Annotated in this window: 89 protein-coding genes (2 of these 89 cut by a window edge); 40 read left to right on the top strand and 49 right to left on the bottom strand. The window is 70.7% G+C overall.

The annotated features are described in order from the left end of the window. Window positions 1-5,813: the 3' portion of a glucoamylase family protein gene (locus tag R3E98_00860; protein MEZ4421931.1), read on the top strand. Its footprint begins 2,806 nt before the window's first position; only the last 5,813 of its 8,619 coding nucleotides appear in the window; its start codon lies off the left edge, out of view; the stop codon is at window positions 5,811-5,813. Between the two features lie 86 nt (window positions 5,814-5,899). On the opposite strand, the gene R3E98_00855 is transcribed toward R3E98_00860, so the two are convergent. Beyond that, window positions 5,900-6,217 (bottom strand): hypothetical protein, encoded by a 318-nt coding sequence (locus R3E98_00855; GenBank protein ID MEZ4421930.1) that lies wholly within the window; start codon window positions 6,215-6,217, stop codon window positions 5,900-5,902. Between the two features lie 266 nt (window positions 6,218-6,483). After that, window positions 6,484-6,978: a ferritin-like domain-containing protein gene (locus R3E98_00850; GenBank protein ID MEZ4421929.1), complete on the bottom strand. Its 495-nt coding sequence runs from the start codon at window positions 6,976-6,978 to the stop codon at window positions 6,484-6,486. A 318-nt stretch (window positions 6,979-7,296) separates the two neighbouring features. On the opposite strand from R3E98_00850, the gene R3E98_00845 reads away from it, so the two are divergent. Together R3E98_00845 and R3E98_00840 are read left to right on the top strand one after the other, a co-directional pair. Then, the gene (locus R3E98_00845) at window positions 7,297-8,850 is read left to right on the top strand and encodes an FAD-dependent oxidoreductase (protein ID MEZ4421928.1); all 1,554 of its coding nucleotides are present in this window, start codon (window positions 7,297-7,299) and stop codon (window positions 8,848-8,850) included. After that, the gene (locus R3E98_00840) at window positions 8,850-9,731 is read left to right on the top strand and encodes an SDR family oxidoreductase (protein MEZ4421927.1); all 882 of its coding nucleotides are present in this window, start codon (window positions 8,850-8,852) and stop codon (window positions 9,729-9,731) included. The genes R3E98_00845 and R3E98_00840 overlap by 1 nt, the downstream gene beginning before the upstream one ends. A gap of 39 nt (window positions 9,732-9,770) precedes the next feature. On the opposite strand, the gene R3E98_00835 is transcribed toward R3E98_00840, so the two are convergent. Beyond that, complete coding sequence (locus tag R3E98_00835; GenBank protein MEZ4421926.1) at window positions 9,771-10,844, bottom strand: DNA topoisomerase IB; 1,074 nt, start codon at window positions 10,842-10,844, stop codon at window positions 9,771-9,773. 454 nt (window positions 10,845-11,298) lie between these two features. Between R3E98_00835 and R3E98_00830 the strand changes: the two genes are divergently transcribed. Further along, window positions 11,299-11,817, top strand: a complete 519-nt coding sequence (locus tag R3E98_00830; protein ID MEZ4421925.1) for a CHRD domain-containing protein — start codon at window positions 11,299-11,301, stop codon at window positions 11,815-11,817. A 121-nt stretch (window positions 11,818-11,938) separates the two neighbouring features. Here R3E98_00830 and R3E98_00825 read toward each other — a convergent pair whose 3' ends face one another. From R3E98_00825 to R3E98_00815, 3 genes are all read right to left on the bottom strand, one after another. Beyond that, entirely contained in the window at window positions 11,939-12,403 is a 465-nt protein-coding gene (locus R3E98_00825; protein MEZ4421924.1) for a hypothetical protein, read from the bottom strand. 119 nt (window positions 12,404-12,522) lie between these two features. Then, window positions 12,523-13,569: an FAD-dependent oxidoreductase gene (locus R3E98_00820; GenBank protein ID MEZ4421923.1), complete on the bottom strand. Its 1,047-nt coding sequence runs from the start codon at window positions 13,567-13,569 to the stop codon at window positions 12,523-12,525. Between the two features lie 9 nt (window positions 13,570-13,578). Further along, window positions 13,579-14,004 (bottom strand): response regulator, encoded by a 426-nt coding sequence (locus R3E98_00815; protein ID MEZ4421922.1) that lies wholly within the window; start codon window positions 14,002-14,004, stop codon window positions 13,579-13,581. A 274-nt stretch (window positions 14,005-14,278) separates the two neighbouring features. On the opposite strand from R3E98_00815, the gene R3E98_00810 reads away from it, so the two are divergent. Further along, window positions 14,279-15,436 (top strand): HAMP domain-containing sensor histidine kinase, encoded by a 1,158-nt coding sequence (locus R3E98_00810; protein ID MEZ4421921.1) that lies wholly within the window; start codon window positions 14,279-14,281, stop codon window positions 15,434-15,436. A 33-nt stretch (window positions 15,437-15,469) separates the two neighbouring features. On the opposite strand, the gene R3E98_00805 is transcribed toward R3E98_00810, so the two are convergent. Continuing rightward, entirely contained in the window at window positions 15,470-16,741 is a 1,272-nt protein-coding gene (locus tag R3E98_00805; protein ID MEZ4421920.1) for a phospholipase D-like domain-containing protein, read from the bottom strand. A 231-nt stretch (window positions 16,742-16,972) separates the two neighbouring features. On the opposite strand from R3E98_00805, the gene R3E98_00800 reads away from it, so the two are divergent. Both R3E98_00800 and R3E98_00795 read left to right on the top strand, forming a co-directional pair. Further along, window positions 16,973-17,878 (top strand): mechanosensitive ion channel family protein, encoded by a 906-nt coding sequence (locus tag R3E98_00800; GenBank protein MEZ4421919.1) that lies wholly within the window; start codon window positions 16,973-16,975, stop codon window positions 17,876-17,878. Window positions 17,879-17,900: 22 nt separating this feature from the next. Then, a complete protein-coding gene (locus R3E98_00795) occupies window positions 17,901-21,143 on the top strand; it encodes a response regulator (protein ID MEZ4421918.1) in 3,243 nt (1,080 codons plus the stop codon). A gap of 48 nt (window positions 21,144-21,191) precedes the next feature. On the opposite strand, the gene R3E98_00790 is transcribed toward R3E98_00795, so the two are convergent. Continuing rightward, window positions 21,192-22,598, bottom strand: coding sequence for a sigma-54 dependent transcriptional regulator (locus R3E98_00790; protein MEZ4421917.1), 1,407 nt, complete (start codon window positions 22,596-22,598; stop codon window positions 21,192-21,194). Between the two features lie 252 nt (window positions 22,599-22,850). Between R3E98_00790 and R3E98_00785 the strand changes: the two genes are divergently transcribed. The 4 genes from R3E98_00785 (at window position 22,851) to R3E98_00770 (ending at window position 26,400) form a co-directional block, all read left to right on the top strand. Continuing rightward, window positions 22,851-23,240, top strand: a complete 390-nt coding sequence (locus tag R3E98_00785) for a hypothetical protein (GenBank protein ID MEZ4421916.1) — start codon at window positions 22,851-22,853, stop codon at window positions 23,238-23,240. 8 nt (window positions 23,241-23,248) lie between these two features. Further along, window positions 23,249-24,703: a hypothetical protein gene (locus R3E98_00780; protein ID MEZ4421915.1), complete on the top strand. Its 1,455-nt coding sequence runs from the start codon at window positions 23,249-23,251 to the stop codon at window positions 24,701-24,703. 267 nt (window positions 24,704-24,970) lie between these two features. Then, window positions 24,971-25,672 (top strand): hypothetical protein, encoded by a 702-nt coding sequence (locus R3E98_00775; protein ID MEZ4421914.1) that lies wholly within the window; start codon window positions 24,971-24,973, stop codon window positions 25,670-25,672. Window positions 25,673-25,683: 11 nt separating this feature from the next. After that, entirely contained in the window at window positions 25,684-26,400 is a 717-nt protein-coding gene (locus R3E98_00770; GenBank protein ID MEZ4421913.1) for a HAMP domain-containing sensor histidine kinase, read from the top strand. A gap of 193 nt (window positions 26,401-26,593) precedes the next feature. Here R3E98_00770 and R3E98_00765 read toward each other — a convergent pair whose 3' ends face one another. The 8 genes from R3E98_00765 to R3E98_00730 form a co-directional block, all read right to left on the bottom strand. After that, window positions 26,594-27,898, bottom strand: coding sequence for a DUF2254 domain-containing protein (locus tag R3E98_00765; protein MEZ4421912.1), 1,305 nt, complete (start codon window positions 27,896-27,898; stop codon window positions 26,594-26,596). Between the two features lie 121 nt (window positions 27,899-28,019). Then, window positions 28,020-28,385 (bottom strand): PRC-barrel domain-containing protein, encoded by a 366-nt coding sequence (locus tag R3E98_00760; GenBank protein MEZ4421911.1) that lies wholly within the window; start codon window positions 28,383-28,385, stop codon window positions 28,020-28,022. Window positions 28,386-28,493: 108 nt separating this feature from the next. Further along, window positions 28,494-30,017, bottom strand: coding sequence for a DUF4403 family protein (locus R3E98_00755; GenBank protein MEZ4421910.1), 1,524 nt, complete (start codon window positions 30,015-30,017; stop codon window positions 28,494-28,496). Further along, on the bottom strand, window positions 30,014-31,177 hold the full coding sequence (locus tag R3E98_00750) for an AI-2E family transporter (GenBank protein MEZ4421909.1): 1,164 nt from the start codon (window positions 31,175-31,177) through the stop codon (window positions 30,014-30,016). The genes R3E98_00755 and R3E98_00750 overlap by 4 nt, the downstream gene beginning before the upstream one ends. Window positions 31,178-31,194: 17 nt before the next feature. Then, on the bottom strand, window positions 31,195-31,695 hold the full coding sequence (locus R3E98_00745) for a ferritin-like domain-containing protein (GenBank protein ID MEZ4421908.1): 501 nt from the start codon (window positions 31,693-31,695) through the stop codon (window positions 31,195-31,197). 170 nt (window positions 31,696-31,865) lie between these two features. After that, window positions 31,866-32,090 carry a DUF3185 domain-containing protein gene (locus R3E98_00740; GenBank protein ID MEZ4421907.1) on the bottom strand — a complete coding sequence of 75 codons (225 nt, stop codon included), beginning with the start codon at window positions 32,088-32,090 and terminating at the stop codon, window positions 31,866-31,868. A 14-nt stretch (window positions 32,091-32,104) separates the two neighbouring features. After that, window positions 32,105-32,266 (bottom strand): DUF1328 domain-containing protein, encoded by a 162-nt coding sequence (locus R3E98_00735; GenBank protein MEZ4421906.1) that lies wholly within the window; start codon window positions 32,264-32,266, stop codon window positions 32,105-32,107. A 168-nt stretch (window positions 32,267-32,434) separates the two neighbouring features. Then, on the bottom strand, window positions 32,435-33,781 hold the full coding sequence (locus R3E98_00730) for a mechanosensitive ion channel family protein (protein ID MEZ4421905.1): 1,347 nt from the start codon (window positions 33,779-33,781) through the stop codon (window positions 32,435-32,437). Window positions 33,782-34,023: 242 nt separating this feature from the next. Here R3E98_00730 and R3E98_00725 point away from each other — a divergent pair, with 242 nt between their 5' ends. Beyond that, complete coding sequence (locus R3E98_00725) at window positions 34,024-34,236, top strand: CsbD family protein (protein ID MEZ4421904.1); 213 nt, start codon at window positions 34,024-34,026, stop codon at window positions 34,234-34,236. Window positions 34,237-34,415: 179 nt separating this feature from the next. Next, entirely contained in the window at window positions 34,416-34,553 is a 138-nt protein-coding gene (locus R3E98_00720) for a hypothetical protein (protein MEZ4421903.1), read from the top strand. Between the two features lie 78 nt (window positions 34,554-34,631). Here R3E98_00720 and R3E98_00715 read toward each other — a convergent pair whose 3' ends face one another. From R3E98_00715 to R3E98_00705, 3 genes are all read right to left on the bottom strand, one after another. Continuing rightward, the gene (locus tag R3E98_00715; protein ID MEZ4421902.1) at window positions 34,632-35,189 is read right to left on the bottom strand and encodes a type 1 glutamine amidotransferase domain-containing protein; all 558 of its coding nucleotides are present in this window, start codon (window positions 35,187-35,189) and stop codon (window positions 34,632-34,634) included. A gap of 62 nt (window positions 35,190-35,251) precedes the next feature. Next, window positions 35,252-37,519, bottom strand: coding sequence for a hypothetical protein (locus R3E98_00710; GenBank protein MEZ4421901.1), 2,268 nt, complete (start codon window positions 37,517-37,519; stop codon window positions 35,252-35,254). A 488-nt stretch (window positions 37,520-38,007) separates the two neighbouring features. Beyond that, window positions 38,008-38,556, bottom strand: coding sequence for a CHRD domain-containing protein (locus R3E98_00705; protein MEZ4421900.1), 549 nt, complete (start codon window positions 38,554-38,556; stop codon window positions 38,008-38,010). Between the two features lie 292 nt (window positions 38,557-38,848). Here R3E98_00705 and R3E98_00700 point away from each other — a divergent pair, with 292 nt between their 5' ends. The 4 genes from R3E98_00700 (at window position 38,849) to R3E98_00685 (ending at window position 42,917) form a co-directional block, all read left to right on the top strand. After that, window positions 38,849-40,975 (top strand): transglycosylase domain-containing protein, encoded by a 2,127-nt coding sequence (locus R3E98_00700; protein MEZ4421899.1) that lies wholly within the window; start codon window positions 38,849-38,851, stop codon window positions 40,973-40,975. After that, window positions 40,972-41,220 (top strand): hypothetical protein, encoded by a 249-nt coding sequence (locus R3E98_00695; protein ID MEZ4421898.1) that lies wholly within the window; start codon window positions 40,972-40,974, stop codon window positions 41,218-41,220. Before R3E98_00700 ends, R3E98_00695 begins: the two co-directional genes overlap by 4 nt. A 54-nt stretch (window positions 41,221-41,274) precedes the next feature. Further along, entirely contained in the window at window positions 41,275-41,772 is a 498-nt protein-coding gene (locus tag R3E98_00690; protein MEZ4421897.1) for a hypothetical protein, read from the top strand. 236 nt (window positions 41,773-42,008) lie between these two features. Continuing rightward, complete coding sequence (locus tag R3E98_00685; protein ID MEZ4421896.1) at window positions 42,009-42,917, top strand: HAMP domain-containing sensor histidine kinase; 909 nt, start codon at window positions 42,009-42,011, stop codon at window positions 42,915-42,917. Here the strand turns inward: R3E98_00685 and R3E98_00680 are convergent. Continuing rightward, the gene (locus R3E98_00680; protein MEZ4421895.1) at window positions 42,880-44,820 is read right to left on the bottom strand and encodes a PAS domain-containing protein; all 1,941 of its coding nucleotides are present in this window, start codon (window positions 44,818-44,820) and stop codon (window positions 42,880-42,882) included. The two genes, R3E98_00685 and R3E98_00680, sit on opposite strands and share 38 nt — an antisense overlap. A gap of 208 nt (window positions 44,821-45,028) precedes the next feature. Here R3E98_00680 and R3E98_00675 point away from each other — a divergent pair, with 208 nt between their 5' ends. From R3E98_00675 to R3E98_00650, 6 genes are all read left to right on the top strand, one after another. Beyond that, on the top strand, window positions 45,029-49,804 hold the full coding sequence (locus R3E98_00675; protein ID MEZ4421894.1) for a translocation/assembly module TamB domain-containing protein: 4,776 nt from the start codon (window positions 45,029-45,031) through the stop codon (window positions 49,802-49,804). Continuing rightward, the gene (locus tag R3E98_00670) at window positions 49,794-51,992 is read left to right on the top strand and encodes a BamA/TamA family outer membrane protein (GenBank protein ID MEZ4421893.1); all 2,199 of its coding nucleotides are present in this window, start codon (window positions 49,794-49,796) and stop codon (window positions 51,990-51,992) included. Before R3E98_00675 ends, R3E98_00670 begins: the two co-directional genes overlap by 11 nt. Before the next feature lie 11 nt (window positions 51,993-52,003). Then, a complete protein-coding gene (locus tag R3E98_00665; protein MEZ4421892.1) occupies window positions 52,004-52,987 on the top strand; it encodes a YihY/virulence factor BrkB family protein in 984 nt (327 codons plus the stop codon). A 321-nt stretch (window positions 52,988-53,308) separates the two neighbouring features. Beyond that, entirely contained in the window at window positions 53,309-53,722 is a 414-nt protein-coding gene (locus R3E98_00660; GenBank protein ID MEZ4421891.1) for a DUF2188 domain-containing protein, read from the top strand. Window positions 53,723-53,741: 19 nt separating this feature from the next. Further along, on the top strand, window positions 53,742-54,620 hold the full coding sequence (locus R3E98_00655) for a universal stress protein (GenBank protein ID MEZ4421890.1): 879 nt from the start codon (window positions 53,742-53,744) through the stop codon (window positions 54,618-54,620). Next, window positions 54,617-55,012, top strand: a complete 396-nt coding sequence (locus tag R3E98_00650) for a hypothetical protein (GenBank protein MEZ4421889.1) — start codon at window positions 54,617-54,619, stop codon at window positions 55,010-55,012. Before R3E98_00655 ends, R3E98_00650 begins: the two co-directional genes overlap by 4 nt. Window positions 55,013-55,031: 19 nt before the next feature. Here the strand turns inward: R3E98_00650 and R3E98_00645 are convergent, their stop codons facing one another. Beyond that, on the bottom strand, window positions 55,032-57,461 hold the full coding sequence (locus R3E98_00645) for a choice-of-anchor B family protein (GenBank protein MEZ4421888.1): 2,430 nt from the start codon (window positions 57,459-57,461) through the stop codon (window positions 55,032-55,034). 487 nt (window positions 57,462-57,948) lie between these two features. Between R3E98_00645 and R3E98_00640 the strand changes: the two genes are divergently transcribed. Further along, window positions 57,949-58,335: a YkgJ family cysteine cluster protein gene (locus R3E98_00640; GenBank protein ID MEZ4421887.1), complete on the top strand. Its 387-nt coding sequence runs from the start codon at window positions 57,949-57,951 to the stop codon at window positions 58,333-58,335. A gap of 42 nt (window positions 58,336-58,377) precedes the next feature. Here the strand turns inward: R3E98_00640 and R3E98_00635 are convergent, their stop codons facing one another. The 3 genes from R3E98_00635 to R3E98_00625 form a co-directional block, all read right to left on the bottom strand. Next, a complete protein-coding gene (locus tag R3E98_00635) occupies window positions 58,378-60,471 on the bottom strand; it encodes a catalase (protein MEZ4421886.1) in 2,094 nt (697 codons plus the stop codon). A gap of 387 nt (window positions 60,472-60,858) precedes the next feature. Then, window positions 60,859-61,611: a biosynthetic peptidoglycan transglycosylase gene (locus R3E98_00630; protein MEZ4421885.1), complete on the bottom strand. Its 753-nt coding sequence runs from the start codon at window positions 61,609-61,611 to the stop codon at window positions 60,859-60,861. A gap of 100 nt (window positions 61,612-61,711) precedes the next feature. Further along, complete coding sequence (locus R3E98_00625) at window positions 61,712-63,121, bottom strand: sigma-54 dependent transcriptional regulator (GenBank protein ID MEZ4421884.1); 1,410 nt, start codon at window positions 63,119-63,121, stop codon at window positions 61,712-61,714. 344 nt (window positions 63,122-63,465) lie between these two features. On the opposite strand from R3E98_00625, the gene R3E98_00620 reads away from it, so the two are divergent. The 6 genes from R3E98_00620 to R3E98_00595 all read left to right on the top strand — a co-directional run bounded on the left by R3E98_00620 (window position 63,466) and on the right by R3E98_00595 (window position 70,748). Then, window positions 63,466-63,687, top strand: coding sequence for a hypothetical protein (locus tag R3E98_00620; GenBank protein MEZ4421883.1), 222 nt, complete (start codon window positions 63,466-63,468; stop codon window positions 63,685-63,687). A gap of 112 nt (window positions 63,688-63,799) precedes the next feature. Continuing rightward, window positions 63,800-64,579, top strand: a complete 780-nt coding sequence (locus tag R3E98_00615; protein ID MEZ4421882.1) for a peptidase-C39 like family protein — start codon at window positions 63,800-63,802, stop codon at window positions 64,577-64,579. Further along, window positions 64,576-66,042 carry a RimK family protein gene (locus R3E98_00610; protein MEZ4421881.1) on the top strand — a complete coding sequence of 489 codons (1,467 nt, stop codon included), beginning with the start codon at window positions 64,576-64,578 and terminating at the stop codon, window positions 66,040-66,042. The genes R3E98_00615 and R3E98_00610 overlap by 4 nt, the downstream gene beginning before the upstream one ends. Further along, window positions 66,032-67,282: a glutamate-cysteine ligase family protein gene (locus tag R3E98_00605; GenBank protein ID MEZ4421880.1), complete on the top strand. Its 1,251-nt coding sequence runs from the start codon at window positions 66,032-66,034 to the stop codon at window positions 67,280-67,282. Before R3E98_00610 ends, R3E98_00605 begins: the two co-directional genes overlap by 11 nt. Before the next feature lies 1 nt (window position 67,283). Continuing rightward, on the top strand, window positions 67,284-67,985 hold the full coding sequence (locus R3E98_00600; GenBank protein ID MEZ4421879.1) for an N-formylglutamate amidohydrolase: 702 nt from the start codon (window positions 67,284-67,286) through the stop codon (window positions 67,983-67,985). A gap of 237 nt (window positions 67,986-68,222) precedes the next feature. Then, complete coding sequence (locus R3E98_00595; GenBank protein MEZ4421878.1) at window positions 68,223-70,748, top strand: patatin-like phospholipase family protein; 2,526 nt, start codon at window positions 68,223-68,225, stop codon at window positions 70,746-70,748. A 114-nt stretch (window positions 70,749-70,862) separates the two neighbouring features. Here R3E98_00595 and R3E98_00590 read toward each other — a convergent pair whose 3' ends face one another. The 3 genes from R3E98_00590 to R3E98_00580 are packed head-to-tail and all read right to left on the bottom strand — an operon-like array spanning window position 70,863 to window position 73,915. Beyond that, the gene (locus R3E98_00590) at window positions 70,863-71,003 is read right to left on the bottom strand and encodes a hypothetical protein (GenBank protein MEZ4421877.1); all 141 of its coding nucleotides are present in this window, start codon (window positions 71,001-71,003) and stop codon (window positions 70,863-70,865) included. Next, window positions 71,000-72,496, bottom strand: coding sequence for a sodium:solute symporter family protein (locus R3E98_00585; protein MEZ4421876.1), 1,497 nt, complete (start codon window positions 72,494-72,496; stop codon window positions 71,000-71,002). The genes R3E98_00590 and R3E98_00585 overlap by 4 nt, the downstream gene beginning before the upstream one ends. 18 nt (window positions 72,497-72,514) lie before the next feature. Then, window positions 72,515-73,915, bottom strand: coding sequence for a M20/M25/M40 family metallo-hydrolase (locus tag R3E98_00580; protein ID MEZ4421875.1), 1,401 nt, complete (start codon window positions 73,913-73,915; stop codon window positions 72,515-72,517). 577 nt (window positions 73,916-74,492) lie between these two features. Here R3E98_00580 and R3E98_00575 point away from each other — a divergent pair. From R3E98_00575 to R3E98_00565, 3 genes are all read left to right on the top strand, one after another. Continuing rightward, window positions 74,493-76,100 carry a M28 family peptidase gene (locus R3E98_00575; protein ID MEZ4421874.1) on the top strand — a complete coding sequence of 536 codons (1,608 nt, stop codon included), beginning with the start codon at window positions 74,493-74,495 and terminating at the stop codon, window positions 76,098-76,100. A 584-nt stretch (window positions 76,101-76,684) separates the two neighbouring features. Then, window positions 76,685-78,286 carry a DUF222 domain-containing protein gene (locus R3E98_00570; GenBank protein ID MEZ4421873.1) on the top strand — a complete coding sequence of 534 codons (1,602 nt, stop codon included), beginning with the start codon at window positions 76,685-76,687 and terminating at the stop codon, window positions 78,284-78,286. 735 nt (window positions 78,287-79,021) lie between these two features. Next, window positions 79,022-81,250 carry an EAL domain-containing protein gene (locus R3E98_00565; GenBank protein ID MEZ4421872.1) on the top strand — a complete coding sequence of 743 codons (2,229 nt, stop codon included), beginning with the start codon at window positions 79,022-79,024 and terminating at the stop codon, window positions 81,248-81,250. Between the two features lie 128 nt (window positions 81,251-81,378). Here R3E98_00565 and R3E98_00560 read toward each other — a convergent pair whose 3' ends face one another. The 4 genes from R3E98_00560 to R3E98_00545 form a co-directional block, all read right to left on the bottom strand. Further along, a complete protein-coding gene (locus tag R3E98_00560) occupies window positions 81,379-82,041 on the bottom strand; it encodes a YceI family protein (protein ID MEZ4421871.1) in 663 nt (220 codons plus the stop codon). Between the two features lie 14 nt (window positions 82,042-82,055). Beyond that, window positions 82,056-83,201 (bottom strand): hypothetical protein, encoded by a 1,146-nt coding sequence (locus R3E98_00555; GenBank protein MEZ4421870.1) that lies wholly within the window; start codon window positions 83,199-83,201, stop codon window positions 82,056-82,058. Window positions 83,202-83,205: 4 nt separating this feature from the next. Next, complete coding sequence (locus R3E98_00550; protein MEZ4421869.1) at window positions 83,206-83,619, bottom strand: hypothetical protein; 414 nt, start codon at window positions 83,617-83,619, stop codon at window positions 83,206-83,208. 177 nt (window positions 83,620-83,796) lie between these two features. Beyond that, the gene (locus R3E98_00545) at window positions 83,797-85,335 is read right to left on the bottom strand and encodes a pyruvate kinase (protein ID MEZ4421868.1); all 1,539 of its coding nucleotides are present in this window, start codon (window positions 85,333-85,335) and stop codon (window positions 83,797-83,799) included. 148 nt (window positions 85,336-85,483) lie between these two features. Here R3E98_00545 and R3E98_00540 point away from each other — a divergent pair, with 148 nt between their 5' ends. The 3 genes from R3E98_00540 to R3E98_00530 all read left to right on the top strand — a co-directional run bounded on the left by R3E98_00540 (window position 85,484) and on the right by R3E98_00530 (window position 91,927). Next, on the top strand, window positions 85,484-87,196 hold the full coding sequence (locus R3E98_00540; protein ID MEZ4421867.1) for an NADH-ubiquinone oxidoreductase-F iron-sulfur binding region domain-containing protein: 1,713 nt from the start codon (window positions 85,484-85,486) through the stop codon (window positions 87,194-87,196). After that, on the top strand, window positions 87,193-89,925 hold the full coding sequence (fdhF, locus tag R3E98_00535) for a formate dehydrogenase subunit alpha (GenBank protein ID MEZ4421866.1): 2,733 nt from the start codon (window positions 87,193-87,195) through the stop codon (window positions 89,923-89,925). The genes R3E98_00540 and fdhF overlap by 4 nt, the downstream gene beginning before the upstream one ends. A gap of 88 nt (window positions 89,926-90,013) precedes the next feature. Continuing rightward, window positions 90,014-91,927 (top strand): asparagine synthase-related protein, encoded by a 1,914-nt coding sequence (locus tag R3E98_00530; GenBank protein ID MEZ4421865.1) that lies wholly within the window; start codon window positions 90,014-90,016, stop codon window positions 91,925-91,927. Between the two features lie 291 nt (window positions 91,928-92,218). Here the strand turns inward: R3E98_00530 and R3E98_00525 are convergent, their stop codons facing one another. The 5 genes from R3E98_00525 to R3E98_00505 form a co-directional block, all read right to left on the bottom strand. After that, on the bottom strand, window positions 92,219-92,401 hold the full coding sequence (locus R3E98_00525) for a lasso RiPP family leader peptide-containing protein (GenBank protein MEZ4421864.1): 183 nt from the start codon (window positions 92,399-92,401) through the stop codon (window positions 92,219-92,221). Window positions 92,402-92,599: 198 nt separating this feature from the next. Beyond that, window positions 92,600-93,055 carry a BLUF domain-containing protein gene (locus R3E98_00520; protein MEZ4421863.1) on the bottom strand — a complete coding sequence of 152 codons (456 nt, stop codon included), beginning with the start codon at window positions 93,053-93,055 and terminating at the stop codon, window positions 92,600-92,602. A 119-nt stretch (window positions 93,056-93,174) separates the two neighbouring features. Continuing rightward, window positions 93,175-94,341: a di-heme oxidoredictase family protein gene (locus tag R3E98_00515; protein MEZ4421862.1), complete on the bottom strand. Its 1,167-nt coding sequence runs from the start codon at window positions 94,339-94,341 to the stop codon at window positions 93,175-93,177. After that, a complete protein-coding gene (locus R3E98_00510; protein ID MEZ4421861.1) occupies window positions 94,338-95,168 on the bottom strand; it encodes a hypothetical protein in 831 nt (276 codons plus the stop codon). Before R3E98_00510 ends, R3E98_00515 begins: the two co-directional genes overlap by 4 nt. A gap of 47 nt (window positions 95,169-95,215) precedes the next feature. Beyond that, window positions 95,216-95,629 (bottom strand): hypothetical protein, encoded by a 414-nt coding sequence (locus R3E98_00505; protein ID MEZ4421860.1) that lies wholly within the window; start codon window positions 95,627-95,629, stop codon window positions 95,216-95,218. A gap of 269 nt (window positions 95,630-95,898) precedes the next feature. On the opposite strand from R3E98_00505, the gene R3E98_00500 reads away from it, so the two are divergent. From R3E98_00500 to R3E98_00490, 3 genes are all read left to right on the top strand, one after another. After that, window positions 95,899-98,805 (top strand): TonB-dependent receptor, encoded by a 2,907-nt coding sequence (locus R3E98_00500; GenBank protein ID MEZ4421859.1) that lies wholly within the window; start codon window positions 95,899-95,901, stop codon window positions 98,803-98,805. Window positions 98,806-98,816: 11 nt separating this feature from the next. After that, complete coding sequence (locus R3E98_00495) at window positions 98,817-100,121, top strand: RagB/SusD family nutrient uptake outer membrane protein (protein ID MEZ4421858.1); 1,305 nt, start codon at window positions 98,817-98,819, stop codon at window positions 100,119-100,121. Between the two features lie 146 nt (window positions 100,122-100,267). Then, window positions 100,268-101,065, top strand: coding sequence for a carboxypeptidase regulatory-like domain-containing protein (locus tag R3E98_00490; protein MEZ4421857.1), 798 nt, complete (start codon window positions 100,268-100,270; stop codon window positions 101,063-101,065). 58 nt (window positions 101,066-101,123) lie between these two features. Here the strand turns inward: R3E98_00490 and R3E98_00485 are convergent, their stop codons facing one another. Together R3E98_00485 and R3E98_00480 are read right to left on the bottom strand one after the other, a co-directional pair. Further along, window positions 101,124-101,897 (bottom strand): DUF1028 domain-containing protein, encoded by a 774-nt coding sequence (locus tag R3E98_00485; protein MEZ4421856.1) that lies wholly within the window; start codon window positions 101,895-101,897, stop codon window positions 101,124-101,126. Between the two features lie 39 nt (window positions 101,898-101,936). After that, window positions 101,937-103,118: a di-heme oxidoredictase family protein gene (locus tag R3E98_00480; protein MEZ4421855.1), complete on the bottom strand. Its 1,182-nt coding sequence runs from the start codon at window positions 103,116-103,118 to the stop codon at window positions 101,937-101,939. Between the two features lie 111 nt (window positions 103,119-103,229). Between R3E98_00480 and R3E98_00475 the strand changes: the two genes are divergently transcribed. Beyond that, on the top strand, window positions 103,230-104,192 hold the full coding sequence (locus R3E98_00475; protein ID MEZ4421854.1) for a pyridoxal-phosphate dependent enzyme: 963 nt from the start codon (window positions 103,230-103,232) through the stop codon (window positions 104,190-104,192). A gap of 97 nt (window positions 104,193-104,289) precedes the next feature. Here the strand turns inward: R3E98_00475 and R3E98_00470 are convergent, their stop codons facing one another. From R3E98_00470 to R3E98_00420, 11 genes are all read right to left on the bottom strand, one after another. Next, window positions 104,290-104,811 (bottom strand): hypothetical protein, encoded by a 522-nt coding sequence (locus R3E98_00470; GenBank protein ID MEZ4421853.1) that lies wholly within the window; start codon window positions 104,809-104,811, stop codon window positions 104,290-104,292. Window positions 104,812-104,947: 136 nt separating this feature from the next. Continuing rightward, entirely contained in the window at window positions 104,948-105,577 is a 630-nt protein-coding gene (locus tag R3E98_00465) for an OmpW family outer membrane protein (protein ID MEZ4421852.1), read from the bottom strand. A 183-nt stretch (window positions 105,578-105,760) separates the two neighbouring features. Beyond that, window positions 105,761-106,465: a hypothetical protein gene (locus tag R3E98_00460; protein ID MEZ4421851.1), complete on the bottom strand. Its 705-nt coding sequence runs from the start codon at window positions 106,463-106,465 to the stop codon at window positions 105,761-105,763. Further along, the gene (locus tag R3E98_00455; GenBank protein ID MEZ4421850.1) at window positions 106,462-107,247 is read right to left on the bottom strand and encodes a creatininase family protein; all 786 of its coding nucleotides are present in this window, start codon (window positions 107,245-107,247) and stop codon (window positions 106,462-106,464) included. Before R3E98_00455 ends, R3E98_00460 begins: the two co-directional genes overlap by 4 nt. A 92-nt stretch (window positions 107,248-107,339) precedes the next feature. Further along, window positions 107,340-108,704, bottom strand: a complete 1,365-nt coding sequence (locus R3E98_00450) for a hypothetical protein (protein ID MEZ4421849.1) — start codon at window positions 108,702-108,704, stop codon at window positions 107,340-107,342. A 17-nt stretch (window positions 108,705-108,721) separates the two neighbouring features. Then, the gene (locus tag R3E98_00445) at window positions 108,722-109,534 is read right to left on the bottom strand and encodes a DUF4331 family protein (GenBank protein MEZ4421848.1); all 813 of its coding nucleotides are present in this window, start codon (window positions 109,532-109,534) and stop codon (window positions 108,722-108,724) included. Between the two features lie 18 nt (window positions 109,535-109,552). Then, window positions 109,553-110,281 (bottom strand): DUF4331 family protein, encoded by a 729-nt coding sequence (locus R3E98_00440; protein ID MEZ4421847.1) that lies wholly within the window; start codon window positions 110,279-110,281, stop codon window positions 109,553-109,555. Window positions 110,282-110,402: 121 nt separating this feature from the next. Beyond that, a complete protein-coding gene (locus R3E98_00435) occupies window positions 110,403-111,212 on the bottom strand; it encodes an anti-sigma factor (GenBank protein ID MEZ4421846.1) in 810 nt (269 codons plus the stop codon). Next, the gene (locus R3E98_00430) at window positions 111,209-111,757 is read right to left on the bottom strand and encodes a sigma-70 family RNA polymerase sigma factor (protein MEZ4421845.1); all 549 of its coding nucleotides are present in this window, start codon (window positions 111,755-111,757) and stop codon (window positions 111,209-111,211) included. Before R3E98_00430 ends, R3E98_00435 begins: the two co-directional genes overlap by 4 nt. Window positions 111,758-111,950: 193 nt before the next feature. Continuing rightward, window positions 111,951-114,581 (bottom strand): caspase family protein, encoded by a 2,631-nt coding sequence (locus R3E98_00425; protein ID MEZ4421844.1) that lies wholly within the window; start codon window positions 114,579-114,581, stop codon window positions 111,951-111,953. A 103-nt stretch (window positions 114,582-114,684) separates the two neighbouring features. Further along, on the bottom strand, window positions 114,685-115,343 hold the 3' portion of the coding sequence (locus tag R3E98_00420) for a YncE family protein (GenBank protein ID MEZ4421843.1). It continues 373 nt past the right edge of the window; 659 of the gene's 1,032 nt are visible here — the last part of the coding sequence; its start codon lies off the right edge, out of view; the stop codon is at window positions 114,685-114,687.

The following is a 115,343-nucleotide window of genomic DNA, read 5'->3' as shown; positions in this document are numbered from 1 at the left end:
CGATCCTCTGGACCGTGGCGTCCCTCGCCCTGGTGATGCTGCTCGAGCCGGATGCCTGGATCGCGGCGGTCCCGTTCCTGACGGCCTGGATCGCGGCCCCCTTCCTGGGGTGGTGGCTCAGTCAGCCGGTGGAGGAGCGCGAGGCGGCCCTGGGCGCGGCCGATCACAGTTGGCTGAGGGTGCGCGGGCGGCGTACCTGGTCGTTCTTCGAGCGCTTCACCAACGCGCAGACCGGATGGCTCCCCCCCGACAACGTGCAGGAGAACCCGCTCCGGGGGGCGGCGCCGCGCACGTCTCCCACCAACATCGGGCTGGGTCTGCTCGCTACCCAGGCGGCGTGGGACTTCGGATGGGTGAGCCAGGAGGAGCTGATCGAGCGTCTGGAAGGTGCGGCGCGTACGATCGACGGTCTGGACACGCATGCAGGGCATCTCTTCAACTGGTACGACGTCCGGGATGGTCGCACGCTCTGGCCGCGGTACGTCTCCACCGTGGACTCCGGCAACCTGGCCGCCTGCCTCGTGGCGTTGGCCGGCGGCCTGCACGATGTCCTCGAGGCGCCCTGGCCCAACCCGGAGCTGGCCGAAGGCGTTCGCGACACGCTCGCGCTCTGCGCCGAGCACCTCGAGTCGCGGGGCAGCGGGCGGCGTCGGAAAGGAGAGCTGGCCGAAGCCCTCGCGGATGCCATCACCAAGGCGCTCGACGCGCGCTCCGATAGCGCCGCCGGCTGGGCGCGCAGCGTGGCTCGTCTGCGTCCCGCCGTCGCTCGTCTCGAAGCGGCGTGTGGATCCTCCCTCCCGGGTTCCGCCACGCTGCCATCCGAGGGGTTGGGCGATCCCCTCGCGGCGTGCGTCCGCTCGCTCGGACGCCTGCTGCGGGACGAGCAGCGCGATCTCGGCGCGTTCGTGCCCGCCTCCGACGGATCGGAGCACGACGGGGCCGCGGGGCTTGCGGAGCGGCAGCGGCGCGTGAGCACCGATCCGCCCGACGATCCGGTTCGCAAGGCGCTCTCCGCGCGCGTGGAGCGGCTGCAGGCGTTGCGGCGCTGGTGCATCGACCGCACTGCCGCCACGGACTTCCGGGCGCTCTACGACACGTCCCGGGACCTCTTCATGATCGGGCTCAACCTGGAGACGCTGCAGCCCGACGCGGGTCACTACGACCTGTTGGCGAGCGAGGCACGCCTCGCCTCCTTCCTCGCGATCGCCAAGGGCGACGTGCCGGTGCGCCACTGGTTCCATCTCGGTCGCGCCGCGACCCGGACGATCGACGGCAGTGTGCTCCTCTCGTGGAGCGGCTCCCTCTTCGAATACCTCATGCCGCGGCTGCTGCTGGGGTCGTGGCCTTCGACCCTGCTCGACGAGACCTGCCGCGGGGCCGTCACGGTCCAACGCCGGTACGCGGAGCGCCACGGCCGACCCTGGGGCATCTCCGAGTCCGCCTACAACACACTGAATCTGGATCTGGACTATCAGTACCGGGCGTTCGGCGTCCCGGGGCTCGGGCTCAAGCGCGGGCTGAGCGGCGACTACGTCGTGGCGCCGTACGCGACGGCTCTGGCGCTCATGGTCACGCCGCGCGCGGCCCGCGCCAACCTGGACCGTCTGGAGCGGGAGGGGGCGCTGGGGCCGTGGGGCTTCTACGAGTCGCTGGACTACACCTCGGAGCGCCTTCCCCCCGGTCGGAGCCACGCGGTCGTATCGACCTGGATGGCGCATCACCAGGGCATGGTGCTCGTGTCGGTCGCCAATACCGTCCTGCAGGACGTCTTCCGCAGACGGTTCCATGCCGCGCCGTCGGTCCGTGCCACGGAACTGTTGCTGCAGGAGCGGATCCCTCGGCGTGTCGAGATGTCGGATCCGCACCCCCTCGAGACCACGGTCGATCCCGGGGATCGACCCGCCCGCGCGCCCGCCGTCGCCTACGTGGGTCACGAGCGTCTCCGCGACCCGTCCCCACGGGGGCATCTCCTCTCGAACGGGCGGTACTCGTCGCTCTACACGCAGGCCGGCACCGGCGGATCGTGGTTCGGCGACTGGGATCTCACCCGTTGGTCTCCCGACCGTGTCCAGGATGGTCAGGGGGTCTTCGTCTATGTCCGGGATCTGGACTCCGGCGCGGTCTGGTCGACCACCCCCGCACCGACCGATCCCGTCGCCGATCGGCTCGACACGTGGTTCCATCTCAACAAGGTGGAGAGCGCGCTCGTCCACGACTGGATCGAAGCCTTCAGCCAGGTCTGCGTCTCGCCGGAGGACGACGTCGAGGTGCGGCGCATCACCGTCACGAACTACAGCGATCGCACCCGCAGGCTCGACCTCACCAGCTACGCCGAGCTTGCGCTCCAGCAACGGGGCGCCGACGCGGTGCACCCCGCGTTCTCGAAGCTGTTCGTCGAGACGGAAGCGCTGCCTCGCCACTCCGCCCTGTTGGCCACCCGCCGGCCCCGCGCCGATGACGATCCCACGCTGTGGATGTTCCACACCGTGGCGCAGGGAAGCGATCAGCCCGCTCCGGAAGGGCCCGTGGCCTTCGAGACCGACCGGGCCCGCTTCCTCGGACGTGGGCGCAGACCGGCCCACCCCGCGGCGCTCGACCTCCCCCCCGCGCTGAGCGGCACGACGGGCCCGGTGCTCGATCCCGTCTTCTCCCTGCGGGTGCCGCTGACGCTCGGCCCCGGAGAGAAGCGGGTGGTCAGCTTCACGCTGGGGGTCGCTGCCAGCCGCGACGCGGCCATAGCGATGGCGGATCGCTACGATCACCCTGCGGCCGCCGCCCGCGCCCTCGATCTGGCCACGGCCTACGGACCCGTCGAGATCCAGCATGCCCAGCTCGCTGGCGCCGAAGCGCTACGACTGCAGGAGCTCGGCGCGGCGATCGCGTACCAGGATCCCCGACTGCGGGCTCCGGCGGAGGTCGTGCGGCGCAATCGCCGGCAGCAGTCGGCGCTGTGGGCCTACGGCATCTCGGGAGACCGCCCGATCGTCCTCGTGCACATCGCCTCGGTGGAGGAGCTGGATGGTGCGCGCGACGCGGTGCGCGCCTTCGAGTACTGGCAGCAGAAGGGGTTGGAGCTGGACCTGGTCTTCCTGAACGAGCATCCCCCGTCGTACGTGGAGGGCGTGCAGGATCTGCTCACCGAGCTGGTGCAAGCCTCGGCATCGCGCACCACGGGACGGCGGCGCGGTGCGCTGTTCGTGCTGCGGGCCGACCAGTTGCCCGAGGAGGACCGCGTACTCCTGCAGGCGGTGGCGCACGCCGTCTCGCGTGCCCGTCTGCCCGTGCTGCGCGCCGAGCCGCGCGCGGTGGCGCCCGCGGGCGGCGTCGCCCTGGAGCCGCGTTCCCCCGGGACCGGTCCGGTGGAGCCGCCGGGCGCGGAGGACCGGTTGGCGTTCGACAACGGCATCGGCGGGTACGATGCGGACGGGGCGTACGTGATCCGGCTCCGCCCGGGCACGCGGGGGCTGACGCTGCCTCCGCAGCCGTGGAGCAACGTGCTCGCCAACGAGGCCTTCGGGACGCTCGTCACCGAAACCGGTATCGGTGCGACGTGGGCGGGCAACAGCCGCGAGTATCGTCTCACGCCCTGGGCCAACGACCCCGTGCTGGATCGACCCTCGGATGTGGTGTACGTGCGGGACGAGGAATCCGGACGGTGGGGCAGCGCCACCCCCGCGCCCGCACCGTTCCAGGCTGGGTACGAGACGCGCCATCGGTTCGGCAGCACCCGCTACCGCGTAGACGCCGAGGAGCTGCGGGTGGAGACCACGGTCTTCACCGCGGCGGGAGCGCCGCTCACGGCCGTACGACTCCGCCTGCGCAACACCTCGGACCGGCCGCGGCGCCTCACGGTGTACCGCCTGCACGAGTGGGTGTTGGGCGTATTGCGGGCTCCGTCCGCGCGAATGGTGGTCACGGAGGTCGATCCGGAGACGGACGCGCTGCTGGCACGCCGTCACTACCACCCGGACCAGCCCGAGCACGTGGCCTTCGCGCACGTGCTCGCCCCCGCCGATGCCACGGTCCACTGGACGACCGATCGGGCGGAGTTCCTGGGCCGCATGCGCGACCTGTCGCGTCCGCGCGCGGTCGAGGCGAACGCCGCCCTGGAAGGGCGTTCCGGCGCGGGCCTCGATCCGTGTGCGGCCTTCCGGGTGGAGCTGACGGTGGAGCCGGGCGCGGAGCGCTGCCTCTACTTCCTCACCGGGGCGGCCGCGGATCTTCCCGGTGTGCACGCGCTCCTGTCGGACTACGGGACGCACGCGGCGCTGGACGAAGCGCTCGACGAGGTGGACGAGGCCTGGCGCGGCCGGTTGTCGCCCTGGCGGGTCCACACACCCGACCCCGCGCTCGACCGGCTCTTCGACGGGTGGCTGCTCTACCAGACGTGGGCGTGCCGGCTCTGGGCGCGCTCCGCGCTCTATCAGTCGTCGGGTGCCTTCGGCTTCCGCGACCAGCTCCAGGACGTGATGGCGGTCACCTACGTGCGGCCCGCCCTGGCCCGTTCGCAGATCCTGCTCCATGCCGCCCACCAGTTCGTCGAGGGCGACGTCCTCCACTGGTGGCATCCCGGGACGGAGCGGGGCGTGCGCACGCGCTTCTCGGACGACCTGCTCTGGCTCCCCCACGTCAGCGCGTGGTACGTCGACGCGACGGGCGATGCCACCCTCCTGGACGAGCGCGTCCCCTTCCTGACCGGCCGGCCGCTCGATCCGGGCGAGGACGAAGCGTACCTGTCTCCGGAGGTGGCCGACGAGGTCGCCGACCTGTACGAGCACTGCTGCCGGGCGCTCGATCGATCGCTGACGGAAGGTCCCCACGGTCTTCCCCTGATGGGAACCGGGGACTGGAACGACGGCATGAACCGTGTGGGTCGAGAAGGCAAGGGAGAGAGCGTCTGGCTGGCGTTCTTCCTCCACGCGACGCTGGGCGCGTTCCTGCCGCACGTGGAGGCGCGCTCGGATGCTGTCCGAGCCACCCGTTACCGGGAGGCTCGGCAACGCATCGAGGCCGCCGTGCAGGAGGCGGGATGGGACGGGGACTGGTATCGCCGCGCCTACTTCGACGACGGCACCCCGCTCGGCGCGGCCGAGAACCCCGAATGCCGCATCGACGCCATCGCGCAGGCGTGGGCGGTCCTCTCCGGAGTGGCCCCCCCGGAGGAGTCGAGGACGGCGCTCGAATCCGTCGAGCGACACCTGGTCGATCGGGGTGCCCGTCTGATCCGGCTCCTCGATCCGCCCTTCGACACCTGGGAGAAGGATCCGGGCTACATCAAGGGCTATGTCCCCGGGGTCCGCGAGAACGGAGGGCAATACACGCATGGAGTGCTGTGGCTGGTGGCTGCCTGGGCGGAGCTGGGCGACGTGGATCGGGCCCTGGACCTGCTGTCGCTGCTCGTGCCGGCCTCGCATGCCGCCGATCCCGCCGGCGTGGCGCGCTACCGGGTGGAGCCCTACGTGGCCGCGGCCGACGTCTACAGCGTGGAGCCCCACCGCGGCCGGGGCGGCTGGACGTGGTACACCGGATCGGCGGGGTGGATGTGGCGTATGGCGTTGGAGGCGGTCCTCGGCGTCCGGCTGGAGCGGGGGGACCTGCGGATCGAGGCGCGTCTTCCGCGTGGGTGGGACCGCATTTCCATCGAGTACGCGCCGGAGACGGGAACGCGCTACCGCATCGAGGTGCGCCGGGAGGAGCGAGCCGACGTCAGGGCCGCGCTCGACGGCGAGGCGCTCGCGTTGGACGCGGGGAGCGTCCGCGTGCCCGTCCTACGGGACGGCCGCGATCACCACGTGTTGATCGTGGTTCCCTGAGGGGCGCAGAGCCACCGGAGCCGAGAACGGAAGCAGGTCGGCTGGCGGGCGGCACCGTCGCCTGGACCGGGAGGTCCAGGGGGTGCTCAGTCCACGCTCGGCGGCACGACGCCGCGGCCCCGGCGCCAGAGCGAGCGGCGGCGTGGTCGCGGCGGGCGCATCGACTCGATCGGAGCCGGGGGTGTGGCCGCCGGCCCCGCGTCGGGCTCGAGTGCGGCGAAGCCCAGGCGCGCCAGACGGGCCACCGCGAGCGCGGGCACCACGGCGCGCACCCGGATGGCGATGAGCGGATCCCAGCGATGGATGCCGATCACCTCCGGGTCCACCCCGGCATCGAGGAGTGCCCGCACACAGCGGTTCACGCCGGGCTGACTGTCGATCAGATAGACCGTCGCCTGTTCCATGTGGGTTCTCGGAAGCGTTGAGGGACACGGGGGCCCGACTGGCGAAGGGCAATCCACATGCCTCGTGCACGAGCTGCGACCCGATGTGCAGGGGGGAGCGCAAGTCGTTGTCGGGTCGGGCGGTCGGTGGCGGGCGGCCGCCGGGAGGGGTGGCGAGCGACCTCGCCATCGTGCGCGCGCGAACGGTGCTGAAACACGGAAGCGAAGCGGTCGGAGCGCCCGACGGGGTCGCCGGGCGCTCCGGAAGGGTGCCCGAAGGCCTCCGCTCACTCGGCAGCGGCCTGCCGATTCACTTCGCTCTCTGCGATCTCCGTGAGGAGTCGATCCGCTTCCTTCTCCTCGTCCAACGTCTCCTCCAGCCGCTCGGCCGCCTCGGTTTCCCCGAGCAGCCGCGCCAGGCTACGGGCGGTGCCGTACCCGGCCATCTCGTAGTGCTCCACCTTCTGGGCGGAGGCGATGATGACGGCGTCGCGGATCGCGCCTTCCTCGGCGTCTTTGACCGACTCCGATCCCTCCTTCAAGATGCCGGCCATCCCTTTGCACTTCTCGCCGTCCACGTCGAACTCCAGGCTCTCGGCGATCTCCTCCAGCCGCGCCTTCTGGTCCTCGGTGGCATCCAGGTGATCCTCCAGCGCGTCTCGCAGGCTGGGATCGGTCGCGTTCTCGATCATGGTCGGGAGCGCTTCCAGGATCTGGCTCTCGACGCTGTAGAGATCCTGGATCTCGTGCTCCAGCAGGTCCCGCATGGATTCCATGTCCATGGTGCATTCCTCTCGTACGGAAGGTGTCGGTGCCGCTCGGCGGCGGAGGTGCCCGGGCAGGAAGCGGTCCACCGGCATCGACAGGTCCGTGGACTCCCAAGTGCCGGTGCAGGCGGACGATCGCGAGCCGGACCGTTGCGCGTGCCGCCCTCTGTCCGTGCACACGGCTCGGAGCGTGAAACACGAACCGTCCCGCATGCGGCGAGTTCTCCACGCGAGGAGCCTGCGTAGCTTCCGGTCCTTTCCTTGCCCCGCCTGCCTTTGCCCGCGTGAACCACCGGAGATGTTCGCGGAGCCACCGGAGAAGGGAGCGAGACGATGGGTGACGACCACGACCGCAAAGAGCAGCGACCCGACCTGACGGCGGGCATCGCCGAGGCGGAGATCCCGGACGATCGCCCCCTGACCGGTCGCGTCGGAGACGAGTTGGTGCTGCTGATCCGCACCGGGGATGACATCCACGCCCTCGGCGCCACCTGCAGCCACTACGGAGGTCCGTTGGGCGACGGCCTGGTCGTGGACGGGACGGTGCGTTGCCCCTGGCACCACGCCCGCTTCGACGTGCGCACCGGAGCGGCGGTCGGCGGCCCCGCCCTGGACCCGGTCCCGTGCTGGGAAGTGGAACGCGCGGACGGCCGCGTGCGGGTGCGCGACCGCCGGAAGGAACGTGCGCCGTCGGGGCACCGCCCGGCGCAGGAGCCGGGATCGGTCGTCGTGCTCGGTGGCGGGGCCGCGGGTCATGCGGCGGTGGAGACGCTCCGGACCGAAGGCTATCCGGGGCCGATCACCGTGATCGATGCCGACCCCGACAGCCCCTATGACCGCCCGCAGCTCTCGAAGACCGTGCTCTCCGGGGAGCAGGGTCCCGAAGCGCTCCCACTGCGGGACGATGCCTGGTTCGAGGCGCACGAGGTACACCGGGTCCGGGCTCGGGCGGAGGAGCTCGACGTGGACGGTCGGCGCGTCCGTCTTGCGAACGGGGACGACGTCGCCTTCGACCGGCTGTTGATCGCGACGGGGGCCGAGCCCCGTGACCTGCCCGCCGAGATGCCGCCGGACGCCCGTGTGCACACGCTGCGGAGCTGGGCGGACGGGCGCCGCCTGATTGCCGCGGCGGAGGCAGGTCGGCGTGCGGTGGTGGTGGGCGCGAGCTTCATCGGCCTCGAGGTGGCCGCGGCCCTGCGGGCCCGGGACGTGGACGTGCAGATCGTCGCGCCCGAGCCCCTTCCCCTGGCCGCGACGCTCGGAGAGGACCTGGGTGCGTGGCTGCAGGGTCTCCACGAATCCCACGGCGTGACGTTCCACCTGGGCCGCCAGGTGGCCCGGGTGGTCCCGGACGGGGTGGTCCTGGACGACGGCCGGGAGCTTCCGTGCGACTTCGTCGTCGTCGGCATCGGCGTGCGACCCCGCGAAGAGCTGGCCGCCCGCGCCGGCCTCGACACCGACGATGGCATCCTCGTGGATGCGCGGCTGCAGACCTCGGCGCCGGGGATCTTTGCAGCCGGGGACGTGGCGCGCTACCCGGACGCGCATGCAGGCACGCGGGTCCGGATCGAGCACTGGGTGGTGGCCCAGCGCATGGGCCAGCATGCCGCCCGGGCCATGTTGGGCGCCGAGGCTCCCTTCACGGACCCGCCGTTCTTCTGGACGCGCCACTACGGGCAGACCGTGTCGTGGGTCGGGGCGGCGCCGGAGTGGGACGACTTCGTGGCCACCGGGGATCCCGCCTCGTCGTACGCGATCCGCTATCTGCGGGGTGGAAACGAACGGGCGTTGGCGACGGTCGAACGCGACCTGGAGAACCTGCGGTTCGAGGCGGCGCTCGAAGCGGATGTGACCGATGTCCGCCAGGCGGGTGCGGAGGCATCGTGATGAGCGCATCCGAGCCGCAGGAGCCGCCGCGTCCCCCCTTTCCGGAACAACCCCTGTCCCCGCCGGGCATCGAGGGCGACATGGATCCCCGCCCCCGCTACCTGGCGCGGGAGTGGCGAGGATCGGGCAAGTTGAAGGACGCCGTGGCGTTGATCACGGGAGGCGACTCCGGGATCGGACGGAGCGTCGCAGTGCTCTTCGCGCGGGAAGGGGCCGATGTCGCCCTCGTCTATCTGGCCGAGGAGCGGGAAGACGCCGAAGAGACGAAGCGCGCCGTCGACTCCGAAGGGAAGCGTTGTCTGCTCCTGCCCGGAGACGTCTCCGATCCGGACTTCTGCGAGGAGGCGGTGCGGCGGTGCGTGGAGCGCTTCGGGCGTCTGACCATCCTCGTCAACAATGCGGCCGTGCAGCAGCACCGCGACTCGATCGACGAGCTGACCGTGGAGGACTGGCGCACGACCTTCGACGTCAACATCCACGGCTATTTCCAGATGGTGAAGGCGGCGCTTCCCCACCTGGCGCGTGGCGCCTCGATCCTGAACACGGGGTCGATCACCGGCCTCGAGGGAAGCAAGGGGCTCCTGGACTACTCCGCCACCAAGGGAGCCATCCACGCCTTCACCAAGTCGCTTGCACAGGCGCTCGTGGAGCGGGGGATCCGGGTGAACTGTGTCGCGCCGGGACCGGTGTGGACGCCGCTCAACCCTGCCGAGCGCGAGGCCGAGGAGACGCGCCAGTTCGGCGCCGACACGCCCATGGGACGGCCGGCGCAACCCGAGGAGATCGCCCCCGCCTACGTCTACCTGGCCTCCAACGTGGCCGCCAGCTTCGTCACCGGGCAGATCCTCACACCGCTGGGCGGGGAGACCCGGGCCGGATAGGCCCGCGGCGCGGGGCTGCGGACGCGGCTGTCGTGCAGGTCAGGCCCCTCCTCCAGTCTTCCGCGCCAGATCGTCCAGGAGTGCCAGCAAACCGGCCTCCTCCGGAGACAGGCCGCTCTCCCGCGAGCGTCCGGAGGCTCGCGTCCGCAGCTCGCCCTCCGCGTGAAGGTCGAGCACGGCCGGGTGGATGTAGGCACTGCGGGCCACGGCGCGCGTGTTCCGGAGCCGCTCCGCCACCGCATCGACGGCCTCGACACACTGCTGGGCGCGTGCCTTCTCGTCGCCCTCCTCCTCACATCCACACAGATGGCAGAACGCCTGCACGGTCCCGAGCCAGGTCCGGAAGTCCTTGGCGGTGAAGGGCTCGCCCGTGATGTCACGCAGGAACTCGTTGACGTCCCGGGACTTCACGTCGTGCCGCTCTCCCTCCTCGTCCACCCACTTGAAGACCTCGTAGCCGGGAAGCTCCCGGCAGGCGTCGACGACCCTGGCGAGACGCGCGTCGCGCACCACCACGTGCGCCTCCTTCCCGCCCTTGGCCTCGAAGTCGAACTCGATGCGGTCACCCTCCACCACCACATGCCGCCGGCGGATCGTCGTGAGGCCATATGTATCGTTCTCACGCGCGTACTCGTCGTTGCCGACCCGGATGGCCGTCATCTCGAGGAGGGCCACGACGGCGGCCAGCACCCGCTCCCGGCTGAGGCTGCGCTGGCGCAGGGCTTCGTCCACGCGGTCGCGTACCGTCGGCAGGGCGTGACCGAAGGCCCGCAAGCGCTCGAACTTCACGGTGTCGCGCACCTCGTCCCAGATCGGGTGGTACCGGTACTGCTTGCGTCCCCGATCGTCGCGGCCGGTTGCCTGCAGGTGGCTGCGCCGATCGCTCGCGATCCAGACCTCCGTCCAGGCCGGCGGAATGGCCAGCGCACGGATCCGCTCCTTCTCCTTCTCGTCGCGGATCAGTGAGCCGTCGGGCCGGTGGTAGGACCAGCCCCGTCCCCGGCGCTTCCGCCGCAGTCCCGGCCGTTCGTCCGTGCCGTAGCGGAGGCCCGCGGCCTCGGCCGCTTCGCGCTGCTCTTCGGCGACTGTCGTGTCCGTACCGTTCTCGGCCATTGCACCCCTCGCGCTCCACGCGGAATCCCCGCGCCGCGAGCGCAACCGGCGTGCCCCGGCGACCTGCAGGGTCCGGCGGTGCGGCGCCGACCTCGCGCGCGGTGTGGCGCCGGCTGGATCGTGCGCGTGCGCTGCCCGCGAAACACGCGCGCGATCTCATGAGGCGTGGCGGAGGGTGGGCCCGGAGGCCTCATTCGCCCTGTTCTCGCTGGCTTTCGGGCCAGCCCCGTCGTACCAACGGGTGCGCCTGGCACATCGCCTGCGACTTTGTATCCACTCGACCCGCGTCCTTCCCCGGGACGCGATGCGCTGGACCCCTCGATTCCCCCGGCAGGAACGGCGCGAGCCCGACATCGAACCTCGCAACGACCAGAGGCGAACCGATATGAGCACAGATAGACACTTCCGATCGCACGGCAGACGCGCTGCGTTCCTGAGCGGACGCGGCAGGGCGTTGACCGTCCTCGGCCTGGGCCTGGCGCTGGCGGCCTGCGGTCCCCGCGGAGCCGACGATGACCTGAACGCCGAGGAAGCCCCCGGCGAGACGGCACCGATGACCTCCGAGTCCGGTGCGTACGCCATGACGGCGGACACGATCTACACGACGGACCTGGAGGGATCCGATCCCGCGGCCGGAGAGGTCGAGGGCGAGGTGGCCATCGTCGCCGGCGCGGCCGGAAGCGCGCTCGCGCTGAGCATCGACGGCTCCGGCCTCGCGCCCGGTGCCCATGCGTGGCACATCCACCAGGGCGCGTGCGGCACCGACGGGCCGGTACGGATCCCGTTGAGCGAGACGTCCGACATGGAGGCCATCACCGGGCCCATCGACGTGGACGACATGGGCTCCTTCCGGGCTACCGTGGACGTGCCGGCTCTCGATCGCAGCTTCGTGGGTGAGGGCGAGCACAGCCTCCACATCCACATGGAGCCCGGCGTGGACCACGGTCCGACGGTCGCCTGCGCGACGATCTAGGCACCCGGAGGCAGGAAGCCGTAGGCGCGCTTCGGCGCGCGCATGCGAGCGCGCCCTCCCCCCTGTCGGGGGAGGGCGCTGTCGTATCCGCCACCGTAGGGGCAGTCGTGGCGGGACGCCCTCAGCGTTCGCTGCCCGACCAGTTGATCAGGCCGCCCAACAGCGCGCCCGAGGGCGCGATGCCCATGAGCGCGGGACCCATCCACAGCGGTCCGCCCCCGGCCGCGAAGATCCGTAGACCGACTCCGACGCTGACGCCCAGGACGATCGCCACCAGCGCGCCGGAGACGAACGGGTTGCCCGGAGAGATGCGTCCGGCCACCCAGCCCCCGAGGACGGCGAGAGCCGCCAACACCAGGAGGAAGCCGGACAGGGCACCGAAGGACAGGGAGGCCACGCTACCGGATGTCAGCGAGAATCCGATCCACACCGCGGCGGCCATGGTAACCAGCGTCAGCGCGGAGCCGATCACGACGCCTTTCACCAGTCGTCCATGTTCTGCCATCTCCACCTCCAGATCGGGTTGCACCGAGCGGGAGAGGTTCACGAATCGTTCCAGCCGCACGAGGTGGAGGGCAGCGCTCACGACGCAGACGACGTACCGCGCGAACGAGCGCCCGCTGTAGCGGTCAGGAGGCTGGATCCGCCGGGCCGGGCTGCGGCTGCCGCCGGATGGTTCCTGCGGACAGCGTGCCTCCCGCCGGGTCACCGGAAGCGGCGCATCCATCGCTGGTCGATCCAGTCCTTGAGGTGCATCATCGACGATCCCGTGAAGTGCGCGCGCCCCCACGCGCCCGCCCCGATCCCGTTCCCGAGGTTGAGCAACACGAGCGCCCGCCGCTGCGGGTGGTACGGGGAGAGCTCACGCGCCTCCAGGAACGCGCACAGATTGCGCGCCAGCACCGGGCCCTGGCGTACCGCGAACACGCCCGCCTTGGGCGTGTCGGGTGCGTGGGTCAACGTCGCACAGTCGCCGACTGCGAAGACGTTGTCGGTGCCCTCGACCCGCAATGACGCGTCGACGCGGAGGTACCCCTCCCCGTCCACCGGAAGGCCGCTCTCCCGACCCAGCGCGGGCGCGGTAGCGCCCGTCGCCTGGATCACCAGGTCGAAGCGCTCCCTCTCGGGGCCCGTCGCCTCCGGGCCGAAGGCGGTCCCGAGCCTGAGATCGACGCCCCGGCGCGCGGCCCACCTCTCCACCGAGCGGGCCAGGCCGAGGGGAAGTCCGGGCAGGAGCCGGGGGCCGCGCTCCCACAGCGTGATGCGGTGGGCGCGGCGGCCCGCGGCGAGCGTACAGGCGATCTCGACGCCCGCCGCGCCGCCGCCGACGATGGCGAGATGCGCGGCCGGGGTGGGCAGGCCCTCGAACGCATCCAGCAAGGCCGAGCCGGGACGGGCGGAGACGACGACCGAGCCCGCCTCTGCGGTGCGTGCGGGGCCTGAGCCCACATCCAGCGAGAGCACATCGAACGGCAGCCGGTCTCCCTGGGCCGTGCGCACCTCCTGCGCGCCCACCTCGACTACCCGTGCGCACGTGAAGGCGGCCCCGGCGCGGGCCGCGAACGAGGCGAGATCGATGCTCGCGGCGTCCGGCTCGTAGCGTCCCTCCAACACGCCGGGCACCATCCCGGAATAGACGGCGAACGGTCGATCGCTGACCAGGCGCACCCGCGCCACTGGAGCGCGCCGCGCAAGCCGCAGCAGGGCTTCGAGGTGGGCGTGCCCGCCGCCGACGAGCACGAGATCCCGCATGCGGGACCGTCAGATGCGCGTGAGCAGGGAGTGCACCGCGGCCAGGAGGTCGGACGGGCGCACGGGCTTGCGCAGGACCGCGTCGAACCAGGCCTCCACGCCGGATTCGTCGTCCATGTCTGTGGCGTGGGCGCTCACGAGAATCACCGGCACCGCTCGCTCCCCGCCCTCGTCGGTGAGCGCTCGGGCCAATTGCACTCCGTCGAGGACCGGCATCATGAGGTCGGTGATCACGAGCGCGGGCTCCGTCCGGGCCACGGCGTCGAGCGCCTCCCGGCCGTTGCTGGTGGCGGCCACCGTGTAGCCGCCCTGCTCCAGCACCGCCCGAAGCACGTAGCGTGTCTCTTCGTGATCTTCGGCGAGTACGATCACCGGCTCGTCCTTGCGGCCGTCCTCGCTTCCGCGGGCTTCAGGGCCCTCGCGGGTGCTAGCCACGTCGGTTCGTGTGGTCACGTCGGTTCCCTCGCGCCCTCTGCGCACCGCTCCCCGGCACAGCATCTGGGCCTTCGGAAGCGTCCTCGCAAGCCCCGTTCCCGGTCTGGCGACGTGCACGGCGGTGCGACACGCCGCCCAGGTCGTTCAGGAATCCCGGGTCCTGAAACACGCTGAGCCGCCGTACGGGGTGCCTGGTGGGGGCGGAAAGCCCCATATTGGCTCGCGGGACCCCCGGGGCACCACCGCAGGGGCCCACCCGTCGACTCCGGACCTCATGCCCCGTCAACTCGACTCCCACGTCGCCAGCCACCTCCGCTCGGCAGCGGTGCCCATCACCCGCAGGTGGGTGGAGCTCCTCGTCGAGCGGCTGGGGGTGCGCCCCGAGCGGGTGCTGCCCACCCAGTCGTTGCTGAACCACATCCCGGCCGTGCTGTCGCAGGTGGCGGACTTCCTCCAGGACCCGACGGACGGGCCACTGGACACGATGGTGCGGAAGGATCTGTCGCTGCTCGCGGATCTCCGACGGCGCCAGGGATTCACGCTCCGGGAGATCCTGGAGGAGTTCGCGATCCTCTCCGAACTGGTGGAGGAGACGCTGACGGAGGCCGCCGACAGCTACCCCCACCAGATCGAGCGCGCGGATCTCATCCGGCTGGTGGGGCGACTCAAGGACGCCGTGTACCTGCTGGGCTCGGAGACGGCGGCGCGGTTCCGGACCTGGAGCGCACGGCAGCACGAGGAACGGGTCCGACTCCTGGAAGGCTACACCGCCATGCTCTCCCACGAGCTGGGGAATCGGCTCGGCGCGGCCGAGACCGCGGTGCGGCTGATCGTGGAATCGAGCGCGCAGTTGCCCCCCGAGCGACTCGATCGCCTGCACGAGCTCATCCTCCGGTCGGTGAAGAGCGGCCTGGAGACGGTCCAGGGGGTCCGCGCCCTCTTCCACCCGCACGGTGCGGATGGGGCCCAGGCCATCCGGGCCCTTCCGCTGGGCTCGGTCATCCGGGACGCGGTACACCAGATGCGCGTGCCTGCGGCAGACCGCGGAATCGAGCTGCATCTGTCGCATGCGGGCCCCGAGGAGCCGATCGACGCGGAGCGCTTTCCGTTGGTGTTCTTCAACCTCGTGACCAACGCGATCCGGCACCATGACGTTCCCGACGGTGCAGGACATGTCGTCATCGACGTGGAGGACGACGCGGAGGGGTGGGCCGTGATCGTGCGCGATGACGGACCCGGGATCCCCGCCGAGCTCCGCGACCGCGTCTTCGAGCCGATGGTGCGCTCCGCCCAGGGGGATGGAGCGGGTCTCGGCCTGGCCATCGCCCGGGAGGCCGTCGAGCAGATGGGAGGCACCATCGCCTTCGAGGCCGCGCCCGAACGGGGAACGGTCTTCCGTTTCACGATCCCGCGCCAACCCGCCGCGGGATAGGCGCTCGCCGGCTGCGGCCCGGCGTGCCGCCTTCTACAACTGCGCGCGCAACAGGAGCGCGACGTGACTGAGAGCACGCTGTGTCCACCCGATCGATCGATAGGTGGACGCGTGGATCCGCTGCGACCGCGTCAGGTCCGCCTCGAAGGACCGGGTCAGATCCGCCGCCAGCCCAGGATCATCGACCATCACCGTGACCTCGTCGTTCAGCGCGAAGGAGCGGTTGTCGAAATTCGCCGACCCCAGGAAGCACCAGCGGCCGTCACTGCAGAGCGTCTTCGTGTGCATCATGGTGGGCGTGAATTCGTACAGCTCCACGCCGTTCTCGATGAGGTCGGGGTAGCAGGCCCGGCTGGCCCAGCGCACCGCGATGCTATCGTTGTGGTCGTTGGGCACGAGCAAGCGGACGCGCACGCCTCGACGGGCGGTCTCCAGGATCGTCTGCAGGAGGTCCTCGTCCGGCACGAAGTACGGCGTGGCGATGTCCACGCGCTCCTGTGCGGTGCGGAGCGCCCACCAGTAGCAGTAGGCCACGGGGGACCAGCGCGCGCGCGGCGACGTGAGCAGGGGTAGACAGCGCGCCTCTCCCACCGACACCAGCGGTGGGTAGAGCTCGGCTCCCATGAGCGCATGCCCGGTCGCGGACAGCCATTCCTCGGCGAACGCACCCTGGAGCGCGGCGACCACGGGGCCCTCGAGTCGGAAATGGTCGTCACGCCAGTGGTCGGCGTCCTGCGCGTGACCCGTCCACTCCTCCGCGATCCCGACACCTCCGGTGAAGGCGACGCGCCCGTCGACGACCAGGACCTTGCGGTGGGTCCGGTTGTTCAGACGCTGGAGATCCAGGGACAGCAGCGGGTGGAACCAGGCGATCTCGACGCCTGCGCCTTGCAGCCGTTCGATCAGCGGCTCGCGCATGAGCCGCGCGCCGTAGGCGTCCAGCAACAGACGCACGGTCACCCCCCTCGCGGAAGCTTCGGCCAGCGCCGACGCGAAGCGCTCCGCAATGGCGCCGGTCCAGTAGATGTAGGTGAGGAGGTGCACGCTCGAGCGTGCGTTGGAGATCGCCTCCAGCATCGAGGGGAAGATCTCGTCTCCATTCTCGAGCAGGACGACCCGATTGCCCTCGCAGACGGGCGCGTTCAAGTGGCTGCCCAGGACGGTCAGGACGTCGGAGGTGGATCGGAAGGGTGCGCCCTCGAGCGCGGCAGGCGGCCGATCGTCGGGGGCGGGGACCAGGGCCCGGTAGAGCCTCGTGAGCACCCAGATCAGCCCGATGAACGCCAGGAGGTAGATCAGGACCACGGGGCATCGCCGCGAGGGGAATCGTGCAGGTCGGCGGTCGGTGAAACACGATCCAAGCGCTTCACTCCTGGGTCCGGTCGGGGAACAGGGGGCGCGAGCGCGTACAGCCGTGGCCACGCGGATGATACGGCCCCGGTACGTCTGTTGCCCACGCCACGGGCGGCCGGGTGCAAGCCCGGGGCCGCCCCCCGGGGCATCGGTGGGGGCGCGGCGGTCCCCCCCAGAGCAAGGATGACCATGCAGATCGAAGAGCCCATCGAGCTCCTGAGCGCGAAGCTGGCCGGCTGGGTCGAGTCCCTGATCACGATGCTGCCCAACCTGATCGTGGCGCTCGTGATCGTGCTCCTGTCCTGGGTCGCCGGACGGATCGTGCGCTCCGTCACCCGCCGGACCGTCGAGCGGTCGACGGGGAACCTCGACCTGGCCCGTCTGGCCGCCGGGGCCACCGGCGTGGCCGTCCTCCTGGGCGGGACGTTCATCGCCCTCGGTGTCCTCCAGCTCGACAAGACGGTCACCACGCTCCTGGCAGGCGCCGGAGTGGTCGGGTTGGCCCTGGGGTTCGCGTTCCAGGAGACCGCGGCCAACTTCATCTCCGGCATCGCGCTCACGGTGCGGCGACCCTTCGCCAACGGAGATCTGGTGCAACTGGGGGATGATCTGGCGCTGGTCGAACGGGTGAACCTCCGCTCCACGGAAATCCGCCTGCTCGATGGACCGATCGTCTATCTGCCCAACCGCACCGTCTTCCAGAATCGCATCGTGAACTTCTCGCAGGGGCGCGGTAGACGCGTGGACCTCGAGGTCGGCGTTTCGTATGCCGACGACCTGCAGCGGGCGCGCAGGGCCGCGATCGACTCGGTCCGGGACTTGGAGTCGCGAGACGATGCGCGTGAGCCCGAGTTCTTCTGGACCGGCTTCGGCGCGAGCTCGATCGATGGTGTGTTGCGGTTCTGGATCCGGGCCACGGATCGGCCCAGCTACCTGCGGGCGCGCAGCGTGGCGGTGCAGCAGGTGAAGGCTGCATTCGATGCCGCCGACATCACGATCCCGTTCCCGATCCGCACCCTGGACTTCGGCATCGAGGGTGGTGTTCCGCTCGGCGAGGTCCTGACGGTGTCGGGAGCGAACAACGCATGACCGAGGCCGGGCTGGAGGCACGGTGAGAAAGGTGGTGCCGGACCCGGAGGCGGATCCCGCCCTGGATCGGGGAGTGCGCGCGCTCATCGATTCCGTGCCGGCGTTGCTGTGGATCGCGGGTCCGGATGGGAGGGTGCGCGCGGCGAGTCGTCAGTGGGGAATCCTGACCGGGCTCGCCGAGGACACAGGGACGGAGGAGCGGCTGGCCACGATCCACCCCGACGACCGCAATCGGGTCGGAGCGGGGTGGCGGCGTGCGGTCGCACGCGGACTGCCCTTCGAGGCCGAGTTCCGGGTCCGCCGGGGGGCGGACGGCGCCTGGCGCTCCCTTCTCGCGCGCGCCCGCCCCGTGCAGGACGAAGCCGGCACGGTCCAGGAATGGTACGGGAGCGCGACGGACGTCACGGAGTTGCGCGAAGCCTCAGCCTCGCTGGAGAGCCGCGAGCGCGCGTTCCACCAACTGGCCGACATGGCCGCGCTCCAGTTGTACGTGTTCGACCTGGATCGGGCCCACACCCGGTGGATGTCGGGCGAGCTGCTGCCGATCCTGGGGTATCCGTCCGATCCGGCCCTGGAACGCTCGGGGAGCACGCTGTATCGCTCGCTGATGCATCCCCACGACCACGAAGCGATCCCGGGCAAGCGTGCGCGCCAACGCCTGCTCGAGGACGGCGAGGTGTTGGAGACGGAGTTCCGGATGCGGGGCGCCGATGGCGCCTGGCGTTGGTTCCAGATCCGGGAGATGGCATTCGAGCGGGGCCGAGACGGATTGGTCTCCGCGGTGATCGGTACGCTCCTCGAGGTGAGCGACCGGAAGCGCGCGGAGGAGCAGCTGACGCACAGCCGCGCCCTCTTCTCGGGGATGGCGGAGGCGATGCCGGGCCTGCTGTTCCTCTACGACTGCGAGGAAGGGCGGGACATCTACCTGAACCGCAGCCTGAACCAGCTCCTGGACCGCGGGGAGGAGGCGCCGCTCTGGCTTCCGCTGCCCGACGCCGCGCGGGTGCATCCCGACGATGTCCCACGCGCCAAGCGACGACTGGACTCGTTCCTGGCCCACGCAAGCGATGGAGACGTCCTGGAGGAGAGCCTCCGCCTCCTGCATGTGGACGGCACCTGGCGCACCTTGCTCGTCCGCAGCGTCGTGTTCGCGCGAGACGAGGACGGCGGGGTCCGTCAGCTGTTGGGCGTCGCGCACGACGACACGGATCGCCACCGCGCCGAGCATGCGGTGCTCGAGTCCGAAGCGCGATTGCGAGCGATCCTCAACAGTGTGCCCGACGGCATCCTGACCTTGGATGGAGCCGGGCGCGTGCTGCGTGCCAACCCGGCGGCCGAGACCATGTTCGGGCGTTCCATGGCTGAGCTGATCGGAATGGCGATCGAGACGCTGATCCCCGCCGCCGCAGCCGGGGAGGGGAAGGGGGATGGGGCGCTGGACCGGTTGCGCGCCGTCGGCCGGAGCGCCGACGTGGTGCGGCCGGATGGATCCCGGACTCCGGTGGAGGTGGCGCTCAGCCGGATCGATTCCGACGACGGGCCGCTGTTCACGGCCCTGCTCCGCGACGTGTCCGAGCGACGGCGCACGGAGCACGCCATCGAGGAGGCCCGTCAGGCCGAAGCCGCGGCCAACCGGGCCAAGACCGAGTTCCTGGCCAACACCAGCCACGAGATCCGGACCCCGATGACCGCGATCCTCGGAAACGTGGATCTGCTCGCGGGGCGCCTGACGGACCCGGGGCATCTACGGAGCCTGGAGGCCATCCGTCGCAACGGGCAGCACCTGTTGGACATCATCAACGACATCCTCCACCTCTCGAAGATGGACGCCCCCGACTTCCGGCTCCGGCTGGAACCCGTGTCGCTGGGATCCTTCCTGTCGGAGCTGCATTCGCTCGTGGAGGAGCGAGCGCAGGCCAAGGGTCTGTCCTTCCGCATCGAGCGCGAGACCCTGCTTCCAGGTCGCGTGCACACAGACCCGCGCGCGTTGCGGCAGATCCTGCTCAACCTCGTGAGCAACGCGGTCAAGTTCACTGACCAGGGCGAAGTGGCGGTCGGTGTCTGCGTCGAATCCGATCCGCTCCGGTTGGTGTTCGCGGTGCGGGATACGGGCATGGGGATTCCCTCGCACGAGATCGGGGCGTTGTTCGATGCCTTCACGCAAGGGACGAGCGCTCCCCGACGGGGGGGCACCGGGCTGGGCCTGGCGATCAGCAGGCGCCTGGCGGAGCGCCTGGACGGCGCGATCGACGTGGAGAGCACCCCGGGCCGGGGAAGCCTCTTCCGCCTGCGGCTCCCGCTGACGCGGGCGGAGATGGGCGTGCTCCTGGATCCCGGTGAGGTCGTCGCAGAAGCCATCGCCGACCGCACGCGGGTGCGTGCCCTGCACGGAACCATTCTGATCGCCGAGGATAACCCCGAGATCCGCGACCTTGCGGTACGGTTCATCGAGGAGGCGGGCGGCCGGACGGTGGCGGCCGAGCACGGGCTCCAGGCGGTCGACGCCGTCGAGAGCGCGCGGCGAAGTGGGGCGCCGATCGATCTGGTCCTGCTGGACCTCTACATGCCGGTGATGGATGGATACGAGACCGCGCGGGTGCTTCGGCGCGAGGGATACGACGGCCCCATCGTGGCGCTGTCGGCCCACGCGATGCCCGAAGACCGGGAGCGCTGTCTGCGCGCCGGCTGTGACGACTTCCTCGCGAAGCCGCTGACGCCTGCGGCGCTCGTGGAGCGGCTGGGTCAGCATCTGGAGGCCCGGAAGGGGACGGACGCCACCGGCACGGGACGGGACGGGGGCGGCCCCGACACCGAGAGGCGGGTCGGGGCCGCGGACGCCACAGAGCGGATGCGCACGATGCCCCAGCAGCCCTCCACGGGCGCGGGCAGATCGGCGGGAGATGGAGGTGGAGTGAAGCGCAGGATCCTGCTGGTGGACGATTCTCCGGACGTGCTCGAGGCGCAGTCCCTGTTGCTCGAGATCCACGGGTACGATGTCGCCACGGCCGAGACGGGCGCCCAGGCGCTCGAGCGGGCCGAGGCCTGGCGACCCGACCTCGTCCTGCTCGACCTGGGTCTGCCCGACCAGAGCGGCTATACCGTGCTGGAACGCCTGCGCGCGCTTCCCGGTCTCGCCGACACTCGCTTCGTGGCCTTCTCGGGGCGCGGAGAGCCGGAAGACCGGGTCCGTTCGGCGGCCGCCGGCTTCCACGCGCATCTGGTCAAGCCCGCCACGCTCGCGGACATCGAAGCGGCATTCGGCTGAATCCCGGTGGAGGGCTGGGTGCGCCCGCCCCTCCGCGCCCGGTGGACCTCAGATGCCGTACTTGCGCCGGCGCCTCCACAACGTCGACGGTGCCACTCCGAGCACTTCCGCGGCCTCCTCCACGGAGTCCGTCACTTCCATCACGTGCCGGATGTAGCGCTCTTCCATCCCTTCGAGTGAGGGGAGCTCCGAGGGATCGGACATCCCGAGCCGATCGAGGAGACCCCCTCCACCCCCGCGCGGAAGCGCAGTCACACCGATGCGGGGGCTTCGCGCCAGGATCACGGCGCGCTCGACCGCGTTCTGCAGCTCCCGCACATTCCCCGGCCAGGGCATCTCGCGCAGCGCGCCGAGAGCTTCGGGCGTGAAGCCTTCGATCTGCTTGCCGTAGCGGGCGGAGAAGAAGCGCAGGAAGGACTCGGCCAGCCTGGGGATGTCGTCGGGACGTGCGCGCAGGGGGATGAGTTCGATCTGGATGACGTTCAGCCGGTAATAGAGGTCGTCCCGGAAGTCCCCCTCCGAGACCGCACGTTCCAGGTCGGAGTTGGTCGCCGCGATGAGGCGCACGTCCGCTTGTCGCGGCTCTGGATCACCTACGCGCTCGTACTCCCGATCCTGCAGGAACCGCAGGAGACGAGGTTGGATCTCGAGCACCATCTCGCCGATCTCGTCCAGGAAGAGCGTCCCGCCGTGGGCGAACTCGATCTTTCCGACCTTGGTGTCGGTGGCGCCCGTGAACGAGCCCTTCACGTGGCCGAAGAGCTCGCTGCGGAGAAGCTCCGCGGAGAGGCTCGGACAGTTGACCGGCGCGAACGGACGCGCGGCGCGACGACTCCACTCGTGGATGGCGCGCGCCAGCACACCTTTGCCGGTGCCGCTCTCCCCCGTGATCAGGATGGTGGCGTCGGTGTCGGCCACGTCCCGCGCCGTGGCGATGGCCCGCGCCATCCCCGGGTGCGTGCTGTCCAGCACCGGTGCCGGCGTGGTGTCGCGGGCGGTCTCTTCGAGAACCTGGAGGCGCTGCTTCAGCCGCCTCCGCTCCGCCACCCGGCGTACCAGGATCTGGAGCTCCGACGGCGAGATGGGCTTGTTGATGTAGTCGAACGCGCCCCGTCGCATCGCTTCGACCGCCGACTCGACGGAGCCGTGTGCGGTCATCAACACGATCGTAAGGGACGGGTCCGCGTCGAGGAGCTCCGGGATGAGGTCCAGGCCGGAGTGCTCGTTCAGGCGCAGGTCCAGCAAGACGAGGTCGAAGCGCTTGCGCGCCACGGCCACGCGGGCATGGTCGGCCCCGGCGGTGGGCGTGACCTCATGGCCCAGAGGCGCCAGACAGAGCTGGATGGATTCCCGGACCAGCGGTTCGTCGTCGACGATCAGCACGCGTACCTGATCGCCGAGCCCGCCCGCCTCGCTCTCCGTTCGCGGTTCCGTCTCGATGGTGGCGTCGGTCATGCGCGGGTTCTCTCGTTCTGGACGTTCACGGGACCGGGGGAGGAACACGGACGCGGGGGGCAGGGGCGCGGCGCGCCCTGTTTCAATCTCGCCCTTCGCGCACGGTGCCTCAAGCGAGGACGGGTCCGGTATGCCGTCGGAGCGCAGGATCTGCGCCCGGTCTCCCCGGTCCAGCGGTGGCAGGATCTTTGAGATTCCGACGGGGATCTGCGCCCCCCGGGGCGCCCGAATACCTTGCGAAAGGAGCTGGACATGACAGGCAGGATCCTCCCGGTGCTGATGTGGGCCGCCTTTGCCCTGGGAAGTGCCCCCGCCGTGGCGGGCCAGGTCGTCCGCGACGCGCAGGTCGATCCCTTCGCGACGATCGCGAAGGAGCGTGCCGCGGACGCCGCTGCCCGCGCTGACATCCGCGCACTCCTGGCCCGCCCCGAGCTGGCGGAGCCGGCGCGCTCCCTCGGCGTGAACCTCGAAGATGTACGGGCTCGCGTCGAGCTTCTGGAGGGTGAGCCTCTCGTGGCGGCCCACACGCAGGCGACCGCGCTGGATGACGTGCTCGACCAGGATCGAACCACCATCTCCTTTCGGACCACTACGCTCATCATCCTGCTCCTCCTCGTGATCATCTTGATCCTGCTGGTCTGAGGACGGTCTTGAATCGTCTTGCTCTGGTAGCCGCCGCGTCCTTGGCGACGGCCTGCGTCCACCCCGGTCCGGGCCCGTCCCGGCCGGGGTCGGCGCAACCGGAGCGCGCTGCGGCCGAGCGTCTGTCACGAGAAGCCGAGCAACGCTTCGCGGCGGGAGAGTGGGACGCTGCCGCCCGCCTGGCCGGCCAGGCACAGGAGGCGGGCCTGGCGTCCGAGCGCCTGGAGGACCTGCAGGGGGTCGCGCTTCTCCTGCAGGGAGACACGCCCGCGGCCTTGTCGGTCTGGGAACGCAGCGCGCCGCTGCGCATTGCCACGATCCGCACTGCGGGAGTATCCGGCGTGGACGCCGGTGCGCTCGCGAGTCGCGCAGGCATGCGGGTCGGGATGCCGCTCACGGCCGCAGGCTTCACGCGAGCCGTGCGCCGGCTGCACGACCGCGCCTCGACTGCGGGTGCCGCCATACGCGTGGAACCGCGCAGCCGTGAGGAGGTGGACGTGACGCTGGTGGTGACGCCGCGCGAAGGCCTGCAGGGCGGCAAAACCACCCTGGTGGCCCAGACGGCGGGCGCGTGGCTGCGGGAGGCCGTGGACCTGACCTGGACGGGCGGGCCGGCGTGGAGTGCGGGGGTGGAGTTCCAAGGGCGTTGGCAGACCGGTCGGCGCAGGGTGGCGGTGCGGGTGATCGACGCCCTGCCGTCCTCTTCACGGCGCGTCGATCTCGTCGGGACGCTCTCGGAGGGGACGTTCCTCGACGGATCCGGAACGCGGCGCGAAGCGATCGCATCGCTGGGAATGCGCACGGGCGGCTGGCTCTCCCCCGACGTGTTCTGGGGGGCGTCCGTGAGTGGCGACCGGTGGAGCGCCGGATCCGCCACGCGCGCGGCGTGGCGCTTCGGGCTCCAGACGGAAGTCCGGGGCGCGAACGACCGGGTGCGGATCAGGGTCGAGGCCGAGCGCGGGCGCGCCACACAGGGGGCGTTCCAGACCGGCATCGTCAGCCTCGAGGCGCACACGGCGCCCGCCGCAGCGGACGGATGGCGGGCTTCCGCTCTGGGGGGCGTGCGGACCGCGAGCCAGAGCACGCCGCTCCTGCGCTGGCCGGGAGCCGGCACGGGACAGGCTCGCGTGCCACTGCTCCGCGCGCATCCGTTGCTCGTCGACGGCGCGCTGGATCTCCGGGGTGCCTTCGGCCGGTCGCTGGTGCATGCCAGCGTCGAGCTGCAGTCGCCGTCCGCGCGCCTGGGACCGCTCCACGTGCGGTTGGGGATCCATTCGGATCTCGCACGGGTGGGGGATCGGGCGAACGACCTCCCGCGCCTCGTGGCCTGGGATGCTGGCGTGGGGCTCAGGATGCGGACGCTCGCGGGGTGGACCGCGCGAGGAGACCTCTCCTGGGGGCTTCTGGACGGAGAGCGCGCCGCATCCGTGGGACTGGTGCGCCCGTGGGATCCGTGGCGTTGAGACCGGGTCGACTCGTGTTTCATTCCGGTCATCGGCGCACGGGAATGGCGGCATCGGCAGTGCCGCGACAGACGGCCCCGGGCCGAAAACCGCCGGCTGCGTCTGCACTTGGGGGACTCCGCATGCCCCCCGGAACGCAGGAGGCGTGCCCCCGTCCGAAGGCACGCGTCGTGCGCCCGGACCGGAGATGGCGGGTGGCCGAGGCGAGCGCCCCGGGTCCACCTCGCTGAAGGCTGATCGCTGGACGCACCACGACACGAGGTCAGGATGAAGACGCACGCACTCCGTACCGCCGCGCTCCTCGGCATGCTTGTCCCCCTCTGGGCCTGTGGGGAGGCCAACGCCGGGGACGACACCGGAGAGGAGATCTCCGAGGCCGCTCGAGCCGGCGAAGAGCGGGCCGCCGAGCCCGCACCCACGGCGGCCCCCGTGCAGCCGGCGTCCGATGGCAGCTCCTTGCCCGCGGGCACCACGCTGCGCTTCCGCCTCGCGGAGCGGATCTCGACGCAGACGCACGAGGGGGGCGAGTCCTTCCAGGCGACGCTCATCGAGGATGTGCGAGGCGCGGACGGTCAGGTGGTCCTGCCCGCCGGCACGTCGGCGTGGGGAACCGTCAGCCGGGCGGACGCAGACGGTGGACCGGACGGCGAGGCCGTCCTCGCTGTCGCGATCGAGTCCGTCGAGGTGGATGGCGAGCCCCACGCGATCCATGGCCGCGCCACCGAAGTGGACCTGGAGACCGAGGCGCGGGACAGCGGTGCAGAGACCGCGGGCAAGGTCGCGGTCGGAACGGCTGCGGGAGCCTTGTTGGGTCAGATCCTGGGTCGCGACACCGAGGCGACGCTGAAGGGCGCCGGCGTGGGCACCGTGGTCGGTGCGGTCGTGGCCCTGGGGACCCGCGACGGGCATGCGACGATGCCGGAGGGAAGTACCGTGACGGTGCAACTCGACGCTCCCCTGACCGACTGAGGATCCACAGGATGACCACCCTCGAGCGCGCCCCCGCGCGCAGCCGACCGGAAGACGCGCTGCGGCAGGAGCTTCTGGAGCGGCTGGCGCACGATCTGCGCAGCCCCTTGAGCGCCGTCAGCACCGCTTCACTCCTGCTGCGCGAACATCGGCTCACCGGCCCGCAACGCTCGCAGCAGCTGCGTCTGATCGATGCCGCCTGCCACCGGATGTCGCGGGTGATGGAGGACATGCTCGATCTGGCCCGCATCGATGCGGGCGCGTTCCCCCTTCGCTTCGCGGCCGTGTCGACGACCTCGCTCTTCGAGGGGCTGGACCGCGACGTGGGCTGGCTGGCGCGCGAGGCGGGCGTGCAGCTCGTGCCCATGCTGGCGGGTGAGCCGATGCGTCACGTCTGGGTGGACCATCGGCAGACCGCGCGTGCTCTCCATGCGGTCGTGCAGCACGCCATCCAACGGACCCACGCCGGCGGCACCGTCCAGGTCCGCTCCGCCGAGCGGGGTCGCGGGTTTGGCGTGGATGTGGTGCACGAGGGACGCACGCTCGGGTCTGCGGAGCGTGAGCACCTGTTCGACTGGAGTTGGTCGCTCCCGCCGACGGAGCGCTCCAGGGCCGGCCATCCGTCCCTGGCGCTCGCTCGCCGCATCCTGGCGCTCCAAGGTGGGTTCATCGAGGCCGTCAACCAGAAGACCGGTCCGGCCTTCCAGATCTCGCTGCCCAGCGCCTGACCTGCCCGGCCGGCAGGTCCCGTCCTGGCCGACGTCTGACGTCTGCCCGGCCAGCAGGTCCGTCCTGCCTGACGGCCAGACGTCCGCCCGGCCAGCAGGTCCCGTCCTGCCTGACGCCTGATCGGGCCCGACCGATGCGCGCCGGGAGCTGCGCCTCGCCTGCGAGCCCTCCTGAGCGGGCTCCTGTCCGACGCTAGGGGCGTACGTGCCGGAGACGCTCCGCGACCCGCGCAGCCGCGTCTTCGTCGGGGAGACGTACCCGACAGGCGTCGAGCAGTTGATCGGCGCGCTCCTCCAGGAGCGAGCGACAGTCTGCGCGCCCGCAATCCTGCGCCAGTCGGTCGAGAGCCCGTGCCAGGTGCCGCGCGGCGTTGAGGTCGCTGGCGGCATAGGGCACGAGCTGACCCACGCTGGCCTCGAGGAGATCGGCGAACGTGGTGGCGGGCTGATACAAGCGTGGCTCGCCGTCCCGCACCTGGCTCAGCCAGCGCGCCGAAGGCACCTCGGAGAACCGCTTCAACGCCGCTTCCAGCCAATCGATGCAGCTCATCGCCGTGAACGGATCGTTGATCCCGGGGGAGAGGGCACGTGCGGCGATCTGGACGATCTGGTCCACCTGGAAGCGTACCTCCTGACCGTGGTTGCGGCGCTGTCCCCAGGCGAAGCCCGAAAGAACCTCCTCCAGATCGTCCTCGCCCAGGCCATCTCCCGGCCACACGCGAGCGATGACCCGCTCGCGTGTGACGAACTCGCCCCTGCGGACCTCGAGCACGATGACACGGCTCCAGCGCTCTGCAAGCTCCAGCAGGCTGCCTTCGTCCACCACCTGCAGGTAGCCATCGCGATCGGCCCGCACGATCGCACCGCCTTCATCGCGGGTCACTTCGGGATCGGTGTCGATCGGCGTGACGCCGTCCTCCTTCCTGCGTCCGATCAGGTCTTCGACGCCCCCGAGCAGGTCGGCGCCCGCGCGGGCCACGACATTGTCGACGTGCAGCATCTGGGAGACGTGGTGGACCAGGAACAGGAAGGCGCCGATGGAGGTGAGGCCCGTGGTGAATCCCGCCAGGAGCGCGAGCTGGGGCACGAAGGGCGTGGCGTCCGCGGTCTCGAGCGGAGACCGCACGAACAACAGCACCACCAGGCAGAACAGGAAGGAGCCCGCGAAGACGCCCAGCGCGCTCTGGACGCCCCGGTCGCGCAGGAAGAGCGTGAGGATCCGGGGCCCGAACGCGGACGATGTGGTGGAGAGGGCCACGAGTGTGACCGAGATGGCCACGCCGGCGACGGTGATGAGCGAGCCCGCGACGGTGGAGAGCACCGCACGAGCACCGTCGGGACTGCTTCCCGGAAGCCAGGAGATGTCCCAGGGCCCGTACGCGGCATCGATCGCGATCGATCCGGCGGCCAACAGCATGGCGCCGACCGAGAAGACGGCCGGCAGGAACCAGTAGCTCTCGCGCAGGGCGCCCCAGGCTTGAAGCAGGCGGGCCCTCATTCGCGAAGGCTCCGCCGGTGGGGGCAGGCGGAGCGCGAAGCCGGCCTCCAGGGGTCTCTTGGAGACCGACTCCGCGGTCGGGGCGCGACCAGAACCAGCCGCGCCTCCGCCCTCCTACGGGTCAGCGAGCGGCGTAGTACGGCTGGATGTCGTAGTACTTGTGGATCTGGTCCACGAACGTCCGATCGGGATTCCGCGGCCAGTCGTCCTTGTCGAAGCCCGGCGCGTCCTTCAGCCGATCCTTGTCGACGCCGAGGCGGAACGAATGGCGCTCGGTGTCCAGCTCCAATGCCCGCCAGGGAATGGCGAAGAGCTTGTCGCCGAGGCCCAGGAACCCGCCGAAGGAGAGCACCGCGTAGGCGACGTCGCCCGTGTCGCGATCGATCATCAATTCCTTCACTTCGCCCAGGTTCTCCCCGGCGGCGTTCTCGACCTTGTTTCCGATCATCGTAGACGCAGACATGATCTGCGGATTGTCCTGTCTCATCGTCTCTCCTTGCTGGGACGTTGCCCGAAGTGGCTCGGTCGCCCGAGATGAAGGAGCAAGATGAGGACCGGCGAGCATTCCCATGGCGCGGTCGCGGTCGTGCGCCCATCAGCGCGGGCCGTGTTGCAGTGTGGCTGGGTGTGAAACGGACGCAGGTCCGTCTTCGTCCACCACCAGCGCCGCCTGGGCACGCGCGGCCGCATGGACCACGAGGGCCGAGCGAGTGGGGAAGACGCCCAGGATCTCCACGGAGTCCACAGTGCCCCGGAGTTGCGCGGTGTCCCCCAGACGATGATTCAGCCCTCGCTCGAGCTGCTCCGTGGCGAAGCGGACGAGGTCCTCGACGGGCCAGCGGGCTCGGGTCCTCAGGAGCTCGACGAAGGGCGTCTCGGCCAGCCAGGCCAGGCTGCCTACGAGCAGGTCACGGGTGGCGACGTCGAAGTCCAGGTCGGGTACATGGATCTCCCGCGAAGCTGCGTCGTAGCGGGGCGTGCCCACCAGGAACACGCGTCCGTGCACGGCGCCACCCACGGCCACCTCCAGGGAGATCCGGCCACCTCCGATGCCGCGGACGGACACGGAGCGGATCCGCAGCAGACGACCGGCCTGCGTGATCTCGGTGCCCGCCAACTCCTGCGTCAGTCGGCGGCTGCCCACGCGGTAGTCGCCCAGAGCGGTCGCGCGCACGTGCAGACCCGGCCGCAGGTCACCGCTGTCGAGCGGTGGGAGGGGCGCGACCTCTGTGAGGGGCCGGTTGCCGAGCACGATCCGTGGGTAGGCGATCAAGCCCACCGTCGCCACCAGGGTGAGGCTGTCGCCCGAGATGGGACCACGGTGTACGGCGCGCGGATCGATGATCAGCCAGATGTCGTCGTCCAACTGGATGGGCTCGCTCAGCACGCGCCACCACTCCTCGAAGTGGCTCTTCAGGTCGATGGAGGCCAGCTCGCGGCGGATCGCCGGCAGGCTGTCCTCCAGGATCGAGGTGGCGGCGTCGATCACCCGACCCGTGACGTCGATCTGCAGCGGCGTGATCTGACAGCGGTCCCGATCCTGGTCCGTCGCCGCGGCCACGCCGTCCACCCTGGGCTCGGCCGCGAGCGTCCAGCGCGGTGTGAGCATCAAGGGAGCGGACAGGCGGATCCAGGCCCGGGGTGCGGGCTCGTCCTCACCGGTGCCACAGGAGGCGCTCACCTCCGGAAGCACCGGCGGGTCGTACCAGGCCCGACCCCGGTAGCGTACGAGCGCGGCGACGTGTGCCACCGTGCCTTCGAGGTGCGCCTGGAAGGGAGAGCGGACCAGCTCGAAGGCTGCGCTCGCCCGTTCGTTCGAGCCGAGCTCGACCCGATCGTCGAGCGAGCCATACCGTCGCGGAACGACGCCTTCCAGCTTCTCCACGATGGGGGAGAGGTCGTAGACGACCGGTACCTCCAGGGTGGAAGCAGGAAGATCCGGAACCCAGGCCGAGTCGCCGGCAAACGCGGGCGGCGCGGGGCGAAGCCGCGGGTCGTCGCGTGACAGGAGCGCCCAGACCGCTCCGCCGATCGCCAGAACCGACAGGATCGCGAGCGCGCGCGGGTGCCGACGCGCGAGCCTTGCTCCCCGCTCCCGGACGTCGCTCCACCTGCTCACTTGCCCAGGAACTCCCCGATGGGCGCGAGCGGCTCGACGTGGTCACACACGATCTTGACCGTTGCCAGCAACGGCACCGCCACGAGCGCTCCGACGATCCCCCACAGCCAGCTCCAGAAGAGGATCCAGATGAAGATCACGACCGGGTTGAGGGTCAGGCTGCGACCGAGGAGCACGGGCGTGACGAGGTTGCCTTCCACGAGGCTGATGGCCAGGTAGGTGCCCGGGACCAGGAGGGCCCGGGTGAGCTCGTCGAAGGCCAGCAGACCCACGAGCGCCACGACGGTGGTGCCCAGGATGGGTCCCACGTAGGGCAGGTAGTTGAGCAGGCCCGCCATCACTCCCCACAGGACCGGATTCGGCACTCCCAGCGCCCACAGCGCGAGCGATTGCGCCACCGCCAGACCGACGTTGATCAGGCTGATGGTGAACAGGTAGCCGGAGATGTGGAGCTGGATGGCGCGCGCGATCTCCACGGCGCGTCGTTTGTCGGCGAGGCGGGGAAGGACGCGCACGAGCTTGCGCAGGAACAGGTCGCCGGCAGCCAGGAGGAAGAACACCAGGACCAGCGTGACCGTGCCGCCGACGAGGGTCGCCCGCGTCCCGGAGAAGATGCGCTGGCCCAGCGTCGGGCGGTCCGAGACGGCCACCGGCGCCGGCTCGTCCCCCGGGCGGGTGATCTCGTCCACCGACTCCGTCGCCGCGGCCACCCGTTCCACTCCCTGGATCACCGTGCGCAGACGTCGCTCGATCTGCGCGAAGCTCTGGGGAGCGCGGTCCAGCCATTCCACGGCGGGTCCGGACAGCCGGTAGATGCCGTACCCCGTGCCACCGAGCAGGGCGAGCATCAGCAGGGCCGCGGCCAGCGGTTGGGGTAGGCGAAGGCGGCGGAGCCAACCCACTGCGGGGGTCAGCAGGAAGCTGAGCAGGAACGCGAGCGTGATGGGCATGAGCACCTCGCGCGCCACATAGATCGAGTAGAGCGACGCGAGGATGAACAGGCCCGTCAGGGACAGGGAGCGGACATCGATGGGGCCGCGCAGGAACGCGCCCAGCTTTCCGAGGTCGGGAGCCGGGGCGCCGTCGCGCGGCGAGTCGGGTGGGGGAACGGACCGTTCCTTCGGAGCGTGCTCCGGACGATCCGAAGAGATCGTGGCCATGGGGGAGGGCCTTTGGCTCAGACCGCCGCGAACTCGCGCAGGAAGCCCTCGAAGAGCCGCAGATGACCCTCCTCATCGCGGAGGATGGCGATGACCATGTCCTGGGTTGTCCAGTCGATGCCTTCGCACTCCTCGATGATGCGGTTGTAGTGCTCGATCGCTCCGCGCTCGGCGGCGATCACGCCCTCGATGACGTGCACGATGTCGGTCTGCTCGTCCGGCGGCTGCAGCCCTTCCTGCTCCCCCGTGAAGTCAAGTGATCCCGGCACCACGCCCCAGAGCTCCTTGATGCGCTCCGCAAACTGCCGTGCGTGATCCAACTCCTCCCCGATGTCCTTCTCCAGCGCCTCCCGGATCTCCTGTGCCCGCACGCCGTCCGGGTTGATGGAGGATGCCATGTAGTTCATGACCGTCTCCATCTCCATCCAATAGGCCTGCACCAGGAGCTGGACGATCTGCTCGCGCTTGTCGTGGTGGGCTTCCGCCAGGATGCCGCTCGAGGGACGGGTGACGCTCATGGGAACCACCTCGTGGTTGGGGACGTCTGCGTTCGATGATGCCGGAACAGGGGCCCAAAAGAGCGCTCCCCGCCCACGATCTTTCGATCGGGACGGGGAGCCGACTGCAGGTCACGGTCCCCCGATCGCAACACTACAGCCGTCCTGCACTCTTCAGGCGGTCGGTCGTCCTACGCCTTCTGGCGCACGCCGCCGACCAACAGGATCGCTCCGCCGATCAGTGCGACCAGTCCAACGACGGGAGGGAGGGGGATCCGATCCTCCGTCTCTGTGGTCGCCTCCAGCGGTCCCACATCGAGCACCGTCTCTTCCCGTGTGAAGGGGATGCCACCCATCGCGAACGAGATGCCGGCCACGACGAGCAACACGATGCCCAGGATCACTTTGCTATTCATTCACCCGTCCCGGATCAGACTGTCCGACGCCCGGTGACGAAGGACAGCAGGGCCAGGATGATGAAGACGAAGAAGGCGATCTTGGCCAGGCCGGCAGCCGTACCTGCGAGGCCGCCGAAGCCCAGGACCGCCGCGATGATTGCGATGATGAGAAGTGTCAGCGCCAGGCCACCCATGGATCGCTCCTTTCGAGTCAGGAAGGACCCCAGCGGTGCATCCGCGAGGGCCGATCGTGCGACGCCGTTGGAGCATCCGGTGTGCCGATCGGCGCGTTCTCTACAAGCGCATGATACGTATGCAGTTGGGACCTGCGGGCCCCGGGCCGTCCACGCGGTGGGCGTGTTTCAGGACGATCTCTCCCGCACGACATCGTCCAGCAGGTTGCTCTCCGGGCGGTCGCGGCGCTCCTCCTCGATCTGCACCTCGACCGAGCGGTCGGCGGAGGTGTCCCGCTCGACGACCTGGGTGACGGCAGGAGCAGCGCCGCCTCCGCCTTGGCCCTCCCGCTGCAGCCGCACGAGATACTCGGGTGAGGGGAGCTCGATGCCGGCCGCCTCGAGCCGCAGCTTCACCAGGCGGATGCCCTCGCTCCGCGCCCGCAGCAGATCCGACGCCCGCTGGTCGATCCAGGCGAGCCAACGTACCCCCACCGTCGAGTCGCCGACGTCCACGACCAGCGCCTGGGGCGGAGGATCGGTCAACACGGCCTTCATGCCCCGCAACGCTTCCAGACCGATCTCCTGGGCCGCGCCCAGGTCGGCTGCCGGGCCGATGCCGAAGTCGAACTCGAAGCGGCGGCGGGGATTCCTGGTGAAGTTGATGAGCGGGCTTGCGAACACCCGCGCATTCGGGATCCGTACGTGGTTGCCGTCCAGGGTCATCAGGATGGTGTCGCGCCAGCTCAGCCGTACGACCTTGCCCTCGAACGACTCCAGCAGGATGTGATCGTTCTTGCCGAACGGGGGCCGCAGGCTCAGCAGCACGCCCGACAGGTAGTTCTCTCCGATGTCCTTGAACGCGAAGCCCAACGCAAGCCCGGCCAATCCCGCCGTGCCCGCGACCGCCCCCAGCAGGGCCGTGGCCCCGAGCAGATCCAGGGCGAGCAGGATCCCGCCGAAGACCAGAAGTGCCTGGAGCGCCCGCTGAAGAAGGCCCTGCAGGAACGGATTCCGGGATACCAGAGCGGTCGGACCGCGCCAGCGGCGGACCAGCCAACCGAGGAGGGCGGCGACCGCGACGATCGACACCGCCACGAGCAGGAGCGGCAACTGGGCGATCGTCTCCGCGGCAAGCTCGCGCACGCGTGACCACGTGGGCGTCAGGCGCTCCTCCACCGAGCGAGAGCGCTCGAGCCGCTCGATCACGAACCGGACCCCGGTGGTCTGGCGCGCCAGCTCGGCGGCCTCGTCGGCGGCGTCGGCGTCCAGCACGGTGCCCCGGAGGGTCACGACCCCCGCCTCGACCGAGACGTCGATCCGTTCGAACGGTTCGATGCGGTCGTAGAGGGTCTGCAGGTCGCTGCGGAGGTCCGCGTCCTGGCGGGCCCGGTCCGCCGGGACCGCTTCGGGCTCGCCTGCGGCCGTGTCGGAGGCAGCCGACGCGGAGTCGGCGGTCTGGGCCGCGGAGTCGGGGGTGACCTGGCCCCCGAGCGGCGTCGCCACGAGGGCGAAGAGCAGGATGACGATCCGCATGGTGTCCTTCCGCGCCGGCGCGGGAGAGGGGTTCGTGCGCTGAGCCGCCAGACGAAACAAAACCCCCGAAGGGGCCGAGGATCCAGTGCCTACCCCGTGCACGAGGATTTCGACCGCTCGGCGCGGCTCCGGGACCGGGTGGGAGATCGGCGACGCGTTGGAACGCCTCCTGCGCCCTGAAGCGACGGGGGGCTCTGCCTTCCTCCGCAAGACGAGACCGCATACCCGACCGAGGAGGTCGTATGAATTGGGATCAGGTGAAAGGCAACTGGAAGCAGTTTCGCGGACGCGCCAAGGAGAAGTGGGGTGAGTTGACCGATGACGATCTCGATCGCATCGACGGGCATCGCGACCGCCTGGAGGGAACGCTCCAGGAGAGGTATGGCAACTCCAAGGAAGACGCGAAGAACGAAGTCGACGCCTGGATGCGGTCGAATCCCTCGGCCCGTGCCTAGCCCGTCGACGCCGTCCCCTGAACCGGAGCGCGACGATGAACCTGAACACGCGGCAGCCAACGAGTCGCGAGATCGAATGGAGAGGCGCACGGTACCGCTTCTCCGTCGGGACGAACGGATCCGGACGCTCGAGGACCCTGTCCGTCACCGTCGATGATCAGCCCTTGACGAGGCTGGAGGTGGATCGAGGGCTGGAGTTGGAGACGCTGGGCCGGGTCGACCTCGAGCGCCTGGCGGAGCGGGCCCGCAAGGAGGCGGCGCTGAACCGTTGGGAAGGCGAAGGCGGCAGCCCGATTGAAGACCCGCCCTCGTCCTGATTCGATCCGGTGCCGGGTACAGCGAAGGGGGGGCCGCGACTGCGGCCCCCCCTTCCTGCGTTACGTCACCACCGGGCGTCAGGTCTGTTGACCGGCGTGCACGCCCTCGACGAACTCCTCCACCATCTTGTCCGTGAACGCCGGCAGATCGGAGGGGTTGCGGCTCGTCACCAGACCCTGATCGACCACGACCTCCCGATCGACCCAGGTTGCCCCGGCGTTCTCGAGGTCCGTCCGCAAGGACGGCCACGACGTCACCGTGCGTCCGTCCAGGACGTCCGCCTCGGCCAGAAGCCACGGACCGTGGCAGATGGCCGCGACGGGCTTCCCGGCCTCGAAGAACCCACGGACGAACTCCACGGCGTCCTCGTCCATGCGCAACTTGTCGGGATTCATCACGCCACCGGGGAGCACCAGAGCCTCGTAGCGCGCTGGATCCGTCTCACCCACGGTGGTGTCGACGTCCACATGGGTGGACCAGTTGCCGTCCTTCCAGCCGCGGATCCGCTGCTCGCTGCGCGGGATGGAGACGATCTCCACCCGCGCGCCCGCCTCGCGGAGTCGCTTGACGGGCTCGATGAGCTCCGATTCCTCGAATCCGTCCGTGGCCAGCACGGCCACGGTCTTTCCACTCATTCGGTCTTCCATCACTCCTCCCGTATGGAGTCGTCGTTGATTGTCGGGTCGCGCCGCTGCGCTCAGCGCTGGATCACCAGGCCGAGCAGCAGACGGTTCTGGTTGAAGAAGTCGATTCCCTGGTGCGCGACGAAGAAGCGCGAGCCGGACAGGGCGTCCTCGAGGTCGAGCTCCGTGCCGTACATGAGGTTGACGACCGCCTGCGTGTCGTTCCCCAGGAGCAGGCCGGCTCCGCCGCCGGCGAACGGCTCGAGCGCCCAGGTGTCCTGCTGCAGCACCACCGGCCGGTACTCCAGGTTTCCAGCGAACAGGAAGCTCGGGTCCGCCTCCCCGAAGCCCACGGCGAACTCGGGCATCAGGTGCAGGTTCGGCGCTCCGTCGAGCGTGCGATAATCGGACGTGGCGCCCAACACCAGCTGGTCGGGATCGGCCGCGTAGCTCGCATACACCCGCGCCGGGCGGTTGCGGACCCGCTCGACAGGCGTCATGACGTCCACGTCGATACGACGGTCGGTCGCGTCGACTGCGGTCGTGTCGCCGACGCGCCGTTGCCCGGGCTCGACCTCGACGCGTACGGGCGCGCGGTCGCCCTGCGCCAGCAGGAGGTCACGCAGCGCGTCGATGTCGTCCTTGGTCGCGGTCTCCTGCAGGATCTCCGCCCTCAAGGTCTCGAGATCCTGTGGGGTGACGGTCCGTGCGCCGGCGGGGGCCGCCCCGGTCTGCTCACCACCGTTCCCGTCCTGGTCGTCGGTCGCCAGGGGCGAAGTCCCCGGTCCGAAGCGCACATACAACTCGCCGACGGTCGGAGCGGGCAGGGTGATCGTGCCCTCGTTCTCCGGGCGGAAGGCTACGGAATCGAACGTCATCCGGCGCATCGCGTCGGGGTCCATCCGGTCCCGGGTGCGGTCCATGTCCGGATCGCCGCTGCGGTCCATGTCCCGGTCGCCGCGACCGGCGGTGCGGTCCGCCGTGCGGTCCTCCGTCCGACGCTGGAGCTCACGTTCCTCCCGAGCCTCCTGGAGCTCGCGCTCCAGTTCGGCGATGCGCGCTTCCCGTTCGTCGAGCGCGCCCTCGATCCGGTCGACGCGCAGACCGCCCCCGCCTCCGATCCGGAGGTTGAGACCGGCCACGAACTGCCAGTTGTGGAGGAGGTCGTCCTCGGACGAGACCTCGTCCACGGGATTGGTGGAGCCCTCGAATCCGTTGGCGGCAACGACGTAGTCACGCGCCTGGACCGAGAGGTTCAGGTTCTCCCCGAGCCCGAGGTTGGCGCCTCCACCGACGATCAGAGCGGTGCGATCCTGGGGCTCGAAGCCCAGGGGCTCGTCGTAGTCCTCCTGCCCGTAGCTGGACTCGAAGTCCAACTGCCCCACCCCGAGCAGCAGGTGGGGGGACAGGCCGGCCCCGGCACCCAGGGAGAACTGCGCCTCGCCGCCGTAGGATTGCACGTCGGAGAAGGCGTCGAAGCCGTTGTGCACGCCCTTCCAGTAGAAGCCCCGCAAGCCGATGAAGCGACCGAAGTCGAGCCCGCTGCGCACGCCGATCAGCTCCTGATCCTCCAGTGGCGTCGCGTTGTCGAACGTCTGCAACCCCGCGATGGGCTCGATCGGGAAGGCGAGTCCACCCAACGGGTCGTCCCAGAACCGGCTGACGTCGCGGTCGACGGCCGCGGAGCGGGGTCCATACCCCCCGCCGAGCTTGATCCCGAGGCCAGCCCGAAGCTCCGTGTTGTGGAACGTCCGCTCCGCACTGGCGGGATTGGAGACGCCGTCCGTGGCCAGGAGCGGGAGCTCCGAGACATAACGCGAGCGTTGGACCGAGACTTCGGCCGTCACCAGGTCCGACAGGGTACCGCGCAGGCCACCCCCGTACCTGAGGTTGACACGCCGGGCGGACGAGCCCGAGTCCGGCTGGAAGTCCAGCAGCCCTCCACCTCCGACCAGGAAGGGGACCCACCCCCCGTCGGAGAGATTCACCATGACCTCGGCACCATAGGAGCGCAGGTCGATGGGCTGCGTGGCGAAGTCCTCCAGATCGTCGTCGAGACCCAGCGGATCCAGGAAGCGGTCCGTCTCGGCGGTCAGATAGTAGCCTTGCAGGGAGATGAATCGACCGAAACCGACGGCCAGATTCGCACCCAACTGATCCGTGTCATCGACGCCGGCCGAGTCGTCCCAGAAGATGCGGTTGTAGGTCGGCATCACCGTATAGGTGATGTCCTGGGCCCCGGCCGGAGTTCCGAATGCGATCGGCCCTCCGAGACAGAGCAGCACGAGCAGCACCAGCCCTGTGCGGGCGAATGCAGAGCGGAAAGACGCAGATGGAATCATGAGCTCGAGGCTCCCTTCTCCAGCGGAACGGTGGACGGACCCGGCGTGCGCAACGGAGATGGAGGCGCACTGGAGATCCGAAGTCGCGCAGAGGGGGGGTGCGACTGTCTGCGCAGAGGAGGGAGGCAACAGGCGTACCGATTCGAGGCAGATCGAAACCGGCCTGCCGGTGGTGGTGCCCGGGAGCAGCAGCGCACGCGCGGGGGTTGGAAGATGGCGGCGGTCGGCCGCATGAGGGGCCGGCGCGGTGATGCGCGCCACCAGGGACGACGAACGGTTGGAGCGCTGTCACACGTGTTTCGCCCGCGGCGGAACTGCACGAAGCACGCGTTGTCCGGGATCCCCTCCAGGCCTCTTCCTCGGCGACCGCCGGCGGCTCATCCGCGCCCCGGGATCTCAACGGGAGGACGGTGCAACTCCCTCCGCCCCCCCCCGTTGGACCTCGGGTCGGGTCTGCGCGGGTCGCGCGTCACAATCGCGTCAGCGCGTCAGAACGTCGCGCAAGCCACGCTCGCGCCCGGTGCCTCCGGCGTTCCTTCATGGACGTGCACGGAGTGGGTGCCGGCGTTCAGCCATGTTGCCTCGAAGCCGGGAACGTCGACCGTCGTCGACGCCTGCCCCTGTGCATTGGCCTCCAGCGGACCCGCAGCGCCTTCCTGGTCGGGAGTGGACGACAGGGGCAACACGATCGATGCGTTCTCCCCGCAGGGACCGCCGTGGATGTGCCAGGCGTGCTCGCCTTCGGACAGCCCGGACAGGATCACTTCCAGTCGGTAGTCTCCTCCCATCTCCTCCGGCGCGAGGATCTGGAGGGAACCCGACGTCATCGGCGCGTCGCCCGGTTGTTCCGCTTCGAAGGCGGCCTCGTAGGCGACTGCGTCCGTCATTCCTGTGGGGGCCGTCCCCGGCGTGCCGGGCTCCGTCTCCACCTCCCCCATCGGTACGCCCTCGTCTTCCAGCGCTCCGCGGTCGGGTCCACACCCGACGAAGACGACTGCCATGAACAGACAAAGGGTCCCGCTCGGATTCCGTTGCATCGCTCACCTCCCGCGCTAGGGTCGAGTCGGGGGACGCAGCGGCCGTGTGCAACTTCGCGGCCACAGGATGCTTCGTGCAGGCCACGATGCGGCGAAACACGCACCGGAGTCGGCGATGGGTGCCGGGGTCGTGGGCGAATGGACCCAACCCGTTCCAGCGCGGTTGGTTAGGTCGCGTCGCGTGGCGTTCGCGGCACGGGCATCCGTCTTGATCCTCTCGCCTTACGTGAACGTGCGAAACGACTCCGAGGCGCGAGAGCGCACCCCGACACCCCGGCGAACCGCGGGGGCGGTGCGGCCGTGGGTTGCGCTCACCGTCTTCGGTGTGCTGGTGTCGGCGCTGAGCGCACTACGGCTGTGGAGCGAAGCGACCCCGCGATGCCCGGAAGACGCCTGCCCCAGTCTGGAGGCGCTGACGGACTACCACCCCCCAGAGCCTCCGACACTCTACGACGTCCATGGTGAGCTGTTCGCCCACCTGGATGGCGAGACGCGGTTGACCGTTCCCCTCGAGGAGATGCCCGCACCTCTCGTGCAGGGCTTCGTCGCCGTCGAGGATCGGCGCTTCTGGTCCCATGGCGGGATCGACCTCCTGGGCGTGATGCGAGCCGCCGTCCGGAACCTCGCGAGCGGTGGTGTGCGCGAAGGGGCCAGCACGCTCGACATGCAGCTGGCGCGCAACCTTTGGGAGCCGGCCGTACGCGATCAGAATCGGTGGCGTCGCAAGCTCACGGAGGCACGCCTGTCCCTGGCTCTCGAGCGACGACTCCCGAAGGAGCGCATCCTCGAGCTGTATCTGAACCAGATCTACCTCGGGGACGGGCTCTACGGCGTCACCACGGCGGCGCTGCACTACTTCGGCAAGCGGCCCGACGAGCTGTCGTTGGCCGAGATCGCGACGATCATCGGGATGACCCGCACGCCCGAGCGCTACAATCCCCGCGAACACCCCGAGCGCGCGCGCGAGCGCCGCGACGTCGTATTGGGGGTCCTGGCCCGGGAGGGCGTCGTCGACTCTGCAACTGCGATTGCGGCGCGCACCGTTGCCGTGAAGACGGTGCCGGAGCGGACGGCACCGGCCCGGAGAGGGGGTTCCTACTACGCCGCGGCCGTGGCCCGGGAGCTACGCGCGCTGGTGCCCCGCTCGGCTGAACGAAACGGTCTGCACGTATTCACCGCCTATGGAGAGACCGTTCAGCGCGCCGTGGATCGTGAGCTCGCGGACGCGCTGTCCGCCATCGAAGGTGGGCGCTACGGGCCGTTTCCCCACGATGTGCCAGGCGACACGCTCCCGAAGGCGCATCGCGGCGCGTCGCCCTTCCTCCAAGGCGCCGTGGTGGTCCTGGACGTCACGACCGGCGCCGTGCAGGGGCTGGCAGGAGGCCGGTCCTTTTCCCACTCCGAGTTCGACCGTGCCTTGCAGGCGATGCGACAGCCCGGCTCGGCCTTCAAGCCCATCGTGGCCGCCGCCGCCCTGCAGCGAGGTGCCAGCCTCGCCTCGCGGTTCTCCACGGCTCCGATCGAGATCTCTACGCCCGAGGGGATGTGGTCACCACGGGATCCGCAGAGCGAGGGCCGACGCCTCGACGTGCGCATGGCGCTGGCCCGCTCGTCCAATCTCGCGGCCGTGCGGCTGGGGCAGAGCGCGGGCGTGGAGCACGTCGTCCAGACGGCGCGCGCCCTGGGTATCGACAGCCCTCTTCCCGCCGTGCCCTCGCTCTTCCTCGGGTCGGCGGAGTTGCACCCCGCAGAGCTCACTGCGGCCTTCGCCGCATTCGCCAATGGTGGCATGGTGGTCGAGCCCCACCTGATCCGTCGGATCGAGCGGTCGGATGGTACCCTGCTGTATCAGCGGTCGGATTCCGCACGCGGACGCATCGACCCCCGTCTGGCATTCCTGACCCGTCTGGCGCTGGAGGACGTGGTGGAGCGCGGCACCGGTCGGTCGGCACGCGCGCCGGGGTATCGCGGCTCGGCTGCAGGCAAGACCGGAACCACCAATGCCGGCCGCGACGTCTGGTTCGTCGGCATGACTCCTGATCGCGTCGCGGGGATCTGGATCGGCTTCGATGAGCCCGAGCCCATCCTGCCCGGCGCCAGCGGCGGTCGCCTTGCCGCGCCGATCTGGGGGAGCGTGATGGCGGAGATCTATGGTGACCAACGTCCGCGCTGGACGACGACGGCCCCGGAGGGCCTCGTGCGACTTCCCATCGATCCCTACACGGGGTTGGTGTCGTCCGAACGCTGCCCGTCCGCCGACCCGAGGCTCGAGTACTTCATCCCGGGAACCGAGCCCGAGGATCTGTGCTCCCTGATCGAAACCCGGATCATGGGCGCCGAACGGCGACCTTGGTCCGGTGCGCCGGTGCCGACGCGCCCGCGCGCGGATTCCACGTCTCAAGGAGAGATCCCCCGATGACCTGGCTGCTCGTTGCATTGATCGCCATCGCGCTCGTTCTCGCCTTGCGTTTCTTGAACCCCAGCAAGGAGCAGAACCGCTGGCTGCTCGTCCTGGTCCTGGGGCTCATCGGTGGCGTCCTCGTCGGCCTGCTGGGTGTGCAGCGGGGATGGTTCGGCACCGAGGGGGCCGTGGCCATGGTGGCCGCGTTCGTCGCCGGGGCCATCTTCCTCGAGATCCCGCGCTCCGTGGCCGGGCGCCGCTGATCGCGGCTCCTCCTTCTTCGTTTCCGATTTCCCCACCAACGCGTCGAGGGTCGCATGTCCAAGCTCGTCACCGGTCTCTTCACCAGCCGCTCCGCGGCGGCGCTCGCAGTCGACCGTCTCGTGGACGCCGGCTTCGCGATCGATGACGTCAGTCTGCTCATGTCGGAGCACACGCGCGGACGCGAGTTCGCGGTCGAATCCCATTCCAAGGCCCCCGAAGGCGGCGTCACGGGCGCCGTCGCCGGGGGTGCGCTCGGCGCCATCGCCGCGGCCCTGGTGGCGACGGGAGCGATCGTCGCGCCCCCTCTCGGGCTCGTGGCCGCGGGGCCGGTCGTGGCCGCTCTCGCGGGTGCGGGTGCGGGAGGGGCCGCCGGCGGTCTCGTGGGCTCCATCATCGGAGCGGGCATTCCGGAGCATGAAGCCAACATGGTCGCGGAGAAGATCGAGGCCGGCAGCATCCTGGTCGGCATCCACGCACACGACGATCGCGTCTCCATCGCCCGCGAGCTGCTCCAGACCAGCGGCGCCGAGCAGGTCAAGACCCGGCGGTGATCCTGGACCACCGGCCGGGGGGGTCACGGTGGGAGCGCGTGCAGCGCGCCTTGGAGGATCCGGTGGCGTTGGCGAGGTCGTGGGCCGCTGCGGTCCCTTCCCGAAGTGACCTCGTCGGCACTTCCGAGGCCGATCCCCCTCAGCGCACCGCGGTCATCCATGCCGCAAGCGGCTTCCTCGAGGGCCCGCGAGCCGGCGAGGCGCGCGACGCGCTGGAACGAGAGGTAGCCCGTCACGTGGATGCGCTGGAGACGAGCGGATCCGATGCGGCCGGCATCCGGGATGACGTTCGAACCCTGGGACGACTCCTGCGCGAGGCATCCGATCGCGACGTCACCCCCTCCACGCCGTCCGACGCGAGATCCGAGGTCGCACTTGCGGAACTCGAATCCGCCATCGAGGTCGCCGCAGCCTGGCGTACCTCCTACTGGACCGTGCGCAGGGAGCGAGAGCGCAGTCGGGCGTTCGAGATCTGTGCGGCGCTCCTGTCCCACGAGCTCGGGAACCGGCTGGGCGTGGCCGACACGGCCACACGCCTGCTCCAGGAAGGCGCCGGTCTGCAGCCTCCGCAGGTCCGACGCCTCCAGGATGTCGTGCTGAGCTCCGTCGAGGCGGGCATCTCACTCACCCGCGGCGTGCGGCATGCGATGCGCTCCCTCCTCCGGGGTGATGCGGACGTGCCGAGGCTGGCCCTGGACACCCTTGCCCGCGATCTGCTCCACCAGTCGAGGGCCCGGGCCACCGTACGAGGCCTCGGAGTGTCCACCTCCGGGGCCTTCCCCCCGCTCGATGTCCACGTGCTCCACTTCTGCACCGCGTTCGCCAACCTCCTCGACAACGCGGTCGAGCACCATGATCTGCGCTCCGGGGCCCTCGGCGTGCAGGTGCAGGCGAGGAAGGAAGGTCAGGCGTGTTGGATCACGATTCGCGACGATGGGCCCGGACTGCCGGACGATCTCGTCGAGCGGCCGTTCCGACCCCGTGTGCGCGGCCCGTTGGCACTCCCGGACCGCGGTCTGGGCCTGGCGATGACGGAGGAGGCGATCCGTGCCGCAGGAGGGGAGATCCGATACGCTTCCCCTGCCGAGGGCGGCTGCGAATTCTCGTTCATGATTCCTGCCCTGGCTCCGCTCCCGGCTCCTTGAGCGTGGCGACGTGCCTACGCACGGCTTCGGCCACCAGCGCCGTCAGCCGCACTGCGTCGACCGGCTTGCTCAGGTAGAAGTCGAAGCCGCTCCGCAACGCCCGCTCCCGGTCGGCCTCGCTCGCATGCGCCGTAAGCGCGATGCACGGGAGGCGGCCCAGTTCGCCCGGCAGGGATCGGATCCGCCCCACGAGCGCATGGCCATCCACCTCGGGCATGGCCACGTCACTCACCAGGACATCCGGCGGGTTCTGGCGCACGGCTCGCAGCGCATCGTGCGCCGAGCCCGCGCGGGTGACGGTGGCGCCGGCGGCCAGTAGCATGGCACCGACGACCTCACGCGCGCTCGACTCGTCGTCCACCACGAGCACACCGATGCCGCGGAGCGGCGTCAGTTCCGGACGCGTCACGCCGGGGGCGACCGGACCGGACTCGTTCCCCTCCGCTTCACCGGGTGGGGGCAGGGTCACCGTGAAGCGGGCTCCCTGACCGGGGCCGGGGCTCCCCGCTTCGACCGTTCCCCGGTGGGCGTGCACGATCTCCTGCACGATGGCCAACCCCAGGCCGAGCCCGGAATGGCGCCGGCGACTGGATGCATCGCCCTGGCGGAAGCGCTCGAAGACATGTGGGAGGACGTCGGGAGCGATGCCTTCCCCTGAATCCTCCACGACGGCCACGATGGAGTCATCGGGCTGCACCTGGACCCGGACCCGCACCCACCCCCCGTCCGGGGTGAACTTCATCGCGTTGTCCACCAGGTTGTTGAAGACCTGACGGAGACGGTCGGCGTGCGCCGCTGCCATGAGCCCATCCGGGGCGTCGCATTCGATCCGGATGCCCCGATCCCGAGCCCGCTCCCGGACCATGTCCACCGCCGCGCGCGCGAGCTGCCCCACGTCCGTCCGGACGAGCTCCAGGTCGAGCTTCTGCGCAAGCACGCGCGACAGATCCAGCAGCTCGTCGACGAGCTTCGATTGCAGGCGGGCGTTGGTGTCGATCCGACGCACGATGTCGCGGATGCGGCCAGGCTCCGCGAAGGCGTCTGGCGACAGCTCCAGCAGCTGGGTCCAGCCCAGGATGGCCGTGAGCGGAGTGCGCAGCTCGTGGGAGACGACGGCGAGGAACTCATCCTTGGCGCGGCTGGCCCGTTGGGCTTCACGCCGAAGCGCCTGCTCGCGCACCAGGAGGCGGGCGTACTCCTCGGAAGCGAGCCGCTGATCGTGGACATCCGTATTGGTGCCGAACCAACGAACCACCTGGCCCTGCTCATCGCGCAGCGGCATGGCCCGCGACAGGTGCCAGCGCAGCTCACCATCGCTTCCGCGACGAAGTCGGAACTCGTCCTCCCAGGGTTCCCCGGTGCGGATCGAATTCCGGAAGATCCGGAGCATGCGGGGCAGGTCGGCGGGATCGTGGACCGTGATCCAACCCCACCCTTCCATCTCCTCGGGAGAGGTACCGGTGTAGTCGTACCAGCGCCGATTGTACCAGTCGATCCAGCCGGACGCGGTGGCGGACCAGGCGAGCTGCGGGAGCCAGTCCACGAACGTGCGGAACTGATGACCCGTCTCGAGGGGTGCCCATTCGGCAGGACGCTCCGTCTCGGCGATCGGAGCGTCGATGATCAGGGCCCCGTGGGCCGAGCGGGCCGCACCGGAGGCGTCCCGGAGCACAGAGCCGCGGTCGAGCACGGGGATCCACACTCCGTCGGCGGCGCAGATCCGGTAGCGGATGGACCAGCGTGCGTGATCGCGCAGCGCCTGCTCCATCTGCGCCTGTGCTCGCTCCCGGTCGTCGGGGTGCACGCGCTGCCACCAGGATGGCAGAGGCCCCGATGCGTCGTCTGCCGTGATCCCCAGGAATGGCTCGATGCTGGGGTCCCAGGTGCGGACTCCCCTTGTCACGTCCTGATCCCACCAGGTCCACGGGCTTCCGGCCAAGCACTCCCTCCTGTCGTCGGAGCCCCCATCCGAACGTCTCGGGGCGTCACCCAGCATTCACTCCATGCGTCCCTGAAACAATACTGGAGGGGGCCCGGGCCCCCCGTAGCCACCGCCTGCACGCGCTTGCAGGGGGCCCCCCCCGGTACGCGGGTTGCTCCTCTCGGGTCGGATGACCCCAAACCAGCCCACCGAGGTCGACATCGACCCCCACGGCGAGGACCCCTCTCTCTGGCGTCGCATCGGCTTCGGAGTGCTGGGCCTCGTCGCGGCCGTCGTGCTGCTCGTGCTCACGATCCTGCTGGCCCTCCAGTCCTCGACCGTATCGACCGGTCTGGTGCGGGCACTGGCACCGCGTCTCTCTCCCGAAGGAACCACGCTCTCGGTCGGCCGGGTGGACGGATCGTGGCTCGGTTCACTGACGTTGGAGGACGTCGCGCTGGTGCGCGGCGGCGGCGATACCGCGCTCGCGGCGGAGCGGGTCTTCGTGGATCATCGCCTCGGGCCGCTCCTGCGCCGGCGCCTCGTGCTGGACAGCCTCTCCCTGGTGCGTCCGCGGATCCGGATGGTGCAGTCCGATTCGGCCTGGACGCTCGTGCCGTCGTCTCCGGCTCCGTCGCCCGCCGACACGGCGACGGGAGCGGGCTGGCCGGTCCGGATCGACGCGCTCCGCGTAACCGACGGTGCCCTCACACTCCGGGCGGCCCCCGATACCGTCTACCGCATCGAAGGACTGGACGTGGCCGCGAGCGACGTGTCGATCGGGAACGGGGACCCGACCGGGAAGGTGGCGTCGGCGAGCGCGCGCCTGCTCTGGCCCAACCCCGCGGACACCGCGGAGGCGCTGAGCGGAGCGTTGCGCATCCGTGACGCCGAATGGTCCGGCCGCCGCATCGCCCTGGACACACTCGCGTTGCAGGCGGGCTCGACCCGCATCGGAGGCAGCGGAACGGTGGTGCTCGACGCGGATTCCACGCTTCCCACGGCCTTCCGGCTCCGCGCCGACCCGCTGGTCTTCGCGGACCTGCGCCCGGTGTTCCCGGCCGCCGGTCCTGGCGCCGCGACCGTGCAGATCGGCGTGAACGGCGTGCCGGGGGGCGCGCTCGGCCTGGACGCCAGCCTGGAGCTCGCCGAAGGAGGGGGCACGCTGACGGCCGAAGGGCGCTGGGGCCCGAGCGGGAGAGACAACCCGCAACGGGTGGAGGGCCACGTAGTCGTCGCGGGCCTCGACCCGCAGCGCATCGTTGCCGATACGGCCTTGCCCTCGCGATTGGATGGGACCCTCGAGGTGCGCTTCACCGGCCGCGATCGGTCCCGACTGGACGGTCAGGCCACGGCGGTCTTCGACGTCGGGGGGCTCCCGGCCGTGGGGGACACGCACGTCGAGCTCGCAGCGCGGGTGACCGCGGGGCAGGGGACGGTGGAGCTCGACGTGCGGTCGGACGACCTGCGGCTGGCAGGCGACGGCTCGGTGGACCTGCGGCCGGAGCGGCCGGACTACCGCTGGGACGGTCGCGTACGCTTCGCGCCGCCGGAGCTGGCGCGCGTCGCGGGCCGGATGTCGGTGGTCGGACAGGGCGTTCCGCCTTCCGGTCGCGTCGAGCTGGATGCGCGCCTGGACACGGTCGTCGCCAGCGGTACGCGTCTGGATGAGGCGCGCGTCCAGATCACGATCGAAGAGGAGACGCTGCGGGGGGACGTTCGGCTGGGAGCGGAGCCCGGACGGGTCACCCTCTCCCTCGCCGGCGAGCCGTTTGCGGACACGCTGCGGTTGCGGATCCAGGACGGACGCGCCCAGGACCTGGACCTGGCGGCGTTGCGCGAAGGGCTCGTCGCGACCGGCCTCAATGCCCGGTTCGAAGGAACGCTCACGGTGCCGCCAGGCGCACCCCCGCGCGCGGACGCCACCGTGTCGCTGGATTCGTCCTCGGTCGGCCGCGAGACGGTGCGGAGTGGCGATCTGCGCCTGCGTTGGCAGGAGCAGGGCACCACCCTGGCGGGGGAGGTGGCGCTGGCCGCGGGGCGCGTTGCCGTCGATGCCCGGGCCCGGTTGGACCGTGAGCCCCTGCGCTTCAGCGTGCGCGAGCTCCGCTTCGAGGATCTCGACGTGGGTGCGCTGACGGATTCCCCCACCCTGACAACGGCCCTGACCGGGACGATGGCGCTCGAAGGCGTGGGCAGCGACCCGGCCTCGCTGGATGCCGAGGGCAGCCTCACCCTCGAGGACTCCCGCATCAACGAGGCCCGGATCCAGTCCGGTGCCGTGCAGTTCCGCGCGGAGGAAGGTCGCGTACGCGCCGACCTGGAGCTGGATCTCGAGGCGGGCGCGGTGCGGGCGGAGGGCGCGCTCGACCCCGGCGACGTCCCCTCCTGGAGTGCGCGCGCTTCGGTGGACCTGCCGAGGCTCGGTGCGCTGCTGGGCGACACGATCGCGAGCTCGTTGATTGCGGAGATCGACGCGGAGGGCCGGGGGCTGGAGCGTGAGACCGCGCAAGGAACGCTGCGACTGGACCTGGAGGAAGCCACCTGGGCCGCGGTGCGCGCCGACTCCGGCACCGTGCGGGCCGAGCTGGCCGCCGGCCTCCTGCGCGTCGACACGCTGACGCTGCGCTCGAACGTCGTGCGCCTCGACGGGGGTGGTCGCGTGCCCTTGACGCCGGCGGCCGGCACCGACACCGCGGACTTCCAGGCGCACGTGGCCCTGGAGTCGCTGACGCCGGTGGAGGAGAGCCTCGGCCTGGAGGCGCTCACGGCCGGGGACGGCAGCCTGGACGTGCGCGTCCAGGGGGACGTCGACTCACTGCGGGTCACGGGCGTCGCCCATGTGGGGGCGCTCGCCTTCGGCAGCACGCGTCTCGTGGGACTGGACCTCGAGTCGATGGCTCGCTGGAGCCCGGACCGGGGGTGGCGCAGCGCAGGGGGCGAGCTGGTGCTGGATCGGCTGAGCCTCCCGACGACCGGGGTCACCGAGACGCGTCTCACCGCGGACTGGTCGGCGGGCGAGGATCTCGTGGTGGGCGCGCGCGCCCGCATCGACCAGCGACGCACCGCCGAGCTGGAGGCGCGGCTGGATCCCGCGGCCGAGCAGCCGGCGCTCACCGTCGAGCAGGCCAGCTTCCAGGTGGATGAGAGCCGCTGGACCTTGCCGCAGCCGGCGCAGATCCGCTACGGCAACGGGATCGCGGTGGAGGGCCTGGAGCTGGCGACGGACGGCGGAGCGCAGCGGATCGCGCTGGACCTGTCGCTCGGAGGAGAGGCGCCGCTACGGGTGCGGGCGGACGTGGAGGCCCTGCGGGTGGAGACCATCGCGGATCTCGCCGGGTTCGACCGGCTCCAGGGTGAGCTGGATCTCCGTATGGATCTGGAGGGGAGCGGCGAGGCGGCCCGCGGCGACGCCGACATCACGTTCGACGTCGAGTCCGAAGAGGGGGGCGGGGGCACGTTGCGGGCGACCGCGACCTTCCAGGACGGGCGCGTGCTCGTGGATGGCGAGATCGAGCAACAGGACCGGACGGCGCTGCAGCTGGCCGGGAGCGTGCCTGTCCCCGGTGCCGACGCCGGCACGCTCGACCTCCAGATCCAGGCCGACTCGTTCGGCGTGGACTTCGCCACACCCTTCCTCGATCCCGCGACGGTCCGCTCCCTGGACGGCGCGGTGGATGGTCGGGTGGACATCCAGGGCACATTGGACGATCCGAGCCTGGATGGCGCCCTTACCGCGTCGGACGTGTACGCGCACATCGTGCCTCTGGGCCTGCGCTACGGGCTCGAAGGCAGGGTGAGGCTGGGCGGCAGCGCGGTGCAGGTACCGGACCTGCGCATCACGTCCGGCGAAGGAGCGATGGTGCTGTCCGGCGTGATCGACGTCGAGCGGGGCAGCATCGGACGCTACGACCTCGACGTGCGCATGGACGACTTCCGGGCCATCCGCACCGACCTCGTGCACGCCGAGGTGTCGGGCGACCTCGCCATCCAGGGCACGGTCCCCGAACCGGTGATCGGCGGGAGCGTCACCATCGAGCGCGGGGACCTGTACCTGGGGGGGGCGGTGGCGTCCGGCGACGTGGAGGACGTGGTCCTCACCGACGAGGACTACGCCGCCCTGGAGGAATACTTCGGCTTTCCCATCCAACGGCTGGAGGAGTCCGAGGCGCCCGGGTTCGAGGCGGTGGCTCTGGATCTGTCGGTGCAGGTCGGCCGGGACAGTTGGCTGCGGCAGTCGGCCAACCCCGAGCTGGCCGTGCAGGTCGCGGGAGAGATGACCATCCGGAAAGACCCGGGCCCGGACCTCGAGCTGCTCGGCGAGCTGGAGGCGATCCCGCAGCGCAGCTACGTGGAGCAGTTCGGCCGTCGGTTCGATCTCCGCCAGGGCCAGCTGGTGTTCCGCGGGGATCCGCTGGCGACACGCCTCGACCTGCAAGCGGTCTACGAGGTCCCCTCGCGCACCGACGACGAACCCGAGGCCACCATCGTCCTGGGGATGGAGGGGGAGGTGGGTGATCTGCGCATCGTGCTGAGTGCCGAGCCGACGATGGACAATGCGGATATCGTGTCGTACATCGCCACCGGGCGGCCGGCGTCCAGCTCGCTCGACCTGGGCGGGGGGAACGGAGGCGGAGAGAGCGTCCTCGAGCGCGGAGGGGGACTCGCCCTCGATCGGGTGGGGGGTCTCATCGAATCCTTCGCCGCGGATCGGGTCGGTCTGGACGTGGTGGAGATCCGCCGCGAGGGGCTGGAGGCGGCGACGCTGGTGGCAGGACGCTACGTCTCGCCCAGCCTGTACCTCGGATTCCAGCAGCCCGTCTCCCTCGATGCCTCCAGCGACCAGGGCGGCAACGCGGAAACCCAGGTCGAGATCGAGTACCAGGCCTTCCGCTGGCTGTTGCTCAACCTGCAGAGCGGCGGGGACGCGCTCCAGTTCTTCCTGAGGACGCGCTATGGCTACTGAGCGCGCGCTGCTCCTGCTCGCTCTCGCCTGTGTGGCTACGCCGTGTGCGCTCGCTGCCCAGAACACGGAGCCCCCACCCGGCCCGGAACGCTCCGGTCCTCCGCTCTTCCTCATCGATACGGAGACGGGCGTCGCCGAGCTCCAGTTCGACATCGCCGGAGACGCGGTTGAACCGGCGCGGCTCGCGGACCAGATCGCGCTGACCGGTCCCGGCTTCGTGGACGAGGCGCGTCGCTTCCTCTCGTGGATCCCGTTCATCTCCGAACCGCCGCTCACGTCCTTCAGCCCGATCGAGCTGCAGAAGGACAAGATCCGGCTGGTTCGCTTCCTGGAACGGGACGGGTTCCCCCAGGCGGCCGTCGACTACCGGGTGCGCCTGGATACCGCGCGCAACGCGGTGACGGTGGTGTTCGAAGTGGAGCCGGGGCCGCCACAGGTGTTGGACTCCGTGTCGGTCAGCGGCGCCGACGAGGGGCCGCTGCTCCTGCCGCCGGAGCTGGAATCCGAATGGCGTGGCTTCCGGCGCGACCTGACCCGCGAGCGTGGGGAGCGCCTCAGCCAGGCCCGCGTCTCCACGCTGGCGAGCCGGGTGCTGGAGTGGTGGCGCGATCACGGATTCGCGTTCACCCGGGTGCGCTCCCGGGTAGAACCCAGCCGCGTGGACGCCGGCGCTTCCACGGAGCTGCCCGCCATCGTCGAGCTCATGGTGACGCCAGGGCCCCAGACGACGATCGGAAGCATCGTGATCGAAGGCGACAGCGCCCTCTCCGAGCGCACGATCCTCCGTGAGCTGCCCTTCCAGACCGGCGATCGCTTCCGCTCCAGCCAGCTCGCGGAGGGCCAGTCCCAGCTGTTCGGCCTGGAGATCGTACGGCTGGCCCTGGTCGGCGTCCCGGACGATCAACCGGTCGACTCGACGGCGGAGGTCCGCGTGCGGATCGAGGAGGGCTCTCCCCGGATCATCGAGGGACGGTTGGGCTACACCTCCGACGAGGGGATCACCACGCAGGCCTCCTGGAGCCATCGCGACTTCCTGGGCGCTGCCCGCGTGTTGACCCTGAGCGCCGAGGCCCGCACCGGCTGGTGGTCGGGACAGCAGGGACCTTCCGCGCGGTACAGCATCACGCCGACGTTGCGCCAGCCGTGGCTGGGCCACTACCGCGTGTCCGGGCTGGTCACACCGTTCTTCGAATACCGCGACGACCTGCGCGACCGCTCCACACGCGTGGGGGTGAGCTCGACCGTCTTGTGGGAGCGGGGTGCGCTGCGGACGATGTCGCTCTCGTACAACCTGTCGGGTCGACGCGTCCTGCAGGCGCGCGGTGGCGCCCTGACCGGAGTCACCGACTTCCTCGGCTACCTGGAAGCGCTCGACACGCTCGACGTGGACGTGCGCACGAGCGCGCTGCAGTACGCGGCCAGCTGGGGAGAGATCGACGACCCGCTGGCACCGCGCTCCGGCTGGGTGGCGCGGATCGGAGCCGAGATCACCGGGCCGGCGGCGCTGTCCAACGTCCAGTACGGGCGTCTCAACGGACGGCTGCAGGGCTTCCTGCCCATCGCCCGCCGGGGCGCGTTGCTCCTGCGAGGCAGTCTGGGACAGCTGCTTCCGTATGGCGAGAGCGTCCCGTCCGGCGGCGACGAGGTCCAGACCTTCCTCCGCCTGCGCGACGGGGTGTTCACTGCGGGAGGCACGCAAGACGTGCGGGGTTGGGGACCCGAGTTGCTCGGTCCCAAGGTCCCCGACATCCGGGTGACCACGCGCGGCGACAGCGTGATCCTGGGGAGTGCGTCCCGCTACGTCCCCCTGGGAGGGCTCAACCGGTGGACGGGCTCGGTCGAGCTGCAACTCCCGATGCCGTTCGTGTCGGGGCCCTACTCCGTCCACGCGTTCCTGGATGCCGGTCGGGTGTGGACCGCCGATGATCGCTTCACCGATCCGGCGGCACCCAGCCTGCTCGACCTGGACGATGGGGTGTTCTACGGGACCGGCGCCGGCGTCCAGATCGGCACACCGGTCGGCCCGCTGCGACTTTCCGTGGGCTACAAGCTCAACCCGGGCGTCCTGGATCTGCGGGACCCCGCGGACGTCGCCGAGGCGCTCATCACCGGGAGTCCCCTCGCCGACGTTCCCGAAGATCAGGGGCGCCGATGGCAGATCCATCTGTCCATCGGGCGCCCGTTCTAGGAGGTACCGCCATGACCCAGGATCCGGGTCGTTCCGAGCAACAGGAGCCCGCGCGCCAGCGCGACGATCCCCGCCGCGACGTGTCGGCCGAGGAGGAGCGCCCCACAGCCCAGACCTTCCTGGGGATCGTCAAGCTGAGCTTCATGGAGTGGTTGGGAGAGGGCGTCATGCACTGGGGCGCCGCGCTTTCCTACTACACGCTGTTCTCGCTCGGACCCGTGCTCATCTTCCTGGTGGGAACGGCCGGGATGTTCTTCGACGATGCGGCGGCTCGGGAGCAGATCCTGTCGCAGCTGCGCCTCCTGCTCGGAAGTCGGGGCGCGGAGATCGCCGATACCATCCTGGTCCAGGCGACCTTCCCCGGCTTCGGCTCCGTGCAGGCGCTGCTCTCCCTGCTCGCGCTCCTGGTGGGCGCGACCGCCGTGTTCGGCAACATCCAAGGCGCGCTCAACGACATCTGGCACGTGAAGCCGGTCACCGGCACCGTGCGCAACGCCCTGCGCACCCGCCTCATGGCCTTCGTGATGATCCTCGTTCTCGGGGGTCTGGTTCTTCTCTCCTTCCTGGTCTCCGCCGCGACCTCTCTTCTCGAGCCTTTCATCGAGGCCCGCCTGCCGGGCGGGAGCCTGCTCGTGCGGGCGCTCGACTTCGCCGTGTCGACCGCGTTGCTCTGGCTGGTCTTCGCGGCCGTCTACCAGGTCCTGCCGGACGCACGGATCGCCTGGCGCGACGTGTGGGTGGGCGGTCTGGTCACGGCCGTCCTCTTCGCCATCGGGAAGCTCGCCATCGGGGGCTTCCTGGGCCGACGTGATCCCGGTTCCGTCTTCGGGGCGGCGGGGTCCCTCTTCGCGCTGCTCATCTGGATCTACTACTCGGCTCAGATCTTCCTGGTGGGGGCGTCGTTCACCGAGGTCTGGGCCCGTTCGCGCGGACGCGCCATCCGACCGGAACCCTACGCCGGGCGGGTCGTCCAGCGCGTGGTTCCGACCCGCTGATCCCTCGGTGGGCGCGGGTGTTCCGTGCGCGGACGCCGACGCTGAAACACGAACGACCTGGCGGTTCCGCCTTGCGCTTCCTCCGGACTCACGGGCGGACCGCGCCTTCCCGCGCCGCCGTGCGTGCCTGCGTCCCCGGCACGTCCGTGGATCGCAGTGCGGGCATGCTCGTTGCCCTTCTTCCGACCCGCGTTCCCGGATGGTTCCGGGTTCGCTGGCGTCGGTTTCCCGGACTCGGATCCGGGACCATGGGTGTTCACGAAGGAATGCCCTCCCCCGCCGGGCTGTCCGGCTCGGGGTCATCCACTTCCGAGGACGACGATGAACAAGAGCACGAAGAAGGCGATCAAGAAGCACCTGGACAACGCCTCCAAGACGGTGGCCAAGGCCGGGGAGAAGATCCGACCGGGCAAGAGCAGCAGCTCGACGCCCAAGAAGACGGTGGCGGCCGCTGCAGGTCTGGCGGCCCTGGGGGCCGCGGGCGTGGCCACCGCGCGTGCGCTCAAGCAGCGGAAGGCGAACGGGAGCGGGGACGAGCCGTCGACCACGTTCCGGGTGGAAGCGGACGGTGAAGAGGGATGGATCCTGACCAGCGACGGCAAGGAAGGCGATCAGCGCTTCGGCAGCAAGCGCGAGGCGTTGCGGGTGGCCCGTCGGCAGGCGGCCGAAGCCCAGCCGAGCCGGTTGATCATCCACCGCACCGACGGACGCGTCCAGCGCTCGCACACCTATTGAGAAGGCACGGATCGGTTGCATGCAGCGCCGCATCGTCGTTCCGCTCGACGCCAGTGACCGGGCCGAGCGCGCCCTCGCGTGGGCGCTGGCGGCGCACGAGCCACCCGGTGAGTTGCATCTCATCGCGGTGGCGAGCGGCGATGCGGCCGCGGGAGGGGAAGCGGCCCGGGTTGCATCGGACTATCTGAGCCAGGTGGTGGGGCGCTTGAGCCCGAACACCACCCACGTGGAGACGGTCGTGCGGGTCGGGGATCCGGGCGCCGCCGTGGCGGGCTACGCGGACGAGGTGGACGCCGATCTGCTGGTGGTCTCGAGCCACGGGCAGGGTGTGTTGGGGCGCCTGCACCTCGACCCGTTGACCGACCACCTGGTCTACCACTCCCCCTGTCCATTGCTCTCGGTGCGGTCCGACGGGCGCCGGCCCAGGGCCGCTCTCAGCGCCGGGCCGCCCCCATCCACCCTCTCCGTGCTCCTCGACGGATCGGACGAGGCGGAGCGCGCGCTGGAGGCACCGGCGCTGCTCCGCCTTCCCCTGTCGACCCGCATCGTGCTCCTGCGCGTGCTGGAGCGTCCGCCGAGCGTGGAGCGCCCGCGCGACGGGTCTCACCTGGATCCGATGCTGGAGCGCGATCGCCAGGCCACCGAGGCCTACCTGGACGAGGTCGCGGCCCGGGTCCGACTCTGGGGCTTCACCCGTGTGCTCTCCGAAGTGGTCGTCGGCGGATCGGTAGCCCACACCGGGATCGAACGCTCTGCCGCGCACGGGTGTGCGCTGATCGTCATGACGCCCCACGCCCGGACCGGGCTCCCGCACCTGGCCCAGGGCAGTCTCGCCGCGACGGTCGTGCGCACGGCGGAGGTCCCTGTGCTGCTGTACCCCGCGCTGGAGGCAGCATGACCGCACGCCGCGACGAAGACCCGGGGGCGGCGCGGATCTGGGAGCCCGACCAACGGCTCACCCGGTCCGTGGAGCAGTACCTGGACGGATTGCGGGAGAGTCAGGAAGAGCCGGAGTGGGGCGAGTTCCTGCGCACGGTGCGGTCCGAAGGGGGGTGGGAGGTGGATGATGACGGCCTGCGCGCCGCCGTCGATCGACACGCCCTGCTGGTCACGCTGATGCGGAGCGGGGCGCCCGGCCTCGACGCGCGGGTCGCGCAGCGGATCGCCGCTCGATTCGACAGCGCCGCCTCGGTGCAGGAGGCCGACCCGGAGACGTTGGCGGAGATCGCGCCCGAATTGAGTCCCGAGGCCCTGCGACGGCTGCAGGACAGCGTGGGCGGCGGCGCCTGAGCACCGCCGCCCACCGTCCTCAGGACACCGGGCGCTCGCGCTTGCGCACGATGAACAGCCCTTCCCGCATCGACGACACGATGATGTTGCCGCTCTGGAAGTAGGGGTAGTTGCTCCAGGAGCCGGCGAAGCCCGGGGCGTCGGGACCCCAGGGCACGGTGTCGAAGTGCGCGACCTCCACCGGGTTGGCGGGGTCGCTGATGTCCAGGATGCGCAGCCCGGACACGTAGTTCGACTCGTAGACCAGATTGCCGCGCACGTAGAGGTTGTGATCCGACGCGGCCGTCTCGCCCATGTACTCCGTGAGCAGGATGGGGTCGTCCAGGTCCTGGATGTCCCACACCAGCGTGCGGGTCCGGCTCTGCGTGCCGGACAGCTCGTCCAGCTCGTCGTTCAGGAAGAAGTACTTGTGGTCGTCCGACGGCCATCCCTGATGGGAGTAGGCCACGTTCGGATAGGACGCCCGGGAAAGCGCGACCGGGTTGCTCTTGTCGGTGACGTCGGCGATCGACAGGTGCGTCTCGTTCGCGCCGAAGCAGATCTCCTTGCCTGCGTGCTCCTCGTCCGGACCGTGATAGAGGGTGCACATGGCATCGTGGCTGTAGCCGGTCTTGGAGTTGCCGGTCAGCGGATCGGAGAAGCAGCCCGCGAACGTGGGGTTGCGTGGATCGCGGATGTCGACCATGTGCAGGCCCCCTCCACACGTCTCCCCGCCCATGCTGCTGCCGACCACGTAGGCGAAGCCCGTCTCCTCGTTGATCACGATGTTGTGGGCGCTGTGGATGCCGGAATAGTGGGCGTCCTCCGTGAAGGTCTCCGGCGTGCCATCGAATGCGCGCAGGCGGGTCAGGTCGAAGATCTGCACGCCGTGCTCGCCCGCGGCGTCCGCCACGACGAACGCGTGGTTGTCGTAGACCTTGATGTCGCGCCACAGGTTCTTGGTGGCTCCCTCGGTCAGGGGCAGGTTGCCGAGGTAGACCGGACGGGCCGGGTCGCTCACGTCCACGAAGGACGTCCCGTCGAAGCGACCCAGGATCGCGTACTCCTTTCCGGACTCCGGATCGGTCCAGCCCCAGATGTCGCTCACCATGATGCCGCGCTCGCCACCGAGTTCGCTGACGGGCAGGAAGGAGACCAGGTCGACGTCCTGGCAGCCGAAGCCGGCGGCCTCGCCCTGTGCGGTACAGTCGATGGGCTCCCCGATCAGGGCAGTGAGGTCGGTGTCGACGTCGGTGACCGTGGCGACCTCGCTCCACTGGCCCCCCGCGCCGCGCTCGAACACGAATCCGGTGCCCTCCCAGAAGTCGTCCCCCGGCGCGCCCAGCACGGCCAGGTCCCCGCTCCCCGCCACGGCCATCCCGAAGAAGCCGGCCATGCCCTGGGTCTCGACGGAGAGCTGCTGCGTCGGGGTCCAGGCGTCGTTCTGGCGCGCGAACACGAAGACCGCGCCGTTGAACTGATCCACCATCGGGGCGCCGACGAGGAGGTCGTTGCCGGCCACCACGAAGTCGGAGCCGAAGATCGTCTGCCCGGGTTCGCCGGGAGTGAGGGCCGCTCCCGCGCTCCAGGTGCCATCGGCGCCCTGCGTGAACTGCCAGAGCGCGCCGTTGGCGTTCGCCGTGACCGGCGCGGAGGCCAGGGCCCACCCTTGGCCCAGGTGGACCTTGGATCCGAGCGCCAGCGGCGCGACGGGCGCGTCCGCGGGGACGCTCAAGCGCGCGGCCTCGCGCCACGCGTCTCCCTCGCGCTCGAACACGTACGCCGCGCCCGGGCCGGGGCGGCCCTGCATGCCACCGCCGCCGAGCGAGCCACCCGGGCCCGGTGCACCGGCCAGCAGCCGGGAGTCGGCGGCGGAGAGGGACATGCCCAGGCGGAGGTCGGAGGGATCCGACCCCTGGAGCTGCCCTGCCGCGTTCCATCCGTTCGCCTGCGCGTACGTGTAGACGAGGCCCCGCTGCCCGGCGCCGGGCGCGCCGACGAACAGCCAGCCGTCGGACAGCGCCACGGCCGATCCGAAGCCCGCTGCGGTGGAGCCGGGCGGCGCCGTGAGCTTCGTGACCTGACGCCAGCTCGCTCCGTTGCGCTGGAACAGGTAGACCGCACCGGCGCCCTGCTGGGGCGCGCCCACCGCCAGCAGGTCTCCCCGGGCCGCGAGCGCGGAGCCGAACCCGTCGCCGATGGTCCCGTCGTCCGCCTGCACGACGGCGGTCTCGCGGAAGGCCGCGCCTTCGCGGGAGAAGACGTGAACGCTCCCCGGTCGGGACGGCGGGATGGGCATGCCCGCCGCGGCGCCGGTGCGGCCGGCGTACAGCGTGGAGCCGTCCAGCACCAGCGCGGAGGCGAAGCCCGCGGCCGGGAACGCCGGCCGCTCGGAGACGAAGGTCTGGGCGCCCAGCGCCGCGGGCGCGGCCGCGAGCGTCAGCGCCGCGAGCAGACGGGACAAGGCCATCGATCCATCCTCCGGGTCAGGTGCGAGCGGATGCGCTGCGTCGGGGCTGCTACCCCCCGAGCCCGGTTCCGTGGTCCATCCGGACGTGGCGCCCGGGTGCCGACGCAGCGCCGAGCCGGTCGGCGATGGGCACCGGACGGGTGTGGTCGGCCGGGTTCCGCGGGTGGCGCGCCCACCGGTGCCACGGGTAGCGCGCCCACCGGTGCCACGGGCAGCGACCCCAACGGTTCCGCGGGGAGCGCGCCCACCGGTGCCACGGGTAGCGAGCCAGCGGTGCCACGGGTCGTGAGCCCACCGGTTCCACGGGTAGCGAGCCCGGCGGTTCCACGGGTTCGTGAGCCCGAGAGCTCCACGGGCAGCGAGCCCCACGGACGCCGCGCCGCAGCGAAGCCGGCAGGCCGTCCTCCGTCCGACGGGTGGCGGCCCCGGACCTCAGGGCCGACATTGCGGGGTCCGCTGCCGTCCCCTCAGAGAAAGACAGCCTCTCTTGGGCAAGCCACTCAAGGTCCTGTACAACTGCACCAAGTGCCCCGCGTACTGCTGCTCCTACGCGTGGATCCCGGTCACCGACCGCGACCTCAAGCGCCTGGCCAAGCACCACGGCGTCACCCCTTCGGCAGCCGAGCGCAAGTTCACGCGCAAGACCGAAGACGGCGTGCGGGTGCTTCGCCACAAGGACGACGAGTACTTCGAGACGATCTGCATCTTCATCGACGACGAGACCCGCGGCTGCAGCATCTATTCCGGTCGCCCCACCATCTGTCGCCAGTATCCGGGCACGGGTCGCTGCGGCTACTACGACTTCCTGTCCTCGGAGCGGAACCGGTTCGACGATCCCGATCTGGTCGTCGCCGCCTACGTCGCGGAGGACTGAAGCGCTCGAGGGGAGCCGGCCGGTGCCGGCTCCCCCGCCCGCTCATCCCTCCTCGTCCAGGAGGTCCTGCCTGTCCCAGAAGCGCAGGGCCCGGCACGCCGACACGAACGTGGTGCAGCCGTCCCCCGACGTCAGGTCCACCAGGCCGTCGTCCTCCCACTCGACGCCCGCCTTTTCGAACAAGGGCTCCGCGGCCGGGAGGTATCCGATGAACTTCATGTGCTGGTGGGCGTCCGCGACGAAGTCGCGCGCGGCGGGTTGTGCGGCCAACGCCTCCACCTCGTCCGCGGACGGCAGCAGCACCACGGCGTCGTAGAGCACGGAAGGGCCGCCGCCCAGCATCTCGTCGCCCTCGATCCAGGAGCCGTCGCTGGCCTCCACGCCGCCCACCGTGGGCGCCACGATCTCCAACATCGCCCCTTCGCTCTCCAGCGCTTCCCGTAGCGCGTCCAGCACATCGGCATCCACGCCGTGGGTGACCAGCGCGCCCACCTTCCGGCCCGCGAAGGAGTCCGGCCCGTTCTTGACGATGCTGAGCGCGTCCGACGGGGGAAGGTCCGTGCGCGTGGGCCGCGCCGCGTCCGCAGCTTCGGGCATGCCTTCCAGGCCCAGCCCGTCCGCCACCTGTTCGGCCAGCGCCTCGTCCACGTGGAGGAGATGGGAGACGACCCGCTCCCGGATGGCGGGCGTCTCGACCTTGCTGAGCTCGAAGGTCAGGGCCTCGGCCATGTGCCGCTGCTCGATCTCCGTCTGGCTGATGTAGAACTGGCGGGCCTGACTGTAGTGGTCGGCGAAGCTGTCGGGCCGGACGCGCAGCTTGGGGCCCGCGACGTCCGCGGGATGGGTGCGATACCCGTGGGGCGCTTCGCGGGGACCGCGAGTCTCTCCGCTCCACGAGTTGGGCTCGTAGTTGGCTCGACCAACGGGGTTCTTCATGGCCATGTGCCCGTCCTGCTGGAACAGGTGCATGGGGCACTTCGGCGCGTTGATCGGAATGTGGGTGAAGTTCGGTCCGCCCAGCCGCTTCAACTGCGTGTCCAGGTAGGAGAAGTTCCGGCCCTGGAGCAGGGGATCGTCCGAGAAGTCGATGCCGGGCACCACGTTCTGCGTGCAGAAGGCGACCTGCTCCGTCTCCGCGAAGAAGTTGTCCACGAGGCGGTCGAGCACCAGACGACCCACGCGGCGCACGGGTACCTGCTCCTCGGGGATGATCTTCGTGGCGTCCAGGACGTCGAACTCGAAGCGTTCGGCGAAGTCCTCGTCGAAGAGCTGCAGTCCCAGCTCCCACTGCGGGAGGTTCCCGCTGCCGATCGCGTCCCACAGGTCGCGTCGATGGAAGTCGGGATCGGCCCCATTGATCTTGACGGCTTCGTTCCAGACCACGGACTGGAGACCCTGCAGCGGCTTCCAGTGGAACTTCACGAACGTGGAGCGTCCGTCGGCGTCGACCATCCGGAAGGTGTGGATCCCGAATCCCTCCATGAAGCGGAAGGAGCGGGGGATCGCCCGGTCCGACATGATCCACATGACCATGTGGATGCTCTCGGGCATGAGCGAGATGAAGTCCCAGAAGTTGTCGTGCGCGGTCTGCGCCTGCGGAAAGCCGCGATCCGGCTCGGGCTTGGCCGCGTGGATGAGGTCCGGGAACTTGATCGCGTCCTGGATGAAGAAGACCGGGATGTTGTTGCCGACCAGGTCCCAGTTCCCTTCCTTCGTGTAGAGCTTCACGGCGAAGCCGCGCACGTCGCGCGCCAGATCCGGTGAGCCCTTGTTGCCGGCGACGGTGCTGAAGCGCACGAAGGCCGGGGTCTTCTCCCCAGCGCGCTGGAACAGGTCGGCGCGGGTGACGTCCGCGAGCGACTCGTACGTCTCGAAGTAGCCGTGGGCGCCGTAGCCGCGTGCATGGACCACGCGCTCCGGGATGCGTTCGTGGTCGAAGTGGAAGAGCTTCTCCCGGAAGTGGAAGTCCTCGAGGAGCGTCGGTCCGCGGGGGCCTGCCTTGAGGGAGTTCTGGTCGTCGGAGACGGGGACGCCCTGCTGGGTGGTCAGGACCGGCCCGCCCTCCTCCGGGATCTGATGCGTCTCCCCGCCGGCCGGACGGTGCACGGTCTGGTCCCCGTACCGCGCCGTCGGCATGTCCGGGATCGGGTCGACCCGCCCCGGTCGTTTTGCGCCAGCGCCCTTCGTCCGCCCTCCGCGCCGACCCGCGCGGCCGTCCGGCCGGGCCTGCGACTCCGGGCTCCGGTCGGCCGTCCGGCCCTTGGGGGTACGTCCGCCCTTCGGTGGATCCTTCCTGGCCATCGCCTGCCTCCTGGGTGCGCGCGCGAGAACGGCGCGTCGGTGATCCGGAGCGAAGGCGATGTCGCCTCGTCCGCTGCGTGCTGGAACGGTCCGGATGGACCGATGGTGCACGGGGGACGGGGGACGGGACGCGTGGGGGCCCGTGCCGACGAGCAGCACGGGCCGTGCATACCTGAGCGTCGAAGCTACCTCGTGGTGCGCGGCTACGGAAGCGCGCGCGGCTCACGGTTCCGGTACGGGACCCTCGCCGCGCGCCAATCGTCCGAGGATCAGGTCCCGCCGCCACCGCATCCGCCCCGGGCGGTGCGCCGGATTCGACGTCAACGGATGAGGCAGTGTGGCCGCCAGGGACGCGGCCTGTGCGCGCGTGAGGTCGGCGGCGCTGCGGTCGAAGTACGCCTGAGCGGCGGCCTCGACCCCGAAGATGCCCGGCCCGAGCTCCACGACGTTCAGATAGAGCTCGAGGATCCGGTCCTTGGGAAGGAACCACTCCAGGCGCTTGGCGACGATCAGCTCGCGAGCCTTGCGCGAGATGGAGCGGTCGGTGCCGAAATAGAGGTTCTTGGCCAACTGCTGCGTGATGGTACTCCGTCCGCGCACGTCGTCCGCGTGGTCCCGGTAGTAGCGGACCGCGCCCAGCACCCCTGCCCAGTCCTGGACGTCCCACCATTGCCAGGCTCCGTGGCCCGTGTAGTGCAGCTCCTCGGCCAGCGCCTCCCAGTCCACGCCCCCATGCCCGTAGAAGCGCTGGTCCTCCGCGATCAACACCGCCCGGATCAGGGTGGCATCCACGGAGTCGAGGTCGACCCATGTGCGCTGGAGCTCCAGCGCGGTCCCTTCTTCCCGCGCCTCGCGTAGACGTTGCTGCATGAGCGACGTGGTCCCCGGGCGGGCCCAGCGCAGCAGCTCGGGATACGGGGAGAGGAGCGCCACCACGAGAAGAGCGGCGAGCGCCAGGCGGAGGTGGCCGGGCACGCGACGCCAGCCGGTCCTCAGCGACGAGAGGAGACGACGCGACCGGGAGCGGCGAGGGGCGGCGGTGATGGGATCTCCGGGTCCAGAGGGCGTGGCCGCGCTACCCGCGGAAGTCGGCCTTGTCGAGCCCGTACTCCTGCATCTTGTTGTAGAGCGTGCGGGGGCTCAGTCCCGCCCGCTCGGCCGCGACCCCCACGCGCCCGCGGGTCTCGCTGAGCAGGCGTTCGAGGTAGGCGCTCTCCAACCACGAGACCACCCGGTCGCGTGCCTCACTCAACGGCTGGCGCACCAGGCTCTCCAGGCGCGGCGGCTCCGGCCCGCGCATCTCCGGCGGTAGCGCGCCGGTGATCTGGGCCGGCAGGTCCGGCAGGGACAGCATCGGACCGGGAGCCAGCAGGACGGCCCGCTCCATCACGTTGATCAGCTCGCGGACGTTTCCCGGCCAGGCATAGCGCTCGAGCGCTTCCATGGCCGCCGGGTCCGTTCCGGCGAGGTCGCGTCCGAACTGATCGGAGAAGCGCTCGCAGTATGCGTTCACCAGCTCCGGGATGTCCTCGCGCCGTTCCCGCAGCGGCGGCACCGTCAACGTCACCACCCCGAGACGGAAATAGAGATCCGGTCGGAACTCGCCGGCCTCCATGGCCTCCTCGAGGTTGCGGTTGGTGGCCGCCATGATGCGGACGTCGACGGGAATGGAGCGCTCGCTGCCGAGGGGCTGGATCCGGCGCTCCTGGAGGGCCCGCAGCAGCTTGGCCTGGAGCGCCAGGGGCATGTCGCCGATCTCGTCCAGGAAGAGCGTGCCCTCGTGCGCCAGCTCGAAGTAGCCCCGGCGCGCGCGCACGGCGCCGGTGAACGCGCCCTCCACGTGACCGAAGAGCTCGCTCTCCAGCAGCGTGTCGGGAAGGGCCGAGCAATTGACGGCCACGAATGGACCGTCGGCGCGGGCGCTCTCCGTGTGGATGGCGTGGGCCAGCCACTCCTTGCCCACGCCGGTCTCCCCCAGAACCAGCAACGACGCGTCGGAGCGCGCCACCCGCTCCGCCAGGCTGAGGAGCTCGTCCATGGCCGGGCTGGACGAGGCGAAGTCACCGAAGCGGAACTCCTGATCATCCCCTTCGGCACTGCGTTGCACGTGCGCCCGCCGCCGACGGATGAGGGCGTCGAATGCGCCCCGCAGCGCGCGATCGGGCAGATTCCGCCACAACACGTCCAGAGCCCCGGCGGCCGTGAGCCGGATGCGCTCTTCGGCGTCCTCCTCCTGGGTCAGGAGCACGACCTCCGGTGCGTCGGGTGCAGCGCGGATGGCGCGCACCGTCTCCGCCACCGGATGCGGAAGGTCGGAGGTCGTCGACACGAGCAGATCGAACGACTCGCGCTTGAGGCTCGACCACACCTGTCGGAGTCCGCGGGTCTCGGTGACGACGCGATCTCCGGCGTTGCTCTCCAGGATGCCGGTGAGTCGCTGGGTGAGCGCCGGCGTGCGCGTGAAGACAAGGATGCGTGCGATCATTTTCGGAAACGCAATGCCGAAAAACGGGTGTGGTGGCGCATCTGCCGCTCCAGCAACGCCGAAGGGGCCTCTGCGCCGATCCGATGGGCCCTGGGATCGGCACCAAGGTGCCGAAATGGATCCCTCCGGTCAAGATTCGGCAATGGAGTGCCGATAAAAGGCGGGGCCAGGTCCTCGGCCGCGCAGGGGTGTGGCATCGCATCACCTTGCCGGTGAACGACTTGCACGCCCCGCCCGTTCGAATGGCCCGCGCTTTGCCTGAGCCCCGGCCGACGGAAGCGAAACGCGCTCCCGACAATCACTTGCGCCGCACGAGGCGCAGACAGCTACGGATGGGCACCCCAATGGCCATGAAGAAGGCTGCCAAGAAGGCGACCAGGAAGAAGGCGGCCAAGAAGACCGCCAAGAAGGCCGCCAAGAAGGCTCCGGCCCGCAAGGCCGCCGCCAAGAAGACGGCGAAGAAGGCTCCGGTCCGCAAGGCCGCCAAGAAGACGGCCCGCAAGGCCGCTGCGAAGAAGACGGCCAAGAAGGCCACCCGCAAGAAGGCGGCGGCGCCCAAGCGCTGACCCCGGACCCGGGAGGGTCCCCGGCCTCGGCCGGGGACCCACTCGTCCGGACCGGCGAAGCGGCGGAGGGGTAGATCCGCGCCCTCCGATCCCGTCGCAACGAGCTTCGCCCATGACCGCTCCCTCCCCCGTCCGGGTGCCCATCCTGGCGCAACCGGACGACTACTCCTGCGGGCCGACCAGCCTGCACGCGGTCTACACCTTCCACGGACTCGATCTCGACCTCCCCCGCCTCATCGCCGACGTCCGCACCCTGAAGGAGGGCGGTACGCTGGCCGTCTTCCTGGGCCTGGACGCCCTGGCCCGCGGGTTCGACGTCCGACTCTACTCCTACAACCTCCGCGTCTTCGACCCCTCCTGGGACGGCTTGCCGCCCGAGGCGTTGCTCGAGAAGCTGCGCGCCCAGCTCGTGGCCAAGCGCAAGCGCCGTCTGCGCGAGAGCACGAAGGCCTACGTCCGCTTCCTGGAGGCCGGAGGCGAGCTGCGCTTCCACGCCCTGAGCGTGCGGCGCATCCAGGAGTACTTCGACGCCGGCCTGCCGGTGCTGTGCGGGCTGAGCTCGACCTATCTGTACGGCACGCCGCGCGAGGTCGAGGCAGAGGATGGCCGGATGTTGTACGACGACGTCCGCGGCACGCCCCAGGGTCACTTCGTGGTGCTGTGTGGCACCAGCATCGGTCGCATCCTGATCGCCGATCCCTATCAGGCCAATCCGATCTCCGGGGACCACTACTACGAGGTCGACCCCGATCACCTCGTGCGCGCCATCCTCCTGGGCGTCGTCACCTATGATGGGAACCTCATGATCGTCGCCCCCAAGGGTGGGCTGCCCGCCTCTCCGCCGCGCGGGCCCTTCGTGCGCGGCGTCACCGATCCGCCGGGACCGTCGTGAAGAAGATCGTCGTCGTCGCCAATCCCAAGTTGTGGACCATCGATGCACCGGGCTGCGAGGTGGTCGCGGCCCGCGACTACCTGCTCCGTCCCGAGCTCGGCAACCGCAGCACGCGGGTGTTCAACCTCTGTCGCGAGTACCGCTACGGCTCGCAGGGCTACTATGTATCGCTCCTGGCCGAGGCGCGCGGGCAGCGGGTGATGCCCAGCGTCAAGACCATCCAGGACCTGAAGACCCCGGCGGTGACGCGGATCCTCACGGAGGAGCTGGACGACCTCGTCCGTCGCTCGCTGCGGGAGCTCACCGGGACGGATTTCGAGCTGGACGTCTATTTCGGGGAGACACCCCGGAAGGAGCACGAGCGTCTGGCGCTGGAGCTGCACCGCCTCTTTCCCGCTCCCTTCTTCCGCGCCCGCTTCGAGCGCGACGGCAAGTGGGAGCTGCGCAACGTACGCATCCTGGCCTTCGGCGACATCGAAGAAGCGGACGTGGAGTACGCCCGCAAGGCGACGGCCCGCTATCTGGGACGTCGCCGCTACCACAGCCCGCGCACGAACCGCTTCGTGTACGACCTCGCCATCCTCCACGATCCGGAGGAGAAGGCCCCCCCTTCCGATCGCGCCGCCCTGAACCGCTTCGTCTCCGCGGGCGAGGCGCTGGGCTTCAGCACCGAGCTGATCACCCGCGAGGACTCGGACCGGATCGGCGAGTTCGACGCGCTGCTCATCCGGGCCACGACGGAGGTGGACCACTACACCTACCGCTTCGCCCGTCGGGCCCAGTCCGAGGGCATGCCCGTCATCGACGACCCCGATTCCATCCTGCGTTGCACCAACAAGGTGTACCTGGCGGAGGCGCTGCACGCGGCCGGCGTGCCCACGCCGCGGACCCTCATCGTGCACAAGGAGAACCAGGAGCAGGTGCTGGCCACCATCGGGCTGCCCTGTGTGCTCAAGGTGCCCGACGGGTCGTTCTCGCTGGGCGTGACGCGGGCCGAAGACGCCGCGGGTCTGGTTCGAGATCTCGAGCGCATGCTCACGGAGTCGGAGCTCGTTATCGCGCAGGCCTACACGCCGACGCCGTTCGACTGGCGTGTCGGGGTGCTGGACGGCCAACCCTTGTTCGTGTGCCGGTACTTCATGGCCTCGGGGCACTGGCAGATCTACAACTGGAAGAGCCAGAGCAAGCGCGACGTGGAAGGGGATTGGGAGACCCTGCCGGTCGAGGCCGCCCCGGTTCCCGTGGTGAACACCGCGCTGCGCGCGGCCGCCCTGATGGGCGACGGTCTGTACGGCGTGGACCTCAAGGAGGTGGACGGTCAGCCCATGGTGATCGAGGTGAACGACAACCCCAACGTGGACCACGGCGTGGAGGATCAGGTGCTCGGGGACGAGCTGTATCGTCGGGTCGTGGCCACCCTGCGGGACCGCTTCGAGCGGAAGTTCCAGCTCCGTGGCGTCTGATCGCCGGCTCGGGCTGTTCGAGGGCTTCGGCGTCGAGCTGGAGTACATGGTGGTGGACCGCGACTCCCTGGCGGTCCGGCCGATCGTGGACGAGCTGATCGAGCGCGTCACCGGGGACATCACGTCGGACGTGGAGCGCGGTGACCTGGAGTGGTCGAACGAGCTGGTCAGCCACGTCCTCGAGCTCAAGACCGCAGGACCGGCCCCGACGCTGGACGGCCTCGCGGCGCGCTTCCACGCGGAGGTGCAGGCCATCGACGGCTTCCTGGAGCCGCTCGGGGCCCGGCTGTTGGGCGGGGGCGCGCACCCGTTCATGGATCCGGCGCGCGAGACGCGGCTCTGGCCGCACGACTACAACGAGGTGTACGCGCTGTACGACCGGGTGTTCGGGTGCAGCGGCCATGGATGGTCCAACCTGCAGAGCGCGCACCTGAACCTGCCGTTCCGCGACGACGAGGAGTTCGGCCGACTGCACGCTGCCGTCCGGGTGGTGCTTCCCCTGCTCCCCGGTCTGGCGGCGTCCACGCCCATCCTCGATGGTCGCGACCAGGGCCTCAAGGACGCCCGCCTCGACGCGTACCGCCGCAACCAGGCGCGCGTGCCGTCGCTTGCCGGCGCCATCATCCCCGAACGCGTCTTCACGCAGCGCGACTACGAGCGGGTCGTCTTCGATCCCATCGTCCGGGACATGCGCCCGCACGACCGGGAAGGAGTCCTGGACCGGCACTTCCTCAACTCGCGCGGCGCGATCGCGCGCTTCGATCGGGGCAGCATCGAGATCCGACTGCTGGACCTGCAGGAATGCCCCTCCGCGGACCTCGCCATCCTCACCCTGGTGGTCGGGGTGGTCAGGGCTCTGGTGGAGGGCCGCTGGGTCGGGGACGCGCACCTGCGCGAGCTGGATGAGCACCGGCTGGCCGCCGTGCTGGACCGTGCCATCGCCGAGGGCGAGGACGCCCTGGTCCAGGACACGGCGCTCCTGCACGTGCTGGGGTGGCGTCGGGGGGACGTGCGCCTCGGTCGGCTCTGGGGGCATCTCGCCGATGCGTGCGCCGACGCGCTGGGGGGGGCCACCGGCGAGGTCGTGGAGCGGCTCCTGGCCGCGGGCACGCTCTCCACCCGGATCCTGCGCGCGCTGGGCGAGGACTGGGACCGTGCTGCGCTGCGGACCATCTACCATCACCTGGCCAACGCGCTCCTGGAGGACCGCCTCTTCCTGCCGGACGGGACCGACGACTGACATGTCGACCCGTCGGGGTCAGGTCTGGATCCTCACGTGTGAGCACGGCGGCAACGAGGTTCCGCCAGGGTGGGCGCAGCACTTCGTCGGCGCCGAGGATGTGCTCGCCAGCCACCGCGGCTGGGACCCGGGCGCGCTCGCGCTCCTCCGGCACCTCGCTCCGCTCGCCGACGCCACGTTCCACGCCACGGTCACCCGACTGCTCGTCGATCTCAACCGGTCGGAGCGTCACCCCAGGGTGTTCTCGGAGTTCACACGCGGTCTTCCGTCCTCCATGCGCACCGAGCTGCTCGATCGGTACTGGCGTCCCTACCGCGACCAGGTGGCCGACGCCGTCGCGGCTGCGCTCGTCGAGCACGAGACCGTCCTGCATCTGGGCGTGCACACCTTCACGCCCGTGCTGGACGGCGAGGTGCGCGACGTGGACATCGGCGTCCTCTACGATCCGCAGCGGCCGGTCGAGCGCGATTGGTGCCGGGCGTGGGCCGCCGCGCTGGCGGAGGGCGGGCCGCTGCGCGTCCGGCTCAACCGCCCGTATCGGGGGGCCGCCGACGGCCTCACCACCGCCTTCCGCCGCCGCTTCGGCCCGCGGTACCTGGGGGTGGAGCTGGAGGTCAATCAGGCGCTGCTGGTGCGCGGCCGTTGGGACGCCCGCGTCCCGGCGCTCCTCGAGGAGACGCTGTCCGCGCTCCGGCCGCGCTGATCCACGGCGGCGGCCCGTGCCGTCGCCGCCACTCGGTTCCTCGACGCGATGGTTCGCCGTCGCCGCCACTCGGTTCCTCGACGCGCTGCTCGGCCGTGGCCGCCACTCGGATTCTCGACGCGCTGCTCGGCCCTGGCCGCCGCTCGGTTCCACGACGCGCTGCTCCGCCGTGGCCGCCGCGCTACCTTGCTTGCGCCTCTTCCAGCACACGTCTCGGTCCCCCGGGAAGCGTCGCCCATGACCCTGCATTCCGTCGTTCCCGACTCCCGTTCCCCGGTCGTCCTGCGCGCGGCGCTGGCCCTGATCGCGCTGTTGCCGTCGGCGCTGTCCGCCCAGCGCGCGTTGCCGCCCCCGGAGCATCGCGCTCCGGTCGCGCTCACCATCAGCGGTGGCAAGAGCCTGGGTTCCTATCAGGCCGGCGTGAACTGGGGTCTGATCCAGGGAATGAAGCACTCGGTGGAGGCGGGGCACGGGGCGCATGCACGTCCCTATGAGCTGCTCGCCGTCACCGGCGCGTCCGCCGGCAACATCAACGCCCTGATCTCGGCCGTGGAGTGGTGTGACCAGGGCCGGTTGGCACCCCCCGAGGAGAGCCTGTTCTTCAAGATCTGGGTGCGGACCGGTTGGGAACAGCTCCTGACGCCGGCGCCGTATCGGCTGCGGAGCACGGAGCATCGTTCGGTGCTGCATCGCGACTTCTTCGAGCGTCACTTCGAAGAGATCGACCGTGCGCTGGAGGGCGCCGACGCGGCGCCTTGTGACGTTCCGATCGGCATCACGTTGACCAAGCAGGTGCGTGGCACCATCGCGCTCGGGGCCCTGGATATCCCCACGCAACGCTTCGTGTCCATCGTCCGGTTGGTGAGCGTCGAGGAAGCCGGTCGACGGCGGCTGGCCTTCGCGCTGCCGGAGTCGTCCCTGCTCGCCGACTCCGCCATCGGCAAGCGCGTGTGGCCCACGCTGCCCGGGAGCAGCCGTCCGGCCGTGGTCTCCCCGGCGGCGGTAGCGGGTGGGGGCGGCTCGGGGCGCGAAACAGCGGCCGTCGTCCCTTCCAAGCTCGCCTACCAGCTCAGCGCCGCATCCAGCGCGTTCCCGCTCGCGTTCGAGCCCGAGCGGCTGGACGTGGTCGATCCCGAACGGGCTGCGGCGGGCTGCGAGGTTTCCACGGAGCTGGGGTGTCGCGCGAGCGCCAACTACCTGGACGGCGGTCTGTTCGACAACAGCCCGCTCGATCTCGCGTTGCACCTCTTCGACCATCGCCGGCCGGTCAAGCCCCTGACGGCCGCGGACACCCTGGCGCGGGTCGTCTACATCGAGGCCGGTGAATACCGCGGGCACCTTCGCTCCGTCCGGGCCCGCGACGCCGAGGCGGAGCGCTTCGGGACCGCGGCCGCGCTGCAGATGGTGAGTCAGGCCATTCCCGCGGCCCGCAAGTACGAGCTGCACGCGCTCGCGCGGAGCTTGCGGGCCGACCCCGGAAGCGCCCAGGCGGGCTGGTTGCGGGTGACGGATCGGTCGTTCCCGATCGTCGGCGAGCATCTGGCGGGGTTCGCGGCCTTCCTGGGAAGACCCTTCCGTGAGTTCGACTTCTACGTGGGCGTCTATGACGCGCTGCACTTCATCGTCGCCGATCTGTGTCCGGACGAGCACGATCGGGACGCCCTGAAGCGAGCCGCCGCCGAGCCCTGCGAAGGCCAGCGGCTGCGGGAGCTGATCGAGGACGACGGGTTGCGGTTGGGGCCGTACGCTCCCGCCGTCTTGTCGGAGCTCTACGCGGTCGAGTTCCCCGACGAGCCGCGCCCGCGCGTCTCGTGGCCGGAGGGGGACGATGGACGCTCGCTCATCCTCCAGCGCCTGATCGACGCGAATCGGCGCGTCCTCGACGGCGTGGATCAGGGCTGCTCCGGCCGCGGCACCATCGAACGGCTCGTCTGTAGCGGTGGGTTCGACGAGATCCTGCGGGCGCTGCGGGAGGATGATGCGGTCATGGACGTCATCGACGACTGGGCGGAGCGCGAGGCGTGTGATCGCGACGCCTGGATGACCGCCCAGGTGGAGGGCTGCCTGGCCGACTACACGTTCCGCGAGCTCGTGCGAAATCCTCCGCTCTTCATGAGCCGCACCGCCGAGCAGGTCCTGCGCCAGATGTGGCGCGTGGAGGCGGGGCTCGCAGCCGAGGACGAGAGCAACACGGCCGAGGTGGTGCAGCTGATCGAGCTGTGGTTCCGGTCGGCCTGGGGGAAGTATCAGGACGCGTGGGACACCGATCCCTCCACGATCCCCGATGGCGAGACGTTCTGGAACTGGCTCTTCCACCTGGCGCCGAACCAGTTGGCCGTGGCGGCGGGCACCAAGGGCGGCGACATCTGGGGGCTGCGGCCCACCTATCACCTGGGTCCCCGCTGGGCGCTCGTGGCCCCCCTGTCCCTGACGTTCAACCGACCCGTGGAGAACCCCGACGAGCGCTGGCGCCTGCACGGCGGGTTCGGGCTGCTGCGCAAGAGCGAAAGCCTGCTCCTGAGCGGCTATCAGCTCACCGCGGACGTGCTCCGGGCCCCGCGGTGGCGCATCGAGGACGCGCCCGACCGCACAGTGTGGGGGACGAGCCTGACCGCCTACCTCTTCGCGGGCAAGGTCACCACGACCGTGCGCTGGATGCCCGGCAACGACTCCGAGCTGTATAGCGGAGACGACGTGGCGGTGATCCTGGGCCTGGCGGACTTCAACGGACTTCTCTACTGGATCAGTCGCGGCCTGTTCTGACGATCCCCGCCCGGGATGCTCGCCGATGGGCTCCCACCCAGCGGCGAGCGAGCGGGACCGGGTGCCCGCGAGGCCGGTCCCCGGGCGCAACGCTCCGCCTGCGACCGGGGTGATCTATTCGGGCGACGACGCGTCGCTCCCGGACGTGCGCGACCACCAGGCGCGCACCTCCCAGAGGAACCAGAGGAACACGGCGCTGCTGCCGAACACCAGCACCGCGATGGACAGCCAGGTCATCCAGCCGTAGACGCTCACAGGCTGACCTCCGGAGTCTTGAGCTCGGGGGCGGGCGTCTCGGTGCCGCGCGTGGGGCCCACACGGGTCCCGAACGCCTGCCCGAGGGCGAACCCGACGAGCGAGGCCGGCAGCGCGATCAGCACGCCGTACTCCTGCCAGATCTCGAGCTCACGCCCCCCCACCGTGACCCGCCAGATGCGGGTGCCCCATTCGGGATCCTCCGAACCCAGGATCCAGAGGGCGAGGAAGAACACCAGGGCGACCCCCAGACCTCCCAGGCTGGCGCCCAGCCCGGCGGCGCGCTTGAGCGGGATCGGCAGGTAGAGGCCGGCGAGCACGGGCACCAACGCGGAGGCCACCAGCACGGTGCTCATGAAGACCCAGGCGGAGACGATGCTCGTGAAGGTCACCGCGAAGAACGCGGAGGCGAGTCCGGCCACGACGATCATTCGCCGCGTGAGCGCGAGGGTCTCCCGGTCGCTCAGGTCCGGTCGGAAGAGCGGACGATACAGGTCGTAGGCCAGGTTGCCCCCGCAGATGAGCAGATACGAGTCGATGGTGGACATCGCGGTGGCCACGACGCCGGCGACGAAGAGTCCGGTCAGCCCGGGAGGGAGCCGTTCGAGCGTGAGTGTGATCAGGGCGTAGCGCGGCTCGACGTCGACGCCGAGCGCCTGGGCGGCCATCCCCATCAGGGTGACGATCCAGTCGTAGGCGGCCCACAGCACGACTCCGACCGCGAGCGCGATGAGGAGGGAGCGGTAGTCCCGCGCCGCGAAGATCCTCTGGTACAGCGCCGGCTCCACCAGCACGCTCAGCGCGGCGACGCCGAACACGACGAGCACCGCCAGCGGATAGGTGCCGCGCGGCTGGAAGTACGACTCCGGGAGCAGCCGCTGCATCCCGTCGATGCCACCCACGTCTCCGAGGACCAGCCACGCCGCGATGCCCAGGGTCACACACATCAGGGTGAACTGCACCGTGTCTGTGAGCGCATCGGCCAACAGGCCACCCATCAGCGTATACACGATGGAGATGCTGGTCCCGAGCAACACGCCCCACAGGAACGGGAGCCCGAGCAGCACATCGAGGAGCACCCCGATGCCCATGATCGCGAGCAGCGGGAGGGAGTAGAAGAACGAGCTGACCGCCACGACCGCGCGCGTGCCGTCCCCGAAGTAGGCGCCGGCGATGTCGGGGAGCGAGATCAGGTCATGGCGCTTCAACCGGCGCGCGATGAACAGCGCGGCGATGATGACGGCGATGTAGTAGGGGCGCGTGTAGAAGAACCAGCCCACGACGCCGTCGAGGTATCCGACCTCGGACCCACCGAAGAGGACGTCCAGCCCGTAGTAGGTGGACACGATGGTGCACACCAGCAGCGCCGCGGACATGTGGCCCGACGCGACGAAGTAGTCGCGGAACGACGTGATCCGGCGGGAGACAGCCCAGCCGATGCCCAGGATCGTCCCGATGTAGAGCGCGGTGATGACCCAATCGACGGCGTGCAACGACGGAGGGCGCTCGCGTCAGCGGGGAAGTCGTTCCGGCATCTCGGCCACGACGTATGCGTGGACCGCCATCGCGGCGACGCACAGCGCCACCTCGTGCGGGTCGAGCTTGTCGATCGTGTCGGCGTCGGTGTGGTGATACCAGAAGTAGCGCGTGCCGTCCACGTTGAGGCCCATCCCGGGCACCCCCAGCGCCATGATGGGGGCGATGTCCGCACCGCCTCCGCCGCGGGTCACGGCTCCGGCCTCGATGCGATCCAACAGCGAACCGACCTCCTGCAGCACGGAGAACGCCGCGTCCGAGCCCGTGAATCCGAACCCTTCGGGCTTGAAGACGCCACCGTCCGACTCCATGGCCAGGATGTGGTCGTCCAGCTCGTCCATGTGGGCGTCGCGGTATCCGTTTCCGCCCCGCGTGCCGTTCTCCTCGTTCGTCCACAGCACGACCCGCACCGTACGGCGGGGACGCAGGTCCAACGCCTTCATGAGGCGCACGGCCTCCCAGGCCGCGACGCTGCCGCCGCCGTCGTCCATCATGCCCTGTCCGACGTCCCAGGAGTCGATGTGCCCTCCGAGCACGATCACCTCGTCGGGGAGCTCACGCCCCCGGATCTCCGCCACCACGTTGCGTGACCAGGTGTCGGGTAGGGTCTGAGCGTCCATCTCGAGGTGGACCTCCACGCGTTCGCCCCGACGCACCATGCGCTTGATGAGCTCCGCGTCCTCCACGGTGAGCGCCGCATGCGGGATGCGCGGCACGCCGTCCGCGTACTGCATGTTGCCCGTGTGCGGGGTCTGTTGCGAGTACGGAGTGACGGAGCGGATCAGACTGGCAACCGCGCCGGCGCGCCCGGCCGCGATCGCTCCCTGGCGCCGATACGCGCCGGTGGTCCCGTAGTCCACCCACTCGGGCGCGAAGAGCACGATGCGACCTTTGGCTTCGTCGGCGCGACGCTCCAGCTCCTCGAAGCTCTCGACCACCATGACCTGGGCGCGGATGCCTCCCTTGGGCGTGCCGATCGAACCGCCGAGACCCAACATGGGCAGGTCGCGCTCGAACGGGACGATCATCCGCGCCGATTCCTCGCCGCGGACCCAGTGCGGCACCAGCACCGGCTCCCCGCGCACGTTCTCCAGGCCGTCGGCCTCCATCTCCTCGAGGATCCAGTCGAGCGCACGCTCGAGGGACGCGGACCCGCTCAGTCGGTGCCCGAACCGGTCGCCGAGCTCGGTCAGACGGGCATAGGCGGCAGAGTCGGCGAGCGCGGCGTCGATCAGACGGTTGGCCGCGTCCCGATAGGGCGTCGCGGAGAACCGGTCGGCCCACGCCTGCGCCGCCAGCGGTGTGCGGGCGAGCGGGAGCAGAGCGAGCGCGGCGGCGGGCAGGACGGCAGCGGCGCGGGCGAAGCGGAGGGTCATGGAGGGTCTCGAACCGGGTCGGACGTCGATGGTGAGAGGACGCGGCAACATCAGGAGGGAGGGGGAGATCCGTCAAACCACCCGGGGGAGCGAGGGGTCCTGGCGGGGCTTCCCCGTCTTTCCAGGCGGGGGCCCGGACCCCCACTGTGCGGCCTCGCCCGTCGTGCCGACCCGTGCCCGGATGGATCCCATGCGTCCACGTCGCCGCCCTTTCGATCCGATCACCGACGGCTGCTCCGGCCTCTTCGCGGTCCCGCCTCGGGACCGGGAGGGCGACGGCGGGAGCGCTCGAACGGTGGCTGGAGAGAGCGGGGCTCGGGCTCGAACGGTGGCTGGAGAGCGCGGCGCTCGCGCTCGAGCGGTGGCTGGAGCCAGCGACCCTCGGGCTCGAGCGGTGGCCGGAGAGAGCGGCGCTCGCGCTCGAACGGTGGCCGGAGCCAGCGACCCTCGCGCTCGAACGCGGGCCGGAGCGAGCGACCCTCGCGCTCGAACAGGCGCCGGAGCGAGCGGCGTTCCGACGGCGCCCGACCTCGTCCGGTCGCGCGGCGGCATCGCGGCGGCCGCGCTGCTGCTGACGGTGGCTCTCGGTGCCTGCGACCCGGCCGGTCCTCCCGGGATCGACGCCATCACCGAGGAGGCGCTGTCGTCCGACCTGTATGCGCTCGCACACGACTCCATGCAGGGCCGCCTGACGGGAACGGCCGAGATCGGACGCGCTGCGGAATGGATCGCCGAACGCTATGCGACGCTCGGGTTGGTGCCCGCCGGCGACGATGGAAGCTTCTACCAGAGTTTCGCGCTCACCTGGGTGACGCTGGGGGACGGGAACCGACTGTCCCTGCCCGGCCCGGGAGGCGCGCGTCCGGCGGGGCAGGGATGGACCCCCATGGGGATCAGCGCCAACGGCAGCGCCACCGGCGAAGTGGCCTTCGCCGGCTACGGCATCGTGGAGCCGCGCGTGGGGTGGGACGACTACGGAGACGCGGATGTGACGGGCAAGATCGTCCTGGTGCTGGAGCGCGAGCCGGGGGTCGATGACCCCGCCAGCCCGTTCGACGGCGTCGTGACGTCCGAGGCGTCCCGCGACTGGCGCAAGGTGCTGAGCGCCCAGGAGCGGGGTGCGGTGGCGGTGCTCTTCGTGCGGGACGTCCACGCGCGGAGCGACGTCGACGATTGGAGCGCCTTCCATACGGCCGCCTGGCCGGATCGTCCTCGGCGGATCGAGCGGTTCGTCCTGCAGGCCTGGGCCGAGGGGGTCACCGTGCCTGTCGCGCAGATCTCGACCCCCATGGCGGAGCAGCTGCTCGCGGCCAGCGGCCGCACGTTGGCGGAGCTGGCGGCCGCGGCGGACGCATCCGGCTCAGGGCACGGGGTCGTGCCCCTGCCCGCGAGCCGCGTGAGCATCACCACGTCGGTGGAGCGGCATCGCACGCCCGGTCGGAACATCATCGGCATGGTGGAAGGGTCCGATCCCGCGTTGGCCGACGAGGTCGTGATCGTCGGTGCCCACCACGACCACAACGGTGCGGACGGCGCGGAGATCTTCAACGGCGCCGACGACGACGGGTCGGGCACCGTGGGTGTGCTGGCCGTGGCCGCTGCGTACGCGGCGGCCCTGGAGCAGGGGGAGCGCCCGCGCCGCACGGTCCTCTTCGCGGTCTGGGACGCGGAGGAGCGCGGGCTGCTCGGTGCATGGTACTACACGACCGCGCCGCGTTTCCCGCTGACAGCGACGGTCGCCAACCTCAACATGGACATGATCGGGCGCAACGAGGAGGTGCCGGAAGACGGGGGAGGGCGGTTCAACGGTCTGGAGCCGCAGAGCGCGGAAGCGAACGCCAACGCCATCAACATCCTCGGCTTCACGCGCTCACCACAGCTGGCGGCGGTCATCGAGGCGGCCAACGAGGAGACGGACCTGCTGCTCCGATTCCGCTACGACAACAACGAGTCCAACCTGCTTCGCCGCAGCGATCACTGGCCGTTCCTGCAGAACGGGGTGCCGGCGGTATGGTTCCACACCGGCCTGCATCCCGACTATCATACGCCCGACGACGATGCCGACCGCATCAACTACGAGAAGATGACGCGCATCGTGCAGCTCGTGCACCGGACGAGTTGGGAGCTGGCCAACAGCGAGCAACGGCCCGCTCTCGAAGGCATGGGGAGTCGCCCGCGGTCCTGAGCGGAGCGCCCCGTCCGTGGGCGCACCGCGCGCCTTGGACCCGCGCGAACGTCCGATTCTGCCATGGACGGCATTGGGCGTTGCTGCGGATCCTTGCGAGCGTCCCATGGTGCCCTGGACGGCGTTGGCGGTGTCGCGGACCCCCGTGAACGTCCGATGCTGCGCTGGACGACTTTGGCGGTGTCGCGGACCCGCGTGAACGTCCGATGCTGCCATGGACGGCTTTGGGCGTGCTTCGGGACTCTTGCGAACGTCCCATGGTGCCATGGACGACTTTGGGCGTGCTGCGGGACCTCTGCGAACGTCCGATGGTGCCCTGACGGCGTTGGGCGTGCTGCCGACCCGCGTGAACGTCCCATTCTGCCATGGACGGCTTTGGCCCTGCTGCGGGGGCTCGGGTCCGGGACGCACCGCGCACGTCGCGCTCCGCGCGTTCAGAGGCCTCCTGGAACGCGCTACACGGCTGCGGCCTTCTGCCGAAGCCTCCGACCTCGCGTTCGTGCGTCCTGGAGCCGCAGGAGAGGCCGCGAAACCCACCGGTATCTTTGAAGCAGGTTCAACGCTTCGAAGGGAGGGGTGGGGTGATGGAATCGACGGCGGGCGTGCGCGATGTGCGGGTAGCTGGCATGGACGTGCAGCGGGCGGCCGCGCGCCGCGGTCGGGATGGCGCCCGTCCCGCCGCAGCGTCGTCTCCGGCTCCGTCTCCCTTCGACCTGTCGGTCGAGGCGCTGGACGAGATCGAAGACCTCGCCGACGAGATCATCCGCCTGGCGGCGCAGATCCACGCGGCCACGCACCGTCAACTGACGCTGCTGGCCGAGTTCGACCGGCGACGCGGCTGGGAGCTCGAGGGTCATGCCACCTGTGCGCACTGGCTGGCGCTGCGCACCGGGATCGATCTGGGCTCGGCGCGCGAGAAGGTGCGCGCCGCTCGTGCCCTGGAGGACCTGCCGGCGATCGGCGCCGCGATGCAGCGCGGTGCGCTGTCCTTCAGCAAGGTGCGCGCGCTGACGCGCGTGGCCAGCGCGGAGGACGAGCACGAGCTGCTGGCCCTGGCGCTCTCCAGCACGGCACACGAGGTGGAGCGCACGGTCCAGCGCTGGCGGCGGCTGGGCCGTCTGGACGAGCAGGCCCTGGAAGCCGCGCGCCACCGGAGCCGCTGCTTCTCGGTCTTCCCGGACGGGGACGGCATGTACGTCGTGAAGGGTCGGCTCGACCCGGAGGTGGCGGCCGTGCTGATGCGCGCCGTGGACGCGGCGGCCGATGCGCTCTGGTGGAAGGGCCCCGAGCTGGCGGATGCGGAGCCGGTCACCGCGGAGCAGCGCCGCGCGGACGCGGTAGGCCTGCTGGCGGAGCGGGCGCTCAGCGCGGGGCTGGACCGGGAGGGCGGCGGACCGGATGCGCCCATCAGCGGCACACGGGCCGAGCGCTACCAGGTGATGCTGCACGTGGAGGAAGCGGCGTTGCGGAGTGAGGTGCAGGAGAGGGCCGAAGAGCACACGAGGACTTCGGAGACGCGCATGGAGCACGCGTGCGCGACGCAGCAGACGCGAACACCGACGCCGGACGTACAGGAGGAGGCGGAAGCGGCGGAGTGCGCATCGGCGGAGTGGTCAGCACAGAAGCAGTCAGCGCCGAAGCGGTCCTCGCAGGAGGGGTCCGCACAGGGCGCGTCGACCCACCCCGCGACGCCGGCGCATGCAGCCTCTCCGTCGCATCCCCTCGCCCCGGTTTCCGAGCTCCATGACGGCACCCGCGTTGCCGCGGCAACGTCGGGGCGCCTGTCCTGCGATGCGAGCCTGGTGCGGGTGACCACCACCGCGCGCGGGGACGTGCTCGACGTGGGGCGGCGCACCCGCACGGTGCCTCCGTCCCTGCGCCGCGCGCTGGAGGTCCGCGACCGCGGCTGTCGCTATCCCGGGTGTGGCCGTCGCTTCACGGATGCCCACCACATCCGCCACTGGGCGGACGGCGGGCCCACCTGTCTGTCCAACCTCCTCCTGCTCTGCCGGGTCCACCACCGTCTGCTCCACGAAGGCGGCTTCACGGTCGAGCTGGGCGCGGACGGTCGGGCCGTCTTCCGGGACCCGCGCGGACGCCCCGTCCCACACCTGCCCCCCCTCAAGCGCGCCACGCAGGCGGAGGTCGACGCGATGAAGACCGCGCTCGGGATCCGACCAGGATGACGGAGGGCGGGACCCGGTCGAAGTGGACGGGATCCGACGGTGATGAACGAGGCCAGGACCCGACCAGGAACGCATAGGTGACGCGACCAGGATGATCGCGGGCGAGATCCGACGGGGATGAACGAAGGCGGGATCCGACCATGACGAACGCGTATGCGACCCGACCGGGATGAACGCGGACGGGATCCGACCGCGATGAACGCGTTTGTGACCCGACCGGGATCAACGCGGGCGGGACTGCTTGAGGACGCCGTCCTCGAAGACCCCGGCGTCGTGACCCGAGCGCGATGAACGAAGGCGGGATCCGACCATCAGGAACGCGTACGCGACCCGACCAGGCCGACGCAGGCGTGACCCGACCAGGCCGAGCGCAGCCGTGACCCGAGCGCGATGAACGCGTTTGTGACCCGACGGGGATGAACGAAGGCGGGATCCGACCATCAGGAACGCGTATGCGACCCGACCAGGCCGAGCGCAGGCGTGACCCGACCGCGATGAACATGCACCAACCACGAAGCATGCGCTCGGATCCGACGAACGAACGAGCTCGGGATCCGGCCGGGTAGAGGGGGCACGGGAGGGAAGCGGGCCCAGCGCGCCGCCGCCCTTGTGCAGCATGCACGCATCACCCCATCACCGACCGGGCGGTCGGGCCCGCTCCTTGCTTGGCAGTACGCTCCGAGGCCGACCACCCCCACGCGAGCGCCCCGTCCCGCGCTCCTGCACCGACGCGCCATGGCGGATTCCCACGTCCAACGCGTTCTGCACCCCGCCCTGCTCGGGCTGGTGGGGTTCTACCTGTTCCTGGCCCTCCAGAACCTCCTGGTGTGGGCCTCGGACAGCCGGATCCCGGCCGTGCTCGCGGCGGTGGCGACGGCGGCGGCCCTCTTCGTGCTCACCCGGCTCGCCCGTCCGGGGACCAGCGCCACCGGACCGGGCCGCGACCCGTCTCCCGCTCGAGCGACCCGTGCCCGTCCGAACGTCAGCGCCCACGCCGTCGGGCTCGCGGCCGGCCTCCTCGTTCTGGCGCATACGCTGCTCTGGATGAGCCGTGAGCCGCTCGCCGACCCCGCCACCCGTCTGTCCCTCCTGCTCGTCGGCGCCGGCCTGGTCTTCGTGTCCTACGGCTGGCTCACCGTCCTCGTGGCGGTGGTCTGGAGCGTCCTCGTGGGCGTCGCGGCCACGTCCGAATCCGTAGGTCTACCCGACAACGCGGTGCTCACACTCCTGGCGGCCACGGCCACGGCGCTGGTGGTGCAGCGCTTCCGTCAGCGCTCGGTCGCCCGGCTCCTCGATCTGGAGCAGGCCGCCGCCGCCGACCGCCAGGCACGCGAGGTGAGCGAGGAGCGCTACCGGCTCGCCGCCGAGGGATCCACGGACGGTCTGTACGACTGGGACCTCCGCACCGGGACGATGTTCTATTCGCCCCGCCTCCAGACCCTGATGGGCGTGGAGTCGGAGGTGACACCGGCCAGCTGGATGGAGCGGATCCATCCCGACGATCACACGCGCGTCCTCTCCGGGCTGGAGGCGCACTGGCGCGGGGAGACGACGCAGTTCGCCGAAGAGCATCGCATCCGCCAGCCCGACGGTACCTGGCGGTGGGTGCTGGCGCGGGGTGCCTCCCAGCGCGACGGGCAGGGCCGTGCCGTGCGCATGGCCGGCTCCGTGACCGACCTCTCCACCCGCGGCCTGTTCGATCCGTTGACCGGCCTGCCCAACCGCCGACTCCTCATCGACCGCCTGGAGCGCGCCCTCGCGGGCCGCACCCGCGACGGAGGGGACTTCTCCGTCCTGTTCGTGGATCTGGACCGCTTCAAGCTCGTCAACGACACGCTGGGCCATCCGGCGGGGGACGCCCTCCTGGTGGAGGCGGCCGCGCGCATCCAGACGTGCGTGCGGGCCAGCGACACCGTGGCTCGCCTCGGCGGCGACGAGTTCGTCGTGCTCCTGGAACGCGTGGACGTCCCGGACGGCGTCGTGGTCACCATCGATCGCATCCAGTCCAGGCTGGCCGAATCGGTGCGCGTCGGCGGTCGCGACCTGCACGTGCGGGCCAGCGTGGGCGCCGTGATGGACACCCGCGAATACGACGACCCGCTCGACCTCCTCCGCGACGCCGACACCGCCATGTACGAGGCCAAGCAACGCGGAGACCCGTGGGCGGTGTTCGATCTGGCGATGCGGCAGCGTCTGTCGGAGCGCTTGAGCCTCGAAGCGGAGTTGCACATGGCGCTGCGCTGCGAGCAGTTCGTGGTGCACTACCAACCGATCGTGGACATGGATTCCGAACGCGTGATCGGCTACGAGGCCCTGGTGCGGTGGGAGCATCCCGAACGCGGCCTCGTCCCGCCGGGCGTCTTCATCGAGGTGATGGAGGAGACCGGGCTCATCCTCGAGCTGGGTGAATGGGTTCTCCGCACCGCCTGCCGGGAGATCATGACCGCATTCCCCGGCACGGGCGCGGACCTGCCGTCTGTGAGCGTGAACGTGTCGCGGCGGCAGCTCCGGCCCACGTTCGCGCAGGAGGTGAAGGCCCTGCTGGACGAGGTCGGCTTCGATCCGCAGCGCTTGAAGCTGGAGATCACCGAGACCGCCATCCTGCAGCAGCCCGAGTTCGCCGTGGAAACCCTGCGGCAGCTGCGCGCACTCGGCATCCAGATCATGATGGATGACTTCGGCACCGGGCACTCGTCGTTGGGCGTGCTGCAGGTGCTGCCCATCGATCAGCTCAAGATCGATCGCTCCTTCATCCACCGCATCGGCGACGACGCCCAGGCCGCGGAGATGGTGCGGGCGATCATCGCCATGGGACGCGGATTGGGCCTGCGCATCGTCGCGGAAGGGGTGGAGACCCCCACGCAGCTCGATTCGCTGCGGAGCTTCGACTGCGACCTCGGTCAGGGCTTCCTGTTCGCCCGTCCCGCCGAGCTACCGGCCCTGTTGCGCCTCCAGCCGGTGTAGACCGGCCCTGCCCGCTGCGGGGCCTCCAACCCCGGGAGCCTTGGCGGAAGGCCACCGGCAGCCTCGATCGGCGCTCCAGGCGCCGCCGCATCCTGCAACGCGCTCCGGTTCGCGGAGAACGCCGCGGCTCAGCCCGGCGCTCGCTCCGCCTGGACATCGAAGCGGAAGGTGATCTCGTCGCGGACCTTCACGGTGCCGGCCACCGCACTCGGGGGATCGATCCCGTAGTCGCTGAGCCGCGCCTCGAACACCCCCGTCGCCCGCAGTCGCCCCGGCTCGGCCTCCGCCACCGTGACGTCCACCACCACCGGTCGGGTCACGCCCACCAGCGTCAGGGCACCCCGCACCCGCACGCCATCCTCCCTCGGCTCGATGGTCTCCGACCGGAACTCGATGGTGGGGAACTGCTCGGGACGAAGCACCTTGAGCTCCATGTCCCGCTGGATGGTCGCCAGATCCGACGAGTCGGCGGAGGTCAGCACCCGGACGCCGGCGGCTTCGATCACCAGGTGCACGGATGCGCGCTCCGGACGCGCCGCGTCCCAGGCGATGGTGCCCTGGAAGCGCTCGGCCCGCACCAGGTGGTCGTGTCCGAAGAAGGACAGCAGGCCGCTGCGGCGCGTCAGGACGTCCAGCTGCGAGCCTTCCACGACGTTCCAGACCGGAGGCCCGGGCTCGGCCTGGGCCTGCAGTCCGTACGGCGTCGCCGCGCCCACCAGGAGCAGCAGCGGCATGAAGAGGTGGAAGACCGAGCTCATCGGCGGGACCGCCTCATCGTCGGGACGGCTCATCGTCGGGGCCGACCTCAGAATCGCGCCGACAGCCACGAGATCCGCCACGCGGTGCGCTCACCCGGTGCATCCGGGAGCTGCACGCGCACCGGCATCGGCAGGGGCGCGCCGAGATCCAGGGCGCCGTCCTGCCAGCGCAGGAACGCCGAGGCCATCGCGTCCGGCTCCGGGCCGCCGCGGTCGGGCCCGTTCCGGGTCGTGGCTGCGCCGATGCCCAGACCCGCGACCGAGCCGAGGAGGGGGAGCAGGAGAGCGACCTTGTCGTCGTCGGGTTGGATGAGCAGATCGAGGCCGGCGCCGCCGAGCCCCCCCATCACACCGGCGATGCTGATCAGCCGCGCCCGGTTGCGGGAGAGGTTCCAGTTCCGACCCAGCAGCGCGGTGGCCACGAGCCCGGCATCGCCGCCGATCAGCGTACCCGCGAGCAGGGCGTCGTTCTCGAGGTCGACGAGGTAGGAGGTGGCGAAGCCGAACCACGTGCCCCACAGCGCCCCGAAGTTGACGGTGGTGGCGAGACCGTCCGAGATCGGCCGTCGCGAGAGCACGGTGCCGATGCCGATCCCGGCCAGCCCGCCCACGATGGCCGCGGTGACGGCTTCGCGGTCCCCGTCCTCCTCGAAGCAGAACTGGCCGCTCTCGTCGCAGATCTCGTCGATGCCGAGATCGGCGGCCAGCGCCCACCCCGCGCCCTGCCACGACCCCCAGGTGCCGCCGAAGGTGATGGCGCGGGCCTGTCCGCTGGACAGGGGACGGGAGCGGGCCAGGCTGCGGCCCGCGAGGAAGCCGGCGGGTCCTCCCAGCAGCAACCCGACGCCGTATGCCTCGGGCCCATCCGCGTCGGCCACCCAAGGGATGGCCCCCCCCAGCCACAACCCGTACAGCGTGGACCATACGGTCAGCTCGACGCGCCCGGGCGAACGGCGCTCCACGGGCACGCTCACCATGTGCGCCCGCGCCTCCGCGCCGGCTGGCGTGTCCCCGAAGCGCTCGATCAGGAGCTGGTAGAGGGCCTCCGCCACCTCCCAGCGTTCACGCGCCTCGAAGGTGCGCGCGGACTCCAACAGCACCGCGGCCGAATCCGCCCGGGAGACCTGGGCCGCCGCTGGCGCCGCCCCCGCCAACAGGAACGCCACCATCCCCACCACCACCCGCATCCGCATTCCGTTAGCCTCCGGCGCCCACGCGCCCGCTGACCATCCGTCGTCCCATCCGTCCCCCCAACGCCGCCGCGGCGAACTGGATCAACAGGGTCGCCAAGGCCACCGGCACCGATTCGGCGGCGGCGAACCCCCGCCCCGCACCGGTCAGATCGATCGCGAGCAGCACCACGATGCTCGTCAGCGTCAGCGCCACCGCGTGCAGGATCGGCGCCTCCGACCAGCGCAGCCCCACGAACAGCCCGGCCGCGAAGAAGCCGACGGCCACGGCCACCCCGAATCCGAGGGCATCCTGCCGCTCCGGACCCACCATCCCCGTTCCCACCAGGACCAGGAACGTCGCCGACGTGGTCGCGATCGCCACCAGCCAGCCGCCCAGCACCCAGCCAGGGTGCACGTTGCCCAGGTGCTCGGATTGCATCGCTCCCCTCCGGAAGTCGTGCGCCTCCCGGAAGGTACAGCCCCGGCACCGAAAGGTGCGGTCCGGCATTCGCCGCCCGTCGTGTAGGGCGATGCGGAGGGGAACGAGCGGGAGGCGCGGATCGGGACGGAGGGGCGGGCCGGCCCCCGCTGCCGGACACGGAGCCGGTGCTGCCGGCTACAGCCCTCCGCTGACCGACAGGCTGCGCAGCAACGTGCGCTTCTTGCGCTGATGCGCGTCCATGCGGCGCAGGATGTCGTCCAGCGTGGCGATCGCCTCGACGATGTACGGCCCCTTGTTCAGCATCACGCATTCCGCCCGGCCGCTCATGGCCGCGTCGGTGATCTCCGCTCGGGAGGGAAGGCCGCGCTTCGCGAGCGACTCCAGCACCTGCGTGGCCCAGATGGTCGGCAGGTGGGCCGCCTCCGCGATCCAGAGCAGCTCCTCCTGCACTTCCGCGAGACGTTCGAAGCCGGCCTCCACGGCCAGATCCCCCCGGGCGATCATCAGCCCGAGGCGCGGCCAGGAGAGGGCCTCGAACAAGATCGCGGGCAGATGCTCGAACGCGGCCACGGTCTCGATCTTGAGCACGAGCCCCAGGGAGTGTCCGTTGCGCTCCCGCAGACACTCCAGCACGTCCCGCACGTCCTCCGGGGTGCGGACGAACGAGAGGGAAACGGCGTCGGCGTGCTCCACGACGAAGTCCAGGGCCGCCCGATCCTCGGCGCCCAGCGCGGGCAGCGACAGCGCCGTCTCCGGAAGATTGATGCCCCGTCCTTCCTTCAGCTTGACGCCGTCGCGCCGGGCCCGGGTCACGTCCACGACGAGCCAGGAGCCTCCCGCTTCGGACACCCGCCCGGCCACCTTGCCGTCGTCGAGCGCCAGCGGCTGCCCCGCGCGCACGTCGCGGAATACCGCGTGCACGTCGCAGCGCACCCCGCCCACCGCCCCGGTCCGCGCCATGAGCGCCACAACGTCCCGATCCGCCACCATCGGTCCGACCAGGAGGAAGCGGTCCCCCCGGCCCACACGCACCGGTCCGGACGCTCCGACCACGGGTCCGGTCCTGAGCTTGGGACCGGGCAGATCCATGAACACCCGGACCGGCCGCTCCGGGCGCACGGCGCGCACGCGCTCCACCATCGCGCTCCAGACCGCGGGGTCGTCATGGGCGAGGTTGATGCGCGCCCCGTCCATCCCAGCCGCACCCATGTCGGAGACCAGGACGGCGTCGTCGGCCGCCTGCGTCGGCAGCGTCACCAGGATCCGGGTCGAGCGGCGCGGCGGCGGCGGTCCCAGGAGGGCATGGGCATGCGACGCCAGCAGCGCCGGGCCTTCGCGGAAGCCGACCGGCGGGAGCAGCGTCGAGGCCGGGAGCGTTCGTCCGAGCGCACGGGCGATCAGGCCGCGGACCCGCTCGAGGGCGACCAGGACGTGGGGCTCCGAGCGGCCCAGGGAAGACAGGCCCGCCCGCGCGAGCCGGTCCTGCAGCGGGCGGATATCGCGGCTCCGCAGGGCCAGGTAGTGGACCAGGTTGCGGGCCGACGCCCGCGATCCGGGAGCGGCCCGCAGGATGTCGGCGGAGTGACGCCGCTCCAGCGCCTCGACGGCCAGGCGCAGCGCATCCAGCTCGGCGGCCAGCGCCTCCAGGTAGGCAGGGTCCTGGGCCTCCTCGGCGGAGGGCGGCAGCGGGCGCGGGGCTTCGTCGGCGAGCATGGATGGGGTCCGGGAGAGGGTCCCCCGAAGCTCGACCTCCGGCCGGCGCGCGCAACAGAGGCTCCACGTAACCCGAACGTCACGAATCGGAGACGCCCCGTGTCGCCACCGGTTGCGTCGCCGCCTTCCGCGCCGCCTAATGGGGCACATGAGCCCAGACGGCAACGAAGCGATCCTGGCGCGGTGGCGCGGGCATCCCGCTCCCCTGCTCCCGATCCTGCACGCGCTGCACGAGCGGGACGGCCACCTGTCCGAGGAGGCCCTGCGCGCCGTGGCGCGCGGCCTGCGCATCCCCATCGCCGACCTCTACGGCACCGTCACGTTCTACCATCACTTCGCGCGGGAGCCGGAGGGGCTCGACCGACCCCGCGTGTGCACCGGCCCGGTCTGCCGCACCCGCGGCGCCGAGGAGGTGATGCAGGCCCTGGAGACCGCGGGTCGCCGCCCCCTGGCCATCCCCTGCCCGGGCCGCTGCGACGAGCCGGTGCCCGTCCTGACCCGCGACCGGGTGGAGGTGATGCACCCGGGCGGCGTGGTGTCCAGCGGTCCGACGCCCCTGCCGCCACCCCCGCCCGCGGGCAGCACCGAGTGCGTCTTCGCGCACATCCGCACGCCGGGGCGCGCGACCCTGGGGGGCTACCGCGGGAGCGGCGGTTATGCTGCGCTCGAACGGGTCCTGGGCACGCTGGGTCCGGCGGACGTCCTGGCCGAGGTGGAGCGCTCCCGCCTTGCCGGACGCGGCGGAGCGGGCTTTCCCACCGCGCGCAAATGGAAGGCGGTGGCAGAGGCGGAAGGCGCGCCGAAGACGGTCGTCTGCAATGCGGACGAAGGTGAGCCGGGCTGCTTCAAGGACCGGGTGCTGATGGACCACGATCCCTTCGCCGTGCTCGAGGGGATGACGCTCGCCGGGTACGCGACCGGCGCGCCCCGCGGCTTTCTCTACCTGCGCTACGAGTACCCGGAGACGATGCGCATCCTGGAGGAGGCGATCACGGCCGCCGAGCGCGCGGGCCTCCTGGGCGAGGACATCCTGGGCTCCGGCTTCTCCTTCCGCATCCATCTGCGGCGCGGCGCCGGGGCCTACATCTGCGGGGAGGAGACGTCCCTCCTCAACTCCCTGGAGGGCAAGCATCCCTTTCCGCGGAACCGTCCTCCGTTCCCCGTCACGCACGGGTTCGAGGGCACGCCCACCGCGGTCAACAACGTGGAGACGCTGGCCTCCGTACCGCCCATCCTGGTGCACGGGGGCGCCTGGTACGCCGACCTCGGGCTGGGGGAGCACGCGGGTACCAAGCTCATCAGCCTGTCCGGCGACATCGCCCGCCCCGGCAACTACGAGGTGCCGATCGGGCTGCCGCTCCGGACGCTGCTGCAGGAGTGGGCGGGTGGTCCCCACGCCGGGCGGGCCATCCAGGCCGTCACCATGGCGGGCCTGTCGGGCGGCTTCCTCGGGGGGGCCGACCTGGACACCGTCACCCTGGACGAGCCGTCCATCCGGTCGAAGGGCGGCTTCCTGGGCGCAGGCGGCATCATGGTCTTCGACGACACGCGGGACATGGTGGCCGTGGCCCGGGACGCCATGGAGTTCTTCGCGGAGGAGTCCTGCGGGAAGTGCTTCCCCTGCCGCATCGGCACGCAGCGGCTGGTGGAGCGGCTCTCCGGTCGGGGCCCCTCCACCCTGGACGCGTGGGTGGACGAGGTCGCCGACCTGAACGAGACGATGAAGAAGACGAGCGCGTGCGGCCTGGGTCAGGCCGCGCCTTTGATCACCGAGAGCCTGCTCCGGTATTTTCCCGAGCAGGTCGCCCATCACGTGGGCCGTAGCGGGAACGGATCCCGCCCGGCCGGGAGGCAGGGATGATCGCGAACGCCAACGGAAGCAACGGTCGGACGCCCACGTTCACGCTGGACGGCGAGAAGGTCGACTTCCGCCCGGGCGAGACGATCCTGGAGGTGGCGGAGCGGCACGCCCGCGACATCCCCACGCTCTGCTACGACCCCAGGCTGGATCCGTTCGGCGGGTGTCGCCTGTGCGTCGTCGAGGTCGAGGGGTCGCGCAATCCGGTGGCATCCTGCACGACGCGCGCGGAGCCCGGCATGGTGGTGCGTACGCGCACGGCCAGCCTGGAGATGCATCGCCGCGTCCTCATGGAGATGGTGGCCTCCGAGAACCGCGACACGGATGTCGACCCGTTGTCCGGCTACGCCTCGCAGGAGATGGCGACGCTGCTCGACCGCTACGAGGCCCGCTCCGGTCGCTTCGAAGGCGCGCGCTCGGGCACGAGCCGACCGGACGATCCCAATCCGTTCATCCTGCGCGACTACGAGAACTGCATCTCCTGCTACCGCTGCGTGCGCGTGTGCGCCGAGCAGGAGGGCGACTATGCCATCTCCATCCAGGGCCGGGGGTTCCACACCCAGATCACCACCGAGTTCGGGGGCTGGCTCAAGGATTCGTCCTGCACGTTCTGCGGACAGTGCGTGCAGACGTGTCCCACCGGCGCGCTCGGCGACCTCAAGGCCCTGGCCCGAAAGGACGTGCCCGGAGAGACCGAGAGCACGCGCACGATCTGCCCGTACTGCGGGGTGGGCTGCTCCGTCGACCTGCAGACCCGAGGCGACGTGCTCGTCGGCGTGCTGCCGGCCATGGACGGCCCGGCCAACAAGGGCGCGCTGTGCGTGAAGGGGCAGTTCGCCTTCGACTTCGTGCAGCACCCGGACCGGCTCAAGACACCGTTCGTGCGCGGCGAGGACGGGCAGCTGCGCCCCGCCACGTGGGACGAGGCGCTCGACCGCGCCGCCGAAGGTCTGGGGCGGGTGGTCGCCGAGCACGGCCGCCACGCCGTCTACGGCGTGGCCTCGGGCCGCGCGCCGCACGAGGCCGCCTACATGATGCAGCGCTTCATGCGGGCGGGGCTCGGCACCAACAACATCGACAACTGCAGCCGTGCCTGACACGCTCCCACAGTCGCCGGTCTGGCGGCCACGATCGGGAGAGGGGCCATGTCGAACCCGCTGGTCGACATGGAGAAGCCGGATGTCATCTTCTGCATCGGCACCAACATGACGGAGTGCCACCCCGTCGCTGCGACCCGCCTCAAGCGGGCGCTGGCGCGGGGGGCCCGCATGATCGTGGCCGATCCGCGCCGGATCGGCCTGGCGGACCTGGCGGATCTGTGGCTGCCCATCCGGGTGGGATCGGATACCGCGCTGCTCCTGGCCATGGCGCACGTCATCGCGCGCGAGGGCCTGGTGGACCGTGGTTTCGTCGAAGGCCGCACCCGCGAGGCCGAAGCCTTCCTCGAGCACGTGAAGGACTTCACGCCGGAATGGGCCGCGCCCATCTGCGAGGTGCCCGCGGCCGACATCGAGCGCGCGGCGTTGTGGTACGCGCAGGCCGAGCGCGGAGCCATCTACTACACGTTGGGCATCACCGAGCACATCTGCGGCGTCGAGAACGTGCAGAGCCTGTGCAACCTCGCGCTCATGACGGGCCACATCGGCCGTGAGGGCACCGGGGTGAACCCGATGCGCGGCCAGAACAACATCCAGGGAGCCGGGGACTGCGGCGCGCTGCCCAACAACTACGCCGGCTTCCAGTCCGTCACCGATCCTGCGAACCAGGCGAAGTTCGAGCGCGTCTACGGCCGCGCCACCGACCTCGAGAAGGGCATGACCAAGGTCACGGCGCTCGAGCTGGCCGGGGACCGGATCCGCGCCATGCTCATCGACGGCGAGAACACGGTGGTCTCCGATCCCGACCGCCAGCACTGCCAGCACGCGCTGGAGAGCCTCGATTGCCTGGTGGTCATCGACATCTTCATGACCGAGACGGCCGCGCTGGCGGATGTGGTCTTCCCGGCCAGCGCCTGGGCCGAGACGGACGGCGTCTGCACCAACACGGAGCGGCGCGTACAGCGCCTGCGGGCCGCCGTGCCGCCTCCCGGAGAGGCCCGTCCGGACTGGTGGATCATCGACCAGCTCGCGCAGCGCATGGGCTTCCAGGGCTTCGGCTTCGCCTCCGCCAAGGAGGTTTTCAACGAGCTGTGCGCGGTGTCGCCGATCTATGCCGGGCTCGACTGGGACCGGATCGAACACGGCGAGTACCAGTGGCCCGTGCCCGAGCCCGGCCATCCCGGCACGCCCCGCCTGCACGAGGAGGACTTCCCGATCGAGGGCGGACGCGGGCTGTTCAAGCTCGTGCGCTACCGCGATCCGGCCGAGACGATCTCGTCCGACTACCCGGTGTGGCTCACCACCGGGCGACGCCTGGCGTCCTACCATACCCGCACCCAGACCGGACGCGCAGCCGGCATCGACTACCTCCTGCCGGAGGAGGTGCTCGAGGTCCATCCGGATGACGTGGCGGCCTGGGGCCTCGCGGACGGAGGCTGGGCCGAGCTCGCCAGCCCCCGCGGGTGCGTCAACATCCGGGTCAGGGCCACGAACCGCTCGCCACGGGGCACGGTCTTCGCATCCTTCAGCTTCAACGACGTGCCGGTGAACAACCTCACCGGAGGCGGCTACGATCCGGTCACGCACACGGCCGAGCTCAAGGTCTGCCCCGTACGCGTGACGCCGGCCCCCTGAGCGCCGGTCCCGACCGCCGTCCTGGCAGGGGGGACCGGAGCCCCGGCGGCTCCGCCCCCTTCGCCAGCGAGTCCTCCGCCTCCCTTCCATGAGCGCGATCTTCGGTCTCTTCCATCCGGACGGTCGCGCCGTCGACCCGTCGCTCCTCGACGCCATGGCGGCCACGCTGGCCCACCGCGGCCCGGATGGTCTGCACGTCTGGCGGGAGGGAGCGGTGGGGCTGGGCTGCGCCCACCGGATCACCACGCCAGAGGCCCGTCACGAACGGCTGCCCCTGTCCTCGCGGTCCGGCGTCCATGTGCTCACCGCCGACCTGCGTCTGGACAACCGGCCCGCGCTGCTGGACGCGCTCGGTCTCGACCGGCACGCCGATCCGCCGCTGCCCGACGCCGCGCTGTTGCTGGCGGCGTGGGAGCGCTGGGGGCCCGCCTGCCTTCCCCGTCTCCTCGGCGACTTCGCGTTCGTGCTCTGGGACGGTCGGGAGGGTCGGCTGCACGGGGCACGCGACGCGATGGGCATCAAGCCGCTCTATCATGCCTGGTCGGACGCGCACGGGTTCGCCTTCGCGTCCGAGGTCAAGGCGCTGCGCACGCTCCCGTGGGTCGGGGACGCGCTCGATCCCTCCGGCGTCGCCCTCCACCTGCTGGTTCCCGTGGTGGACGATCCCGCCTGCACCATCTTCCGCGACGTGCGGGCGCTGCCCTGGGGGCATCGCCTGGAGGTGGACGGGCGGGGCGTGCGCACCGAAGCCTGGTGGCAGCCGGATCCCACGCGCGTCCACGCCCCCGCCAGCGACGCGGAGGTCGAGGAGGAGTTCCGCGCGGTCTTCCTGGACGCGGTGCGCGTGCGGCTCCGGTCGGACGCGCCGGTTGCCGCCATGCTGAGTGGCGGCCTCGATTCCTCCTCCATCGTGTCGGCGGCGGGGTGGATCCGGCGCGAGGCCGGCGTGAGCGACCCGCTGGTCACGCTGTCGGGCGTGTACGACGACGTCGCCGCTTCCGACGAGCAGCCCTATCTGCGGGCCGTGCTGGAGGCCTGGCCCGCGCGCTCCGAGCTGCTGCACGCGGATCGCTTCTCCCCGCTGGCGGACCACGACGAGGTGGTCGCCCTGCTCGACCGGCCCAATCCCGCACCCAACCTGCATCTGAGCTGGGGTCTGTTTCCGCGGGCGCAGGCACACGGCGCGCGCGTCCTGCTGGACGGCTACGACGGGGACACGGTGGTTTCCCACGGCCTGGGCGCGTTCGCCGAGTACGCCCGGAGGGGGCAGCTCCTGCGGCTACGCCGCGAGCTGTCGGCGTGGGGGGCGCGCAGTGGGCGGCCGTGGAAGCCCACGCTCCGTGAGCTGCTGCGCTACCAGACGCTGGGGCCCCGCCTCGACGCCACCGGCCTCCCCACCCTCCTCCGGCGGCTGCGGGGGCGGACGCCCGCCGCACCGATGCCGTTCGGGCGCGACCCCGACTGGGCGCCGTTCCTGACGCCCTCGTTCGCGTCCGAGCTCGACCCGCTGCGCGCGCCATCCAAGCGCCCCGTCACGTCCGAGCGCGACCACCATCACCGGCTCGTCACGCGGCCGCTGCTGTTCCGGACCGTGGAGGTGCTCGACCCGTTGGCTGCGCGGTTCGGGCTGGACCTGCGGCTTCCCTACATGGACCGGCGGATGGTGGAGCTGTGCCTGTCGCTGCCGCCGGAGCAGAAGGTGCGCGAGGGCTGGACGCGGTCGATCACGCGGCGCGCGCTCCACGGCATCCTGCCGGCGGCGGTGGAGACGCGCGTGGGGAAGTCCGATCTCGGACCCGGCTTCTTCCACGCGTTCAAACGCTTCGAGTTGCAGCGTCTGCAGACCCTCGTCGCCGACGACCCCGGCGGCATCTCCCGCTGGGTGCGATCGGACTGGACTGCGCACGCGCGCGACGCGTTCCTGCAGAACACGTCCGGCGAGCTCGAGGTCGTCCGACTGTGGCGGACGCTCACGCTCGCGCTCTGGCTCGAACGCCTCTAGGGAGCTCGAACGTTCCCAGGGAGCTCGAACGTTCCCAGGGAGTTCGAACGTCCCTGGGGAGCGGGCGCCTGCGGGCGCTCGCTCGACGTGCGATCCGCGGGCGCCTGCGGGTACGAAGGTCGCTGCGGGATAGGGAACGTCCCGCAGGTAGGATCGGGAACGTCAGGCGCGCGAAGAGGTCCGGGCGAAAAAAAACGCGCGAAAAAAAGAGCCTGGCGCCCCCCGACGGGCGCCAGACTCTCGGTGCTGCTCCGGCGCCGCCGTCGGGGGGCCGGCTGCCGGGTTGCTCGGTCAGCTACGCGTCGGACACGTAACGGCGTCACCCACCGGGTGATCGCTGCACGCGCCACCGCCGAACTTGGTCAGCTCGCGGATGGTGCCGAACTGCGTGAGCTTTGGAGCCTCGTAGCTCTGGATGCCCTTCATGAATGCCTCCTGCAGGGGGTCAATCCGTGTGAAAAGTTGAGCGGCCATGCTGCGAAGGTCAAGCCGCGGGTTCGCCATTCCCCTTGGCGCAGGAGGGACCGCGAAGGGGACAACCGCCGTACGTGGCGCCGTTGAGCCATTTCCGGGGCGTCATCGCTGGCTCCCGACCGTCGCTCCGGGGCGGCGCCGGATGTTTATCCGTGCCGGTGGAGCGCCCGTGGACCCGCGAACTGTGGGATCGCCTCCTCAGATGTCGAGGTCTTCGCGCAACAACCCGTCCCGGAACGCGATCAGCAGCCGCTGCACCTCGGAGCCCGGCGCCGTCCCGATCCCGCTCCGCAGGAAGTCGACCACCCCCAGGCGCGGGCCTGCGGGCATGGCGTCCGTGTGGACCAGCCCCATCGACCACTCCCCGAAGAGGCGCTGCGCGACCTCGCCCCGGTACAGCTCCTCCAGGTCGTGGTGTCGCCGATCGTCGCGGATGCGGTCGTAGATGGTCAGGACGGCGTCCTCGGGACCTTCCAGCACCTGGAAGAAGCGGCCGTCGTGGAAGACCAGCAGACCGGTCACATCATGCAGTTGATTGCGGATGCGGATGGGGACCAGCATCGCCAGCAGGTCGTCCTCGGTGAACGGCTGGACGGCGATGCTGACGTACACGAGCTGCATCAGGCCGGACGCGAGGTCGTCGGCAGGATCCATGGCGGCGCAGAGGGGTCGGGAGCGCGTTGTCCGTCGAGGGTAAGCATCGGTGGATCGGAGCGTCCGGTCCAGTCGCGGTGTGGCGGCTTCCACGCGGGTTGCGCGGTCCCCTGCTCGCCTCAGCGCGCGGCCAACCACTCCAGCAGCGTCGCTCGCTCTGCTTCCGGCAGCGCCTCGTAGGCGTCCCGGACCCGCTCGGCTTCCCCACCATGCTGCCGGACGGCCTCGTCCACCGTTCCCGCGCGCCCATCGTGCAGGAAGCGCTCCCGCCGCCCCAGGCCCCACAGGGGGGGCGTACGGTGTTCGACCGGAGATGCGCCGGGACCGCAGACACTGCGCAGGGGCTCGCCGAGATCATGCAGCAGCAGGTCGGTCCACGGCTCCAGGCGCACGCCACGACTCCAGGGAGGGCCGTCCCGCGCCGTCGTGAGCTCGGGCAGATGGCAGGAGGTGCACCCAACGGCGGCGAACACCTGACGGCCCCGGGACTCCGTTTCGGCCGCCAGCGGCAGGGGCTCGGGAGGCGCCAGCCACTGGATGAAGTCCACCAGGCGCGTGATCCCGGCCGCGTCGATCTCGGGGTCCGGCATCGGATCGATCCCGGGTGGGAGCGGCTGCCCGTTGGGGCCTTCCTCCTCCAGGTGGTCAGGCGTGGTGAAGCCGAGCTCGAAGCGCAGCGCGCTCTCCACGAAGTCCCGCACCGTGGCCACATCCGCCTTCCCGCCGAAGCGACCGACGCGCCCGTCCTCCGTGCGGCCCAGGCGGCCGGACACGCCGTCCCCGTCCCGGTCCTCCGGGTCCTCGTGGGCGCGCAGGACCGCCTCCGGAACCCGCTCCAGAAGCCCGAGACCCCACAGCGGCGGGGGCAGCGCGAAGCCGCTGTCGCTCGCCTCGGCAGGCAGGCGATCGGGTCCCAGTCCTGCGGCCTGCAACGCCGCCGAAGCCCTCGCCTGCAGGTTGTCGCCTCCATGCGCACGCAGGAGGTCGCAGGTGCCCTCCTCCCAACGCGTGGCCTTCCGGACCAGGATGAGCCCTCCCCCGCCGATCGCGGGCTGATCGTGGCAGCCGCTGCAGCGGGCCTCGTTGAAGAGCGGGCCGAGCCCCTCCTCCTCCGTGGCCAGGCGCTCGAACACGGCGCGGCCCAGGAGGAAGCGTCCGCGCTCGGCCTCCTCGAGCGCCGGAAGCGGGGCACCCGGGGCGGCCACGACCGGGGGCGCCGGCTCACAGGCTGCGAGGGTCAGGAGCACGCCTACGCCGCTCGCGAGCGCCCGGCGCCGGCCGCTCACGCGCCCGCTCCGCCCAGGAGGGCGCGCGCCTGCTGCAACGCCTGCTCCAACCCGTCCGCATCCAGCTCCCACGCGACCGCATCCAGCAGCGCCGCCGCGAGGAGCGGCGGCAGGGCCACCTGGTCGGTCCGGCGCGCGACGAGCGCATCGAAGTATGCGTCCACGTCGAGCACGGCCGCGTCGGGCTGGGGCGTCCGTAGCGCCTGCAGCGCGTCCGCGATGCGCGCCCGGCCCGCGCGCACCAACGAGTCGCGGACGGACTGCGGCACCTCCGCGAGGCGATCGCGCGCCGCGCCCTCGCGGGTGGCCAGGGAGCCCAGGAACGCGGCCACCTCCGCCTCCGGCGCGACAGCGATCTCCGCGTGCGCCTCCGCCGGCAGGAAGAGGAGATAGCGCCGCAGGTCCGACGCCGAGAAGACCGCTCCCGAGGTGCGCACGAGGGGCGCGTCCACCGGCGGCGGCCGCTCGGGAGTGCGGGCGAGCCCGCGGGCCACCTCGACCGCACCCGCCTCCAGCGCGACCTGGGTCGACGGCGGGGCCGGCGTCGCGCCGCCCAGGGCTCGTTCGCGCAGCTCCAGCCAGAGGCTGGCGGTGACCAGCGAGTCGGCGAGGGGATCCCCACCGCCCCGGACGTGGACGGCGAGCGCGGTGACCTCGATCCAGTGACGGACGAGTGCCTCGACCGGCGCAGGCTCGAGGGGCAGCGGCTGGGCGAGCACCAGCAGCTCGGCCAGCCGATCCACGGTGAGGGAATCCGTGCCGACCGCCGCCACCGGAGGGGAGAGGCCCGCGTCCGGCGGGGCGCACCCCGCCAGCAGCGACAGCACCCCGAGCCAGACCCGCGGGGCGCGCGACCCGCGGTGGCGCGCCCGCCTCAGAACAGCAGACCCGTGGACCACCGGTAGGTGAATTCCAGGCCCGCCGGCTCCGGGTCGTTGAGACGCCGCGAGTCCGCGAACCACTGCCGCTCGTCGATGAAGATGGTCAGGGCGAGCGTGGCCGGAAGCGTGTCCCCGAAGGACGCGTAGGAGTAGAACCGGGCCGGGCTGTCCAACGGGTAGACCTGTTCGAAGGGCAGGGATACGGTGACCGTGTCCGCCTCCAGCAGGGTGGTGGTGCCGCCTTCGACCGTGAAGTCGGTGGAGGTGACCAGCACCGCCTGGGTGCGGTCGGGGCTGTCCAGTCGAACGAGCGCCTGCTCGGGCTCCTCTTCCGTGCAGGCCCCCAGCACGGCGGCACAGAGCCAGCCGGCCAGACCCAGCCCGGTCCTGCGGGTCCTCCTGACCATGCTTCCCCTCCGCGTGGTGGACGGGGTCATCGTAGCCCAGACCCGGCAGGCCGGAAAGGACGGCGGCGGCCGCCACCGGCGCCGGTTGGCGGAGTGGGGCTCGCCGCCCCCGTTGCGCACGCCCGAAACCCGCCCGCCGCAACGACGTAAGCGTTTGACAGACGCGGCGCGCCGGGAGTAGTCTGCAGCGTTGGTTCTCCCCACACACCTCCCTCCCGCCAGAGGTGTGACCGGTACCGTCGTATCCTGCAACCCGCACGGAGTCGACTATGCGCACTCTTCGTTCGAGGCCGGGAGTCCATCCGGCCACACTGCTGGTCCTGCTTTCCTTCGCGTTCCTGCCCGTGGCCGCCGCTGCGCAGCAGACGGGCGCCGTCACCGGCCAGGTGACGGACATCACCAACGGGCAGCCCATCAACGGCGCCCAGGTGAGCATCGACGGGACGTCCCGCGGCGGCCTCTCCAACGCGTCGGGACGCTACCTCGTCACGGGTGTGCCCACGGGCACCGTCACGGTCCGGGTCACCTACATCGGCTACAAGACGGCCGAGACGCAGGTCACCGTGTCCGCCGGCCAGACCGCCGTATCCGACTTCGCGCTCGAGTTGAGCGCGATCGCGCTGGATGAGGTCGTGGTGACGGGCACCGCCGGCGCCGTCTCCAAGCGCAAGCTCGGCAACTCCATCGCCAGCGTGGATCTCTCGCAGGTGCAGGAGAACGTGCCGGTGGAGGGCTTCAGCCAGGCGCTGGAGGCCCGCATCCCCGGCGTTCGCTCCGTCGGAGTCGTGGGCGGCGTGGGCGCCGGCCGCGACCTGCGCATCCGCGGGACGTCCACCTTCGAGCTGAACACCCGCCCGGTCATCTACATCGACGGCGTGCGCGTCAACGCCAACCAGGAGGAGTGGGGCGGGATCGCACAGGCCACGTGCTGCGCCTTCTCTGGTGGAGCCGGCGAGGACCGCCTCTCGGACATCAATCCGGAGGAGATCGACCGCATCGAGGTGCTCAAGGGCGCGGCCGCGGCCACGCTCTACGGTTCCGAGGCGTCGGGCGGCGTGATCCAGATCTTCACCAAGAAGGGACGGTCCAACTCGGCGCCGCAGTTCACGTTCTCCACCACGGTCGGCTTCAACCGGCACCGGGCCAACTTCCCGACCACGCTGTACCCCAACTTCGTCGGGACGGACGGCACGCGCGCGCTGGACGCCAACGAGAGCCTCATCGAGAACGGACTCGTCAACACGTACGACCTGACCGCGTCGGGCGGCGGAGAGGACATCACCTACTTCGTGTCCGGTGGCTTCAACTACGAAGAAGGCTCCATCAAGCCCAACGACCAGAAGCGCGGCAACATGCGCGTGAACCTGAACTGGACCGCGAGCGACAAATGGTCCGTGGGCATCAACAGCGCCTACGCCCGCAACCGGATCTGGGCGCTCCAGTCCGGCAACAACTGGATGTCCCTGCTGGGGAACGCCACCATCGGTGACCCGAAGAAGGCCACGGCCGAGGCGCCCTACGGCGAGCCCTGGATCCCGGTCCGGAACATCCAGGAGGTGAGGACCTTCGACGACGCCAGCCGCTGGACGGGCGGGTTGAACGTCAACTTCACCCCCATGCAGAACTTCACCCACCGGCTCACCTTCGGCGTGGACCAGATCGACGAGCAGAAGACGCGCCTGCTCCCGTTCGGCTTCTTCTACGTCTACACGGGTGAGGTGGGTGAGCGGAACATCGGGTACCGTACGGGCCGGACCTTCACGGCCGAGTATCTGGGCAACCTGCAGTACGGTCTGAGCGATGCGCTGCGCGGCGACTTCTCCTTCGGTGCGCAGGGCTTCCGCGAGACCACCGAGGTCTCGATGGCCACCGGGCTGGGCTTCGCCGGGCCGGGCGTGACGACCGTGGGCGGCGCCGCCAACACGTTCGGCGATGAGAACTTCGCCGAGACCGTCAACATCGGGGTGTTCGGGCAGAACCGCTTCGAGCTCAATGATCGCCTGTTCGCCACGGTGGGCATGCGCGTGGACGGCAACAGCGCCTTCGGCGCCAACTACGGCCTGCAGGCCTACCCCAAGGCGGACCTGGCGTACAACCTCACCTCCGAGGACGATATCCTGCCCGACATGGTGAGCAGCCTGAAGCTGCGTGCGGCGTGGGGCCAGGCAGGCAAGTTCCCCGGCGCCTTCGACCAGTTCCAGACCTACGACGCCACGGCGGTGCTCAACGACGCACCGGGCGTCACCCCGCTCAACCCGGGGAACGCCGACCTCGAGCCCGAGAAGACCTCGGAGATCGAGGTGGGCTTCGACGCCGGCTTCCTGGAGGACCGGTTGGGTCTGACGTTCACCTACTTCAACGCGCGCACCAAGGACGCGCTGCTGCAGATCCAGCTGCCGCCGAGCGAGGGCTTCAGCCAGGCACAGCTGCAGAACGTCGGCGAGATCTCCAACCAGGGCGTCGAGGTGTCGCTCAACGCCACGCCGATCGCGAACCAGAACCTGCGCTGGAACACCAACGTCAACTTCGACTGGAACCAGAACGAGATCGTCGACCTGGGGCCCACGGCCGATCGTGGCCGACTGGGCAACTTCCGCGAAGGCTATCCGGTGGGCGCGCTGTTCGATCGTGAGATCACGGGCTGGGACGCCGCCACCCGCACCCACAGCCGCTCCGACACCGCCGTGTTCCGCGGGCAGCCGCTGCCCAAGTACAACGGCGCCTTCTCGAACACGCTCACCTTCGGGGACTTCCGCATCTACGGTCAGTTGCGGGGCGAATGGGGAGCCACCTTCTCGAACGGCGATCGCCCGTACCGCGTGCGCCAGCGCGCGGGTGACGAGTATCTGCGGACGCTGGACGCGGCCGGAGACCCGACCCCGGCCACGGACTCCATCCTGAACTATTGGACGCTGGTCAGCGCCTACGACAGCCGCGACCAGATCCGGATCCAGGAGGTCTCGCTGAGCTGGACGCTGCCGGCGTCCCTGTCGGACCGGATCGGCGCGGGCCGCACGTCCGTGTCGCTGGCCGGCTACAACCTCTGGTGGTGGGACGACTGCAACTGCTGGGACCCCAGCATGGCCTACCGCGGCGGAGACGACAGCAACTTCAGCGGCTTCCTGGCCATGCCCCAACCGCGGAAGTTCACATTCACCCTGCGGACCGCGTTCTGAGGAGGAGGCAGATGATGACCAAGAACCTCATCCGGGTCGCGACCGGCGCCGTGTTGCTGGCGGTGGGGACCTCCGGATGTGACAGCCTCCTGGACGTCTCGGATCCTCAACGCTACACCTCCGAGGATCTGGACGGCGCCCTGGCCGCGGTGGCGTCCGGCGTGGAGGGAGACCTGTTTTCCACGATGGACGAGTACGTGATCCAGACCGAGCTGCTGGGTGACGTCTACCAGCACACGGGGACCTGGGCACAGTACGACGACGTGGACCATGGGCGGTTCACCTATGCCAACCAGCCCAATGTCGATGCGGTATACAACACGCTGATGCGCGTGCAGTGGTTCGCCGAGGACGCCGAAGCCCGCTTCGTTCGCGTCCTGGGCGAAGCCGAGGCCGCGTCCAGCCCGCTGACGGCGCAGGTGCGCTCGGCAGGCGCGATCTCACGCGTGCTGGTAGGCCAGGCCTTCTGTGAGGCACCCGTCGATCCCAGCGGAGAGGCGGTGTCGGACCAGCAGGTGCTGGAGCGGGCGGTGACGGCTCTGACGGACGCGATCGCCACCGCCCAGGCGGCGGGTGCGACCGAATGGGTCACCGTCAACACCGCGATGCGTGCCCGCGCGCACCTGTTGCTGGGTCAGTACGACCTGGCGCTGGCCGACGCGCAGCAGATTCCCGACGGGTTCGAGAAGCTGTCGCTGTTCTCGGAGAACAGCGGACGCCAGAACAACTCGCTGGTGACGCTCACGACCCGGGACTTCAACCGGGCGGCGGGGGTCCGCGAGAAGTGGTGGCACCTGGTGGACCAGGATGTGGTCGGCCTGCGCGATCCCTACACGGACGAGCTGGACCCGCGCGTGCCGATCTGGTACGACGGGGCCATCGGCGTGGACGGCGTGACCCCGCACTACAGTCAGTGGAAGTACAACGAGCGCGGATCGGACATCCCCCTGGTGGACTCGGAGGAGATGCGGCTGATCGAGGCCGAGGTCTACTGGCGTCGCGGGGAGCTCGGGGAGGCCATGGACCGGATCAACGCGCTGCGCTCGGCGGCGGGACTTACGCCGCATGCGGCCACCACGGATTCGGATCTGGTCTTCGAGTACCTGCTGCACGAGCGGTTCGCCGAGACGTTCATGGAGGGCATCCGCGCCTCCGACCTGGCGCGCCTGGGGCTCACCCGGGAGGTCTTCGCCGCCATGAACGATCCGGAACGGCCCGCCAGCCGGCCGATCAAATTCGCGATCGCCGACGACGAGGCCATCAACAACGCCAACATCGAGGACGACGCGCAGCAGCGCTGTCTCCCGAAGAGCTGACGTCACTGCCTCGACGGTGGTGTCGTAGGTGATGGAGCGGGGTGGCCTCGTCCGGGGCCACCCCGTTTCCGCTCCGGTGACCCGCAACGCCGCGGCCCGGAGCGGTGTCAGAGCGGGAAAGCGTCCCTTGTCCAGGTGAGGACCTCGTGCGCATCCCTACTTCGCTACGCAGCCGGTCCTGGGCGCAACGCCCACCCCGGCGGGCCGCGGGGTCCGCCCTCGGTGTGCTGGCCCTGTTGGCTCCGGCGCTGCTGGCGGCCGCACCCGGGTCGGGGCTCCGAACGGCCCGCGTGGTGGGGATCGTGTTCGACGCCGGCCGGGGCCCGGAGGCTCCGCTGGCGGACGCCTGGGTCCAGGTGGAAGGACGGCGGCCCTGGACCTTCACCGATACCGCAGGGGCCTTCGTGCTCGAGGACCTTGCGCCAGGAACGGTGGTCCTCTCGGTCGGGCGGGTCGGCTACACCTCGCGCACCGACACCCTCGAGCTGCGCGACGACGAGTCCCTGCAGGTGAGCGTGCCGCTGGCGGTCGAGCCGGTCGAGCTGGCCCCGCTCACGGTGACGGTCCGCTCCCGCGTGCTGGAGACACGCGGGTTCTATCTACGCCGGGCCGGGGGCTCGGGTGGCGTGTTCTTCACCCGTGAGGACGTCGAGGAGCGCCGGATCCGCGACGTCACCGAGCTCCTCGACGGGCTGCCCGGTGTGAGCGTCATCCAGGACGGCGTGAGCGGAGCGCGGGTGGTCTTCCGCAACGCCGTGTCCCTGCGCCAGGGCGGCATGTGCGATCCGTCCTTGTTCCTGGACGGCGTGAAGTCCCAGATCCGGGTCTACGACCTGATCCTCGACCCCGCCCACATCGAGGGCATCGAGGTCTACCGGGGCGGGGTCCCGGGCCGCTTCAACGACCCCTGTGGAGCGGTCCTGGTGTGGACGCGGGTGCCCTGAGCGGATCGGCGGGCGGTCCCGCCAGGATCCCGACGGGACCGCTCCTTGAACACACGACTCAGCGGCGCGAGCGCTGGATCCGCTCCCGCTGCGCCGCGGCCATCTCCACCAGGCGCCGGAGCTCCGCGAGCGGCTGCTCGGCGTCGTCCACCTGCAGGCGCAGCACCACGTCGTTGTTGAGCCAGACGCCGCCGTCCTCCTTGACGATCAGCATGGCCGCCGACTGCATCCCCCGCCGGTCGCCCCCGGCGGCCTGACCGGCTTCCAGCGCAGCCTGCAGACGAAGGGAGAGGTGACCCTCCGTCTCTTCGAACGCGCGGACCATGCCGTCGACCACCTCGGGACCCGCCAGGATGTTGCCCTGCGCGGAGCACCAGCGGCCGATCCGGTGTCCCGCCCACTCGCTCGCCTCCGGCCCGGTGTAGGTGGCCACCCGCCCGTCCGCGCTCATCACGGAGAACTGCCGCCCCTGCTTGGTCCAGTCCCCGGGCCGGGGATCGGGATCCCCCTCCCACACACGCCGCACGACCTCCTCCGGGCTGAGCCCCTGCCGCAGCAGCTCGAGCGCCTGCGGTCCGTAGCTGACGTCCACGATGGCCTGGGTGGCCACCACGCCCACACCGGCCTCGCCCCAGACGACGCCGTTGCCCACGGAGAAGACGCGCGACTGCACCGCCACGCCGACCTCCCCGGTCGCCGAGTCGTAGCCCAGGATCGAGAAGGTGGCCACGGGCGGCCACTCCGCCGCGGACGTGTCCTGGGCGTGCAGGAGCGACGCACCTGGCAGGACGGTCAGCGCGCAGAGCAGGAATGTGAAGCGGTGGACACGCATGGGAGCCTCCCGGTGGATACCCGATCGTCTGTGCGCAGTCTACAACGTGGACAGGAAACGGAGGAGAGCCGAGCGGCGCTCCGGGTCGAGGGTCAGGAAGCGCGCGCGCGCGTTCGCGGCCTCGCCGCCATGGACGGTCAGCGCACCCTCCAGGCGCTGGGTGGACGCATCGTGGAGCAGGGACGGGCGCAGGCGCAGTCCCATCAGCGGCGCCGTGCGCACCTCGCTGGGGCCCGCGTCGGCTCCACAGATCCCCGCCCGCTCGGGGCCCAGGTCGTGGAGCAGCAGATCGGAATACAGGCGGACCGGTCGTTCATCCCACACGGGATCCGGATCCGGACCGGTCTGGAGCTCGGGCCGATGGCACGAGGCGCATCCGATCGCCTCGAAGACGGCTTCCCCGGCCCGCACGGTGTCGGCGGCCGCGCGGGTCTCCAGCCGCTCCGGCGCGACGGGCGCCAGGCCGGACACGTACGCGACGAGCAGGTCGAGGCTGGCGTCCGGCACCTCGGGATCCGGCGCCGGGTCGACGCCGTCCGGTAGCGCAGCGCCGTTCGGGCCCCGCTCCGCGGGGTGCTCGGCGGTCGTCAGCCCCATCTCCTCGATCAGCGCGCCGGCGATGAAGCCCCGCAGATCCGGCGCGTCCCCTTTGCGTCCGAAGCGCAGCACGCGGCCTGCGGCGTCGCGGGCGGCACGGCCCCGGATCCCATCGCCATTCGCATCCTCGGGGTCCTCCCCCGCCAGCAACGCCGCCTCGGGGATGCGGTCCACGAGCCCGAGCCCGTAGAGGGCGGGCGCCGCCAGATCCACGGCCGCCGTGGCCTCCGCGGGGCGGTCCTCCCGCAGGATGCCGTGGGCGGACAACGCCGCCGTGGCCCGCGCCTGCAGGTTGTCGCCTCCCTGTGCCCGCAGCAGGTCGCAGCGGTCGTCCTCCCAGCGCGTGGCCTTCCGCACCGCCTCCACCCCGCTGCCCCCCAGGGTGGGCACGTCGTGGCAGGACGAGCAGCGCCGCTGGTTGAACAGGGGGCCGAGCCCCTCCACCTCCGTGAAGTCCCGGTCGAAGAGCGCGCGCCCGGCCTGGAAGGCCTCCAGGGCGCCGGCCTCCAGGCCCGGCAGGGGATCGCCCGGTGCGGGTGGCGGCACGGCGTCGCCGCACGCGCCCAGGATGGCGGGGAGCGCGAAGCCGAGGAACGCGGGTCGGAACCGGAGCCGACGGTGCATGCATCTCGAGAGCGTTCGGGGACGGGACGCTCAACGTACGGATTGCCCTCCACTCGCGCAGCCGCGGAGGCTCGTTTGACTCGGTCACCGGGCGCCCGGCATGTTCGCGCCATGAAGCCGCTCGAACCCGTGCCCCTGGAGGAGATCCACCTCGCCCGCGACCGGATCGCGGGCGCAGCGGTGCGCACCCCTCTCGTTCGACTCAACGCCGAAGGCGGTCCCGCCGAGGTGTGGCTCAAGCTCGAGAACCTGCAGCCCATCGGCTCGTTCAAGCTGCGCGGCGCCAGCAACGCGTTGGCGAGCGCCCCGCGCGACCGACTCCAGGACGGCGTCTACACCGCATCGGCCGGCAACATGGCACAGGGCGTGGCGTGGAATGCCCGCCGACTGGGCGTGCCCTGTCGGGTGGTCGTCCCGGAGAGCGCGCCGCGCACCAAGCTGGATGCCATCGCCCGGCTCGGGGGGGAGACCATCCCCAAGCCGTTCGCGGAGTGGTGGCAGGTGCTGGTCGAGCACGGCCATCCCGACGTGGACGGCTACTTCGTGCATCCCGTGAGCGATCCGCGCGTGCTCGCCGGCAACGCCACCATCGGGTTGGAGATCGTGGAGGATCTGCCGGACGTCGACGCCGTCGTGGTCGCCTACGGGGGTGGTGCCCTGAGCTGCGGGATCGCCTGTGCCGTCCAGGCGCTCAAGCCGGGCACACCGGTCTACGCCGCCGAGGTGGAGACGGCCGCCCCGTTCGCCGCGTCCCTCGCGGCCGGGTCGCCCCAGGGGGTGGAGTGGGTGCCGAGCTTCGTGGACGGGATCGGCTCCCGCGGCGTGTTGCCGGAGATGTGGCCGCTCGCCCGCAGCGTCCTGGCCGGCTCGATCGTCTCGCCGCTCGCGGACGTGGCCGCGGCCGTCCGCCTCCTCGTGGAGCGCAACCGGGTGGTGGCGGAGGGCGCGGGGGCGGCGGCGGTGGCCGCGGCCCTCTCCGGGCGGGCCGGTCCCGGGCGGGTGGTGGCGGTGGTGTCGGGGGGCAACATCGACCTGGCGACGCTGGCCCGCATCCTGGGCGGCGCCGACGCCTGAGGCGGAGCCGGGCGCACGGCGGTCCGCGCCTCGGGCAGGCGCGCCGGATCCATCCCACGGCATCGGGGGCCCCGGCCGCTTCCCCGGACTGCATCCGCTACCCCGAGATCTGGTCCGCGCCGGTCTTCCAGAGGAGGGTCCGTGCCTGGACCCGGGAATCGGGGTGCTCCACGCTCAGCAGCGTCACCGGCGTCAGATCGGGTCGCGCGGCCGGCTCCTCCTCGGCGCCCCAGTACCCGAGCCCGAGGACGAAGCCCACGATCAGCCCCAGCCCGCCGCCACCGATGATGCCGCGCGCGACGGCGGCGAACCACAGCGTGCCGAGCAGCCCGGGATTCGCCAGCGGAATCCACCCCAGCGAGACGCCCAGACCCACCAGCCCTCCGATCGCGCCGCCCACGCCGGCGCCGACGAGCGCGAACGAAGGCGCCCCCGTGACGCCCGACAGCCCGGGCTGCGGGGAGAGGTCGAAGCGGGTCGTCTCCACCCGGACGTGCGCGCGCGGGATCCCGTGGGCTTCGAGGAGCGCCAGGGCAGCCTCGGCGCGAGCGGGATCGCGGTAGGTGGCGGTGACGACCTGCGCCATGAGGAGAGCGGGGCGGAGGCGATGGAGCGGCATCGGAGCGGTGGTGCTCCCACACCGTCGGCTGCGCGAAGGATGACGGTTCGCGCCGCCTCCGTCGAGGGCGACGCCGGATGCGTGGAGCCCCGGACCCGCTCGGGCCCGGGGCTGGCACACGGGACGACCCGGTGGTTCAGAAGCGCAGGCCCAGGCCGACGCTGATCAGCCACGGATCCACCTTCACGGCAGACACGGCGGAGCCGCCCGCCAGCACGTCCGATCCGATGGCGACCTTCTTGACGTCCACGTTGAGGAAGAAGCCCTCCTGGAGGGCCACGTCGGCGCCCGCTTGCACGGCCCAACCGACGGAGCTGTCCTCCAGGTCGAGCGCACCGACGCCGGGCACGTTCAGGTCGACGTCGGAGATCAACGTGAGGTTGACGCCGGCACCCACGTAGGGACGCAGCCGTCCCTCCGCGAGGAGGTGGTACTGGGCCAGCAGCGTCGGCGGCAGATGCTTGAAGGTGCCGATCTTCGTGCCGCTCAACTCCACGTCGTGCTCCTGCGGATAGGTGAGCACGAGCTCTGCGGCGAAGTGGGGGCCGAAGAAGCGGACGATATCGATCTCCGGGAAGACCTTGGAGCTCACCGTGATCGCGTCCGCGGGCACGTTGAGCGACGGGATGGCATCGGACTGGTCGGCGGGCGTCAGGGAGAGGGCACGGATCCGCACCATCCAGGGCCCGTTTCCGCTCTGTGCCGCGAGGGGGGCGGCGAGACCGAGGGCGAGGACCGCAAGACATACGCTGCGAAGGGAGCGCATTCGAGAGACTCCGGATCGAGTGTACCGAAGGGGACCGGTGATGGATAGCGGTTCCGCTCGGAACGCTCTGTCGGGAGTGTGCCTACCGACCTGTGCGGGAGTCGGAGCGACCTCTCCGCGCCCGCGAATCGTTCGCGCTTGAAGGACTTCGACCTCGCCGATCGCAGCATCTGCTGCGTCGGCTCAGCTCGCGTCCTGGAACTGGAACTGGAGCCCCACGCTCATCTTGAATCCGCTCAATTCAAGGGACCGCGGGAAGCCCGCCGGCAGCACCTCGCTCCCGCCCGGCAGGGTCCACGTCAGGCTGGAGAACGTGCGCCAGGCGTAGCGGATCTCCGAGATCACGATCGCCGGCCCGAGCCCGTAGCCCAGACCCGCGACGGCGCTCCAGTCGAAGGTCTGGCCGTCCAGGGGATAGACCGCGCCGTCGGCGTCGTACGCCTGCGCGTTCCACAGGTCCGACAGCCCGAACGACAAGCCGGCGTACGGGGACCACGGATCCAGGTCCTTGGACATGTAGGCGGCGATGGTCGGGAAGTTGCGCACGGAGCCGCGCAGGTCGAGCCGTGGGTCGGACGAGCGGAAACCGCGCCAGTAGCTCGCCGAGAGCCCCAGCTCGACCGACACGTCCCCGCCGAAGTCCGCAAGATCGATCAGCAGCTCCGCCGACGCGCCGCATACGGCGCCCAGAGGACACGAGTCGTCGGACTCCAGGTTGCCGCTCTGCAGCTCACCGAACTGGAACGCGAGCGCGATGCCGCGCGCCTTCTCGAACAGCGCCCCGATCCCGAAATCCTGGGCGGACACGCCCTGGGGCGACAGGACGAGCGCCGCACAGGCGATCCACCCCGTTCCGTGCGCGATGGCCCACCGCCTCCCGCGGCTCATGCCGCCTCCGAGGCGGCTGCGCCGAACCCGTCCGCGATGAAGTCGGCGAGCGCGTCGATCAACGCCTCGCCGAGCGCGGCCGTGGCGCCGCGCGCATCGCCCAGGATGCCGTTGGGCGAGACCGTGTCGAAGCCGTCGCGGATCATGCGGTCGAAGGCCTCACGCGAGAGCTCCCCCTGATAGCCCGCCTCGGCCAGGTCCGGACGCACGAGGTCGGGGTGCAGCGCCAGCAGGATGGCGGTCTCGGCGATGTCGGCGTGCCCACCTACGCGTTCGCCCAGGCCCGTGTGACGCTCCGTCACGTCCGTCCACACGCGCATCAGGCCCATGAGGTCCGTGAAGCCGTCGACACGCACGTCGGGGAAGGCTTCACGCAACGCCGGCACGGCCGACTCGACGATGCGGAAGTTGCCTCCGTGGGAGGGGATGATGCACACGCGCTCGAATCCATGGTGCGCCAGGCTGGCACAGTAGTCGTGCAGCAGCGCCGAGAGCGTGGAGCTGCGGATGCTGAGCGAGCCCGGAAAGGCGAGGTGGTGGTCGGAGCAGCCGACGCGGATGGTGGGCGCGACCAGCGTCCGGCCCAGGCGCACGGCCACCTCCCGCGCCAGCCGGGTCCCGTGCTCCGCGTCGACGAGCAGCGGCAGATGGGGCCCGTGCTGCTCGACCGCGCCACAGGCGAAGACCACGGTGCGGAAGCCCTGGTTCAGGCGTTGCCGGACCTCGGGCCAGCGCAGGTGTTCGAGATCGAGCGCGTTGGGGCGATCCTCGTGGCTCGGCACGGCACCTCCGGAAGACGGTAGCACACGACGTGGCCCCCTATGCTCTCGTCGAGTGGAGGTCCCGGCAAGCGGGCCCCCGCCGCCGTCCTCCGCTACGTCGCGCCGACACCGCGGCTGCCCCGCGGACCGTCGCGCGACCCCTCCCGCCCGGATCCACCATCGAGCAGTGTACGGATCCTCTCGGCGTCGGCAGGCCCGATCTCGGTCTCGGCCGACAACGCATACTCGAGCAGGTGCCGGGCCCGGGACCGCTCCCCGCGCTCCCACGCCGCGCGGCCCGCCAGCAGGTGCACCGCGGGCGCGGGCATGCCCCACTCGAGCGCCTCCGCGAACAGGGTGCGCGCTGCTGCCGGGCGTCCGGCCCGGTGCAGCACCCACGCATAGGTCGACACGGCCTCGGCCGAGCGTCGCTGGCGCAGGTCCGCCTCCGCGAGCCGCAAGGCTTCGCCCACGGTGGCGTCGTGCTCCGCGAGCTGCAGCGCGAGAGCGGGTCGGTACAGCCTCGTCGTGGCGGTATCCGCTCGGGCGGCGGTGAGGAAACGCCCCCGGATGCGTCCGGCTTCCGCGTCGTCTCCCTCGAGCGCGGCGATGTCGGCCAGCGTCAGCAGAAGGCTCAGATGACCTCCTCCCTCGACGGCCCTGTCGAACAACACGCGCGCGGTCGGGAGGTCGCGATCCACACCGTACGCGATCCAGCCCAGCGCCTCGAAGGCGGCCGGGTACCCCGGCAGGAGCCTCAGCGCCTCTTCGAGGAGCGGGATCGCGCGCGCGGGGTGGCCGGAGTGGTGCTCCAGATGGGCCAGCGACACCAGACTCCACGCCTGCACGGCCGGCGGTTCGGCGTGCGTGCGTGCCAGCTCCACCGCGCGCGCCTGCAGCGCCCGCGCGCCCGCGACGTCCCCACGGCGATCCTGGAGACGGGCCGCCCGCACCACGTAGCCGAAGCCGTCGCGGTCCTGGGTCCGCTCCAGTTGGGCCACGGCGTCGTCGTAGCGCCCCACGGCGAGATAGACGTCGAACAGCCTCCGGCGCGCGTCCTCGCGTGCATCGCCGTGGGCCGCGGCCAGGGCCCGCTCCGCGCTCGCCTCGGCGGACCGGAAGCGGTGCCGGTCCAGGTCCAGGGCCGCACGGGCGCCGGGGAGGGCAGCGGCTGGAAGATCCGCGAGCGCCTCCTCCGCCGCCCGCAGGTCGCCGTCCTGCTGGTAGGCCTGGAACCGCAGACGGTACGCGGCGAACAGCCGCGTGCGCGCCAGTCGATCCTCTCCCCGGTCGGCCAGTCGGCCCTGGAAGAAGTCGATCTCGTCCGACAGGGTGAGCCGGGCCGGAGGCCGGCTGGTCAGCGCCTGCTGCATCACCTCGGGCGTCACGAGCTGTGCGTCCGGACCCTCGGTCGGGGTCGGCGGGCTGCACGCGGCGCCGGCCACGAGGAGCAGCAGCGGGAAGGTGCGTCGGATCATCGTCCGCCTCCTGCAGCTCAGTTGGGCGTGGCGAGGTAGGGGAAGGTGGTCGAGAACGCGCGATCGTTCGCGTCCACGTTGTCGCTCTGCAGGGCTGGTACGCCCACCGTCACCGTCAGCGCCACATCGACGGCGTCGTCCGCCAGTGCCCGACCGGTGAGCTCGGCGAAGCGCGTGGTGGGGGCACCGAGCGAGACCGGCAGCTCGTCCGGGAGGAGGAGCGCAGCGGTCGCGACCGGATCCGGGTTGGCCACGGCGCCGAGGACGGTCTCGAACTGGGCGCGGTAGGAGGCCAGGTCGTCCGCCGGCGTCGCGGTGTTGTACGCCGTCTTGCTGAACACCGGCGGATGGTTGAAGACGGTGTTGAGCGCGGGAATGCCCATGCGGTCCACCTGACGATACGGGGCCGATGCTCCCTCGCCGACGAGATCGATCTCCAGCGTGGAGGTGGTCGGATCGTCCGACTGGATCCGCAGCACCGCCTCCGCGGTGCCGGCGACATCCGGGTCGAACGCAACCACCAGAGGACGCGTCTCTCCCGGTGCCAGGACGAAGGCGCCCATGCCCTCGTAGACGAACGCACCGGCAGCACTCCCGGCGAGCATCACGTCCGACACGGTCAACACGGCAGCGCCGTCGTTGCGGAGTTCCACCGACATCGGGGCGCCGGCCCCGAAAGCGACGTCGAGGCTGGCAAAATCGAGCCGATCGGTGCTCGCGGCGATCATGGGGTCGGGTCCCGCATCGACAGGGTCACCATCGTCGCACGCGGGGAGGGTCGTGAACAGGAGCGCGAGCGCGCTCATCCGTAGCGTTCGTAGCGTAGACATGGGATCTCCGGAGGAAGGTCAGTTGCGGATGCCGGTGGTCGCCCAGGCGTAGAAGACGCCGTCGGTCCCGATGCCGAGCGCGTCGGCGATGCGTTGCTTGGGCATCTCGACGACGATGGCCAGCGTGTTGAGTCCGGCCAGATCATCCATTGCCTGCGGATCGAAGGCGAACGTCTGCTCGTCCGGATTCCCGACCGGCTCGCCCAGGGCCTGGGAGAAGGCCGCGTTGAGAACGCTGGTCACGCTACGGTCGCCGAAGAGATCGATGAAGAACGGGTCGTCGCGGGGTCCGACGAACGCCTGCACGTCGCCTTCCGACAGGGTCGTATTGAACATCCCCCGCAGACCCGGCGCGTCGAGAAGGCGATCCTCCGCGCCATCGACGGCGAGGGGGCCGCGCACGCTCACGAGTTGCTCCGTTCCCGTGCCGGCCGCCGTCACCTGGATCACGGCCTCGGCCACGCCGTCCCGCTCCCGGTCGAGCTTGATCTGGTACAGGCCTTCCGGGTTCAGGAACGCCTGCTCCGTCGCTTCCCCGGGTGTGAGAAGGGGGGCCACGGTCACCGCGAAGACGATGTTGTCGCCGCGGTTGAAGACGTAGAGGTCGTTGATGTCGAGGTTGCCCTCGCTGGTGTCGGGCGAGTCGGCGTGGTCGGCAGCTCGCAGCACCTGACCGCACAAGAGCGCGGTGAGCACCACCGCGAGCACCGTCACGGTGCGCTTCTGGGTTCGTTCCGAACAGGACATGGCGCGGCTCCGGGTGGAGGTCGGACCGCCTGCGCGGCGGTCGTTTCGCGATTCTGTCCTGGGGTACGCCGGCCGGGCCCGACCGGATTGGGCGCGGCGCGCAGCGCGCCGCGTCGCTACGCTACTCGGCGGCGCGCCACTCCCCGACGAGACGGGGAGTCTCCGTCGGTTGCGGAGATCCTCCGTCGGGTTCCAGCGTCAACGCGCACAGCAACGCGCGTTCCGGGCTCGGGACGTCGCCCGCGGCTGGAAGCAGCAGCGTGGCCACGCCCACTTCGCTCGTGTCGAACGTGCCCATGGATACCGGAGCCTCGCCCTCCGCGATGGACCAGAGTTGGTACGTCTGGCCCTGGGGCGCGGGGGGCAACGCGAACGCCGCCACCACGAAGACGCTTCGGGTCGGACTCCAGAACACGCGCAGGCTCGGCTCCTCGTCCGCAGGCGCCAGGGCAGCGAAGCGGACATCCGGCCCCGCCAACACGGCCAGGGAGGAATCCCGCGCCTGCAGCACCGACTGGACGCTGTCCAGTTGCATCCGCGCCGCCATGACCTCCCGCTGCGCGCCGAGTCGGCGCTCACGCTGCACCCAGCCGAAGATCCCCGCTGCCAGGGCCAGCACGAGTGCCGCCGCCACGGCCCACGCGGCCGGTCGCGAACGCGCGCGTTCCGGAGCCACGGAACGCAGTCCGATCGGACGGACCTGACGTGCCTCCGTCAGGATGCGCGCCTTCAGCGCGGGAGGGGGGGTCCGCGGCGGCGCCGCCGCGGCCAGCTCGGCCCCGACCGCACGCAGCTCGGCCACGGCCCGTCGACACTCCGGACACTCCGCCAGGTGACGCTCGAAGGCTGCTTGCTCGGCGTGATCGAGAACGCCGAGCGCGTAGGCAGCCGCCTCCTCCTCCCACCCGTGCACGGTGCGCTCCTGGCTCACGACCGCCTCCCGCTCGGGGAACCCAGCGCGTCGCGCAATCGTTGCAGCGCCGTGCGGGTGCGGGTCTTCACGGTGCCGAGCGGTTGGTCCAGGTGCGCCGCGATCTCGCTCTGGGACAGCCCCTGGAAGTACGCCAGCTCGATCACCTCCCGCTGGGCTTCCGGAAGGGCGTGGAGCGCACCGCTCACCGTCTCCCGCATCTCGTCCTGCTCCACCTGCTCGTCCGGCGACGGCGGGCGCGACGGAGGCGGAGAGGCCAGCCCGGCGGCATCCGCTGCCGCAGAGCGCTCGTACGCACCCCGCCGACGGCCGCGGGACCGGACCAGGTCGAGCGCACGGCTCCGGCCGATGGTGGCCAGCCAGGTGCGGACGGCACCCCGCTCGGCGTCGAAGCGATCGGCGGTACGCCACAGCTGGGAGAACACGTCCGCGGTGACCTCCTCGGCGTCCGCCCCTTCACGCACGATGGCGTGCGCGAGGCTGTAGACCAGCCCTCCGTATCGATCATACAGGGCAGCCAAAGCCCGTTCCTCACCGCTCGCCATACGCCTCACGAGCTCCTCGTCTGAATCGAGGGGCTCCCCGGACCCACCGGGTCCGGGCGCGGCGGACCGCGCTGCGTCCGTCATGTACGAGTCGGTTCTCCCATTCAGCCCAAGGTAACCGGGGGACGGACGCGGGAGCCACGGTACGGGCTACGTCCCGCTCGAGCCACTGGATTGGATGCCCGAACCGGCCTCAGCGGAACAGGATGCGGCTGGGGCCGATGCTCCCGCGATCGACCACGAGGTGCTGATAGCCGGTCTGGGGTCCCCCGGTGCGCACGAAGTCCTCCGCGCCGCCGGACTTCACGTCGGACCGGTAGCGCTCGTACAGGTACTGGCTCAGCTCGATGGCGGAGACGGCCCCGTCGCCGTCCGCATCGGCCAACTTCTCGCCGACCGCGTCCCCGACGAAGTGGGCAAGGTATCCGCCGGCGCGGAACTTCGCCGCCACGGACGACGTCACGTCCTCCTCGGAGGAGAAGAACCCGATCCGTCCCGGGACCGAGACGACGTCCTTGCTGAAGCCGCCGCTGAAGCACGCGTCCAGGACCAGCATCGAGATGCCGGGCGCGATCTCCGAGAGCAGCGCGGAGAACTCGTCGTCCGTGATGCCGCGGTCGAAGAACTCGAGCGTCTCGTCCAGGGCGTCGGGATCGCTCGGCTGGGGTCCACTGCGCTCCTGCCGGGCGCCGTGGCCGGAGTAGAAGAACACGAAGAGGTCCTCCGGGCCGGCCCGGCCTCCGATCTCGCGCACCGCCGCTTCCACACGGGCGCGCGTCGCATCGCGATCCGTGAGGATCACCGCGTCCTGCGCGCGCATGCCGGCCCCGCTCTGCAGCGCGCCCGCCACGGTGTGCGCGTCCTGCGCGGTGTAGGCGAGATCGTTGGCCCGTCCGCCGTAGTCGCTGATCCCCACGAACACGCCGAGCACGCGCCGAGGCGCTCCGTCCGTCGCCGCCGCTACCGCGGTCGGTGCGCCGCGCTGCAGGGAAAGGCTGTACGGCCCTGCTTCGCCGGCCTGGTAGGAGGTGGCGAAGACGCGGTAGCGCCCCGATTCCGGAAGCACCAGCTCCACCCGGGATTCCCGCGTGCTGCCGTCCCAGTCGTCGTTGTCCACGTTCTCGCCGGAGGGCGTGATCACGCCGACGTACGTGTCGAACGCTTCGGAGGTGAGACGCACCTGCACGGCGTCTCCCGCCTGTCCTTCGAAGACGTACAGGTCGCGGTACTCCCCGCCGTCGAGCTGCACGTCGCCCTGCTCCAGAGTGCCGCTCACCGAACCGCCCAGACGCAGCTCCTCGACGTCGCGTCGACGCTGGGCCACGGCGGTGGGGACGTCCTGCGCCACCGTGAGGGCGTACGCACCTGTCTCCCCCACCGCGTAGGACGTGACGATGACGCGGTACTCACCCGACTCCGTGAGCGTCATCTCCACCTCGCTCTCGCCGGGTCGACCTTCGAGGTCGTCGTTCTCCTGCCGATCGGCGCTCGGCCCGCGCACGATGAGGTAGGTGTCGAAGGCGCTCGACGTCACCGTGGCCTTCAACGTCTGTCCCGGGCTCCCCTGGAACCGGTAGACGTCGGCATACTCCCCGGACTGGAGCGTCTCGTCCCCTTCCGCGAGCGTGCCGCGCTCCACCCGCGGACCCGTGTCCGCGCGGTCGCCACCCTGCTCGATCCGGAGGGTGTAGGCGCCGGTCTCCCCGGGCTGATAACTGGTCACCGCGACGCGGTACGTGCCCGAGACGGTCAGGTCCTGCGCGATGACCGAGCGGCGCGCGTCTCCCTCGAAGTCGTCGTTCTGGACGGTCTCGCCGGACGGTGGGATCAGCATGAGGTATGGATCCAGCTCGCTGGAGCGCAGGTCCACCACCAATCGCTCGCCCGCCTGAGCCTCGACGGCATAGGTGTCGACGTACTCGCCACTCTGGAGCGTCTCGTCGCCCGCCTCCAACCGACCGGTCTCGATCCGGGGTCCGTCGCTTTGCCGCCCAGCGCCCGCCCGCACGCTGATGCGCACCCGATAGGCGCCCGACTCCCCGGGTTGGAAGGAGGTGGCGGCCACGGTCCAGGTGCCCGCTTCGTCCACGGGCAGCTCGATCCGTGCGTGGGTGGCATCGCCCTCCCAGTCGTCGTTGTCGGTCTGCTGCCCGCTCGGCGAACGTACGTACAGGTAGGGGTCGAACTCGCTCGACGTGAGATCCGCGACCAGCGTATCGCCGGGCGCAGCCTCGATCTCGAAGCGGTCCACGAACTCGCCGCTCTCCAGGCGCGCGTCGCCCGCGCGGAGCGTGCCGCTCTCCTCGACGACGACACGCTCTCCATCGGATGAAGACGCAGTGCTGCCGACCTCCCCACCCTCCCGGCGGTAGACCGCGAAGCTGTGCCAGCAGGGCTCGTTGGAGCAGCGCACCATCGCCACGCGGACCCGGTGGCTCCCGGACACCGTGGCCTCGTGCAGCACGAGCGGCTGGGAGTCCACTTCGGTGTCGGCGCCCAGCGAGGTGCCGTCGGGTCCGATCAGCTCCAGGTCGAGATCCGCGCAGTCGTTGTCGCAGACGGCCAGAAGGGCGTAGGAGACGCCCGACGCGAGCTCGGCGTCGAGCACCACGGTCTCTCCGGACCTCGAGGCGCCGACCTGCTCGGCGCCGGGGGTGCGGTGGTAGCCGCGCTCGGCCAGCACCGAGTCCCAGCGCAGGAGCTGGGGATCGAGCTGCTCCGCGATCAGGCGGGCCGCCGCGGGATCGCGCTGCTGGGCCGCGAGGGGACGCGCCTGGCCCACGGCCAGGAGCAGAAAGAGGGCGACCAGGGCGCGTCGGGACATGGCAGGCATCGGGTTGGAGGGGACCCGGAAGGCGGCCGGATCCCCGCGGCGCGACCGCAGGTCCGGAGCCTTCTTCCCACGCGCGTCGCGCGGCCGGCGCGGATCATTCCGGCCCGACGCCGCTCCGCACCGGGCTGAAGGCGATGCCATCCGGGCCGTCGCCCGCTTGCAGGAACCGCACCACGCGCCCGGCGCGCAGATCGACCACTGCCACCCGGTCCACGTTCTTCGTGGACACGAACGCCCAGCGGCCGTCCGGCGAGAGCACGAACCCCTGCGGCGAGGGCGCGCCGTCCAGGCCGGCCTCCCGGGCCGCCGCGCCGACGTCCACCTGCGTGAGTGCCCCACTGGCGCGATCGATCAGACCCAGGACGTGCCTCTCCGGATCGCTCACGACCACGGTGCTCCCGTCGGCGGTGATGGCCAGGCGGTAGGGGACTCCGAGCCCCTCGACGCGGTGCACGATCCGGCCGCTGGCGCCGTCCACCCCCACCACCTCCCCGCCCTGCATGCTGCCGGTCCAGCCTTCGGCGCCGTCGGGTGTGGCGGCGATCCCCTCCGTGCGTGTGCCGGCGGGCCACGTCGTCGGGGGTGCTCCTCCTCCGAGGCTCAGGCGGCTGACCGTCCCGTCCGCGATGTTGGCCGTCCACACCCAGGGCGCGGCCAACGCCAGCATGTGCGACGCCCTCCCCCCGGTCGGCAGGGCGCGCTCCACAGCTCCGGTGGCGGGGTCGACCACGAGGATCTCCCCCGTCCGCTCCG

This window comes from Gemmatimonadota bacterium, from assembly GCA_041390125.1.
Classification (GTDB): Bacteria; Gemmatimonadota; Gemmatimonadetes; order Longimicrobiales; family Gaopeijiaceae; genus JAGQIF01.
This window is presented reverse-complemented; position numbering and strand designations above follow the sequence as displayed.

Bases quoted from the DNA above. Each gene is read 5' to 3' on its own strand.
- R3E98_00855 (MEZ4421930.1), bottom strand. From the start codon at position 6,217: ATGGAACAGGCGACGGTCTATCTGATCGACAGTCAGCCCGGCGTGAAC.
- R3E98_00850 (MEZ4421929.1), bottom strand. From the start codon at position 6,978: ATGGACATGGAATCCATGCGGGACCTGCTGGAGCACGAGATCCAGGAT.
- R3E98_00845 (MEZ4421928.1), top strand. From the start codon at position 7,297: ATGGGTGACGACCACGACCGCAAAGAGCAGCGACCCGACCTGACGGCG.
- R3E98_00840 (MEZ4421927.1), top strand. From the start codon at position 8,850: ATGAGCGCATCCGAGCCGCAGGAGCCGCCGCGTCCCCCCTTTCCGGAA.
- R3E98_00835 (MEZ4421926.1), bottom strand. From the start codon at position 10,844: ATGGCCGAGAACGGTACGGACACGACAGTCGCCGAAGAGCAGCGCGAA.
- R3E98_00820 (MEZ4421923.1), bottom strand. From the start codon at position 13,569: ATGCGGGATCTCGTGCTCGTCGGCGGCGGGCACGCCCACCTCGAAGCC.
- R3E98_00810 (MEZ4421921.1), top strand. From the start codon at position 14,279: ATGCCCCGTCAACTCGACTCCCACGTCGCCAGCCACCTCCGCTCGGCA.
- R3E98_00800 (MEZ4421919.1), top strand. From the start codon at position 16,973: ATGACCATGCAGATCGAAGAGCCCATCGAGCTCCTGAGCGCGAAGCTG.
- R3E98_00790 (MEZ4421917.1), bottom strand. From the start codon at position 22,598: ATGACCGACGCCACCATCGAGACGGAACCGCGAACGGAGAGCGAGGCG.
- R3E98_00785 (MEZ4421916.1), top strand. From the start codon at position 22,851: ATGACAGGCAGGATCCTCCCGGTGCTGATGTGGGCCGCCTTTGCCCTG.
- R3E98_00775 (MEZ4421914.1), top strand. From the start codon at position 24,971: ATGAAGACGCACGCACTCCGTACCGCCGCGCTCCTCGGCATGCTTGTC.
- R3E98_00770 (MEZ4421913.1), top strand. From the start codon at position 25,684: ATGACCACCCTCGAGCGCGCCCCCGCGCGCAGCCGACCGGAAGACGCG.
- R3E98_00765 (MEZ4421912.1), bottom strand. From the start codon at position 27,898: ATGAGGGCCCGCCTGCTTCAAGCCTGGGGCGCCCTGCGCGAGAGCTAC.
- R3E98_00760 (MEZ4421911.1), bottom strand. From the start codon at position 28,385: ATGAGACAGGACAATCCGCAGATCATGTCTGCGTCTACGATGATCGGA.
- R3E98_00750 (MEZ4421909.1), bottom strand. From the start codon at position 31,177: ATGGCCACGATCTCTTCGGATCGTCCGGAGCACGCTCCGAAGGAACGG.
- R3E98_00745 (MEZ4421908.1), bottom strand. From the start codon at position 31,695: ATGAGCGTCACCCGTCCCTCGAGCGGCATCCTGGCGGAAGCCCACCAC.
- R3E98_00740 (MEZ4421907.1), bottom strand. From the start codon at position 32,090: ATGAATAGCAAAGTGATCCTGGGCATCGTGTTGCTCGTCGTGGCCGGC.
- R3E98_00735 (MEZ4421906.1), bottom strand. From the start codon at position 32,266: ATGGGTGGCCTGGCGCTGACACTTCTCATCATCGCAATCATCGCGGCG.
- R3E98_00730 (MEZ4421905.1), bottom strand. From the start codon at position 33,781: ATGCGGATCGTCATCCTGCTCTTCGCCCTCGTGGCGACGCCGCTCGGG.
- R3E98_00725 (MEZ4421904.1), top strand. From the start codon at position 34,024: ATGAATTGGGATCAGGTGAAAGGCAACTGGAAGCAGTTTCGCGGACGC.
- R3E98_00715 (MEZ4421902.1), bottom strand. From the start codon at position 35,189: ATGAGTGGAAAGACCGTGGCCGTGCTGGCCACGGACGGATTCGAGGAA.
- R3E98_00710 (MEZ4421901.1), bottom strand. From the start codon at position 37,519: ATGATTCCATCTGCGTCTTTCCGCTCTGCATTCGCCCGCACAGGGCTG.
- R3E98_00705 (MEZ4421900.1), bottom strand. From the start codon at position 38,556: ATGCAACGGAATCCGAGCGGGACCCTTTGTCTGTTCATGGCAGTCGTC.
- R3E98_00695 (MEZ4421898.1), top strand. From the start codon at position 40,972: ATGACCTGGCTGCTCGTTGCATTGATCGCCATCGCGCTCGTTCTCGCC.
- R3E98_00690 (MEZ4421897.1), top strand. From the start codon at position 41,275: ATGTCCAAGCTCGTCACCGGTCTCTTCACCAGCCGCTCCGCGGCGGCG.
- R3E98_00675 (MEZ4421894.1), top strand. From the start codon at position 45,029: ATGACCCCAAACCAGCCCACCGAGGTCGACATCGACCCCCACGGCGAG.
- R3E98_00670 (MEZ4421893.1), top strand. From the start codon at position 49,794: ATGGCTACTGAGCGCGCGCTGCTCCTGCTCGCTCTCGCCTGTGTGGCT.
- R3E98_00665 (MEZ4421892.1), top strand. From the start codon at position 52,004: ATGACCCAGGATCCGGGTCGTTCCGAGCAACAGGAGCCCGCGCGCCAG.
- R3E98_00660 (MEZ4421891.1), top strand. From the start codon at position 53,309: ATGAACAAGAGCACGAAGAAGGCGATCAAGAAGCACCTGGACAACGCC.
- R3E98_00655 (MEZ4421890.1), top strand. From the start codon at position 53,742: ATGCAGCGCCGCATCGTCGTTCCGCTCGACGCCAGTGACCGGGCCGAG.
- R3E98_00650 (MEZ4421889.1), top strand. From the start codon at position 54,617: ATGACCGCACGCCGCGACGAAGACCCGGGGGCGGCGCGGATCTGGGAG.
- R3E98_00645 (MEZ4421888.1), bottom strand. From the start codon at position 57,461: ATGGCCTTGTCCCGTCTGCTCGCGGCGCTGACGCTCGCGGCCGCGCCC.
- R3E98_00635 (MEZ4421886.1), bottom strand. From the start codon at position 60,471: ATGCCGACGGCGCGGTACGGGGACCAGACCGTGCACCGTCCGGCCGGC.
- R3E98_00625 (MEZ4421884.1), bottom strand. From the start codon at position 63,121: ATGATCGCACGCATCCTTGTCTTCACGCGCACGCCGGCGCTCACCCAG.
- R3E98_00620 (MEZ4421883.1), top strand. From the start codon at position 63,466: ATGGCCATGAAGAAGGCTGCCAAGAAGGCGACCAGGAAGAAGGCGGCC.
- R3E98_00615 (MEZ4421882.1), top strand. From the start codon at position 63,800: ATGACCGCTCCCTCCCCCGTCCGGGTGCCCATCCTGGCGCAACCGGAC.
- R3E98_00600 (MEZ4421879.1), top strand. From the start codon at position 67,284: ATGTCGACCCGTCGGGGTCAGGTCTGGATCCTCACGTGTGAGCACGGC.
- R3E98_00595 (MEZ4421878.1), top strand. From the start codon at position 68,223: ATGACCCTGCATTCCGTCGTTCCCGACTCCCGTTCCCCGGTCGTCCTG.
- R3E98_00580 (MEZ4421875.1), bottom strand. From the start codon at position 73,915: ATGACCCTCCGCTTCGCCCGCGCCGCTGCCGTCCTGCCCGCCGCCGCG.
- R3E98_00570 (MEZ4421873.1), top strand. From the start codon at position 76,685: ATGGAATCGACGGCGGGCGTGCGCGATGTGCGGGTAGCTGGCATGGAC.
- R3E98_00565 (MEZ4421872.1), top strand. From the start codon at position 79,022: ATGGCGGATTCCCACGTCCAACGCGTTCTGCACCCCGCCCTGCTCGGG.
- R3E98_00560 (MEZ4421871.1), bottom strand. From the start codon at position 82,041: ATGAGCCGTCCCGACGATGAGGCGGTCCCGCCGATGAGCTCGGTCTTC.
- R3E98_00555 (MEZ4421870.1), bottom strand. From the start codon at position 83,201: ATGCGGATGCGGGTGGTGGTGGGGATGGTGGCGTTCCTGTTGGCGGGG.
- R3E98_00550 (MEZ4421869.1), bottom strand. From the start codon at position 83,619: ATGCAATCCGAGCACCTGGGCAACGTGCACCCTGGCTGGGTGCTGGGC.
- R3E98_00545 (MEZ4421868.1), bottom strand. From the start codon at position 85,335: ATGCTCGCCGACGAAGCCCCGCGCCCGCTGCCGCCCTCCGCCGAGGAG.
- R3E98_00540 (MEZ4421867.1), top strand. From the start codon at position 85,484: ATGAGCCCAGACGGCAACGAAGCGATCCTGGCGCGGTGGCGCGGGCAT.
- R3E98_00530 (MEZ4421865.1), top strand. From the start codon at position 90,014: ATGAGCGCGATCTTCGGTCTCTTCCATCCGGACGGTCGCGCCGTCGAC.
- R3E98_00525 (MEZ4421864.1), bottom strand. From the start codon at position 92,401: ATGGCCGCTCAACTTTTCACACGGATTGACCCCCTGCAGGAGGCATTC.
- R3E98_00520 (MEZ4421863.1), bottom strand. From the start codon at position 93,055: ATGGATCCTGCCGACGACCTCGCGTCCGGCCTGATGCAGCTCGTGTAC.
- R3E98_00505 (MEZ4421860.1), bottom strand. From the start codon at position 95,629: ATGGTCAGGAGGACCCGCAGGACCGGGCTGGGTCTGGCCGGCTGGCTC.
- R3E98_00500 (MEZ4421859.1), top strand. From the start codon at position 95,899: ATGCGCACTCTTCGTTCGAGGCCGGGAGTCCATCCGGCCACACTGCTG.
- R3E98_00495 (MEZ4421858.1), top strand. From the start codon at position 98,817: ATGATGACCAAGAACCTCATCCGGGTCGCGACCGGCGCCGTGTTGCTG.
- R3E98_00485 (MEZ4421856.1), bottom strand. From the start codon at position 101,897: ATGCGTGTCCACCGCTTCACATTCCTGCTCTGCGCGCTGACCGTCCTG.
- R3E98_00480 (MEZ4421855.1), bottom strand. From the start codon at position 103,118: ATGCACCGTCGGCTCCGGTTCCGACCCGCGTTCCTCGGCTTCGCGCTC.
- R3E98_00475 (MEZ4421854.1), top strand. From the start codon at position 103,230: ATGAAGCCGCTCGAACCCGTGCCCCTGGAGGAGATCCACCTCGCCCGC.
- R3E98_00470 (MEZ4421853.1), bottom strand. From the start codon at position 104,811: ATGCCGCTCCATCGCCTCCGCCCCGCTCTCCTCATGGCGCAGGTCGTC.
- R3E98_00465 (MEZ4421852.1), bottom strand. From the start codon at position 105,577: ATGCGCTCCCTTCGCAGCGTATGTCTTGCGGTCCTCGCCCTCGGTCTC.
- R3E98_00460 (MEZ4421851.1), bottom strand. From the start codon at position 106,465: ATGAGCCGCGGGAGGCGGTGGGCCATCGCGCACGGAACGGGGTGGATC.
- R3E98_00450 (MEZ4421849.1), bottom strand. From the start codon at position 108,704: ATGATCCGACGCACCTTCCCGCTGCTGCTCCTCGTGGCCGGCGCCGCG.
- R3E98_00445 (MEZ4421848.1), bottom strand. From the start codon at position 109,534: ATGTCTACGCTACGAACGCTACGGATGAGCGCGCTCGCGCTCCTGTTC.
- R3E98_00440 (MEZ4421847.1), bottom strand. From the start codon at position 110,281: ATGTCCTGTTCGGAACGAACCCAGAAGCGCACCGTGACGGTGCTCGCG.
- R3E98_00430 (MEZ4421845.1), bottom strand. From the start codon at position 111,757: ATGGCGAGCGGTGAGGAACGGGCTTTGGCTGCCCTGTATGATCGATAC.
- R3E98_00425 (MEZ4421844.1), bottom strand. From the start codon at position 114,581: ATGTCCCGACGCGCCCTGGTCGCCCTCTTTCTGCTCCTGGCCGTGGGC.